Raw genomic sequence first — 109,484 nt, forward strand, 5'->3', positions numbered from 1 at the left:
AGCAGAAATGCGAGCGGCCTGCGGCCGCCCTCGCTAGCCAGGTGGATCTTGCAGGTTAGCCCGCCCCGAGAACGGCCCAGAGCTTCATCGGAACACGAACGAAAGGCCCAGGCGTGCGGGGGTGCTCGTGCCGCGCCGCCCGGTTGCGGGTCTGCTGCCGGCCCGCAGGGTCCGTTCAGCGGCCGTGGGAGGATATGGCGCAGACAGCTGTGCCCGTCGTGGGCGACGAGAAGGAGACGAACCATCAGCATCCGTGTGCTGGTCGTGGACGACCAGGCCATCGTTCGCGCGGGATTCGCGGCGATCCTGACGGCCGAGTCCGACATGACCGTGGTCGGCGAGGCCGCGGACGGCGACGCGGCAGTGTCGATGGCAGCCGAGCTCGCGCCCGACCTGGTGCTGATGGACATCCGCATGCCCGGGATGGACGGCCTGACGGCCACCCGGCTGATCACGCGTCACGGCAGTCGCACCAAGGTCCTTGTGCTCACCACGTTCGACCTCGACGCCTACGTCTACGAAGCCCTGCGTGCCGGATCGTCCGGTTTCCTTCTCAAGGACTCCGAGCCGGAGGACCTGCTGGCCGCGATCAGAGTGGTCGTCTCCGGTGACGGCGTACTCGCGCCGGCGGTCACGGGGCGTCTGATTGCGGCCTTCGCTCACGGAGCTCCCGTAGGGCCGGAGATCGGCGGAGCACTGACCAGCCTCACTCCTCGCGAACGCGAGATCATGACCCTGGTTGCCACGGGCTTGAGCAACACGGAAATCGGGGAGCGCCTGGGCGTCGCCATGGGGACGGTAAAAGCCCATGTGAGCGCCGTACTGAATAAGTTGAGTCTTCGAGATCGCGTGCAGGCGACCATCTTCGCCTATGAAAGCGGACTGATCCGCCCGCTGGGATCATCTCCTCTCCCCGGGTGAACCCGCACCCCGGCCACCACCCCGGCCACCACCCCGGCCACCAGTCCGTCCTTGGGAGACACCGCCGGTCGTTCGCTCCGCGGGCATCTCTGCCCTGTCGGACGGGAGCGTGACGGTCCGGGTGTTCCCCGTCCGCTGCCGTCCGGTATGAGGCTCGGCGCGAGGAGCCCGCAGGACCTGCCGGGCCGGTCGCGAGGCGGTGGGCGGCGTGGGCGGTCACCAATCGATGGCCCTGGCGACGGGGCCGGGCCGGCCGAGCGGACGTCAAGGCTGCCGGTCCCGCCAGGCCGCTACGCCCCCGCCGCGCCGGAGGCCGGGAGCCGTGGGCCGGGCCGCGACCGGGGGCTTTGCGGGAACGGGCCGCCGTCCGGAACTGCCCGGATTCTCCCCAGGGCCGGGTGGCGGCGAGTACACGGAGTCCGCGGCCTGATCCCGGGCCATGGATCTCCAGGTGGTGGTGCCGTATAGCCTTGCGAAATGCTCACCGAAGTCACGGCGACCCGCTACGTCACGCCCCTGCGTGAGGGCGGCTCGCTCCCCGGGATCGTCGAGGCCGACGACCTGGGTACGTACGTCATGAAATTCACCGGCGCCGGACAGGGCCGCAAGACGCTCGTCGCGGAGGTGATCTGCGGGCAGCTCGGGCGGCGGCTCGGACTGCGTGTCCCCGATCTCGTACAGATCCAGCTGGACCCTGTGATCGGTCTCGCCGAGCCCGACCAGGAAGTGCAGGAGCTGCTCAAGGCCAGCGGGGGGCTGAACCTCGGGATGGACTTCCTCCCCGGGTCCCTCGGGTTCGACGCGCTCGCCTATCAGGTGGATCCGCGGGAGGCCGGACGCGTTGTCTGGTTCGACGCGCTGATCAACAACGTCGACCGTTCCTGGCGCAATCCGAACATGCTCGTCTGGCACGGCGACCTGTGGCTCATCGACCACGGCGCCACCATGATCTGGCACCACAACTGGCCCGGTGCCCAGGCATCCGCCGCCAAGCCGTACAACGCCTCCGACCACGCGCTGGCGCCGTTCGGGCCCGACATCGCGTCGGCCGCCGCCGAGCTCGCCCCGCTGGTCACCGAGGAACTGCTCACCGAGGTCGCGGCCGACGTCCCCGACGAGTGGCTGGTGGACGAACCGGGCTTCGAGTCGACGGACCGGCTGCGCCGCGCCTATGTGGAGGCACTGCTGCCGCGCGCCGCCACCATTCACGAGCGGATCACCCTGGACGCGCCGACCGCTGCCAAGCCCTCCCAGGCCCCGGGCTGGCTCACCGAGCGCCTCGCCCCGCGCCATGACAACGAGAACAGCGACAAGGGCGGCCGGCCGTGAGCAAGCGCGATGTCTTCGAGTACGCCCTCCTGCGCGTGGTGCCACGGGTCCAGCGCGGCGAGTTCTTCAATGCCGGGGTGGTGGTCTACTGCCGCGCCAAGGGATTCGTCGCCGCCCGCACCGAGCTAGACGAGGGCAAGCTCCGGGCCCTGGACCCCGGCGCCGACGTGACCGGGGTGCGGGCCGCCCTGTACGCCGTCGAAGGGGTCTGCCGGGGTGGTGCGGACGCGGGCCAGGCGGCCGGTGACGATGCGGGGCGGCGCTTCCGCTGGCTCATCGCGCCGCGCTCGACCGTCATCCAGCCGAGCCCGGTGCACAGTGGCCTCACGACCGACCCCGCCGCAGAGGTCGAACGGCTGCTCGACCTGCTGGTGCGCTGACGGCATCCCCTTTCGGCGCCGCCCCGCACGGTCGGGGGCGGCGCCGTCCGGTGTGACATGCGCCGCTGCGTCCGTGGGCCGTTGACACCGGGTGCCAGGGCTTCTAGCGTCTCGTCTGCTGAAGGTACTAAGCGGTTGCTCAGTTATCGGGGGCGTTCTCGCGGGAATGCGCCTGACGTCCGCTGAGCCGCGATCCAAGGGCGAGGAGAGCCAAGCATGTCCACCACCGAGCAGCGCGTAGCCATCGTGACGGGAGCCGCACGGGGCATTGGTGCCGCCACCGCGGTACGTCTGGCGGCCGAGGGCCGCGCCGTCGCCGTACTCGACCTCGACGAGGCGGCCTGCAAGGACACCGTCGAGAAGATCACCGCCGCCGGCGGCAAGGCCCTCGCCGTCGGCTGCGACGTGTCGGACAGCGCCCAGGTGGAGGCCGCCGTCGCACGGGTCGCCGCCGAGCTCGGTGCCCCGACGATCCTGGTCAACAACGCGGGCGTACTCCGCGACAACCTGCTCTTCAAGATGAGCGAGTCCGACTGGGACATCGTGATGAACGTGCACCTCAAGGGCGCGTTCCTGATGGCCAAGGCCGTCCAGAAGCACATGGTGGACGCCAAGTTCGGCCGGATCGTCTCGCTGTCCTCCTCCTCGGCCCTCGGCAACCGCGGCCAGGCCAACTACGCCGCGGTCAAGGCGGGTCTGCAGGGCTTCACCAAGACCCTCGCCAAGGAGCTCGGCAAGTTCGGCATCACCGCCAACGCCGTCGCGCCCGGCTTCATCGTCACCGAGATGACCGCGCAGACCGCGGAGCGCGTCGGCATGGGCTTCGAGGAGTTCCAGGCAGCCGCCGCCACCCAGATCCCGGTGCAGCGCGTCGGCTTCCCCGAGGACATCGCCAACGCCATCGCCTTCTTCTCGGGTGACGACGCGGGCTTCGTCTCCGGCCAGGTCATGTACGTCGCCGGCGGACCGCTCAACTGACCCGAAGGGCTACGGACATCATGACTGTGCAGGACAGTGGCAAGGTCGCGCTGATCACCGGCGCGAGCCGCGGCATCGGCTACGGCATCGCCGAGGCGCTCGTCGCCCGCGGCGACCGGGTGTGCATCACCGGACGCGGCGAGGACGCGCTCAAGGAGGCCGTCGAGGCGCTCGGTTCCGACCGGGTCATCGCGGTCGCGGGCAAGGCGCACGACGAGGCACACCAGGCGGCGGCCGTCGAGCGCACCATGGAGGCGTTCGGCAGGGTCGACTTCCTCGTCAACAACGCCGGCACGAACCCGGTCTTCGGGCCGATCGCCGAGCTCGACCTCAATGTGGCCCGCAAGGTCTTCGAGACGAACGTGATCTCGGCACTGGGCTTCGCCCAGCAGACCTGGAAGGCCTGGCAGAAGGAGAACGGCGGGGCGATCGTCAACATCGCCTCCGTCGCTGGTGTCTCGGCCTCGCCCTTCATCGGCGCGTACGGCATGAGCAAGGCGGCCATGGTCAATCTGACCCTGCAGCTCGCGCACGAGTTCGCGCCGGTCGTCCGGGTCAATTCGATCGCACCCGCCGTCGTGAAGACACGGTTCGCGCAGGCACTGTACGAGGGCCGTGAGGCGGAGGCGGCCGCTGCCTACCCGCTGGGCCGGCTCGGCGTGCCGGAGGACATCGGCGGGGCCGCGGCCTTCCTCACGTCGAGCCAGTCCGACTGGATCACCGGGCAGACCCTGGTCGTCGACGGCGGGATTTTCCTGAATGCCGGCGTCGGCTGAGATCGGCCTGGGCCGGTTTGGCCCTGATTGACTCAAGTGCCCCGTCGGGCCTGCGGATTGACCCGGCGGGGCGCTGCGGTATGGTCTGCCGACCCATGGCTGATCGAGGAGCGTGCACGTGTTCTACCGGGCCAGTCTGCAGGCCGCTGCAGCCCTTGCTTCCCTGTCGTTGCTGGCCGGCTGCGGTCTGCTTCCCGGCGGTGGTTCGAACGTGGAGCAGAAGCTGGCGGTCGGGACCACCAGCTCACCGTCCACACTCGACCCCGCCGCGGCATGGGACAGCTCCTGGGAGCTGATGCGCAACGTGTTCCAGACCCTGGTGAGTTTCCCCACCGGCAGTACGAGCCCCGAGCCCGACGCCGCGGACAACTGCAGGTTCACCGACAACACCAGCACCGCCTACCGCTGTGAACTCCGCAAGGGACTGAAGTTCTCCAACGGGGACACGCTCGACGCGGAGGCCGTGAAGTACTCCATCGACCGGATCAGGTCCATCGCGGTCAAGGGCGGCCCGGTCGGAATGCTCGGCTCGCTCGACCGGGTGGAGACCAAGGGCGACGACATCGTCATCTTCCACCTGAGCAAGCCCGACGCCACCTTCCCGTTCGTGCTGGCAACCCCCGCCATGTCGCTGGTCGCGCCCAGCGCGTACTCGAAGAACAAGATCCGCGACGACGGCAAGGTGACCGGTTCCGGCCCCTACCTGCTGGACGCGTACAAGGCGGGGGACCGCGCCGAGCTGGTGCGGAACCCCGACTACAAGGGCTTCGCCAACCGCAAGAACGACGCGGTGACCATCCGGTACTTCAAGGAGTCCGCCGCGCTGGTTCCGGCCCTCAAGAAGGGCGAGATCGACGCCACCTACCGCGGGCTGTCCGCCGAGGAGGTCGTCTCCCTCGAGGACAACACGGACAAGGACAGCGACCTCCAGATCGTCGAGAACGTCGGCGCCGACATCCGCTTCCTGGTCTTCAACCCGAAGGACCCGGCCGCCGGGAACCCGGCCGTCCGGCGCGCGATAGCGCAGCTCGTGGACCGTGATGCGCTGGTGGCCAAGGTCTACCGGGGTACGGCGGAGCCGCTCTACTCCATGATCCCCAAGGGCATCGCGGCGCACACGACCAGCTTCTTCGACAGGTTCGGTGACCCGGACAGGAAGAAGGCGAAGAAGATCCTCACGGACGCGGGCATCACCAAGCCGGTCGCGATGACGTTCTGGTTCACGACCGACCGCTACGGATCGTCGACGGCCCCCGAGTTCGCCGAGCTCAAGCGCCAGCTGGAGGCTTCCGGGCTCTTCAGGATCACTCTGAAGAGCAAGCCCTGGAAGACCTTCCAGGAAGGCTTCACCAAGGGTGAGTTCCCGGTCTTCGGCCGAGGCTGGTTCCCGGACTTCCCGGACCCGGACAACTTCATCGCCCCCTTCGTGGGCAAGGACAGCGTCACCGGCATGCCCTACGTGAAGGACGAGATCACGAAGGAGCTGCTGCCCCAGTCCCGCAAGGAGAGCGACCGCGGCGCGGTCAGCAAGCAGTTCGAACGGGCCCAGGAGATCCTGGTCGACGACGTCCGTGTGCTGCCGCTGTGGCAGGGCAAGCTCTATGTCGCGGCGGGCGAGGACGTCGGCGGCGGCGAGCGCGCACTGGACCCGCAGACGGTCATGCAGATGTGGGAGCTGTACCGCAAGGCCAACTGGTAGCGGGCCCGTGGGGCCGGGCGGCCGAGCCGCCCGGCCCCCGGAAGGCTCCCCGGAGTCCGTTGTCAGTGGCTCCCGGTAGGTTCTGAGGTCAAGAACCAATTGCTTACCGGAGGTTGTTGACGTGACCGACACGTACCCGCTGCCCGAGTCCTGGCGCGGAGTCCTCGGCGAGGAGCTCGAGAGCCCCTATTTCAGGGAGCTCACCGAATTCGTCGAGAAGGAGCGGGCCGACGGTCCGGTCTATCCGCCCCGGGACCAGGTGTTCGCGGCTCTGGAAGCGACCCCGTACGACAAGGTGAAGGTCCTGGTCCTCGGCCAGGACCCGTACCACGGCGAGGGTCAGGGGCACGGCCTGTGCTTCTCCGTGCGGCCGGGCGTGAAGACGCCGCCCTCCCTGCGCAACATCTACAAGGAGATGAAGGAGGAGCTCGGCCTTCCGGTCCCGGACAACGGGTATCTGATGCCGTGGGCCGAGCAGGGAGTGCTCCTTCTCAACGCGGTGCTGACGGTGCGCGCGGGCGAGGCCAACTCCCACAAGGGCAAGGGCTGGGAGAAGGTCACCGACGCCGTGATCCGCGCCGTAGCCGCGCGGCCCGATCCGGCGGTCTTCGTGCTCTGGGGCAACTATGCGCAGAAGAAGCTTCCGCTGATCGACGAGGAGCGCCACGTGGTGGTGAAGGGTGCCCACCCCTCGCCGCTCTCGGCGAAGAAGTTCTTCGGCTCGCGCCCGTTCACCCAGATCAACGAGGCCGTCGCGGCGCAGGGGCACCGGCCCATCGACTGGCGCATCCCCGACCTGGGCTGATGGCGCGCCCGAGCCTGAGTGCGAATGTCCCCCACGGCGACTAGCGTCGAACCGGCTGTAACGGGACGATTCCGACGGGAATGGCAAGAATCCGTCAGGAATCGGTCGGAGTAGGTCTAAGGCGATCGGTCGGGCGTGGGCGGACAGGTGCGAGGGAGACCGCGGTGACGGAGCAGCAGGAGGCGTCGCAGGACGTCGTCATGACCAGAATCGGCCAGGCGATCATGTTGCTCCACGGCGGTGACCGGGAGGAGGCCCGCAACCGCTTCGGCGCGCTCTGGGCGGAGATCGGCGAGAACGGCGACGCGTTGCACCGGTGCACCCTCGCGCACTACATGGCCGACACCCAGGACGACCCCGGTGACGAACTGGCCTGGGACCTGCGCGCGCTCTCCGCCGCGCAGGCGCTGACGGGGGAGGGTGTGGCGCAGCACCCGGACGCGCTCGCGGTGCGCGCCTTCTACCCCTCGCTGCACCTCAACCTCGCCGCGGACTATGTGAAGCTCCAGCGTCCCGCCGCCGCCCGGATCCATCTCGACCGGGCCCGGAGGGCCTCGGGGGTCCTGGCGGACGACGGTATGGACGACGGGTACGGGGGAGGCGTCCGGGCGGCCATCGGCCGGCTGGAGCGGCGGCTGCGGGAGTTCTGACCGCCGGCCGTCCCGGACGTGCTGCCCGAGTCGCGGGGGAGGGTGCGGTCCGGTGACCCGCCCGAGGTGGGCCACCGGACCCCTTGTGCGGGTCCGTCGTGTCAGTGGCCGTAGGTGCTGTCGCAGATCCGCGCCTGGGGGCTGCCCGCCGGCCAGTGGCCGTACCCCCGGCCGAGCGCGCAGACGCCCGCCCCGGTGACGGGCGCGGGCAGTGCGGGGACGGGGGCGGGCGGAGCCGCCCGGCGTGGTTCCGGGTGGGCGGCCGGGCCGGGGCGATGCTGCTGCGGGGGCCGTGGGCCGTCGCGCCGGGCCGACGGGGGCGGCGCCGGGGCTGCCCGCCGGGAGGCCGAAGGCGAGGGCTTCGGGTCCGGCAGCGCTTCCAGCATGTCGCGTGCCGGGGGCTGGACGATCTGCGGAGCCAGGTCCTGTGCCGGCCGACTGCTCTCCGGGCGCGTCGGTGCGCTCGGCTGCGGTTGTACGGACACACACCCGGACAGGGCCGTGACGGCCACGCCGACCAGGAGTTTCACGGTGGTTCTGGTTTGATGCACCTGATCAACTCTGGGGTGCGAACCGGCCGTCGGGTGAGTCGGCAGGTCCGGATTGGCCCGCACGAGTGACCCGGTCAGCGTGGTGTCCCGGGTGCAGCCGATCGGTGGCGGCTCGCGCGGCGGTGGGCGTCAGCGGCTGCCCAGCATCCCGCGCAACAGCTCCTCGAAACCGGTGTGCAGCTCGGCCTCGGTCGGAACGGAGCGGTGGTAGGCGCCCGCCGCGCACGAGAACATCAGCCCTTCGCACCAGGCCACCAGGGACAGTGCGTGCCGTTCCGGATCGGGCGATCCGGCGGCCGTCATCAGCGCCTCCAGCGGTTCGCGGAACTGCCGGCCCGTCGCGTCGTAGAACGCGCGCAGTTCCGGCCGGCGGGTTGCGGCTGACCTCCGCCCCGGCCGTCGCCGCACGGGACTTCGTGATGTCCACCGTCTCCCGGCTCGGGCCGGGACTCGTCCTGCGCACGTTCGACGGCATCGCCGACTGGCGGCCGCCGCAGCACACGTATGCTGCCCGGACGAAGGACGCGTCGGCCGGGCCGCGGTCGACCTCCACGGAGGAGGACCGCGACGTGCGGCGCTGAACAGCGAGAAGGAGACCCTGTGAAGGTCGGCTGTATCGGGCTCGGCGACATCGCGCAGAAGGCGTACCTGCCGGTACTCACCACCCTGCCGGGGGTCGAACTGCACCTGCAGACCCGCACCCCCGCCACCCTGACCTCGGTCGCCGCCGCCCACCGCATCCCGGCCGGGCAGTGCCACACCGACCTCGCGTCCCTGCTCGCCCAGGACCTGGACGCGGCGTTCGTGCACGCCCCGACGTCCGTGCATCCGGAGATCACCCGCCGACTGCTCGAAGCGGGCGTCCCCACCTACGTCGACAAGCCGCTGGCATACGAACTCGCCGAGTCCGAGCGCCTGGTGGAGCTCGCCGAGGCACGCGGCGTCACCCTGGCGGTCGGCTTCAACCGACGGGTGGCGCCCGGCTACGCGCAGTGCGTCGAGCACCCCCGCGAGCTGATCCTCATGCAGAAGAACCGCGTCGGGCTGCCCGAGAAGCCGCGGACCATGGTTCTCGACGACTTCATCCACGTGGTCGACACGCTGCGCTTCCTGGTGCCCGGGCCCGTCGAGCACACCGTCGTCCGGGCCAGGATCCGTGACGGCCTGATGCATCACGTCGTGCTCCAGCTGGCCGGTGACGGCTTCACCGCCATCGGGGCCATGAACCGGCTCAGCGGCTCGACCGAGGAGCGGCTGGAGGTCTCGGGCCAGGACTCCAAGCGGGAAGTACTCAACCTTGCCGAGGTGATCGACCACAAGGGCCAGCCGAGCCTGCGACGTCGTGGCGACTGGGTGCCGGTGGCCCGTCAGCGCGGCATCGAGCAGAGTGTCCTGTCGTTCCTGGACGCCGTCCGGGCCGGCAAGCTGCTGAGCGCCCGGGACGCACTGGAGACGCACGAGCTGTGCGAGCGCGTCCTGCGGGACCTCGACTGCGCGTAGCCGCCCGCCGCCGCTGCCGTCGGCGGCTCAGGATGCGTGCGGAGCGGCCCCGATGCAGGCTGGGTGGACGGACCGCCCGCCCGTGGAGGTGACCTGGTGAAGCACCACCGCGAGTCATCGGGCTGGGGAGCGCTCCAGCCCCCTCCCGGCTACTACCGGGCGGACGGCCGTCCGCCCGACGCCATGCAGCGTGCCCTGATCCTGGACTGGGCGGTGAACCAGCGGATCGCGAGCGGCTGGCGCATGGAGTCCCGCTCCGAGACCCAGGTCGTCATGGTCAGGGGCCGGCGGCCGAACCATGCGTTGCACGCCGTCCTGACGGCGTTCACCTGCTTCCTCTGGGGCGCGGTGTGGCTGGCCCTCGGCGTGACCAACAAGGTCGAACGGGTCGCGCTCACCGTCGATGCCATGGGGGACATCGTCACGGTGACCGGACCGGGTGGCGCTGTCTGAGATCCGGGCTCGCTGAGCGGACCGGGCGGGACTGCCCTTGATCCGCGGTGACGGTGCGGACCGGTGCCGACGGCTGGGGCTCGGGCTCGGGCTCGTTGAGCGGAGCACGTGTCGTCGCCCGGGATCCGGGCCGGTTGCGGTGACCGGGTGGTACTCCCCGAGATCTGAGTTGACTGCGTGGGACGGGGTCCGTCGTGTGAGGACCGGGCTCACTGCGGCGCGGACTCTGCGGGGCTCTCCTCGGTCCTGCGGGCGGAGCCCAACTGCCCCGCGTCGCCGGCCGGAACCACTGAGGCTGCCGCCCCCACCGGCTCCCGCCGGTCACGCCTGCGCACGGACCGTACGCCTTCGAAGGCGCAGAAGGCGGCCAGCACGCCCAGTGCGCCGTACAGCGGCCAGTCGCCCAGCCGCACGTACAGAGTCGTGCCCCTGGCCAGCGGCACGCCGTACACCGCGGTCCCGCTCGTGTCCGTACCGAGCCGAGCCCCGACAGGCTGTCCCTGCGGGCCGTACACCGCGCTGACGCCCGTCAGCGTGGCGTGCACCATCGGGCGGCCGTTCTCGGCGGCCCGCAGCGCGCCCAGGGAGGCGTGCTGGCCGGGCGCCCAGCCGTGCTGGAAGGAGGACGTGGACGACTGGGCGACCAGGAGCCGGGCGCCGTCACGGGTCAGCTGCCGGCTCATGTCGGGAAACGCGGATTCGAAGCAGACCAGCGGACCGAAGCGCAGGCCGTGCGCGCCGGGCAGCGTCATGGTCACCGGACCCGTGCCGCGCAGACGGTCCTCGCCCGCGGCCTTGCCCATCGAGGTGGCCCAGCCGAGCGCCGAGCGGGCCGGGATGTACTCACCGAAGGGAACCAGACGCATCTTGTCGTAGCGGTCCCCGGTCAGCCCCTGCGGGCCCACCAGCACGGCGCTCTTGAAGATCCCGGTGCGGCCCGACGCGTCCGTCTGTCCGGCATCCACGTTCACCAGCACATCCGCGCCCACCAGCCGCGACAGCGCGGCGATCCGGGCGGTGACATCGGGCCGCCTGGCCGGATCGACGCCGACGCTGCTCTCACCCCACACGACCAGGTCGAGATCCTGGCCCGCCAGCGAGCGCGTCAGCTCCTCGCTGCGCGCGAAGCGGCGCTGCACGCTGCCTGGCCCCTCGACGACACCCGGCTGCACGACGGCGATCCGGGCCGTCCCGGTCTCCTCGGGCCGAGGCGCCCACACCCACACCGATCCCACGGCGACGGCGGCCGCCACGAGCGTGACGACGGTCCCCGCGCGGGCGGCAGGCCCCGTGAGCAGCAGGGCGAGCGCCGTGTTCACCGCGACGACCAGCAGGCTCACGAGCCAGACCCCGCCGACCGACGCCAGGCGGAGCGCCGGCGGCACCTGCCACTGGCTTGCGCCGAGGAGCCCCCAGGGGCCGCCCAGCCCCTCCCAGGAGCGGACCGTCTCGATCAGCAGCCAGCCGCACGGAACCACGACCACGGCCGTCACGACCCTGCTGCCGGAGGCGGGTCCGCGCAGGAGCCGGTTGACCAGCAGCCCCCACGGGGCCCACAGCAGGCCGAGCAGGGCCGCCAGCACCACGATGAACACATGCAGGCTCGGCATCAGCCAGTGGTGTACCGCGAGCATGTAGCCCGTCCCGCCGAGCCAGCCGTCGATTGCGGCCCTGCGCCCCGTACCGGCGGACCGGATCAGCAGGAGCAACGGGACCAGGGCGGCGTACACGAACCACCACAGTCCCGGCGCGGGGAACGCGAGCGCGGGCAGCGCTCCGGCCAGGAGCGCGGCACCTCCGCGCCCCAGGGTCGAGCCGAGTATCCGTTCGCTCCGCTCGCGCCCCACAGCCCCGCTCGGCATGCGCGCCTCCTCGTCCCGCCGACTGGCAGGCATCATCCGGAACTCGGTCCACCTGTCTGTTTCCCCAGTGTGGGGCAGCGGAAGCGAGTCGGGGCGGATCACCCGGCGGTGAGGGAATCCGACAGGCTCCGCCACTTCTCGTGGACCGTCACCCCCTGGATCCGCCAGCCGTCGTCGGTACGGAGCAGTTCGAAGGCGTACCGCCCGCCGGAGACGAAGTTCGGGGCCGTCGGACGGTCCGCGGAGCCTGCCTCCCCGTCCGGGCCGCTCACGAGCCGCATCGGGTTCATGTAGTCGGCCTGCACCCGGGCCCGGTCGCCCGGATAGCCGCCGAGGTCCTGAAGGTCCAGGCGGCGGTTGACGATCAGGTGCTGCCGTACGGGAAAGAGCAGCATGGTCTCGGAGAGCCACTCCGCCACCTCGGCGGCGGCACCCTCGATGCCGCCCGCGGTCCGGTAGTCGGCGCGGCCGTCCGGGGTGAACAGGGCCCGGTAGTCCGGCCACGCACCGTCGTCCACCGCCACCGCGTAGCCGGTGATCACTGCATCGATGGAGAGCCGGTCCATCACGGTCGAGAGATCCACGCGCTGCGTCATCGGGTCAGTGTGTGCCCACGGGCGTCAGGGGCCAAGTGCCGTGCACCCGCGACAGACCGCGAACGGCGGGAACCGGCCGGGGGCCGCCGCCGAAGGACCGGCGGCGGCCCCCGCCGGGCAGCTCAGCAAGGCACCACGGCCACCGGCCCGAGCGCGTGCGTGAGCGTCGTCTGCGCCACCGGTGAGAGACCCAGCCCGAGGGACTCACCGCCCTTGCGCCGGCCGATCACCGTCAGCGCGGCGGTCGCCGACGCTGTGACCAGGGTGCGCGACGCGGAGCCGTTGACGGGCTCCTTCATGACCTCGACCTGCGGATACTTCTCGCGCCAGCCCGCCGTCAGTTCGGCGAGCGACCGCTCGGCCGCGCCGGCCGCCGCATCCCGGTCGAAGACGGGACCGCCGGAGAGCATCGATGAGAACATGGTCCAGCCGTGCACGATCCGCAGCCGTGCCCCGGGGCGGGCCGCCGCCGTCTCGAAGGCGAACTCCAGCACCGCCTCACTGCTCTCATCGGCGGCCACCCCGGCGACGACGTCCCGGAAGACCTCCTGGGCGCGCTCGCCAGGCTCCCCGTCCGGCTGCCCGCTGTGGACGACGACCACGGGGCACTTGGCCATCGACGCGGTCGCCAGGCTGTTGGAGCCCAGCATCAGGGAGCGGAATCCGCCCAGTCCGCGTGAGCCGACCACCACCAGCGAGGCGTCACGGCTGAGCGAGACCAGTGCGGCCGAAGGGAAGTCGAGCGGTGCCAGCGTCGTGGGGCTCAGCCCGGGAGCGGTCTCGTTCACGCGACGCACGGACTGCGCGAGGAGTTCCTCCGCCTCGCGCTGCTGCGCCTCCTGGCCGGTACGCCGGGTCAGGAGGCGGACGTGCACGATCATCAGGGGCAGCCCCCGCCCGGCCGCCTCACGGGCCGCCCAGTCCAGCGCGTCGTAACTGTGCGTGGACCCGTCGACCGCGGCGATCACGGGAAGCTCGGTACCGGTCATGGATGCCTCCTGAATGCGGTGGTGCGTGCCCCGGACAGGTACGTACGCGTGGCGCGCAGCAGCGCCCCCGGCCTGTCGGGCCCTGCCTCGTACGCTACGGCCGGTCGGCGTCCGCCGCAGGAGAGGCACGTCGGAAGCCGCCTCCCGGGGCCCGGCACGTCGGACGACCGGCGCCCGTTGTCCTCGTCGGCCGGTGCGCCTGCACCTATGCTCGCGGGATGGAGCAGAGCGAAGTCGTGAAACGTGTGATCGGCATCCTCACCGAAGCGGGCGAGATGCGCCGCCTCTTGGAGGAGAACCCGGGCCGTGACGACCCCAGCACCGATTCGACCGTGGTGACCGCGCTTCTCAATGAGACGATGCCACGGATCGCGATCCCCGAGGACGCCACGATCGAGGACGTGGTGGCCCTGGTCGGCCGGGAGGTCGGTGGCGCGGTGGAGCAACTCGTCGGCGCGTTCACCCTGGCGTTCGCGATGCTGGCGCAGGTGCACGACTCCGGACAGACGGACGTGTCGTCCGCCGACGTGCTCCAGGACCTCGCCCTGCGGGCCGAGCAGTTCGGTTCCGAGGGACCGGGGGACACCGAGGCGTAGGAGAGCGGGAGGGCCGGACGCCATACTCGGCGTCATGCGCATCGACTTCGACCCCGGGGCCACCGACACCGGCACGTTCTACCGACTGCTCACCGCCGTGGTCGTCCCCCGGCCCATCGCGTGGGTCTCCACCGTCACCCCGGACGGCGAGACGGCCAATCTGGCCCCCCACTCCTTCTTCACGATCGCCTGCGTCAGCCCGCCCGTCGTCCAGTTCACCTCGGTGGGACGCAAGGACACGCTGCTCAACATCGAGGCGACGGGCTCCTTCGTGGTGAACTTCGCCCCGGAGTCCCTGTTCGAGAAGATCAACGCCACCGCGACCGACTTCCCGCGCGGCGTCAGCGAGTTCGAGGCCGTGGGCGTAGAGCCGGAACCCAGCCTGAGGGTGAGGCCGCCCCGCGTGGCGGGCTCGCCCGTCGCGCTGGAATGCGAGCTGCACAGCACGGTCCTGCTCGGCGACTCCACCGTCGTGTTCGGCCGCGTGGTGCACGCCGCGGTCGACGAGGACGTCATGACGGACGGGCACCCCGAAGTCACCGCGCTGCGACCGCTGACCCGGCTCGGCAAGGACGAGTGGGGCACCTTCGGAGGCGTACGGGAGATCGCGCGCGTCCCGTACACCCGGTGGCAGGAGGACGGCCTCGGCAGCCCCTGACCGGTCCGCACCCGCGTGCCGGCCCGCCTCGCGGGAACACGGCTCCGGCCCGCCGACGCGGCTGTGCAGGCGAATGACGAGCGGGCCGGGCGACGGTGGCGACCGGTGGAGCTGGGACAACGGATACTCTCAGCATGCCTCGTCGGATACCGGTGCCCTGGTGGGTGTGGGACCGGGACGGTGCCACACCCCGTCGCCACCGCGGTCCGAGGACCGGGTGGCGCCTCGGGGCCCTCAGAAGCAACTGCGAAATCAACAGGAGACCCGATGGCTGAAACCCCGCCCCGCCAGGTTCAGCGGCGCTCGGACGAGAACGCGGCGGGCTCGGCGTCCGAGGCCCAGGGCCGTGTCGAGGCCTTGCCGACACCGCGCTACCAGGGGCTGTTCGTCGAACCCGATCTTCCGCCTTTCGTCGAGACCGAGTGACACCACCCGCGTCGAGGCCCGCGCTGCCCCGTCCCCGCTCCGGCGGGTACGGGGCAGCGCGGCTTCCGCCGTGCGCGCCATGTCTGCGGCGGTACGCGGAATGCCGGGCGCGGCCGGGACACCACGCGGTCGAGGCCCAAGGCTTGCTGCTGCGGCGCGACCTGCTCGCCCGGCGGCGGACCGCACGGAGGCGTGTCCCGGGGCCGGACGGGCATCAAGAGCCGACCGGGCTGCCTGCCCGGGGCGGGTTGCCCGTTCGGTTGCTGTTCAGTTGCCGTTCAGTTGCCGTTCAGACCGCCGCGAAGTCGTGGGCGGCAGCGCCCTGCCACTCGACGAGGGACGGGGTGTCGAGGGCCCGTGCCGGGTCCGCCATGCCGGCGTCGGCGAGGAACACGATGACATCGTGGTCGCTGTGGGCGAGCCCGAGCCTCTCCTCGCGGCCGGCGAGGTGCACGGTGACGAGCCGTGCGCCGGACGGTGTGGGCCGGTGGATCACAATCGGGGGATTAGCCATACATCCAGCGTGGCCCCATGTGTACGTGCCCGCATCCGGTTCGGATGTGGCGGTGGGGCGAGGGCGGGGGAAAGGGCCGGGACGCGACAGCAGCGTCGTCGTCGTGTGGGTCCAGCGGAGGCGGGTCGTCCGGAACGCCATGGGGCAACCTCTGGCAGGCGATGACGCCGACAGATGAGGGTATCCCTCGACCGTCCCCGCGACGGCCTCCGCGCCCGGCGCCTGGGTCCGCGAGGCGCTACGCGCCGCCGCCGCCCTCCACGCTTCGCCCCGATCTGCCGCGTCAGTGTCCGCGGGGTTCGCCGCTGACCTGGTGGCCCCTACTGCGAAGCGAGTGCGTCGCGCAGGAGCGGCACAAGCTTCTGCGCCCACTCCTCGGAAGTCTCACCGGCCGTGTCCGCGGTGATGACCCAGGCGATCATGGGGCCGACGCGCACCCATGTGTAGACGTAGCCGGGCTGCGTGTAGCTGAAAGCCTGGTCGCCGATGTCCGTCGTCTCCGCGTTCGGCAGGCAGCCGTACATGACGCGCAACGCCTCCATGGCGGTGATGGCGCTGTCGCTCGCCGTGCCTGCGCCGGCTGCCTCGTGCCCGGTGAGATCGATCATGACGCCGTCACCGTTCGTGCCGAAGGTGACGTGTTTGCCGGACCCGGCGTTCTCCCCCGGATCAGGGTCGCTGAGATCCCAGCACTGCATGCGGGCCTCGTTGGAGAGATCCATGCCCTCGGCGGATTCCAGGTACCCGCCCTTCGTCCAGCCGGCAGGAAGCTCCAAGCCGCCGAGCACCTGGTCGAGTTCGCCGGATGTCAGCGACCGGGCGTCCGGGGCCGAGGCTCCACTGCCGCCGGTGGCCGACACCTCGCCGGACGTGGCGTCCTGCGAGTCCGGACCCCCTTCGGGCACACTCGTGCCCGGCTGCGACAAGGGTGCGTCGTCCTTGCCGGCCTGGACCACGCCGTAGATGCCGAAGATCAGGGCTGCCACGACGACGATGACCAGGGTGGTGAGTGTCGCTCTGGCTGCCGGAGTGTTGTTGACCGTGACCGGCCCGATGGAGATCTGATTCCGGCGGAGCTTCGCACCGTCCCCGATCTGGATCCCGGTATTGATCACGGTCTGCGGGCCCCTCAGAGCCACTTCGAGCTGAACCCCGAAGGCGGGGTTCTCGGCAATGCCCGCCCGGACGACCTCCTCCAGCGCAGTTGCCGCCTCGGGGTCCAGCGGACGCTCCTCCACGGCAGCCAGGGCCGCCTGCCCTCCGGGGCTGCTGCCGACCTGCCGCCGCACCAGGTCGGCCACCATCTGACCCACGCCTGTGCCTACGGCGGCGGCTGCACCATTGGCCATCCCGGCGATCGCTCGAACCGCCTCGGCCACCACAGCATCACCCGACACCGCACCCCCCAGTGCTCGCACCTGTTAATGGTGAGCCGAGTATGACGCAATCACCCATGGAAACAAGGCAGTTACCGGCCGCGGTGGGGAGGGGCGAGCGGCCGGCGCCCCACCGCGCTGCGCGGCCGACCCCCCTTCAGGGAAGGCAACCGCTGAAGGAGCGCGCTTGTTCACGCACCGGTGCCCTGGTCGAGCGAGCCGATACTGGTCACCATCGGCCGGCGCCCGGTGGACGGACCGACCGGCGCCTTGACGGTGCCGCTGAGCGCCGCCTCGACCAAGGACGACGAGATCCGGATCATTGCGGCCCTCGACGCGGCAGCCGGTCGTAGCTGCTCGGCCGGTGACGACCAGACGTATTGGGCCGCCACCGGGGCGGTCCCGGTGCCGCCTGCGCAACCCGTTGAACGCAGCCCCGGTCCGCATCGTGGGCCGGGGCGGTATTCCCCGCCGTAGCTGACGCCGTGCGCCCGCCAGGGATTACGGGACAGCCCTCAGCCCGCAGACTCACCCGCGTGCGGGCTCAGGGACCCGGCACCGACCAGGATGAACAGCACAACGCCCAGGATGATCCGGTAGATCACGAACGGCATGAAGCTCTTGGTCGTGATGAACTTCATGAACCAGGCGATGACCACGTACCCCACACCGAACGCGATGAACGTCGCGAAGATCGTCGGGCCCCACGACACATGGCCCTCGCCCGCGTCCTTCAGCTCGAAGACGCCGGAGGCGAGCACCGCCGGGACGGCGAGCAGGAACGAGTAACGCGCCGCCGCCTCACGGGTGTACCCCATCAGCAGGCCACCGCTGATCGTCGCGCCCGACCGGGAGACGCCCGGGATCAGGGCCATCGCCTGGCAGAAGCCGAAGATCAGGCCGTCCTTGACGCCGAGCTCCTTGAGCGACTTGCGCTCCCTGATGGCCCGGTGCTTGCCGCCGGTCTCGTCGCGTGCCGCGAGACGGTCGGCGATGCCGAGGACGATGCCCATCACGATGAGCGTGGTGGCGATCAGGCGCAGATCGCGGAACGGGCCCTCGATCTGGTCCTTGAACGTCACACCGAGCACACCGATGGGAATCGAGCCGACGATGACCAGCCAGCCCATCTGTGCGTCGTGGTCACCGCGCATCGAACGGTCCGTCAGCGACTTGAACCACGCCGAGACGATGCGGACGATGTCCTTGCGGAAGTAGATGAGGACTGCGGCCTCCGTGCCGATCTGGGTGATCGCGGTGAACGCCGCGCCAGGATCGTGCCAGCCGGCGAACGCCGCGGTGAGCCGCAGATGCGCGCTGGAGGAGATCGGCAGGAACTCGGTCAGTCCTTGAACGAGGCCGAGGACGAACGATTCGAACCAGCTCATGGGGCTTGGGCCATCCCGGAGTGATCATGCATCGGCCGACGGCTTCGAGCCGTCGGCGGCGTGCGGATTGCGGTCGTGTGATGACAGGGCCGCACCGGGCCCGGAGATCGTCATTCGGTCGCGGGCAGCGTATCGCCCCCGGATGAACACCTTGACGACTACCCCCGCGCAGCCTGCCGCATCACTCCGCGCCCAGCCGGTGGCGCCGGCGCCAGGCCACCACGGCCCCGCCCGCACCCGTGAGCACGATGAAGCCCATCGCGGCAAGAAAGGCGGGCGAGGTCGGGGAGGAGGCCGAGCTCCCCGCGACGACGTACGCGGCGGTGTTCGGGATCGACCCGAGGCCGGTCGCGACGAGGAACGGGGGGTATCCCATGCGCGAGACGGCGGCGCAGTAGTTGGCGGCGGCGAACGGCACCCCGGGGAAGAGGCGCAGCGCGAGCATCGAGCGGAAACCGTGCCTGCTCAGCTGCCCGTCCGCCGCCCGCATCCAGCGCCCGCGCAGCAGCGTACGCAGCGCTTCCTGCCCGAGTACCCGGCCGAGCATGAACGAGATGCCCGCCCCCAGCACCGTGCCCGCCAGGGCCGCAGCCAGCCCCGCCTGCGTGCCGAACAGCGCACCGGCGGCGAGATTGAGCAGCGGCCTCGGCACGAAGGCCACCGTGCAGACCCCGTACGCGAGGCCGAAGAGAACGACCGCGGCTGCCCCGCCGCTCAGCTGGGCCGGCCAGCCGGAGGCCAGCAGCCGCTGGGGTTCCAGGATCAGCATCGTCGTCGCGGCGGCCAGAAGCACCGCTACGAGCAGGGAGAACCGGGACCAGGGCGACAGCAGCACCCGCGTGCAGCGCACGGCGAGGCCACCTGCGGGCCGGGTGGCGGGGACGGGGTCGAGCATTCGGGGAGAGTATCCGACACACATGGGTGATCGCCGTAATGTGACCGTTATGAGTCATGGAGCCGAACCGGCCGGGGAGAGCGCCGCACCGGGCCCCGGCCTGCCCGGCAGCGTCCTCGCCGATACGGTGCTGGAGCGGCTGACCGAGCTGTACCCCACGGCCGCCGACCCGCTGCGCGCCCGCTCCGCCGCCGCGTACATGAAGCACGTCGCACCGTTCCTCGGCATTCCCACCCCCCGTCGCCGGGCGCTGTCCCGCGCAGTCCTCGAAGGCACCCCACGCCCGGAGGAGACGGACTGCGCGGCGATCGCGCTGCGCTGCTGGGCGCTGCCCGAGCGCGAGTACCACTACTTCGCCGCCGACTACCTGCGGCGCCACGTCGCACGCTGCTCGTCCGGATTCGTGCCGGTGCTGCGCCACCTGGTCACCACCGTGTCCTGGTGGGACACCGTCGACATCCTGGCCGCCCATGTCGCGGGACCGCTGGTGGCCGCCGACCCGGGGCTCCGGCGGACCATGGACGAGTGGATCGAGGACGACGACCTCTGGATCGTTCGTTCCGCGCTGCTGCACCAGCTCCGCTTCAAGGAGGACACCGACACCCGAAGGCTCTTCGCCTACTGCCTGCGCCGGGCGGAGCACCCCGACTTCTTCATCCGCAAGGCGATCGGCTGGTGCCTGCGCGAGTACTCCAAGACCGACCCGCGGGCCGTGCGGGACTTCGTCGACGGTGCCCGGGACCGGCTGGCGCCGCTGTCCGTACGAGAGGCCACCAAGCGACTCTGAGGAGCGCCGGGCCCACCCCCCTTGCCGCCCGCAGAAATTCGCTCGACGGGCCGACGGCCGTCGGAGATGATCGAGCCATGTTCCGGTACGCCTTCCTCGCAGCGCAGTCCGCAGTCGCGGACACGCCGAAGGCTGCCGTGAGCCCCCTCGCAGCAGTTGTCGCAGCAGCGTTCACCGCTGCCGCAGCGCCCATCGGCGGCGCCCGAAGCTGACCCTCCTCCGACTGTCCGGCGGACCCCGCAAGGGGAGGGTCGGCCGGGCCCCGGGGTCTTCTCCTCCAGCTTCGCATCCCAAGGAATGAACCATGCCCAAGACGGCATACGTGCGCACCAAGCCGCACCTCAACATCGGCACCATGGGCCACGTCGACCACGGCAAGACCACCCTCACCGCCGCCATCACCAAGGTCCTCAGCGACCGCGGTACCGGCACGTTCGTCCCCTTCGACCGCATCGACCGGGCGCCCGAGGAGGCGCAGCGAGGCATCACCATCAACATCGCGCACGTCGAGTACGAGACCGGTACCCGGCACTACGCGCACGTCGACATGCCCGGACACGCCGACTACATCAAGAACATGGTCACCGGCGCCGCCCAGCTCGACGGGGCGATCCTCGTCGTCTCCGCGCTCGACGGGATCATGCCGCAGACCGCGGAGCACGTGCTGCTCGCACGTCAGGTGGGTGTCGACCACATCGTCGTCGCCCTCAACAAGGCGGACGCCGTGGATGACGGCGAGGACACGGTGCTGACCGACCTGGTGGAGCTGGAGGTGCGCGAACTGCTGTCCGCGCACGGCTACGGCGGCGACACCGTGCCCGTCGTGCGGGTGTCCGGCCTCCGGGCGCTGGAGGGCGACCCGCGCTGGACCGCGGCGGTCGAGGCGTTGCTCGACGCGGTCGACACGTATGTGCCGATGCCGGTGCGTTACACCGACGCGCCGTTCCTGCTGCCGGTGGAGAACGTCCTGACCATCACCGGCCGGGGCACGGTCGTCACCGGTGCCGTGGAGCGCGGCACCGTGCGTGTCGGCGACCGGGTTTCGGTGCTCGGCGCGGACATCGAGACGGTCGTCACCGGTCTGGAGACCTTCGGCAAGCCGATGGAGTCCGCCGAGGCCGGCGACAACGTCGCGCTGCTCCTGCGAGGGGTCGAGCGCGACCGGGTACGCCGCGGGCACGTCGTCGCGGCGCCCGGCAGTGTCACCCCCAGCCGGCGTTTCACCGCGCAGGTGTACGTCCTGTCGGGGCGCGAGGGCGGCCGCACCACTCCGGTCGCCACCGGCTACCGGCCGCAGTTCTACATCCGCACCGCCGACGTCGTCGGCGACGTGGACCTCGGTGCGGCGGCGGTCGCGCGGCCCGGTGAGACGGTCACCATGACCGTCGAGCTGGGCCGGGACGTACCGCTGGAGTCCGGTCTCGGTTTCGCCATCCGTGAGGGCGGCCGCACCGTCGGCGCGGGCACCGTGACCGGACTGCTCTGAGCGTACGGCTGCTGAGGGTTCGCCTCCCGTACCCCGCGGGAGGCGGACCCTTCGTTGTGCGCGAGCCCGGCACCCGGGGTGCTCCTGACCGGGGCCGGCGCCCGCGGTGCCGTCGCGTCGGCCGGGACCGCCCGGTTGCCCCCGAAGCCGTCGCCGCGGTCAGGAACAGCTGATCCCACGCCGCACAATAGGGGCGTGAACGAGTCGATACCCGTCATCCGCGACGTGGACCACGGCACCGCCAGGCTGCTCCCCGATGTGGACCGGGAGCGGGCCTGGCTGCTCACGGTCGACGGCGCACCCCAGTCGTATGTCGACCTGGACGCGCCCGAACACCTCGAGTTCGAGTACGCGCGACGGCTGGCCCACGTCGTCGACTGCGCGGCCGGAGCGGGCGAACCGCTGGACGTCCTGCACCTCGGCGGCGGAGCGCTCACCCTGCCCCGCTACGTCGCCGCGACGCGGCCGGGTTCCCGGCAGGAGGTCGCCGAGGCGGACCGAGGACTTCTGGACCTCGTCGACGAGCACCTGCCGCTGCCGGACCGCAGCGGGATCACGGTGCGTGCCGCGGACGCCCGCAGGCAGCTGGAGCAGACCGCTCCCGGCACGGTGGACGTGGTGATCGCTGATGTCTTCGGCGGCTCGCGGGTGCCCGCCCACCTCACGTCCGTTCCCTATGCGCAGGCTGCGGCACGGGCTCTGCGCACGGACGGCGTCTACGCGGCCAACCTGGCGGACGGGGCGCCCTTCGGCTTCCTGCGTTCGCAACTGGCCACCTTCGCGACCGTGTTCGGGGAGCTGGCACTGATCGCCGAGCCCGCGGTGCTGCGCGGGAGGCGCTTCGGCAATGTGGTCCTCGTCGCCTCGCGGTCCCCGATCGACATGGCGGCCCTGACCCGCCGCTGCGCCGCCGACGCGTTTCCGGCCCGGGTCGCGTACGGCGACGCGGTGGCCGCGTTCCTCAAGGGCGCCCGGCCCGTCGGCGACGACGAGGCGGTCGCCTCACCCGAGCCGCCCGACGGCGCCTTCAGTATCGGCTGACACCGGCGCGGACTTGACCAGCACCTCGGTGGACGTGGTCCTGCGCGTCAGATTGCGTACATCGGGCACGAACAGCACGGCGCCGGTCACCAGCACGATCAGACCGGCGCAGCCCCACAGCGCCTGACTGCGGCCGACCAGCGACTCCACCGGACCCGCGAGCGCGGTGGCGACGGGCATCATGGCGACCGAGCCGAACCAGTCGTACGCCGACACCCGGGAGAGCTTGTCCTCCGGGATCTCCTGGTGCATGGCCGTCATCCAGGAGACGCCGAACACCTCGATGGCCGCCCCGCTGACGAACATCACCGCGCAGAGTCCCGCCACCGGCAGCGGTACGGCGAGCCCCGCCGACGGCAGGGCGAGCGGGAAGACACAGAGAGTTCCGGCGAGCAGGAGCCGTCGCGGCTTCCACCGCATCATGAGGAACGCCCCGGCGAGCGTGCCGACACCGAATGCGGCGAGCGCGAAACCCCAGGGCCGGGCACCACCGAGCTCGTCCCGGGCGACCAGCGGCCCGTAGACCGCCTCAGCGGCCCCGACGGCGGCGACGACCACGGAGAACTGCGCCACGACGGCCCAGAGCCAGGGGCGCCCGATGAACTCCTGCCAGCCGTCCCGCAGATCGGCGAGCAGACCGCCACCGGGTTCCCGCGACGGGATGTGACCGACGTCGAGGAAGGCGCGCAGGGCACCCGCCAGGGCGAAGGCGGCGGCGTCGACGGCCAGCACCCAGCCCGGGTCCATCGCCGCGATCATGGCGCCGCCGAGCGCCGCACCGCCGATGGCCGCACCCTGCATCGACATTCTGAACAGGGCGAAGGCGCGGCTCGCCTGTTCGCCGCTGACGCTGGACATCAGCATGCCCTCGGCCGCCGGGTTGAAGAAGGCCTGCCCGGTGCCGCACAGAGCGGTCAGCAGCATCATCTGCCACAGCTGGGGGTCACCTGCCAGGACCAGCCAGGCGAAGACACCCTGTGAGACGAAGTTGAGGGCGTTGGCCGCGACCATGACGCGGTGACGCGGCAGTCGGTCCGCTATCGCCCCGCCGATCAGCAGGAAGAGAACCAGCGGCGCGGTCCTGGCGGCAGCCACCAGACCGACGTCCCCGCCGTCGCCGCCCGCCTGCAGAACCGCGAAAGCCGCCGCGATCAGCGCGCCATGGGTGCCCAGGCCCGTGATGATCGCGGCGGCGGTCAGCAGCCGGTAGTTGCGGCCCGCCGGGGTGGGGCGGTCCGAGCGGGGTGCGAGGTCGGCTGCGTCAGTCACTCAGGGACTATCGCGGCAGTGACCCCGTTGTGCCAAATGCATTCCGGCCGGGGTCAGGTCTCGGTGATCTTCACCAGCCGCACCGTGCTCAGGATCTTCTGGATCGTCGTGTCCGGCAGCTCGCCTTCGACTCCCGCCGCGCCGTACAGCACCCAGGAGGCGAACGCGCCGCTGCTGTTCTTGAAGGTGAAGGCGATGGTCTTGCCGTCGCTGTCGCACTTCGTCTTCTTGGTGACGTTCGGGGCGGTGGCGGTGACCACGCTGCCCGTCAGTCCCGACTTGGTGGTGTACTGCTTGGCCTTGCTGATCTTGATGGTCTTCTTCGGCATGTGCTGCGCGTACGCGGCCCACGCCCAGGTTCCCGCCTCGTTCCGGGCGTTCAGAGCGCCGTCCGTGGCGCCCTCCGCACCGCGGGTGCCGGTGCCGGCCAGGCTGTAGTTCTCCTTGGTGCCGTCCTTGTCCTCGTCGTCGACACACCACTTCTTCTTGAAGTCCGCGGGTGCGGTGAAGCCGATGAGCGGCGGCTTGTCCTCCTTCGACTCGTCCTCGAAGTAGGAGAAGATGCCGGGGGCCGCGACCTCCCAGTCGCCGGGCACGTCGAACTGCGTGCCCCACTTGGGGTTGGTCACGACCTTCCAGCCCGCGATGAGCGGCTTGGCGTCCCCGTCCGAGCCGCGCGGGTTCGCCTCGCCAGAGGACGCGGCGTCGGAGGGCTTGGCGGGCGCGGACGACTTCTTGTCGTCGGCGACGTTCTTGCCGTTCTCGTCGTCGTCCTTGTTCAGCACGACGACACCGGTGACCGCCGCGGCCACCACGACCGCGGTCGCCGCGACGATGGCGATGACGGTCGTCTTCTTCTTGTCGTTGCCGGGCTGGGGCCCGCCGGGCGGACCGGGCACCGCGTACTGCGGAACGGTCGGCTGCTGATACGGATTGGGCTGCGGGTATCCCGGCTGACCCGGCTGCGGGTAGCCGTATCCGGGCTGCTGCCCGGGCTGGCCCTGCTGCGGGTAGCCGTACCCGGGCTGCTGCTCGGGACCAGGCTGCTGGTACCCCGGCTGCTGATAGGGGTTCGGCTGCTGGTACCCCGGCTGCTGGTACGGGTTCTGGTTCTGGTCCTGCGGGTTTTGCTCGCCCCCGGGCGGCTGCTGTCCTGGCCACATGGCGAGTAACGATAGAGGTGCGCCGCCCGGGCGGCTACGGCCGCCCCCGTGAGCGGACGGTGAAGGATGCGGCCCGGTCACAGGCACATGTCCGCGGAGCCATGGCCAAACGCCACTACTCGTGAGTAACATCTGGCTCATGAGCGCTGAACAGATGACCGCCGGTGAGATGGTCGCCGCGTCGGTTCCTATGGTCCGGACCCTCAACCTCGAATTCCTGGAGTCGACCGCCGAACGCGCGGTGGTCCGCATGCCGGACCAGGCCGACTTCCACAACCATGTCGGCGGACCTCACGCCGGCGCCATGTTCACGCTGGCGGAGTCGGCGAGCGGAGCCATCGTCATGGCCGCCTTCGCCGACCAGCTGACGCGGGCCGTGCCGCTCGCGGTGAACGCCGAGATCGCCTACAAGAAGCTGGCCATGGGAGAGGTCACCGCGACCGCCACGCTCGGCCGTCCGGTGGCCGAGGTCGTCGCCGAGCTCGACGAGGGCAAGCGCCCCGAGTTCCCGGTGGCCATCCGGATCCAGCGCGCCGACGGTGGCGTCACCGGTGAGATGACCGTGCTCTGGACGCTGCGACCCAACTCCTGACCTCGGCCGTCCCCTCCCGGGGCCGCCACGCACCCGGGAGGGAGCGGGCGGCCCTTCGTGCTGTCCGGGGCGACGGGGCGGCGGGTAGGCTTCCCGCCGTGCGCCGAGGAGTTGTCCGGCGGGCGATGAGGACATCACTACGGAGGAACCGGCGTTGCACATCCAGGAATGGCTGGAGACCGTCCCCGCGATCAGCGTGTACGTCCTTGTGGGCGTCGTCATCGGGCTGGAGAGCCTGGGCATTCCACTGCCCGGCGAGATCGTCCTGATCAGCGCGGCGCTGCTGGCCGCCGGACACGACGGGATCAACCCCTGGGTCCTGGGCGCCTGCGCCACGGCAGGGGCGGTGATCGGCGACTCGATCGGCTACGCCATCGGCCGCAAGGGCGGACGGCCGCTGCTCGCCTGGCTCGGAGGAAGGTTCCCCCGGCACTTCGGTGAGAGCCAGATCGCCATGGCGGAGCGGTCGTTCCAGAAGTGGGGCATGTGGGCGGTCTTCTTCGGCCGCTTCGTCGCACTGCTGCGCATCTTCGCCGGACCGCTCGCGGGCGTCCTGCACATGCCGTACTGGAAGTTCCTGACCGCCAACGTGCTCGGCGGGATCGCCTGGGCGGGCGGCACCACGGCAGTCATCTACTCCGTGGGTGTCGTCGCCGAGGCGTGGCTCAAGCGGTTCTCGTACCTGGGGCTGGCGCTCGCGGTCCTGATCGGTCTCGCCTCGATGCTGATCATCAAGAACCGGGCCAAGAAGGCGGCCGCGCGGTCCGCGCCCGAGCCGGGGTCCGTACCGGTCGCCGACTGACGAGAGCAGGGACGGACCGGCCCGGGCCCGCACGCTCAGTCCTCGTGCCGGCCGGGCCCGCGCGCTCAGTCCTCGTGCGCCTGTCGGTGGGCCTTGGCCAGCTCCACGTAACCGACCGCGTTGAACTTGATGCCTTCGAGCTCCTCCTCGGTCAGCTGCCGCTTGACCTTGGCGGGCACGCCCGCGACGAGTGAACCCGGGGGCACGCGCATCCCCTGCGGGACGAGGGCCTGGGCGGCGATCAGTGAACCGGCACCGATGTGGGCGCCGTTGAGCACGGTGGCGCCCATGCCGACGAGGACGTCGTCCTCGATGGTGCAGCCGTGGAGTACGGCGTTGTGTCCGACCGAGACGCGCTCGCCGACCGTCACGGGGAAGCCGGGGTCGACGTGGACGCTGCAGTTGTCCTGGATGTTCGATGCGGCGCCGATGACGATCGGGCCGCAGTCCGCCCGCAGCACCGCGTGGTACCAGAGGCTGGAACCCGCGGCCATCGTGATCTCGCCGATCGCGACCGACGTCGGTGCGGTGAAGGCATCCGCGTGGATGACCGGCTCGTTGCCGCCCATGGCCTTGATCAACGCCTGCTCTGCCATCGCGTGTCCTTCCCAGCTCCGGTGATGCGGGTCGCGGTCGTCCGATCGCCGCCGGACGGACCCGCCCGGGAAACGGTAAGCGACGCGTGCGCGGCTCCGTGGGCCGGTGGGGTGAAGATCACAGGGCGGCGCTGCGGCCCCCCGCGGGCCCGCCGACTACCGTGTGCGAGTGCCGAAGAACAGAAACACGTTCTCCTTCCTGACCGCCTGGTGGCGGCGCGTCCTGTCCGGTGCCGTCCACGGCTGCTGGCGCTGGGTGCAGAAGACGGGTGCGGTCACGGCGGCACATCCCGGCGGGCTGCGTTTCGGCCGCATCGGCGAGGGCACCCGGCTGGCCTTCCCGCAGGGCACGGTGTTCGGGGAGCCGTGGATCGAGCTGGGCGCCCACTGCGTCATCGGTGAGCAGGTCACCCTGACGGCGGGGCTCATGCCCGATCTGGATCTAGGGCCCGATCCGATCCTGACGCTCGGGGACGGCGTGGTGCTGGGCCGCGGGAGCCATGTCGTCGCCGACACCACGGTGACCATCGGCGCGGACACGTACTGCGGCCCGTACGTCTACATCACCTCGACCAACCACAGCTACGACGACCCGCAGCAACCGGTCGGCAAGCAGTGGCCGCGGATGGAGCCGGTGGCCATCGGACCCGGCTGCTGGATCGGCACCGGAGCGGTGATCCTCCCGGGCGCCAGGCTCGGCCGGAACGTGGTGGTGGCCGCGGGCGCGGTGGTACGCGGCGAGGTGCCCGACCACGCGGTGGTGGCCGGGGCCCCGGCCCGTGTCGTGCGGAGCTGGGACGCCGAGAAGGGGTGGCAGCCGCCCCTGCGGACGCCGGCCCCGGTGCCGATCCCCGAAGGCGTCACACCGGAGCAGCTCCTGGCCGTGGCGGAGCTCGACGAGAGCTGAGGCCCGCCCGCCGAGTCGGCTCCGGGCGGGAACCGGCGGCGGCCGACGGCGCCCGTGCCGTGCGGCGATCGAGCGGCTGCCGTCGTCCGCGACGGCCGGGGGCCCCAGGGCGAACAGCGCTGTCATGAGCGGGCGTCGCAGTACAGTGCGCTGAACGGTTGGGTGTACCGCACCGTAGTGCAGTATTTTAACCCGGTCATCCATGATTTTGGACGGAACGTGACTGATCTCGACCAGCTGACCCAGTCCCTCGCGCGGAACCTCAAGCGCTGGCGGGGTGAGCGGGGCTTCACCCTGGACGCACTCGCCGCGCGTGCCGGGGTCAGCCGCGGAATGATCATCCAGATCGAACAGGCCCGCACCAACCCCAGCGTCGGCACCACGGTCAAGCTCGCCGACGCGCTCGGCATCAGCATCACCACACTGCTCGACCACGAACAGGGCGCACCGGTCCGGCTGGTCCCCGAGAGCCAGGCCGTCCTCATGTGGTCCACGAAGGCGGGGAGTTCCACCACCCTGCTGGTCGGGACCGAGGCCCGGGGCCCGCTGGAGCTCTGGTCCTGGCAGCTGATGCCCGGCGAAGGCAGCACGTCCGACCCGCACCCCGAGGGGACCGTGGAACTTCTCCACGTCACCGCCGGCACCCTCACCCTGGTCGTCGACGACACCGCGTACGCCGTGCCCGCCGGCACCTCCGCCACCTTCGAGGCGCACCACTCGCACGCCTACCGCAACGAAGGCTCCGAGCCGGTCGGCATCACCATGGCCGTATCGATCCCGCCCGTCAGGTGAGACACCCAACCGGAGAGGGGCGGGGGGTTGTTAGCGTTGCGCGCATGCGCGCCCCCATCGGCTCCTTCGAGGATGCCCTCCCCGCTGCCGACCGTCTCGAACTCCTCACCGCCCCGGTGGCCCGAGCGGTACGCGAAGGCTGGGGCGGCGTTCCCGCCGAGCAGATCATCCACGTCGACACGGACCCGGAGATCGCCGACACGGCGGCCTTCGTCGCGCACCACGGAGCCGACCTGCTGAACCGGTCGGCCAACTGCGTCGTGGTGGCGGGCAAGCGTGGCGGCGAGGTCACCCTGGCCGCCTGCCTGGTCCTGTCCCACTCCCGCGTCGACGTGAACGGCGCCGTCCGAAAGCACCTCGGCGCCCGCAAGGCCTCGTTCGCCCCGATGGACACGGCGGTCGGCGAGACGGGGATGGAGTACGGCGGCATCACGCCCGTCGGACTCCCGGACGGCTGGCCCTTGTTGATCGACTCCGCCGTGGTGGACGAGGAGTGGGTCCTCATCGGCAGCGGCACCCGCCGGGGCAAGCTGATCATGCCGGGCAAGGCGCTGGCGGCGCTGCCGGGCGCCGTCGTGGTCGAGGGCCTGGGGATCGTCGGCTGAGGCTGCCGGCCACCGGGTCAGAACGGTGGAGTGTCGGGGTGGCGGGGTGTTCGGTTAGCGCCCTTCAGCAAGTTGATGCAGCGCTCGTGCGTGTCGCCGACCCTGTCGACGACGCGTATCCGCACGAGGACGCTCTCCACCTTGCGCATGGCCGCCTCCGTGAACCAGCCGAGAAACATCAGACCTTCGGCCGGTATGGGGCGGCCGGGGCCCACGAAGTCCAGTTTGAAGTCCTCGCCGTGCTCGATGCCCAGCGACTCGATGGCAGCTGTCGCCTCCTGGCTGCTTCCCCACTCCGAAACGCCCCGTCCACCCGCCGGAGCGGAGGATTCGGTGAACCTGACCTGATAGCTGATGTCTTGGGTGATGGCGACGTCCTGTGCGCCGTTGATGAGGTGACAGCCCCAGGCGAGTCGGCCGCCGGGAGCCAGGCCCGCCATGGCGCGGCCGAAGTGGCCCAGTGCCGGTCGCACAGCGCGCGCGTACTGTGCTCGGGCCAGCGACACACCCAGGGTGCCGACCGCTGCGGTGGTCGCGCTCTGGACGTCCAGCAGCCTCAGTTTCCAGGGCCATGTGGCGGTGAGCCGGTCCGGCAGGTTCTCCCGCACTACGCTGTAGCACAGGAGCAGCAGAGCCACTCCTGCAAGAGCCAGTAGCAATCTTGAGAACAGTCCGTTCCTGCGGACCACCTGCTGCGCGGTTTCCACGGTCCCCTCCACCTCTCGGTGCCCGTGAAGAATCTAGAGCCTTATGCCGACGGGCAATAGGGGGCCTTTTCCCGGGCGTTCGGCGAATGCTCCGGCACATCACCGCGGTGCGCCGTCAGCCACTGCAGGGCAAACGTGACCGCAGCCGGGAACCGGCACAGCCGGCCCGTTGCGGAGCCCACCGGGGCGGTCCGGACAGCCGTGCCGTGGCCGGACCGCTCGAAGTCCGTGCCCAGCGCCGCGAAGTCGCTGTCGTCCAGAGCCACGTCCTCGTACTCCCACCACCGGCGCCCTGCGCGGTCCCGCACCACGCATCGGTAGGTGCGGCGGGGCGGGGACGGGACCCGGTACTCGGCGAGGTGGAACGCCGTGCAGGAGGCGAAACCGGTGCCGAGCAGGAGGATCTGGGCCCTCAGTTCATGCAGGCGGGCCAGCGGCGAGTCCTCGCCCAGGTGGCAGTCGGGGTGATGGTCCGCCACCACGTGGCCCGCCAGCGGGCCGAGCGCGGCGAAGGAGGTCTGAGGGTGCGCGCTGCGGGCGGAACCGGGGGTCAGACGCACCGTTTCGGAGAGCCGGCCCATCGACGGGGCCGCCGTGGTGGACGGATCGAACGCGGGCATCGCCGCCCGGACGGCTTCCCGGTCCCGCTCGCCGAGACCGCGGATCCGGGCGCGGTACTGCGGGGAGGTGTCGGAGTTCTCCGGGGTGAAGGCCGGGACCACCAGTGTGCCCGCGGGGCCCAGCGCGTCCCGCAGGGCGGCCACGACCGTATCCGCGCCGCCGTCCACCGCCCCCAGCGCGCGCAGCGACGCGTGCACCATCAGCACACCGCCTCGCTCGACGCCGAGCGAGGACAGCTGCCCGGCCAGACGGGCCCTGCTGTGCGGAACGGTCGGCACCCTCGGGGTGTGCGCAGCACTCACAGCAGGTCAGTGTCCCAGTCCGGAGCGGGGTGTGACACCCCGCACATGTGACCGGGCGCCCACGACGGGCTTTCGGTGGTCCGGTGCGGGGTGTCCGGGACGCCTGCGGCCGTCTACCGGCCCAGCGCGGGTATCTCGATGGCGGGGCAGCGGTCCATGACCATGTCGAGCCCGGCAGCCCTCGTGCGCTCGTACGCCTGCTCGTCGATCACGCCGAGCTGGAACCAGACCGCCGAGGCGCCGATGGCCACCGCCTCGTCCGCCACCGCACCGGCCAGCTCACTGTTGACGAAGACGTCCACCACGTCGACCGGAAAAGGGATGTCGGCCAGCGAGGCGTAGCCCACCTCTCCGTGCACCGGCTCGGCCTTGGGATGGACGGGTACCACCCGCTTGCCGAAGCGCTGGAGCACCTCGGCCACCCCGTAGGCGGCGCGCGAGCGGTTGCCGGACAGCCCCACCACCGCCCAGGTGTCGCCGGTGTCCTTGAGAATCCTGCGGATCGTCTCCGTGTCTGCGTACATGATCCGCACAACGGACGGCCGCTCCGGACCATTCCCACGGCTGCGCATAGGGTGGCCGGATGCAGGAGCAGTACCGGACAGTCGCCCGCGCGGGTGTGCACGAGACCGAGATCAACCGATCGCGCTTCATCTGCGCGGTCGCCCCCGCCGCCACCGAGCAGGACGCGCAGGACTTCGTCGCGCGCGTCCGAAGGGAACACCCGACCGCCACGCACAACTGCTTCGCGTACGTGATCGGCGCCGACGCCTCCGTGCAGAAGGCCAGTGACGACGGCGAGCCGGGGGGCACCGCCGGCGTCCCCATGCTGCAGATGCTGACGCGTCGCGAGATGCGATACGTCGTCGCCGTCGTCACCCGCTACTACGGCGGGGTGAAGCTCGGCGCCGGCGGACTGATCCGGGCGTACGGGGGAGTGGTCGGCGAAGCCCTGGACGCCATCGGCACGCTCACCCGCCGGCGATTCCGGGTCGTGACGGTCACCGTCGGCCATCAGCGCGCCGGGAGGCTGGAGAACGACTTGCGGGCCACCGGGCGCACCGTTCGCGAGGTCCGGTACGCGGAGGCCGTGACCATCGAGATCGGGCTGCCCGACGCCGAGGTCGAGGAGTTCCGGCGCTGGCTGGCCGATGCCACGGCGGGTGAGGCGGCACTGGAGCTGGGCGAGGAGGCCTACGGGGACGCCTGAGCCTGCGCTCGCTCCCACCTGCCCGGCGCCGCGGCCCCGGCTGCGGGGCGGAGCGCCCGGACCCGACTTCCCCGCAGCCGCCCCGTCGGCGTCCCCGGTGGTGGGAGACTGTGGTGCGTGAGGGAACAGGGGCAGGGGCGCGCAGCGTGGTGGGCGCCGTCACCGAGGCCCTGAGCCTGCAGGGTGCGCGGCCGGGCCGGACCCGGGGACGAGGAAACGAAACATGCAGGTCGGAGCCGGCTCTTGAGGATTTTGCACACATCGGACTGGCACCTGGGCCGGTCGTTCCACCGCGTCTCGTTGCACGAGGCGCAGGCCGCCTACCTGGACCACCTGGTGGCCACCGTGCGGGAGCAGGAGGTGGACGTCGTGCTCGTGGCGGGTGATGTGTACGACAGGGCCGTGCCGCCGCTCTTTGCCGTGGAGCTCTTCGACGACGCGCTGCACCGGCTCGCCGCTGCCGGGGTACCCACCGTGATGATCTCGGGGAACCACGACTCCGCCCGGCGGCTCGGCGTCGGCGCCGGACTCATGGGACGGGCCGGCATCCATCTGCGGACCGAGCCCGCCCACTGCGCCACCCCCGTCGTCATCCCGGACGCGTACGGCGACGTGGCGTTCTACGGCCTCCCCTATCTCGAACCCGCTCTCGTCAAGGACGTGTTCAAGGCGGAGCGGGCGGGGCACGAGGCCGTGCTGACGGCCGCCATGGACCGGGTCCGCGCCGATCTCGCCGAGCGGCCGGACGCCACCCGGTCCGTGGTCCTCGCCCACGCCTTCGTCGCGGGCGGCGAGCCGAGCGACAGCGAACGCGACATCACCGTCGGCGGAGTGGCGGCCGTCCCCGCCGGGGTCTTCGACGGGGTCGACTACGTGGCGCTCGGGCATCTGCACGGCTGCCAGACGGTCTCCGAGCGCGTCCGGTACTCCGGCTCCCCGCTCGCGTACTCGTTCTCGGAGGCCGCCCACCGCAAGACGATGTGGCTGATCGACCTCGACGCCACGGGCGCGCTCGCCGCGGAGCGGATCGACTGTCCGGTGCCCCGCCCCCTCGCCCGGCTCCGGGGCCGGCTCGACGACCTCCTGGACGACCCCGCCCTCGACCGGCACGAACACTCCTGGGTCGAGGCCACCCTCACCGACCCGGTCCGCCCGGCCGAGCCGATGGCCCGGCTCGTCGAGCGCTTCCCGCACACGCTCAGCCTCGTCCTCGAACCGGACCGGGCACCCGACGACCCGCACACCTCCTACGCCCAGCGGCTGCGGGGACGCGACGACCAGAGCATCGCGGAGGACTTCGTGGCCCACGTCCGGGGCGGGTACGGCACCGACGAGCACGAGCGGACGGTCCTGCGCAGCGCCTTCGACCACGTACGGGTCGACGACACCGTGCGCGAGGTGAACCGATGAGGCTCCACCGGCTCGACATCACCGCCTTCGGCCCGTTCGGCGCCACCCAGGAGATCGACTTCGACGCGCTGTCCTCGGCCGGACTCTTCCTGCTCCACGGCCCGACCGGCGCCGGCAAGACCTCGGTCCTCGACGCCGTCTGCTACGCCCTTTACGGGGCCGTGCCCGGTGCCAGGCAGAGCCCCGGCACATCGCTGCGCAGCGACCACGCCCCGGCGGACCTGCCCACCGAGGTCCGGCTCGAACTCACCGTCGGCGGGCGGCGCCTGGAGATCACCCGCCGCCCCGCCCAGCCCCGCCCCAAGAAGCGGGGCGGCGGCCACACCACGGAGAAGGCGCAGAGCCTCCTGCGTGCGTACGACGCCGAGCACGGCTGGCGGCCGCTGAGCCGCTCTCACCAGGAGATCGGTGAGGAGATCACGCAGCTCGTCGGGATGAGCCGGGAACAGTTCTGCCAGGTGGTGCTCCTGCCGCAGGGCGACTTCGCCCGCTTCCTGCGGGCCGACGCGGAGGCCCGGGGCAAGCTGCTCGGCAGGCTCTTCGACACCCGCCGCTTCGCGGCCGTCGAGGACCGCCTCGCCGATCTCCGCCGGGCCGCCGAGAACCAGGTCAGGGCCGGGGACGAACAGATCCTCTCGCTTGCCCAGCGGATCGCGCAGGCCGCAGGACCGGCCGGGCGTGAATGGCCGATGCCGGACGTCCATCCGGGCGAACCGGGACTCGCGGACGCCGTACTGGCATGGGCCGCGACATCCCGCAGCAGCGCGCGGGAGCGGCTCGAAATCGCCGCCGAGGTGCTGTCCGCGGCCGACAGCCGCCATGCGACCGCCAGGTCCGCTCTGGACGCCGAACGGGAGCTGGCCGCACTCCAGCAGAGGTACGCCGAGACCAGGCGTCGCGCCGCCGCGTCGGAGGCGGGCCGGTCCGGACACGACGACGCGCGGGAACAGCTGAGCCGGGCGCGCAAGGCGGACCGTGTCGCCCCGGCACTGGAACTGCGCGACGAGGCCGAGCGGGCGTACCGGCACGCGAGCGCGGCCCGCGACCGCTCGCGGTCCCGGCTGCCGGGCAGTCTGGCCGACGCCGGTGCCGAGCAGCTCGCTGCCCTGGAACGCAGACTGCGCGAGGAGCTCGGCGGACTGGACGCCGCGCGCCGTGCCGAACGGCGCAGCGCGGAGATCGACGACGAACGCACCACGCTTGAGAGGCAGGCGCGGGCCGATGACGAACTGATCCGCGACGCCGAGGGCTGGCTCGCCGGCTGGGAGGCCACCCGCAGCGGGCTGCACGCCCGAATCGAAGCGGCGCAGGAGGCCGCGACCCGCGCCGAACTGCTGGCCGGCCGGCTGGATCCGGCCCGGCGACGCCTGGACGCGGCCCTCCGCAGGGACACGCTGGCTGCCGAGTCGTCCTCTGCCGAGGACCGGCTCGCCGGGGCGCGCGAGCGCGCCCTGGGCACCCGTGAGCACTGGCTCGACCTGCGCGAGCGGCGACTGCGCGACATCGCGGCCGAACTCGCGCGGGAACTCGTCGAGGGCGAGGCCTGTACCGTCTGCGGCTCCGCCGACCATCCGAAGCCGGCCCGAGCCGGGGACGGGCATGTCGACCAGGCGACGGAGGACGCCGCGGAGGCCGCCCACCGGCGTGCCGAGCAGGCGCGGACCGATGCGGAGCACGCGCTCGGCGCCGTACGCGAACGCTATGCGGCAGCGCGTGCGGAGGCCGTGGAGGGCGCGGAAGCGGCCGGTGCCGACAGCGCGGCGGCGGACCCGACGGCCGACGCGCTTGCCGCGCTCGTGGACACACTGACCCGTGAGCACGCGCAGGCGTACCGGACCGCCGCCGGGATGCACGCCGCGCGCGAGGCGCTCGCGGCCGCCGAGCGAGAGCAGTCGCAGCGGGCCGAGGACCGGCAGCAGGCCGAACGCCGGGCTGCGGCCCGCACCTCCCGTCGCGAGGGCCTCGACAGTGAACAGGCCGCCCTGGAAGAGGTGCTGGCGCAGGCACGCGGCGAGTCGGGCAGCGTCACCGAACACGCCACCCTCCTGCAGAACCGGGTCACTCTGCTCGTGGACGCTGCCACGACGGTGCGCGACGAAGAGGGCGCGGCAGCGCGGCTCAAGGAGGCCGACGGCCGGCTCGCGGACGCCGCGTTCCGGGCCGGCTTCGAGACGCCGCAGGCCGCGGCGGACACCCTGCTCGCCGACTCCGGACAGCGTGCGCTTCAGCACCGCATCGACGCCTGGCAGGCCGAGGCGGCCGCGGTGGCCGACCGGCTGGCCGAGACCGACGCCCGTGCGGCCGCCGACCGAGCCCCGGCCGCTCCGGAGGCCGCGCGTACGGTGTACGACGCTGCCGAACGCCTGCTGCGGGACGCGTCGGCAGCCCTCGCGTCGGCACGGGAGCGCTGCGCCGAGCTCGGCCGGCTCTCCCACCGCGCGACCGACGAGGTGCGTGGACTGGGGCCGGTGCGTGAGGAGTACGAACGGGTCGCACGGCTCGCCGGGCTCACCGCAGGCACGTCCGCGGACAACGAACGCAAGATGCGGCTGGAGTCGTACGTGCTCGCCGCCCGTCTCGAACAGGTGGCGGCGGCCGCCACCGCCCGGCTTCGGCGAATGTCGTCGGGCCGCTATCAGCTGGTCCACTCCGATGCCCGCACCGGAGGCCGCCGGGCCGGTCTCGGCCTGCACGTCATCGACGCCTGGACGGGGCGCGAGCGCGACACGGCCACGCTCTCCGGCGGTGAGACGTTCTTCGCCTCGCTCGCCCTGGCGCTCGGCCTCGCCGACGTGGTGACCGACGAGGCGGGCGGCGTACGACTGGACACCCTGTTCATCGACGAGGGTTTCGGCAGCCTCGACGAGCAGACCCTCGACGAGGTGCTCGACGTGCTGGACTCCCTGCGCGAACGGGACCGCAGCGTGGGCATCGTCAGCCATGTCGGCGATCTGCGCCGGCGTATCCCCGCCCAGCTCGAAGTGGTGAAGGAACGGCACGGATCAGCAGTGCGGCACCGGACCGCGGACGGAGTCAGCGGCTGACCGCCCGCCGCGGCAGCGGCGAGGAGTAGACGACGCTGGTGGTGACGGAGCCGAGGGAACCGATCTTCCCGGAGACCGCCTCCAGATGCTTCATGGAGCGGGCTGTCACCTTCAGCACGAAGCAGTCGTCGCCGGTGACGTGATGGGCCTCCACGACCTCCGGTGTCGTGTCGAGGAGGTCGTGGAACGGCTTGTAGTTGCCGTTCGGATACCGCAGCCGCACCAGGGCGAGAATCGGCAGACCGAGACGCTCCGGGTCGACCACCGCCGCGTACCCGCTGATGATCCCGGCCTCCTCCAGCCGGCGCACCCGCTCCGTCACGGCGCTCGACGACATGGCGACTGCCCGCGCGAGCTCGGCGAACGTCGCGCGTCCCTCGCGCTGGAGGACGTCGAGAATGCGCCAGTCGGTGGCGTCCGGGGAATAGTCGGTCATGTGAAAAGGAAACAGGGGATTCCCCGGCCGGACAAGAGGTGTGCCGGGGATCTCATCTTCCGGGGAACGGTCACCGGTCATAGGTTTTCAAGCATGACTCCGCAGCTCACCGCTACCGCTACCGCCATCGACACTGCCGTGAACCCGGTGCTTCGCATCCCGCCCGCAGCTCCGGCCGCGGCCGCCGCCTACTTCGGAGCCTCGCTCGCGTTCCACGCCGATGTCTCGGACGTCGCCGCGGCACTGGCGGCCGACGGCGACCCCGGCTTCGTACTCCTCGACTCCCGCTCCACCGCGTCCTGGGACCAGGGACACGTCCCAGGTGCGCTGCACCTGCCGACGGCGCTCATCGCCGAACAGGCACGGGACCTGCTCGACCCCGCCGTGCCCGTGGTCACCTACTGCTGGGGACCGGGTTGCAACGGCGCCACCCGTGCCGCGCTCGCTCTCGCCGAACTCGGCTATCAGGTCAAGGAGATGCTCGGTGGTTTCGAGTACTGGGCGCGAGAGGGCTTCGAGTTCGAGACCTGGCAGGGGCGCGCGCGGCGCACAGCGGACCCGCTCACCGCACCGGGCGAATCCGACGACTGCGGGTGCTGACACCGTCCTGCTGGTCCCGGGTGAATCCGACGACTGCGGATGTTGACACCGTCCTGCTGGTCCCGGGTGAATCCGACGACTGCGGATGTTGACACCGTCCGGCCGGTCCCGGGTGACATGCCCGTGGACCGGCCGGCACTCCTGTCAGAGCTTCGACAACTCGTCGACCAGGTCGTCCAGGCCCAGCGGCCCCTGGGACAGGGCTGCCATGTGCCAGGACTTGAGGTCGAAGTCGTCGCCGTGTGCCGCACGGGCGTTCTCCCGGCCGATCAGCCAGGCGCGCTCGCCCAGCTTGTAGCCGATGGCCTGACCCGGCATCGAGAGATAGCGGGTCAGCTCACTCTCCACGAAATCGGCGGGCCGGCCGCTGTGGTTGCCGAAGAACTCCTGGGCCAGATCCGGCGTCCACCGCTCACCGGGGTGGAACGGCGAGTCGGCGGGGATCTCCAGCTCCGCGTGCATACCGATGTCCACGATCACCCGGCAGGCCCGCATCATCTGAGCGTCCAGATAGCCCAGCCGGCGTTCGGCGTCGGGCAGGAAGCCCAGCTCGTCCATCAGACGCTCCGCGTACAGCGCCCAGCCCTCGGCGTTCGCGCTGACGATGCCGATGGACGCCTGGTAGCGCGACAGGCTCTCGGCGACATGGACCCACTGGGCGAGCTGGAGGTGATGGCCGGGAACGCCCTCGTGGTACCAGGTGGAGACCAGGTCGTACACCGGGAACCGGGTCTCACCCATCGTCGGCAGCCAGGTGCGTCCGGGGCGCGAGAAGTCCTCGGACGGTCCCGTGTAGTACGGTGCCGCGGCGCCGCCGGGGGGAGCGATGCGGGACTCCACCGTGCGGACCCGCTCGGCGAGTTCGAAGTGCGTGCCGTCCAGGGCCTCGATCGCTTCGTCCATCAGGCTCTGCAGCCACGCCTGGACCTCGTCGACCCCTTCGATGTGCTTCCCGTGCACATCGAGATGGGCCAGCGCCTCCCAGGGACCCGCGCCCGGCAGCACCTTCTCGGCCTCGGTCCGCATCTCGGCGAGCAGCCGGTGGTACTCCGACCAGCCGTACGCGTACGCCTCGTCGAGGTCCAGGTCGGTGCCGTTGAAATAGCGCGACCAACGGGCGTACCGCTCACGGCCCACCGTGTCCGGCGCGCCCTCGATCGCGGGGGCGTACACCTCCCGGACCCAGTCCCGCAGTTCCCCCAGTGACCGGGCGGCCTGCGCCGCGGCGGCTACCAGCTCGGTGCGCAGCGTGTCCGGGCCGGCGGCGGCGAAGTCCTGGAAGAACCCCGTCGTGCCGTCGCCGGTCCACTCGTCGAGCTGGCCGACGAAGGTGGCGGTGGCGCGCGGACCGCCGTACAGCTTCCGCTCCAGGCCGAGCGCGAGGGACTCGCGGTAGCCGGACAGTGCGGCCGGAACCGCCTTGAGGCGCTCGACGACGGCCGCCCAGTCCTCGTCCGTGTCGGTGGGCGTGACCGTGAACACCTCACGGATCGCGTGGACCGGAGAATGCAGGTTGGAAACGGCCCGCAGTGCCTCATCGGCTTCGTGGACGGCGAGTTCGGCCGTCAGACGCTCACGGAGGAGGCGGCCGCAGCGGCGCTCGGCGTCGTCGGCGGCGCCGGGGAGCTGCTCCGCGCGGTCGAGCCGTACGAGCGTGGTGCGGGCCAGCTCGGCCAGTGCTTCCTGGCCGGCGGGGGAGAAGTCGGGAAGGTGGCGCGAGCTCTCCGCGACACCCAGATAGGTGCCGGAGATCGGATCGAGTTCGATGAATGCGTCGACGTAGGTGTCGGCTACCTGGCGAGGCAGCGCGCTGCTCGGAGTGTCTGACATATGGACATCCTCGTACGGGGAGGGCCTCCGCGTCACTACCGACCGGCACCATGGGCCTGACCCGGCCCCCCCTCGGCCGCCCGGGCCGCGGGCGGCAGCAACGGACCGCATTCCCACTGCTGGAATATCAGCCGTGTCTCCACGCGGGCCACTTCGCGCCGGGAGGTGAACTCGTCCAGGACCAGACGCTGAAGATCGGCGGTGTCGGTCACTGCCACGTGGACCAGATAGTCGTCGGGGCCGGTCAGGTGGAAGAGCGCACGGGACTCGGGCAGCGTCCTGATCCGGTCGACGAACGGGCCGATGAGCTCCCGGCGGTGCGGACGGACCTGCACGGAGAGGAAGGCCTCAAGACCGCGGCCCATCCTGGCCGGGTCCAGTCGCAGTTGATGGCCGAGGATGACGCCCGTGCGGCGCAGCCTGGTGACCCGGTCCAGGCAGGTCGAGGGAGCGACCCCGACCTCGGCCGCGAGCTCGCGGTACGTGGTCCGGGCATCGTTCTGAAGCAGCCGCAGAATGTGCAGATCCACCGTGTCGAGAGCGACGGAATCAGTCATTCACCGAACGTAGCACGGTGGATTGTGCTACTGGCCCGGTGGCTGTTCAGAGTGAGCGCATGGACATTCAACCCTCGATGGCGCCCTCGACGACACCCTCGTACAGGGCACAGGCCACCGAAGCCGTGCACGCCGGACGCGAAGACCTCGCAGCACTCGGCCTGCACGCCCCGCCGATCGACCTGTCCACCACCTACCCCTCGTACGACTCCAGGGGCGAGGCGGAACGGATCGACTCCTTTGCCGCCACCGGCGCCCGGCTCGACGGTCCGCCCGTCTACGCGCGGCTCGACAATCCGACCACTGCCCGTTTCGAAACGGCCCTGGCGCGCCTCGAAGGGACCGCGAGCGCCGTGGCGTTCGCCAGCGGAATGGCCGCACTCACCGCCGTTCTGCTGGCTCGCGCGAGCATGGGGCTGCGTCATGTGGTGGCGGTGCGTCCGCTCTACGGCTGCAGCGACCATCTGCTGGGTGCGGGGCTCCTCGGCACGGAGGTGACCTGGACGGATCCCGCGGGCATCGCCGAAGCGATCCGCCCCGACACGGGGCTGGTGATCGTCGAGACGCCGGCCAACCCGACCCTTGCGGAAGTGGACATCAGGGCGGTCGCGCACTCCTGCGGCTCGGTACCGCTGTTGGTCGACAACACCTTCGCCACCCCGGTTCTCCAGCGGCCTGTCGAGCACGGGGCACGGATCGTGCTGCACAGCGCGACGAAGTACCTGGGCGGCCACGGCGACGTGATGGGCGGGGTCGTCGCCTGCGACGAGGAGTTCGCGGCCCGGCTGCGCCAGGTGCGCTTCGCCACCGGTGGGGTGCTCCACCCGATGGCGGGATACCTGCTGCTGCGCGGTCTCGCCACGCTGCCGGTGCGCGTCCGGGCCGCGTCCGCCAACGCCGCGGAACTCGCCCGCCGGCTCTCCTCCGACCCGAGGATCGCTCGCGTGCACTACCCGGAACTGGGTGGCGCGATGGTGTCCTTCGAGGTTTACGGAGACCCGCACCGGGTGATCGCCGCGGTACGGCTGATCACGCCCGCCGTCAGTCTCGGCAGTGTGGACACCTTGATCCAGCACCCGGCCTCCATCAGCCACCGCATCGTGGATGAAGGAGACCGCCAGTCCTCGGGGGTCGGCGACCGGCTGCTGCGCATGTCGGTCGGGCTGGAGGACGTGGAGGACCTCTGGGCCGATCTGTGCCAGGCGTTGAGCGGTGAGGAGCCCGTACGCCAGGCGGTCAGCGCTCCGCCTGCTCGTACGGTGGCAGGGGTCGTACCGGCGTCGCTCCCAGCCGGGCGGTGATCACGAGCGTCCCTTCCTCGATCTGATAGTCGAGCGGCAGCGAGAGCGCGCGCATGGCGGCGACCATTCCGGTGTTCGATGCCTGGGTGACGGCGTAGACGCTCTCGCAGCCCGCCTCGACGGCGAGCGCCACGAGGCGGCCCAGCAGCTCGGAGCCGATGCCGCGACGCTGCCAGTCGTCCTCGACGAGCAGGGCGACCTCGGTCTCGTCCCCGTCCCAGAGGAGATGGCCGAGGGCCACCGTCCGGCCGGAGGCCGTCTGCACGGCGAGGGTGCGGCCGAAGCGCGGGCTCAGCAGGTGGTCGAGATAGCGGTCGGCGTCCCGGACCGGCCCGTGGTAGCGCAGCCGCAGGGTCTGTTCCGAGCAGCGGTCGTGCATGGCCCTGGCCGCTTCGAGGTCGCTGCGGTCTGCCCGGCGCACGGTGATCGCGTTGCCCTCGGGCAGGGTGAGTACGTGCTCGCTGCGCGGGACGCGGGGGCCGAGCCGGGCGTCGAGCTCGACCAGGGCGCGTGCCCGGGCGAACTCCGTCGGTGTGAAGGGGAGATAGGGACGCTCGACGGTGATGACGCCGCCCGACGGATCGCGCAGCCGCATCACCGTCTCCTCCAGCACTCCCTCCACGGGCGCCGTTTCACCGGTGGCGCGTCCGGTGATCGACACGGCGGGGAGCGAGTGGATGGTGCACCGGCCGAGCAGTTGACGCAGAGCCAGGGGGAGTTCCGCGGCGTCGAGGGCTGTGCGGGTGGCGAGGCTGAGCACCCGGGTCGGGGTGTCCACCAGATCGTGGGCGTCGGCACGCTCGATCCAGGTGGAGGTGCCGCCCGATTCGGAGATGGCCCGGGTCAGTTGCGCGGCGGGCAGTGCGGCGGGCGCACGCAGCAGGAACTCGTCGACCGTGCCCTCGGCCAACGGATGGGTCTGGAGGGTCAGGATGTCGATCCGGTGGCGGGCCAGCACGATGCAGAGTGCGGCCAGGCTGCCCGGGGCGTCCCGGACCGTCGTGCGCATCCGCCACAGCACCGTCTCGGCTGCGGCGTCCGGCGACGGGGCGTCGGAAGCCGCGACCGGCTGTACGGCCGGGTCGTGAGCGACGCCCGGGCCGTCGGTATCCGGCGGTGGTGCGTGACTGTGGCGGCGTGCCCACCAGGTGTGGAACGCGGCGGTGGCGGTCAGTGCCACGGCCGAGGCGATGAGCAGATACGGGCCGTCCGGCTGGTGTCCGATCAGGTTGGCGATCGCGTCGGCGACGGCGACCGCGGTGAACAGGGCGGCGAGTTCAATGAGGTCCCGGCGCCAGTGGTGGGGGCGGCGGGCACTCTTCGCGGAGGTCACATCAGTCATGACCTCACTGTGACCGAGCGGTGTTGCCTGATCACGAACGCCTTGTGACCGATGGGTTAAGTATGGATCTAGTCGCCTATCGTCCAATTTTGGCCAGTTGGCAAGTCATTATTGAGCGGGGTCAGGGCGGGGCCAGAGCGGCCCGATTTCCGTTTCGCCGGGGTGTGAGGCGGTGCAGCGTTTCCGGCCCGGGTCGGCCGGGCCGGGCCGACGGGGCGGGCGGGCGGACGGGGGCGGGCGGGCGGTGCGGCGTTCCCTCGCGGGGGCGGCCGGGCGGTGGGGGCAGGCGGCACGGGCCAGGAGCCCCGCGCGGGAGCCGGGCGGCGTAGGTCCGAGCGGGAGCCCGGCCCGGGAGCCCGGCCGAGTGGGCCGAGCCCGGTCCGAAGCGCCGTCACGTGTGATGCGTCCTCCCACGCCCGGCGGGACTCGTCCGGTCACGGGCGGCTCGTCACCCGGCCGCCTCCCGGCAGGCGGCTTCCAGGCGAGCCGCCTGCCGGACCAGCTGGGTCGACCCACCGCGCGCGGCCGTTGCGGCGAGTCCGGCTATCCCGCCGGTCTTCGGTGGCCCGCACTGCTCCGCGCACTCCGCGGCCACCCCCAGCAGATCGCTCAGTCCCCGTGGCGCCTGCTCGCGCACGAGCAGCGCCGTCAGGACCGGTACCAGCACGGACAGCACCGTCCGGTACGCGCCGGTGGCGGCGGCCGTACGGGCCGCGGCCGCCAGTCGGCTGGGTTTCATCAGCTCCCGGTCGATGAGCACGCTCAGCTCCCCGCCGAGGAGATTCGCGTCCAGCCGGCCCCGGGCGGCAAGGATCAGGAGGGCATCAACCGCCGACAGCCGGTCCTCCGGATAGCGGGCCCCGAGTCCGTACGCCAGCGCGAGATGGATGGCCCCCTCGGCGGGGCCGTCCGTCTCGGCGAGTGACGGCAGCGGCCACGCCACGCCTCGCTGGTCCTCCTCGTAGGTGAGGAACGGCAGAAGCCAGGCCGCCAGTGTCTCGCCGTCCTGGGGCAGTGTGGCGATCCACTGCGCAGACGTGTCGCCCCAGTGGGCGCACCGCTGCCGTCGTGGGGCGTGCGGGCGCCCGAGCCAGTGGAAGGAGCGGGGGAACTCCTGCTGGATGACCGGATGCCCGTTCGTGGCCGGCAGGACTCGCAGCGCGCTCCGGGCGGGGCGCGGAAACCAGCCCTGGGGCTCGGGCGCTTCGGTTTCCACATGGAGGCGTAGCACCGGCGCCACCGGTTCGTCCGCCCGGATCCATGCGGCCAGCCGGTCGCCCTCCGCGGTGCCCAGCGCCGCGGCCCGCGCTGAGGCCTCCGCCCCCTCCGTACGCCGGACCCGCAGCAGCGCCTGGCCGAAGTCGGCGGGCCCCGGCGTGACGCCGAGCTTCTGGTAAGTGAGCAACCGCTCGACCAGATCCGTCGGGTCGAGGGCCCCGGTGTGCCAGGTGGGCGTCGCCAGCAGGAAGGGCAGTTCACCTGTCCGTATCACGGCGGCGGCCTCCCACAGCCTTGCGTACAGCACGCCGTCGAGTGCCGCGTGGCAGCAGGTGCCCGTCGCCGTCCACCGGGCACGGCCGTCTCCGACAGCCTCCTCCGAGACCCGTCCGAGCAGCGACGCAGCAACGATCTCCAATCCGTCGTGGTTCCGCGAGAACCGCCGGTCGATCTCGGCCTGCGGGCCGGGCTCGGTCCACCACTGCCCGGCCAGCGCCGCGCGCAGGGCGTCGGCCAGGTCCACTCGTGCGTTGTGGGCGCACCGGATCAGTCCGTCCAGCGCCCGCTCGAAGGCGGTGACTTCCGGCGATCCGGAGCGCACCAGGGCCACCACCTCCTCGATGAGCTCGGCGGGATCGGCAGGTGCCGGGTCGAGGCGTCGAGGGACCGGAACCGGGGGCAGCACCTCCTCGTAGGCGTCGGCGGCCGGCCCGTCGACCAGCAACTCGCCGAACACCGCGTGTGCAGCGGACCGGTGCACGGCGCCCAGTTGCGAAGCCGTGCCCGCGAGATCCTTGCGGACTTCCGGCGCCGTGGCGGGAAGGTGGCGGGCCACGAGCTTGAGTGCCCGCTCCTGGATATCCATGTCCGGGTGCTCGAAGGCTTCGGCGACCACGGGCAGCAGTTGCTCGGCACTCGAGGGAACGCGGCGCAGCACCCTTCCCAGCAGCACCAGTTGGGAACGCACCAACTTCTTCTCGGTACGGAAGAGGACCGAGCCGGAGACATCGGCCAGCCGGTCGATGGACAGCTCACCGTGTCCGTCGATCCGGGTGAGCACCTCCTGGGCGTGGCCGGCCACGGGCGACGGGCCGTCCGCAGTCATGGCGGCCCAGTCGGTGACCCGTGCGGCCTCCTCCCGGTCGGTGAGTTCGAGCCCCCGCAGAACCTGCAGAAAGAAGCGCATGTCCACGGTCTTCCCGCCACGCACCAGGCGGGTGATGCAGCGGTCCATGAGGGTGTCCCGGTCCAGCATGCCCTCCGCGGACAGGACGGTCAGCGCGGTCGGCCAGTGTTCGGAGGGGTCCTGGGTGGCGGCCCAGGTAACCGGCGGGGGCAGCTCCGGCATGTCCAGAAGGTGAGGCGCCAGTGCATCGAGGTGCGGTTCGGCGCGCAGGATGTCGATCAGCGGCCGCGGCGGCCTCCGCTGCCACCGCGATCCGGCGACGCGTTCGGCCCATCCCCGCACGAGGCCGTCGGATACGGGGAGCGGACAGCCCGCCATCCGTACCAGTTCGAGAACGAGCTGGTACTCCGCCTCGGACTCGACGGTGCGGGCCGTCAGGCGGCGGGCGAGATCGGCGAGCCAGGCCGGATCGCGGCCGACCAGAACCTCCAGCACCCACGGGTACGGCGAACGTACCCACTCACGCTGCTCCCGTGCGCCGATCCAGGTCGCACAACCCGCGGCCCCCGTGTGGCAGCCCGCTCCGGCCACCAGTACCGCCTTCCGGACTCTTGTGCGCTCACCCCAGGGACGGCTTCGCATCTCCTTGCGCATCACCTTCAACTCGGCCAGCACCAGCCTGCGTTCGGCCCTGTCCAAAGGCGTGAGCAGTGCGGGGATGTCGTCCAGACGGCCGTCGCGCACCGCCGTGATCAGCTCCTTCATCGTGCACCTCCTGCGAGGGTCGCGCCCCGGCGGGCCATACGGACGGCCAGTGCGTGTTTGCACGGGCCCCGGCGGCCTCGGTAGTCCGCCCACCACTGACACGTACAGCTCAGTGCGCCTGCCTTCTCGCGGACCTGGTAGTGCCGGTCACCGGAGCTCACGGTGGCGAGGGCGCCGTCGAGGGCCACCGCCCCGGTCCGAGCCAGCTGCCGCGCCGCCACCAGCCGCGGGTTGTGCCGTTCCGCCCGGTCCGCGTCATACGGCAGTTCGCGGTGGAAATAGGCCGCGTCCGCGAGGTCGTACCCCACCCGGCCCGCCGTACCCAGCCGGGTGAGCGCCGCCCGGACACGCTCCACCGGCAGGCCCGACTGCTCCGCCAGGTCGGCGGGCTCGATCCGCGGTTCCCACGCCAGCAGCACGGACACCAGTTCGGCATCGGCCGCGGCGTCGTCCGTGGCGAGGGCCTCCAGCACTCCGCCCTCCCCGGAGAAGCCGCGCGAGGCGTCGGGGGACAGTGTCAGGGTGAGCCGCATACCGGGCAGCATCACCTCCCAGGCACTCGCGGTGGCGACGCCGTCGGCAATCGGTCCGTACACCCGCAGCGCCGTCGCGTACCGAAGGATGCGCTGCAGGGCACCCAGCCGCTGGGGTCCCGGCAGGCAGACGGCTCCCGGCGCCGGCCGTGTCGTCGGCCGCAGCGTCCGGCCTGCGGGGACCACCCATTGCGCGCCGAGCGAGGCGCGGCCTGCCGAGCGGGGTATCGACCGGAGGAACCGCACCGCCTCCACCGCCGTGAGTTCGGCCCGCAGGTCGAAGGTGGCGGATGCCACCTGAGCCTCGGCGAAGCCTCGAAGCCACCGGTCCGGCAGCGGGACCTTCTTCTCCACGAAGGGGCCGTGCGGCGTGGTGACCGCCATCTCCTGCGGGCCCACGCGCAGGTGGAGCGGATCATCGCCCGCCATTCGCGAAAGGGCCTCCCGCAGTGGATTGTTCACATCCACATTGGTTGTGCCGTGCCCCGTCTCCGTGCCCTCCAGTCCCTCGCTCAGGACGTCGAGCCGCGCGTATACCCCGCAGCATCCGGAGAACGACTCAAAGCGCAGCCGGTCGCCGTTTCCCGTTACCACCGGGTCCAGCGAGGCCTGCGAGATCCGCTGGTAGTAGCGCGCGGCCGCCACGTCCGCCACGGCCAACAGCCCTCGTGCGGCGATGGACGGCGAAGCGAGGTAGCCCTCGAAGAACCGGGGATGGGGCTCGGCGCCGCGCGGAGTGAGACCGCCTGCGGTCTCCAGGCCGAGCAACTGCCCTGCCTGCGAGGACTCCAGAGCGGACGGACGTGAGTAGGCCAGGGCCTGAATGGAACGGGTCATGAAAAAACCGTAGAACCCACCACTGACAATCGCCCTGGGCCGAGCGGCGCCCGGCCGGTGGCCGGAGCCGGAGCTCCCTGCCCCGGCCCGTTGCCGGACGCTCACTCGGACCGGCTCACTGCCCCACTCGCGCGGGCTGGAGAACCTTGCTGAACAGGACGGATCCACCCTGAGCACGGAGACGCACAGTCAACTCCCCACTGTCACCGTCGATGTCCACCTCGCCGAACAGGGCGGGAGTCTCCATGGGCGAGACGTTCGCCCGATCGGGGGCCTGAACAAACACCTGATCGGGTCCGAACGTGCCGTCGAGTGCGTTGGAGGGGAACTGGCCGGCTGCCAGCGGCCCCGTGACGAACTCCCAGAAGGGGGCGAAATCCTTGAACGCGGCCCGCTCGGGGGCGTAATGCTGGGCCGAGGTGTAGTGCACGTCTGCCGTCAGCCATACCGTGCCGGTGATCCGTTGGTGCTTGATGAACCGCAGCAGTTCGGCGATCTGCAGCTCGCGGCCGAGCGGAGCCCCGGGATCACCCTGGGAAACGGCCTCGAAGTCCGTGGCGCCGTCGGCGACGACCAGCCCGAGCGGCATGTCCGCGGCGATCACCTTCCACACCGCCCGGGACTTCGACAGTTCCCGCTCGAGCCAGGCCAACTGCTCGGCCCCAAGGATTCCGGTGGTGTCGTCGGCCTGCCTGCCGGGGGAGTTGGCGTTGCGGAAGGACCGCATGTCCAGGACGAACAGATCGAGCAGCGGACCGTGCCGCACCACTCGGTGGACCCTGTCCCCGCCCGTGGCGCCGTGCAGCGTCGACACCGGGAAGTACTCACGGAAGGCCTGCATCGAGCGCGTCGCCAGCACGTCCACGTTCTTCTCGGTGTACCGGACGTCTTCGAGGATCTGCCCGGGATACCAGTTGTTGCGCACCTCGTGGTCGTCCCACTGAATCACCGAGGGCACCTGTGCGTTGAACTGCCGGAGGTTGTGGTCCAGCAGGTTGTAGCGGAAGTTCCCCCGGTATTCGGCGAGGGTCTCGGCGACCTTCGCCTTCTCCACGGTGGTGACGTTGCGCCAGACACGCCCGTCGGGGAGCGACACACTCGGCTCGATGACCCCGTCCGCGTAGATGTTGTCCCCGCTGCAGAGGAAGAAGTCCGGGTCGAGCCGGCGCATCTCGTCGTACACCCGGTAGCCCCCGATGTCCGGGTTGATGCCCCACCCCTGGCCCGCGATGTCGCCGGACCAGAGGAAACGCACGCCGTCCCGCCGACGGGCGGGCGCGGTCCGGAAGGTGCCGTACACCGGTTCGCCGGTGCGGCGGGGGTCGTCCGGGGCGGCGAGCGTCACCCGGTAGTGCACCTGCTCGCCCGCAGGCAGCCCGTACAGAGGCGTCGTCCCGGTGAAGTCCGTGCCGGGACCCAGCAGCGGGCCGTGCCACGTGCGGGCACGCCGGAACGACTCGGTCGCCGACGTCTCCACCACCATCCGGGCCGGCCGGTCGGAGCGTACCCAGACCAGTGCGGAGGAGGACGTCACGTCGCCCACCTGCATGCCCCAGGCCGCGTCCGGGCGGCCGGATCGCGCGAAGGCCGGGGCCGCAGCACCCGCCACGGGCAGCGCGAGTGCGGCGGAGGCGGCCAGTGAGCCGCGCAGCACGGTACGGCGGTCGGGGGACGGGAATCGTGGACGGTACGACATCGAAGAGCCTCCGGGGCAGCCGGTCGGACGCACGGACTGATGAGCGACCGGCCCACCTTCGCGTCCGCCGGAGTCGGGCACACCAACGCGAGGTGAATACCCGGCCCGGCGGTTCGGCTGTCCGTTCAGCGGCGTCCCCGTCGGGCCGCGGCCAGTCGCTGCACGCCGTGAGCGATGTCCACCGGCGACAGATGGGCGTAACCGAGCACCAGGCCGACGGACTCGTCGTCGGTCCGCCTGGTGCCGCAGTCGCTCAGCGGGCGCAGGGCGATACGGGCCTCCTCCGCACGGGCCAAGAACTCCGCCTCGGGACCGTACCGTTCGGGCAGTCGGGCGATGATGTGCAGCCCAGCCGCGATTCCGCTGACCTCGGTGCCGGGGAAGTGCTCGGCAAGGGCCGCAGTCAGGACGTCACGGCGTTCCCGGTACGCGCGTTGGCAGCGGCGCAGCTGGCGGTCGTAGCCGCCCCGGGCGATGAAGTCGGCGAGCACGGCCTGGTCGACGGCGGGATTGCCGAGGTCCATGGTCCGTTTGCGGTGGGTCAGCTCGTCCGTCATGGAAGCCGGGGCCAGCAGCCAGCCCAGCCGAAGCCCGGGCGCCAGAGACTTGCTCACCGAGCCGGTGTACGCGACGTGCTCGGGGTCGAGTCCCTGCAGAGCGCCGACGGGGGCGCGGTCGTAGCGGAAGTCGCCGTCGTAGTCGTCCTCCACGATCAGACCGTCGCTCTCCCTCGCCCAGTCGAGCAGCCGGCTGCGGCGAGCAGCGGAGTACGCGATTCCGGTAGGGAACTGATGGGCCGGCGTCGTCACGACGGCGCGTACGCCGGAGCGCACGAGCGGGCCGACGTCCAGCCCTTCGTCATCGAGCGGCAAGGGCGCCGTGGCCAGGCCCGCCGAGGCGAAGAGGGAGGCGTGTTCGGGGCTCCCGGGATCCTCGACACCGACGGTGCGCAGGCCACGGTCGCGCAGGACGGATCCGAGCAGTGTCGTCGCCTGGGCGACGCCCGAACAGACCAGCAGACGTTCCGGATCGGCCACCACTCCGCGGCGCCTCGTCAGCAGCGCGGCCAGCGCGTCACGCAGCTCGGGAAGCCCGCGGGGATCCGGATATCCCAGGGCGCTGTGCGGCAGCCGGCCGAGAACCGAACGGTAGGTGGCGGCCCAGGCACTGCGAGGGAAGAGCGAGAGGTCAGGGGTGCCCGGGCGGAAGTCGATACGAGTGCCCCGGGCACGGGGAGAGAGATCGCGGGCCCCGCCGGCCGCCGGCCGGACCGATCCGCTCACCCACGTCCCGGCCCCTCGCCCGCTGCGCAGGTAACTCTCGGCGGTGAGCTGTTCGTAGGCCTCGGTGACCAGACCGCGTGAGACGCCCAGGTCGGCGGCGAGCGCGCGGCTGGACGGCAGCCGGGTACCCGGCACCAGGCGGCCGGAGCGGACCGCCTCACGCAGCGCCGACTGCAGTGCACGTCCGCGCCCACGGGCGGGCGCCGAAGCGGCCGGCAGCAACAACTCCCAGGCGGCCGAGACGGATTCCTGCGCACCACCACCACTGCCGAACACTGAACTGGTCCCCGAAGACGTCATGAATGTGGACCTTAAGCCGGGCCGCCGCGCTGCCTAGCGTCGGTGCCATGAACGTGACCTACCTGCGCGGCGCGCTCCTTGCCGCATTCGCCTGCATCCTCGTGGGTGCTTCCTTCACCGCCAACAGCGTTCTCGGCGACTATCCCTACGCGGGTGGTCAGGCACTGCGGTACGGCCTGGCAGGCCTGCTGCTCGTACCCCTTCTGACGCGAGCCGGCGAGCCCCGGCCGGTTGTCACGCTGCGCGGGCTCACCGGCAGGCAGTGGGGGCGGCTCGCCCTGCTCGCCGCTGTGGGCATGGTCGGCTTCAACCTGGCAGTGCTTGCTGCGGAGCGGTCGGCGGAGCCGGCCGTTCCAGGGGTGTTCGTCGGGTGCGCGCCGATCCTCGTGGGCGTCCTCGCGCCCTTGCTGGACGGGCGCCGGCCTGCCCGCGCCGTGCTCTGTGCCGCGGTGCTGGTCGCCGCGGGAGCCTTCACCGTTCAGGGCTGGGGGCGTACGGATACGGCCGGCATCGTCTGTTCCGTCGGCGCGCTGGCGGGGGAGGTGGGCTTTGCCGTGCTCGCCGTGCCGGTGCTGCGTACGCTGGGTCCCAAGCTGCTGTCCGCCACGGTGTGCGCGATCGCGGCCGCGGAGTCGGCCGTACTTGGCGTGCTGGTCGACGGCGCCGGATTCGTGCGCGTGCCCACGCCCGGCGAGACGGCCGCGCTGCTCTGGCAGGCCGCCGTGGTCACCGTCGTCGGCTTCGTCTGCTGGTACAGGGGGATGCAGCGCATCGGAGCCGAGCGTGCCACCCTCTTCTCCGGTCTGATCCCCGTCTCTGCCGCGCTCACCGCTCCGCTGGTAGGTGCGGGTTCGTACGGTCCCGCCCAGGCCGCGGGCAGCTTCCTGGTCGGGCTCGGTGTGGCAATCGGCTCAGGCGTTCTGCGCCGGCGTGGCCGTGAGCAGGTGGTGGACTCAGCGGCTGGTGTCGAGAATCACCCGAGCCACCAGAGCAGGGTCGTCGTTCATCGGGACATGGCCGCAGCCGGGAAGCCGGACCAGCCGGGCGCCGGGGACGGTGTGCTTGGCCCGGATGCCCTGGCGTCGCAGGAGCAGCCGGTCGTGGCCGCCCCAGGCGATGGTCACCGGCAGACCCGGCACGTCGTCGGTGAACAGGACGTCGCGTCCGGCGGCCAGCGTCCGGTGGAAGCCGGTCGCCCGGCGCAGGGCCAAGGTCTCGGAGACGGCGGCCTCCGGTGAACGTCGCCCGGGCCGGGCGTAGATGGTGCTGGTCAGGACGGTGCGGCCGGTCGCGGAGCGGGACAGCCGCTCGATGAGGGGCAGGGGCATCGACTCCGCGGCCAGCCGCATGGCGCGGAGCGTTGCGAACGCGTACCGGCGCTCGCGGTCCGTCCAGAAGCCGGCGGGCGAGAGCGCGGTGACCGAGCGTGCGACCTTCTCGCGCCCGAGCTCCAGCGCCAGCAGGCCACCGAGCGAGTTCCCCGCCACGTGGGGGCGGTCCACGCCGATGGCCTCGCAGAAGGTCCCGAGCAGCGGTGCCACGGTGGCCAGGTCGTACGGAAGGTCGTCGGGCAGCCCCGGGGAGGCGCCGAATCCCGGCAGGTCCATCGCGATGACATCCCGTTCCACGGCCAGCACCGGGGTCACCGGGTCCCAGGCCTGGCGGTGGTGGCCGATGCCGTGGAGCAGCAGCAGCGGCTCTCCGGCCCCCGACCGTTCATAGGCGACGGAGACGGTCCGCGGTCGTCCTCGGGGTGACTCGACGGTGAACGAGACCGTGGTGGCCATGAGGGTGCTCCCGGGTGAGTCGGCACGGAGAGACCGTGCCTGCAAACGGCTCAGACGTTCCGTCAACAACAATTACCGCCAGGTAGCTTGTAGTTCAAGAGGGGCGAGGGCGGGAAACTGGACACTGCGGTGCGGGTCGGCTGGTATGGGCAGGTGACAGCCGAAACCGTGACCGACGTCTTCGAAGAGCACCGGCCCGTACTCATCGGGGTCGCCTACCGCATGCTCGCCCGGATCGCAGATGCCGAGGACGTGGTCCAGGAGGCCTGGCTCCGCTGGTCGGCAGCTTCGCGGGAGGACGTGCGTGAACCACGCGCCTTCCTTGTCAGGATCGTCACCCGCCTCGCCATCGACCGGCTGCGCCAGATCGGTACGCGTCGCGAGGCGTACGTCGGGCCGTGGCTGCCGGAACCTCTGGTCACCGACTTCGGGCCGACCGTGCCCGACACGGCGGAGCAGGCCGTGCTCGCCGACTCAGTGTCCGTCGCCGTCCTTGTCGTCCTCGAGTCACTGTCCCCGCTGGAGCGTGCCGTCTTCGTCCTGCGCGAGGCCTTCGGCTTTCCCTACGCGGAGATCGCCACGACGCTCGACAGAAGCGAAGCAGCCGTGCGTCAGCTCGCCGGGCGCGCCCGGCACCACGTGGAGGAGCGGAAGCCGCGCTACGAGGTGGACCCCGCTCAACGCCGTGACCTCACCGAACGCTTTCTGGCCGCGGCTGCCGGCGGTGACATCGCCTCGCTGCTCACCCTGCTCGCACCGGACGTGCGGCTCGTCGGCGACAGTGGCGGAAAGGCGAAGGCGCCGCTGCGGATCCTGCGGAGCGCGGACAAGGTCGGCCGGTTCCTCTTCGCCGTCGCTCACGGGCAGATCCCCGACCTGTCGATCCGCTTCCTGGAGCTGAACGGCGGTCCGGCAGTGCTGGTGCTCTCCGGCGGAAAGCCGGACTCCGTGGTCCAGGTGGAGGTGCGGGACGGAGTAATTCAATGCGTATATATCATCCGCAATCCTGACAAACTCGCCACTCTCGTCGCGGAGTAGGCGGGCGAAGCCGACTTGCCGCTTCCTCGGAAGCCGCTCTCGACCACTCGTACCGCGAAGCCGCCCAATCGCCTGCCGGAGCCCCACGGACCCGCTCGGACGTGGGGCTTTGTGCTGTGTGCGGCCGTCCTTGCGCGAACGTCCTGTGAACGCTGCGCGGCGGATCGCCGGTTCGCGGCCCCCCGGCCCGAGGATTGGTCTTGACCAAGGGGGTGCGCCGTCCTATGGTCTCAACGTTAAGACAGGAACCTTTAATAAATAACGTCGCGGAAAAGCCGACGGGCGATTGCGGAGGACAGGGTGGGGACCACGCAGCTGGAATCGGTGCAGGAGCCGAAGTACTGGCACCTCAAGACCGTGCTCAGTGAGGCACTCGACTCGGACTTTGCGGTGGGGGAGATCCTCCCCAATGAGCGCGAGCTCGCCGCCCGGTTCGGCGTCGCCCGGGCCACGCTCCGGCAGGCTCTGGAGCAGCTCGAACTCGAAGGCAGGCTGCAGCGCCGCCGCGGAGTGGGCACCACGGTCGCCCCGCCGCGCGTGGGCGTCGCCGTCTCCACCGCGCAGCACGACTGGACCGGAGGCGGTGCGGGCGAGGCATGGCAGTCGGTCGACTGCCGGACAGCCGCCGCACCGGCCGCCGTGGCCGGTCTGCTCGACGTGGCGGGCGACGAGGACGTCCACATCGTGCGCAGGATCCGGCTCAGTCACGGACAGGCGGTCGCGGCAGAGCTGCTGTACGTACCGGCGGCCTCCGTTCCCGATCTCTCCGCGATAGACACCGCGTCCGGTCCCGCCAGGGCCCGCAGTGTCGTCCGTGAACTGCACCGGCTCGGCCTGGACGGTCAGGACCGTTCCGTGGAGCTCGGCTCGGCTCGCGCGGACGACGCCAAGGAACTCGACCGGCTCCCCGGCGCTCCCGTCCTCGTCGTGACGACCCGCTACCTCGCGGCCGGCGGCACAGCGGCCGTTTCCGTCGCCACGTACCGGGCCGACACCTGCCGGCTCACCTTCGGTGACACGGGCGACCTGGAGATCAGCCACCACGACCAGGCCCGCCAGGCATCCTGACCGAACGGCAGCCCTCCCGGGCGTGCACCGTACGGCCCGTCGCACTCAGCGGCGGGCCGTCACCGTTCCCTCAACGGCGAAGAGCTGCTCCTCCACATGGTCGAGCGCCAGCCGCAGCGCGCCTGTGGCCACGGCGGCCTCGCCGAGGAGCGAAAGCGTCACCCGAGGGGGCCGCAGGCAGTACCGGGCCAGCTCACTGCGGAGCGGATCCAGCACCCCGTCCAGTCCGGCGGCCCAGCCGCCGATGACCACCAGCTCCGGATCGAGTGCCAGGACCAGCGCTGCCACGTCATGGACCAGACGCTGAATGAACCGTTCGACGGCCGCCTGCGCCTGCTCGTCGCCGTGCCGAGCCTTGGCGAACACCGCTGCGACCGCATGCTCGTCCAGCGGGTCCAGGGGGGTGTCCGTCGTCGACAGCAGCCTCTCCGGCGTGACGTCACGGCCCAGGAGATGCAGCGCGCCGATCTCGCCGGCCGCCCCGCCGAAACCGCGGTGCAGCCGCCCGCCGATCAGGGAGCCGGCTCCGGGGCTCAGACCCGCCAGTACGAACACGATGTCGTCGGACTCGGTGGCCGCGCCCTTCCAGTGCTCCGCGACGGCCGCGGCGTTCGCATCGTTCTCCACGAGAACGGGGCAGCGGAACGAGCGCCTCAGGCGCTCACCGAGGGCAAGCCCCGTCCAGTCCGGAAGAGCGGTGCCCAGCCGGACAGTGCCGTCGGCCTCCACGATGCCGGGGCTGCCCACGCCGACCGCGCGCAGACTGCTGCGGGCCACGCCGGTGCGCCGGAGCACGTCGGCGACCACGGTCCGTACCTTGTCGAGGCGGTCGTCCGCGCAGGCGGCCTCCGAAACCTCACGAGATCCGGCGCCGATGATCCGGCCGTCCAGCCCCGACAACAACGCCGAGACCCGGTGCGGGCCGATCTCGATGCCCAGCAGGTGCCCCGCCTCGGCCCGGAACCGGAAGCGGCGGGCCGGACGGCCCTGACGCCGTGCCTCGGCACCGTCCGGCGCCGACTCGACGACCAGCCCGGCTTCGAACAGTCCCTCCATGACGCCTTCGACCGTGGGCCGGGACAGGCCCGTGATCCGGGTCAGGTCCGTGAGAGTCGGGGATTCCGCGCCCCGGAGGGCATGCAGAACCACCGCAGAATTGATCCGACGCAGCAACGACGGGTCCCCACCGGTCAGCCGGCCCACGGTGTGTCCTCCCAGCTCGTGCGCATGTCAGGCGGATCGTACTCGGTGCTCAGGGACTGGGCGAGCGTGGGCGGCAGGTCGCCGGACCCTGGGTGCCCAGGCCGCCCGGGAACACCCCATTTCAGCTCGGAGCCACGAATCCGGACTCGTAGGCGGCAATGACCGCCTGGGTGCGGTCTCGCGCCCCCAACTTCGCCAGCACGGCGCTGACGTGGGTCTTCACCGTTTCGACGCCCACTACGAGCCGGGCGGCGATCTCGGCATTGGACAGGCCCGCGGCCATCAGGCGCAGCACGGCCGACTCACGCTCGGTGAGCGAGGCCCGCTCCATGGCCTCCCTCGCCGCGCTCGTTCCGTACTCGGTGGCGAGCTGCCGGACCGCGGCCGGGAACAGCAGGGACTCTCCCTCCGCCACCAGACGCACCGCGTGCACGATCTCGGCCGGCCTGGCGCGCTTGAGGAGAAAGCCGTCCGCGCCCGCGCGCAGTGCCTCGTAGACGTACTCGTCGTTCTCGAACGTCGTCACCACCAGGATCTTCGGTGGGTCGGGCACCGTGCGCAGCACCACCCGAGTCGCCTCGATGCCGTCCATCAGTGGCATTCGGACGTCCATGGCCACCACATCAGGACGCAGTTGACGCACCAGCGGGATCACCGCGGCGCCGTCACCCGCCTCTCCCACTACCTCGATGTCGGGCTGGGCCTCCAGGACCGCGCGCAGTCCCGCACGGACCAGGGGTTCGTCGTCGACCAGAAGAACGGTAACCGGCATTAGCTCAGGGTATGCGGTGCGCTGGTCAGCGTATGCCGTACAGCGGAAGGCTCGCGTGCACCATCCATTCCCCCTTGTACGGTCCTGTCTTGGCGCTGCCGCCCAGCAGAGCGGCTCGCTCCCTGATGCCCCTCAACCCGCTTCCGCCCCCTGAGGTGGCGGTCGAATCGGTGAGCGGATTTGTCACCTCCAGCTCAAGTCGGCCGTCGGCAACGGTGATACGGACGCGGACCGCAACCGATCCGGAATGACGCAGGACGTTGGTGAGAGCCTCCTGGAGGATGCGGTACCCCTCGCGGGACACCGCCGCCGGTACCTGCTCCAGCGGACCGGAAACATTCGCATCGACCTCGGCCCCCGAACCGCGTGCGGAGTCCAGCAGGCGATCCGCCTCGCTCAGCGACGGACGCTGCCCCGGTGGCGTGCCCGATTCGCGCAGCACTCTCAGCACCCGTTCCAGGTCGTCGAGCGCGTCGCGGCCCGTCTCCTCGATCGCAGCCAGTGCCCGCTCGGTGAACGCCGGGTCGCGCGCCGCCCGGGCGGCACCCGCCTGAACGACGGCGACCGTCAGAGCGTGCCCGATGGAATCGTGCAGCTCGCGCGCGATCCGGTTGCGCTCGAGCAGTTGCTCCGTACGCTCCTCCAACGCGGTCATCCGCTGTCTGGGAGTGGGGCCGAGCAGCCACCGGGCTGCGACGGTGATCAGCTCCCCGCAGCTCACGACCACGGCGAGCAGCATCGCCAGAGGAACGGGAGCGAGGAGCGCAGCCCACCAATGCGCGCCCAGCCCAGCGGCGAACCATTCGGGGCTCGGCTCCGAACCGGCCGCGGAGCGGACGAGATCAACCGTCGTCGCCGACAGCCACACCGTCGCCATGCCGACCAGCCCGGCACACACCAGCCGCACCTCCAGCCAGAGCGCGGTCCGCCACCGTTCGGACCACGACGTGGAGGGAGCCACTGAAATGGTTGCCTCGGTATCGCCCCGCTCCTCGGGCGTGAGCAGCAGCTGGGCCTGTATCCCCTCGGCGAGGCGCATGCCGGGAATCAGCCCCACCAGGGCCGCGAGGGCGACTGGCACCCAGGGCGTGTCCATCGAGATGAACAGCCAGACACTCACTGCGGCGCCGGGCAGGAGCAGATGTAGCCACCGGGTGTAGGTGACCGGCGCGGTCAACGGGCGGAGGAAGCTGAACATGCTGTCATCGTGCCAGCGCGCTCTACCCGAAGGCTCCCCCGAGCGAGGGAGATGATCCACTCCGGTGGGGGAGGACCGCTGTCCGGTGCGGCGGCGAGGCTGAGGACATGACCAGCATCGACGTCAACGAGCTCACCAAGGACTACGGTGCCACCCGCGCCGTGGACCGACTCACGTTCAGTGTGCGGCCCGGCCGGGTCACCGGATTCCTCGGACCGAACGGCGCGGGCAAGTCCACCACCATGCGGTTGGTCCTCGGTCTCGACCGGCCCACCGGCGGCACGGCCACGATCGGCGGGCAGACCTACGCCGCTCTGGATGATCCGCTTCGCCATGTCGGGGTACTGCTCGACGCGCAGGCTGCCCACGGCTCGCGGACGGCGCGCAACCACCTGCTTGCGCTGGCCACGAGTAACGGTCTCAGCAGGGCAAGGGTCGAGGAAGTACTGGAGGATTCCGGACTCGGACACGTCGGGGGCCGGCGGATCAAGACCTTCTCCCTCGGAATGCGTCAGCGCCTCGGCATAGCGGCGGCCCTGCTCGGTGATCCCGAAGTGGTCATGTTCGACGAGCCGTCCAACGGTCTGGATCCGGAAGGCATCATCTGGATCCGGGAGCTGATGAAGCGGTTGGCGCGGGAGGGCCGCACGGTATGGGTCTCCAGCCATCTGATGAACGAGACGTCGTCGTTCGCCGACCATCTGATCGTCCTCGGGCGGGGACGCCTGCTCGCCGACCTTCCGATGCGGGAGTTCCTCGACTCCCGAAGCCGGCCCCGGGTACGAGTGAGGGTGCCCACGACCGAGTCACCCCGGCTCGGTGAGCTCTTGACACACAAGGGGTACCGGGCCGAGCAGGGTGACGACGGGTACTGGTCCGTCGACGGGGCGCGAGCGGACGAGATCGGGGCACTCGCCGCCACGGAAGGTCTTCCGGTTCTTCAGCTGGTGGACGAGCAGGCCACGCTGGAACAGGCCTACCTGGATCTCACAGCCGGGACAGAGGAGTTCGAGTCCGCCGTTTCCACATCCACCACACGACAGGAGGCCTGACCATGTCGACCATCACAGTCCTGCACTCCGAGTGGATCAAGATCAGATCGGTGCGCTCGGTCGCCGGATCCCTGACGGCTGTATTCCTCGCCACTATGGCCGTCACGGTGCTCAGCTTCGCCACCGTCGGCCAGGCCGAGGCAGAGAACGCGGATGCCGACCTCGTGTTCGGCGCCTTTTACGCGCTGAACTTCGGGCAGATCGCGGCCATAAGTTTCGGAGCGACAGCGATCTCGTCCGAATACGTCAACGGCGCGCTGCGCATGTCGCTCGCAGCTGTTCCGCGCCGCACCCTCTTCTACACAGCCAAGATGTCACTCATCGGAGGAACAGCTCTCGGCGTAGGTCTTGTCACGAGCTTCAGTTCTTTTCTGGTCGGGCAGTTGTTCATGGGGGAATACGCCATCGGGCTGGGAGAACCCGGCGCTCTGAGGGCCGCTTTCGGCAGCGGCATATACCTCGCTCTGATGACTCTCCTCGCCGCTGGGCTGACTGTCCTGTTCCGCAGCGCGGTTGCAGTACTCAGCCTGCTCATCCCCTTCATTTTGATCGTTTCGTTTGTCGTCGGCGACATCGCAGGCGGTGTCGCCGACTATCTGCCCGACCGGGCCGGACAGTTGGTGCTGCACCAGCATTCGGAGAGCAGCCTGGGTCCCTGGGCAGGGCTGGGCGTCACAGGAGTGTGGGCCGGGGCCTCCTTGCTGGCAGGTTGGTGGGCGTTGCGACGCCGGGATGCCTAGTACTCCAGCCGTAGATCGTGATCTCGGTGGTGCGGGGCGCCGGGCCGGCAGGTGGTCAGCGTCGATCATCTCGCCCGAGATCGCCCACGCCGATGCTGACGTATCCGTTGGATTTGTCAACGAAAGCGGGGGCTTCTTCTCGGTAGATGTGCCGTAGATATCGGCGCCGAATCGATGCCCGGCCACCAGTAGCAGTGGCGAGGCGATGGGGATCGCCAACGGGAACCGGCCTTCGGCAGCCAACGGCCAACTGCCGTTCCCAGAGCCGAGGTCAAAGAGTTGAGTGATCCATTCCGCTGCGTGTTACTGCACCGGGACGGAATGCCGTCTTGCTAACGTGCGAGAGATGAGCAACACAACGCGGAACGCGTCCGGCATGGTGACCCTGGACAGCCCCTGGCCGTTCCCGGCCACCGTGGAACGGCTGTGCACGGCGATCACCGCAGCCGGATATCACGTATTCGCGCGAGTCGATCACGCGGCCAACGCCGCCCAGGCCGGGCTCGCGCTGCGCCCCACCGAGCTGGTCCTGCTCGGAAATCCCCGCTCAGGAACCGAGTTGATGCTTGATCAACAACAGGTCGGGCTTGACTTGCCCTCCAAGATCCTCGTCTGGCAGGACGACCAGGACACGGTCCGGCTGACCTACAACACTGCTGCCTGGCTCACCCAGCGCCACACCCTGCGCGAGAGCGGCAGCCAAGCCGCCGTGGCCCTGGAGACCGCGCTGGCACAAGTCTGCGACCAGGTCATCCAGCCCGACGATCAGCACCAATAGCCCCCAGGCACAACGGACCCATCTCAGCTCAGCCAACCCGGCGAACCTCCCCACGCCCAAGTCGTTGACCAACGCCAATGAAGAAGTACGGCTGGAGTACTGGGGAGGGGGACGCTCGGCGGGCGCCGGGACAGTCGAACGAACATGTCTGTCCGATCAGGGATCAATGAAGTGGTGCGTGGCCGGACCGAGCCGTTGACGCGGGTGTCCGCCGGCCTAGCTGGCGAGGAGGTAGAACCTTTCCATGCCAAGCTTCGAGGTCACACCGATAGGTACAGTCCGGAACGACCGGACGGATGTCCAGCACACGGACAGTTGGGGTGCCGTCCGCAGCACGATCACCATTGACGAGCGCTTCGGTGACGCGTGCCTCCAAGGATTGGAGGGCTTCTCCCATGTGGAGGTCCTCTTCATCTTCGATCAGTTCCCGGAAAGCGACGACTTCCGTGAACCTAGCCCCTACCGCGGCCGCTCCGACCTCCCGCCCGTCGGTGTCTTCGCCGGGCGTGGCCCCCGCAGACCGAACCGCATCGGCGTCACGTGCTGCGCCGTCGAATCCGTTCGCGGCCGTGAACTGACGGTTGTGGGGCTCGACGCGGTCGCCGGTACCCCGGTCATTGACCTGAAGCCGACGATGGTGGAGTTCCGCGCAGTGAACATCAAGCAGCCTGAATGGGTCAGCAGCCTGATGGCGGAGTACTTCAAGCCCTGAACGACCCGTCAACCTGCCTGCGCTCCCCGCCCCTCTTACGACGGGCCACGATTTGCGGCTGGAGTAGGCAAGTGGTGCGGCGGAGAGTTCCTCCTCGGAACGGATGCGTCCGTAGGGCGGCTCAGTAGCCCGTCAGTCCAGCTTCTGCGTCCAATACCTCATGGGCTAGGCCTGTCGATCACGTGCATGTCGGGGGTGGTAAGCCTGATTGAACCCGGAACCCGGAACCCGGAACCCGGAACCCGGAACCCGGAACCCGGAACCCGGTGGACGTGGACGTGGACGTGGCGGTGGCGGTAGCCAAAGGACGGCTGAAAACCTCTCAAATCGCAGGGCCAGGCTCTCGTTGTCAGTGCCGGACGGTTTACTGACGGCATGACCACCGCACATCACCTCCGCCTCATCGACGGGATGCGCACCCGAGAGTTCCCCGCGGATCGCATCCGATCGGGTTCGGGAGTCAGCGGGCCCGGCTACCACACGGCGTCCCTGCACGCCGACGACGATCACTGGGACGACGACGAGACGGGGCGGCTGGAGCACCGTGCGCAATGTCTTGCGGAGCACGAGGCCCTGATCACCGTGCTTGGCGCACGCTGGGGCGAGCCACAGTTGATCAGCCTGTGGAGTGCCCAAGAGCGAATGATGTCAGGTGAGGAGATACCCGACCCATGGGCCGAGACCGTTGCAGGGTGCGAGTATCTCCGGCTCTGGTACATCGAGACCCGGTGGATCGCCCTGGCGCTGTATCTGCAGGAGGAAGGCCTCGGATGCGAGCTCAGCGTGGTGGTGACGGAGATCGATCCTCCGTGAGTTCCGTGAGTTCCGTGAGCTCAGTCGCGTCGCAGGGGCGCGGGGGCGCGGGCGGGGCGGCAGAGAAGGGCCGTGCACGAGTTGCTGCGGCAGGTGGGGACACAGCCGGAACGTGAGGTGCGGTCCACCCCGTTGAATCCTCCGGGCCCAGCCGCTGGGACGGTGTCAAGGCCGAGGGCGGGGGCCCGCTCCGTGCGGAACGGGGACGGGGAGGGGGCGAGCCACGAGGCCCTGCCGGTCGGGTGGCTGGTCGGGCGGCGGCCGCTCTGTCGCGCTGGACGGTTGGGCGAGGACAGAGCAGCCGAGGGACCTGTTCTGCCGTCAGGCCTCAGTTGTGAGGATCGTGGTGTCCGGTTCGACGGCTGACCGGAGACGCCCGTACTCCTCGGCCATGGAGCTGACGGTCCAGTGGGCGTTCAGGCCGCTGGGGTTGGGGAGCGCCCAGACGCGGGCCCCGCCGATCCGCCGGTCCTGCGGCCCGATGCGAGCCTGTCGCTCGCCGAATGCCGTCCGGTAGGCCGTGATCCCGACGACGGCCAGCCACTGGGGCCGCAGTTCCTCGATCTTCGATGTGAGGAGCCGGCCGCCGGCGCGGAATTCCTCAGCGGACAGTTCGTCGGCCCGGGCAGTGGCTCTGGCGACCACGTTGGTGATGCCCAGTCCGTAGCCGAGCAGTTCGGACTGCTCACAGGGCTTCAGCTGCCGTGGGGTGAACCCCGACAGGTGAAGCACCGGCCAGAATCGATTACCGGGGAAGGCGAAGTGATGGCCCGTGGCACCTGTCATCAAGCTCGGGTTGATTCCGCAGAACAGTACGCGCAGACCGCCCGCGACCACATCGGGAACACTGCGGTCACGGGCGGCCAGGAGTTGTTCGGGTGTCACCGGTCTGTGGTCCGGTGCATCAGAGGATCGAGCCCGGCGTGTAAGCGGCTGCCTCCGGGTGCTGCTTGGTGATCTCCTCGATCCTGCCGACCAGTGCGGTGACCTGATCGCCGGCAGCACCCGTGAAGGAGAGCTTGTCGGCCATGAGTTCGTCCAGCTGCGCGCGGTCGAGCGGGATGCGCTCGTCCGCCGCCAGCTTGTCCAGCAGCTCGTTGCGCTCCGTGCCCTGCTCGCGCATGGCGAGAGCGGACGCGACAGCGTTCTCCTTGATGGCCTCGTGGGCGACCTCACGGCCGACACCGGCGCGAACCGCGCCCATCAACACCTTGGTCGTGGCGAGGAAAGGCAGGTAGCGGTCCAGCTCGCGGGCGACGACGGCAGGAAACGCACCGAACTCGTCGAGCACCGTAAGGAAGGTTTCCACCAGACCGTCGAACGCGAAGAACGCATCGGGCAGTGCCACCCGGCGGACCACGGAGCAGGACACGTCGCCCTCGTTCCACTGGTCGCCCGCCAGCTCACCGGTCATCGACGCGTAACCCCGGAGGATGACCATCAAGCCGTTGACGCGCTCGCAGGAGCGGGTGTTCATCTTGTGAGGCATGGCGGACGAGCCGACCTGGCCCGGCTTGAAGCCCTCGGTCACCAGTTCGTGGCCGGCCATCAGCCGGATGGTCTTCGCGACCGAGGAAGGAGCCGCGGCCAGCTGCACCAGGGCGGTCACCACGTCGTAGTCGAGCGAGCGCGGGTAGACCTGGCCGACCGAGGTGAAGGCCTGCGCGAAGCCGAGGTGCCCGGCGATGCGCTGCTCCAGGTCGGCGAGCTTGCCGGCGTCTCCGCCCAGCAGGTCGAGCATGTCCTGGGCCGTGCCCACGGGACCCTTGATCCCCCGGAGCGGGTAGCGGCCCAGAAGGTCCTCAAGCCGTCTGTAGGCGACCAGCAGCTCGTCCGCGGCCGTGGCGAAGCGCTTGCCCAGCGTCGTGGCCTGCGCGGCGACATTGTGGGACCGGCCGGCGATGACCAGCTCGCGGTACTCACCGGCGAGCCTGCCGAGCCGGGCCAGGACCGCCACCGTGCGGTCGCGCATCAGTTCCAGCGACAGCCGGATCTGGAGCTGCTCGACATTCTCGGTCAGGTCACGCGAGGTCATTCCCTTGTGGACCTGCTCGTGACCGGCGAGGGCGTTGAACTCCTCGATGCGGGCCTTGACGTCGTGCCGGGTCACCTTCTCGCGCTCGGCGATCGAGGCCAGGTCGACCTGGTCGAGGACGCGCTCGTAATCGGCGATGGCCGCGTCGGGTACCTCGATCCCGAGGTCCTTCTGGGCGCGCAGCACCGCCAGCCACAGCTGACGTTCCAGCTTCACCTTCTGCTCGGGGGACCAGAGGACAGCCAGCTCCGTAGAGGCGTAGCGGCCGGCCAGGACATTGGGGATGCGAGGCTTCGCAGACACAGCAGTCACGTGTCCAGATTCTACTGGCGGTTTGTGCAGGTCGGCGCCGCCCCCTGCTTTGTGCGTTGCTACGACTGCGTGAGCGAGTGGGCGAGTGCGTGCGTGAGTGCGGGGGAGCGCACGGACGTGGGCACAGGCGGCCCGGCAGGTGTCCGTTGCCTTCGGACCGGCTACTCGCCGTCGTCCACCCGTCGCCACGTGGCGACGGGGCCCGGGGCCTTGTCGTCCAAGGGTGTGACCCAGAAGGCCCGTCCCAGCTCAGCGCTGAACTGTGCTCCCGTACGGCCGTCTCCCGACGAGCGTCCGGTCAGACGCCGTCCTATCCAGGGGAACAGGTGCCGACGGGCGAAACGCACGTCGTCGACGCGCCGGGTGGACCAGCGCGTCGGGGCCGCGACGGGCAACAGTGTCTGCCAGTCGTTCTCCGGTGCAAGCCTCAGCGTCTGCCAGACCGCCTCCGCCACCCGGCGGTGGCCCTCGGCGGTCAGGTGCAGCCGGTCAACGTCCCACATCCTGGGGTCGCCCAGTACCGGTGCCCCGTACAGATCGGCGACCTCCGCGCCGTGCCGGGCGGCAAGGTCGTCGATCAGGGAGAACAGCTCCTCCATCCGCGGCCGGAAGCGTTCCATCACCGGTCCGTTGCGGCCGGGGCTGCGCATCAGGACCAGTTTCTTGCACGAGGGCGCCAGACGTTCCACTGCCTCTTCCAGGCGACCGCGGACCATGCCCATGTCGCACTTGGGCCGCAGGGTGTCATTGAGACCGCCCACCAGCGTCACCACGTCCGCCTGCATGGCCGCCGCCACGTCCACCTGCTCGTCCACGATCTGGCCGATGAGCTTTCCGCGTACGGCGAGATTGGCGTACCGGAATCCAGGGGTGCGGGTGGCCAGCCGGCCGGCGAGAACGTCGGCCCAGCCCCGGTACGAGCCGTCGGGCATCAGGTCCGACATGCCCTCGGTGAACGAATCGCCTACCGCGACGAGACTGGTGTATTCGGCATTTATTTCCATGGCCCTGCGATCGTATCGCGGCGCGGCCCGCCACCCGGAAGACGGCGGTAGCCCCGTCCGCCGCCTTCCGGACCGAGTCCGGCCCCGCACTCCAGGAAGGGTGCGGGGCCGGACCGGGGCCGTGGTCGGCGCGGTTGGGGATGAGACGGGATCAGCGCGGCTGAGGCCGGCCCACCAGCTCGCGGAGGACGTCCTCCATCGTCACCATGCCGGCCAGCCGGTCGTCCTCGTCGAGGACGGCCGCCAGATGCGTACGGCTGCGCCGGAGCGCGGTGAGTACGTCGTCGAGGGGTGTCGCCGCACGGACCCGGGCGATGGGCCGCATGGCGGTCACCGGGAACGGCAGGTCCCGGGGGGTGACGTCGAGGGCGTCCTTCACGTGGAGGTAGCCCAGGATCCGCTGCTCGCTGTCCATTACCGGGAATCGCGAGAATCCGGTCTCGGACGAGAGCCGCTCCAGTTCCTCGGGCGTCGTCCCCACCCTCGTGTACATCACATGGTCCACCGGCAGCACCACGTCTCGCACCGGCCTGCGTCCCAGTTCCAGCGCATGGTGCAGGCGCTCGGCGGCGCGGTCGTCGACCAGCCCGGCATCGCCCGCGTCCTTGACGAGCCGGGCCAGCTCGTCGTCCGAGAACGTGGCCGACACCTCGTCCTTCGTCTCCACCCGCAACAACTTCAGCAGTGCGTTGGCGAAGGCGTTGATCGCGAAGATCACCGGACGCAGCGCCCGGGCCAGCGCCACCAGCGGCGGCCCGAGCAGCAGCGCGGTCTTGACAGGCGCGGCCAGTGCGATGTTCTTCGGCACCATCTCGCCGAGCAGCATGTGGAGGTAGGTCGCCACCGACAGTGCGATCACGAACGAGATCGGATGGACCAACCCGTGCGGCACCCCCACGGCGTCGAAGACGGGCTCCAGCAGATGCGCGATGGCGGGTTCGGCGACGATGCCGAGGACCAGGGTGCACAGTGTGATGCCCAGCTGCGCCGCGGCGAGCAGCGCAGAGACGTGTTCGAGGCCCCAGATGACGCTGCGCGCCCGCCGGTTCCCGTCCTCGGCCTGTGGTTCGATCTGGCTGCGCCGCACGGAGATGAGGGCGAACTCCGCACCGACGAAGAAGGCGTTCACGACCAGGGTCAGCAGACCGATGAAGAGCTGTACGGCGGTCATCGATCGTCCTCCGACGCATCGTCGGAACCGGGCAGCGGCGCGTGCAGCAGAGCCCGGGCGGCGCGCCGCCCGGAGGCGTCCACGACATCGAGGCGCCAGCCGGCCAGCTCGATCGAGTCACCCACGGCAGGGATGCGCCCCACCTCGGTGGCGATCAGTCCGGCAAGGGTCTCGTACGGTCCGTCCGGCACTCTCAGTCCGATCGTCTCCAGCTGGTCGGTGCGGGCCGCGCCGTCGGCCGACCACAGTGTGCGTCCGTCGGCATCCTCGCCGGCCGGTGCGAGATCGGGTGTCTCGTGCGGGTCGTGCTCGTCCCGCACCTCGCCGACGACCTCCTCGACGATGTCCTCCAGCGTCACGACTCCCGCCGTGCCGCCGTACTCGTCGATGACGACCGCCATCGCGAGTTTGCCGGAGAGACGGTCCAGCAGCCGGTCCACGGTCAGGGTCTCCGGCACGAGCAGCGGCTCGCGCAGCATGTCCGAGATCCGTTTGCGTGGGCGCTGCTCGGCGGGGATGGCCAGTACGTCCTTGATGTGGGCGACGCCGACGACGGTGTCGAGGCTGCCCCGGTACACAGGGAACCGGGACAGTCCGGTGGCGCGTGTGGCGTTGGCGACGTCCTCCGCTGTTGCCTGCACGTCCAGTGCCGTGACCTGCACCCGGGGCGTCATCACGTTCTCCGCCGTCAGCTCCGACAGGTTGAGGGTGCGCACGAAGAGCTCCGCGGTGTCCGCCTCAAGGGCGCCCGCCTTGGCGGAGTGCCGGGCCAGTGCCACCAGCTCCTGCGGACTGCGGGCGGTTGCCAGCTCCTCGGCCGGTTCGAGGCCGAAGCGGCGCACGATGTGGTTGGCCGTGTTGTTGAGGTGGCTGATGAAGGGCCGGAAGAGAGCGGTGAAGGCACGCTGCGGGGTGGCCACCGTCTTGGCCACGCCGAGCGGCGAGGAAATGGCCCAGTTCTTCGGGACGAGCTCGCCGACCACCATGAGGAACACGGTGGACAGGGCGGTGCCGATGACCAGGGCCACCGAAGACGACACGCTGGGCGACAGTCCGACGGCCTCGACCGGGCCGCGGATCAGCTTCGCGATGGACGCCTCGGAGAGCATGCCGACGACCAGGTTGGTGACGGTGATGCCCAGCTGGGCGCCGGAGAGCTGGAAGGTGAGGCTGCGTACCGCCTTCATGGCGCTCGCGGCACCGCGTTCCTCCCGCTCCACAGCCCGTTCGAGCTGGCCGCGGTCGACGGTGGTCAGGGAGAACTCCGCCGCGACGAAGGCGCCGCACGCGAGGGAGAGCAGTACCGCCACGAGCAGCAGGAACACTTCTGTCATCGGTTCACCTCCGTCCCATGATCGGGCAGGGACACGAGGATCGCGCGGTGTCGGCGATATCGGCTACTGGGAGGTTCGCCCATGGGACGGACGCTCACACCTTTCATGTGGATCGACAGGGGAGAACCCATAGTAAAGGATCAGCAAAGTAGCGAGGTGGTGCAGTCGGCCGGGCTCCTGGACGACCGCCGCGGAGTGGGCGGGCCCGGGCCCGCCCGCTCTCCAGCAGCGGCGGGTGGGCGGGCCCGGCCCTGCCCGCGGTCAGAGCGGCTTCACCCAGCGCCGCCAGTGGTCCTCGCGGTGGTATCCGGCCGCTGCCCACGCGTGCTGGGCGCGCTCGTTGGCTTCCAGGACCATGGCGTCCGCCCGGCGGCCGCCGAGCGCGGTGAAACGGGAGTCAGCCGCTTCCAGCAACGCCGTCGCGATGCCCTGCCTGCGGAATCCGGGATGCACGGCCAGCCGGTACACGTGGCAGCGCCAGCCGTCGAAGCCGGCTATGACGCTTCCCACGAGCAGGCCGTCCCGCTCCACGAGGAGCAGGGCCTCCGGGTCCCGGTCGATCAGCCGGGACACCCCATTGCGGTCGTCACTGATGCTCGTTCCTTCTGCCGCCTCGCGCCAGAACGCCAAGACGTCGTCGACGTCGGCGAGGGCGGCGCAGCGGATGTGGAGATCACTCATGGGATGAGCCAAGCAGAGCGTCATCCCGATGGGCGAGCGAATTCCGGAGCTGCTCGGGCGCGTGGGCTCGGTGTCTCAGCTCGTGTGGCGTGGGCTCCGTGTTTCAGCGCGTGCGGGGTGGGCGCTTGAGGGGTGGGCGCTGTGTCTCAGCGCGTGAGGGGGCTCCGTTTCTCAGCGCAGATGCACCGGGAGCGACTCGATGCCGTACACGATCGACAGCTTCCGGAAGCCGAGATCCTGCGGCGGGACGGCGAGCCGCATGCCGGGGAACCGCCTGGCCAGTGCGGGGTACGCCACGCGCAGTTCCATGCGCGCCAGCTCGGCGCCGATGCAGCGGTGGATGCCGTGGCCGAAAGCCAGATGGCCGGCCGGGGTGGAGCGGTGCGGGTCGAAGCCCCCGTCGTCCGTGACGTACGAGGGATCGCGGTTGGCACCGCTCAGGGAGCACAGGACCATGTCGCCGCGCGGAATGACCACCCCGGCTATCTCGATGTCCTCACGGGCGAATCTGGGGAACGCCATCTGGACCGCGGAGAGATACCGCAGCACCTCCTCGACGAAGGGCGCGGTCATCGTGTCGTCCGTGCGCAGCCGTTCGAGAACGTCCCCGTTCTGCAGCAGGACCAGCGAGCCGAGCGCGATCGTGCTGGCCGTCGTCTCGAAGCCGCCGGTGAGCACTCCGTCGGCGAGACCCGCGAGCTCCTCGTCGTCGACGCTGTCCCCGTGCTCCCTCACGATCATGCCGAGCAGCCCGTCCCCGGGCTTCCGGCGCTGCGCCCTGACGACCTCCCTGAAGTAGTCCAGCGACGCGGACATGGCTCCGAAGGGTGCGGTCGTTCCGCCGAAGAGGTCGAAGCGGTCCATCGCGAGCTGTTGGAAGTCGTTCCGGTCCTCGTACGGCACACCCAGGAGTTCACAGATGGTGAGGGAGGGGACGGGCAGTGCGAACTCGTGCACCAGGTCGACGGGGCCGCGGGCGGCCTCCATGGCGTCCAGGCGTTCCTCGACGATCGCTTCGATCCGGGGTGCCAGGCGCCGCAGGCGGCGCATGGTGAACTCCGGGGTCAGGATGCGGCGCAGCCGCGTGTGCACCGGCGGATCGCTGAAGCCGAGCCCGCCCGGGCTCTGCTCGGGGGCGATCCCGGCGTTGCCCGCGAGGTGGGCGAAGTCCGTGCTGAACCCCTCGGCGGATCCCAGTACGGCCTTCGACTCCTCGTAGCCGGTGACCACCCACGCGTCCATGCCGAACGGCAGCGAAACCCGGGACACCGGGGCGCTCGCCCGCGTCGTGGCCACCCGGCGCACAGGATCGAGACCGTCGCGGCGCAGGAGCATGAGCAGTTCCTCCGGCAGCAGCTTGATCGTGGAGGAGCCGATTCCGTGCCGTTGGATCCTGGCCAGGTAGGTGCGCCCGAGCCGGGCGGTGATACGGGAACGGAACGTCGTACTCAATGTGCACTCCATGAGTCGTCGCGAGATCTGGTCGGTTGGCAGGCATTCGCCGCCAGGACGTGGCCGACTGCGCTGACTTCGGCTGCCTGACCAGGAATTATGACCACTTGTTCGGAAGAGGGGGCGGCCGGGTGCGATATCCGTCGCTCATCCTTCGACGGTACGGGGCCCGGAGCCCGAACGCCCGGGCCGGCCGACTGCGGTGATATGCCAGGTGACGGGGGTGTGCAGGGGATGCGGGCGGCCCGGGGGCCGGTGCCGGAAGACCGTCGGGGCCCTGCCGAGGCCCGTTCCCCTTGCCGGTGCTAGCAATCCCGCGCTAGCGTGAGGGGGTGCCCAAGACGCAGCTGAACGTTCGAGTGGACGAGGCCACCGCCGAGGCCGCGCGGCAGCGCGCGCTCCAGAGGGGGATGAGCGTGAACCGCTACATAGAGGAACTCGTCAAACAGGATGCGGGCGAGGTCGGCCATACGTTCGTCGAGGCCGCCGCCGACTTCATGAAGCAGTACGAATCGGTGTTCGCCGAGGAGTTCGGCCCGGAGCGCAAAGGCACCCGTTGAATCTCCGGATCCACCTTTCCTGGCTGCTCATGGTCGCCGAGCACAAGACACCCGGTGACCCCCAGGTCACCGACTGGGGCGCACTGGTCGCCGCGGTCGCACGGCACGAGGCGGAGATCTTCGGCAGCCCGGTCTACAGCGACCCGCATTCCAGGGCGGCAGCGCTGCTGCAACTGCTGTTGCACGTGCCCGCGCTGGAGCGCTCCAACGCGATGTTCGCCTCAGCCGTCGCCTACGGCTATCTCGTCGCGTCTGGGCTCAAAGTCATCACCTCGCCGGAACAGGTGCGCGATCTGGCGCTGCTGGTCAAGGAGGGCAAGGCGGACGTCCGGGCCATCGCCGACGAGCTGCGTCAGTGGAGCCTGTGACCCCGAAGGTGACCACCGGGGCCGGTGACTCCGACGGTGTCCACCGGGTCTGTGACTCGACGGGTGACCACCGGGGCCGGTGACCCCGACGAATCCGACGGATGACCACCAGGACCGTGTCCACGGGAACCTGTGACCGGCACGGTGACCACGCAGGTGTTCGGCGGGCCGGACCAGCACGCCCGCGGCCGTCAGCGGAGGCCCTCCCGCCCCCGGTCCACCACGGCCGACCGTCGTGCCACGCCCAGCACACACGAGGAGGTGGGCAGTCTGATGCCACCCTCCGGCATGTTCACCCTCCGGTACGTCTCCACCTCGAAGCCGGCCGCTTCGATCGCCGTGAGAGCGTCGCGCGAGGTGTGACATCCGCCAGCCAGCAGGGGCCAGACCGTGCGGTCCAGTGCGCGTTGGGTGGCGGCCATGGCGCGGCCGTCGGCCCGCACATGCTCGAAGAAGCGCAGCTCACCACCCGGCCGCAGGACCCGCCGGATCTCCGCGAGCGACTGCTGCACATCGCGTACGGTGCACAGCACGAGCGAGGCGACGGCTCCGTCGAACGCCTCGCTCTTCACCGGCAGCGCCTCCGCCGTACCAGGCACCACGTCGACCGGGATTCCGGCGCGCAGCGCGGACCGCACCGCCAACTGCCGCAGTGTGCGCTCGGGTTCGATCGCCACCACTTCGGAAACGGCCGGCGGGTAGTGGGCGAAGTTCAGGCCGTTTCCCGCCCCGATCTCGATGACCCGCCCCGACAGTCCCGACAGCAGCTCTGCCCGTACCGCGGCCAGGCCGGCGGCGGACTCGGCGGCCACGCTGAGCCGGGCGTAGCAACGGGCGAAGACGGGGTGGTGCACCGCGTCCTTCTGGATCTTCGTGCTCCGCAACCGCATGGCGGACCTCCTCGACGGGCCGGTCCGGGCGGGCCTGGTGCGGGCGTACGCCCTGCCGACCCGCTCGGCCGGAAAGGTTCGGCTACCTCGATTCTGCCCCCTTCGGCGCACCCCGTCCTGTGCCGTACCCCGTTCAGTCCGTGGGTCGGCTCCCGCCCAGCCGCTCGGCCAGCCAACTCCCGGCTCGGGCACGGAAGTCCGCAGGGGTGAGAGCTCCCGCGCCCGCCGGGACCACACCCAGCAGCGGAGCGCTCGCCGCCACCGGAAGGTCCGCCAGATTGCAGCGTTCCGCCAGGTCCGGCTCGGCGGGCATGCTGCCGACCACCACCCCGAGACAGTCGAGCCCGCGGGCGCGGAGCGCCTCCGAGGTCAGCGCCGTCGAGTTGAGCGTGCCGAGCCCGGCAGGCGCCACCACCAGGACCGGCGCCGCCAGCAGCCGAGCGGCGTCCGCCAGGGTCGCGCCGTCGTCGTCGAACCGTACGAGCAGCCCGCCCGCACCCTCGATCAGTACCAGATCGTGGTCGGTCGCCAGCTTCTCGGCGGCCTCGGCGACCTCGTGCGGTCGGACGGGGGCCATTCCGGCCCGCCGCGCGGCGGTCGCAGGCGCCAAGGGATCGGGGAAACGGGCCAGTTCGACCGCGGTCACATGACGGCCCGCCAGCCGCGCCACCTCGGCGGCATCACCCGGCTCACCCGGCACCAGGCCCGTCTGGGCCGGCTTGAGCACCGCCACCCGACGGCCCGCAGAGGCCGCCGCGACGGCCGCGGTCACGATCGTCTTGCCGATCTCGGTGCCCGTCCCCGTCACCACCAGAATGCTCATCTCAGCCCTCCCGAGCCGCAGCGCATACGGCGCGGCAGATCCGCGCCACGTCGTCGTCCCCGGTGACGTACGGCGGCATGGTGTACACGAGATCGCGGAACGGCCGCAGCCACACGCCCTCACGTACCGCCGCCCGTGTCGCGGATTCCATGTCCACCTCGTGATCGAGCTGGACGACACCGATCGCGCCCAGAACCCGCACGTCGCGGACCCCGGGCAGTTGCTCGGCCGCCGCCAGCCCGTCGCGCAGACCGGCTCCGATCCGTTTGACCTCCTGCTCCCAGTCCTGGCCGAGCAGCAGATCGATCGAGGCGCAGGCCACCGCCGAGGCCAGGGGATTGCCCATGAACGTCGGCCCGTGGGCGAGTACCGGAACCTCGCCGCGCGAGATGCCCTCGGCCACCGCGGTCGTGCACAGGGTCGCAGCCATCGTCAGATAGCCGCCGGTCAGGGCCTTGCCCACACACATGACATCGGGCGAGACCCCGGCGTGCTCGGCCGCGAACAGCTTGCCCGTACGTCCGAAACCCGTCGCGATCTCGTCGAACACCAGCAGTACGTCGTTCGCGTCGCAGGCCTCGCGCAGGACACGCAGGTACGCGGGCGAGTGGAAGCGCATGCCGCCCGCGCCCTGCACCACGGGTTCCACGATGACCGCGGCCAGCTCGTCCGCGTGGTGCGCGATCAGCTCGCGCAGATGTGCCGCGTACGCGGTGTCCGGCTCCGCGTCGAAGCCCGACGGCGGCTCGTCGGCGAAGACCTGCCGGGGCAGCGCCCCCGACCACAGCTCGTGCATGCCGCCCTCGGGGTCGCACACCGACATCGGCTGCCAGGTGTCCCCGTGGTACCCGCCGCGCCAGGTCAGCAGGCGTTGTTTCGCCGGCCGTCCGGCGGAACGCCAGTACTGGAGGCACATCTTCACGGCGACCTCGACCGACACCGACCCCGAGTCGGCGAGGAAGACGTGCTGCAACGGCGCCGGGGTGATCTCGACCAGCTTGGTGGCCAGCCGCACGGCGGGCTCGTGCGTGAGCCCGCCGAACATCACATGGCTCATCCGGTCCAGCTGGCTGCGTGCCGCCTCGTTCAGTACCGGGTGGTTGTACCCGTGCACGGCGGACCACCACGACGACATGCCGTCGACCAACTCAATTCGGCCGTCGGCGGGTTCGGCGAGCCTGAGCCGTACGCCGGAAGCGGACTCGACGACCAGCGGCTCCTGCCGGCCAGGCATGGGACCGTACGGATGCCAGACGTGGGCCCGGTCCAGGGCCCGCAGCCCGGCGGGGGAGAGCGGCTCAGGCATTGGGTGCGAGATCCGTACCCGCGCCGCGACGGCGGACCGCCACCAGGTCCGTACGAGCGGCCTGGGATCCGGCGGCTTCCGCGGGAGCGGTCTGAGCCTCCGGGCCGGTCTGCGCCTCCGGACCCTCACCGCACGGCGCGCACCCGCCGGCGTGCGAACCACAGCCGCCACCCGCGTCCGTGCGATGCCCGGGCAGGGTCGTCGTACCGGCGCCCTCCACCTCGAAGCCGGCGTCCGCGATCATGTCGAGGTCGGCCTGTCCCGCCTGGCCCTCACTGGTCAGATAGTCGCCCAGGAAGATCGAATTGACGAGATGAAGAGCCAGCGGCTGCATCGAACGCAGGTGCACCTCGCGCCCGCCCGCCAGCCGGACCTCCACGTCCGGGCAGACGAACCGGACCATCGCCAGAATGCGCAGACAGCGCTGCGGCGTCAGGTTCCACTCCTTGGCGAGCGGCGTCCCCTCGAACGGAATCAGGAAGTTGACGGGCACCGAGTCCGGGTCGAGGTCACGCAGGGCGAAGACCACGTCGACCAGGTCGGAGTCGCTCTCGCCCATACCGGCGATCAGCCCGGAACAGGCGGAGAGCCCGGCGGCCTGCGCCTGGTGCACCGTCTCCACACGGTCGGCGTAGGTGTGGGTGGTGGTGATGTCCCCGTACGTCCCCTCGGACGTGTTGAGGTTGTGGTTGTAGGCGTCGGCGCCCGCCGACCGCAGCCGGTCGGCCTGGCCGTCGGAGAGCAGACCGAGGCAGGCGCACACCTCGACGCCCTCGTTCTGTTCCTTGATCGCTTCGATGGTCTGCGACACCCGGTCGACGTCCCGGTCGGTCGGGCCCCGGCCGCTGGCGACCAGGCAGACGCGCTTGGCTCCACCGGCCACTCCCGCAGCCGCCGCCTTCGACGCCTCGTCGGGCTTCAGCCAGGTGTACTTCAGGATCTCGGCCTTGGATCCCAGCCGCTGGGAGCAGTACGAGCAGTCCTCGGGGCAGAGCCCGGACTTGAGATTGACCAGGTAGTTCAGCTTCACCCGCCGCCCGAACCACTGACGGCGCACCTTTCCGGCCGCGGCCACCACGTCGAGCAGTTCATCGTCCGGGGTCGCCAGTACGGCGAGCGCTTCTTCACGGGTCGGCAGCTCGCGCCGCAGCCCCTTGTCCACCAGCGTGTTCAGGAGGTCCATGGCGATGATCCTGACGCACAGCACCGCCCCGAGCCAAGGAGGAACCGGACAACAGAGGCCGCAGAGGGTGTGTGCATTGCCACACCATGCCCGGCTGCGCCCCCGGTTAGGGTCTGTGAGCTGCCTACAAAAGGGACCCGACCATGTCCTTCGCCCCGTTCGACTGGATCGACGAGGAGGCGCGCCGCCGCGCGGACGCCGGACTCGTCCGGACGCTCCGGCCCCGGCCCGCCGAACCGGAACTGCTGGACCTCGCGAGCAACGACTACCTCGGCCTCACCCGGCACCCGGAAGTGACCGCCGCGGCGGCCGACGCGGCGCGCCGCTGGGGCGGCGGCGCCACCGGCTCCCGGCTGGTCACGGGTTCCACCGCGCTGCACGCGGAGCTCGAACGCGAACTGGCCGACTTCTGCGGATTCGAGGCGGCTCTGGTGCTGTCCTCGGGCTATGCCGCCAACCTCGCGGCCCTCACCGCCCTGACCGGCCGCGGCTCGCTGATCGTGTCGGACGCGGGCAATCACGCCTCGATCGTCGACGGGTGCAGGCTCTCGCGCGCCGAGACGGCTGTGGTTCCGCACGCCGACCCCGAGGCGGTGCGCAAGACCCTGCAATCGCACCGGGGCAGAGCGCTGGCGGTCACCGACTCGGTCTTCTCGGTCGACGGCGACGCCGCACCGCTGGCCGAACTGGCCGCCGCCTGCCGCGCGGAGGATGCCGCGCTGCTCGTCGATGACGCGCACGGCCTGGGCGTCCTCGGCGACGGCGGCCGCGGTGCGCTCGCCGCGACGGGCCTGGCGGGCGGCGACGGCGTCGTCGCCACACTCACCCTCTCCAAGTCCCTGGGCAGCCAGGGCGGCGCGGTTCTCGGCCCGGCGCGGGTGATCGACCACCTGGTCAACACCGCCCGCACGTTCATCTTCGACACCGGGCTGGCACCGGCCGCCGTCGGTGCAGCGCTGGGCAGCCTGCGGCTTCTGCGCCGCGAGCCGGAACGCGCGGGCCGGGCCCGCGCGGTCGCCCTGGCGCTGCACGAGCAGTTGACGGCGGCCGGCCTGACCGCGGTCCGTCCCGACGCGGCCGTCGTCTCCGTACGCGCTCCCTCGGCCGATGCGGCCGTCCGCTGGGCGGCGGACTGCCGTACGGCCGGGATGGCGGTCGGGTGCTTCCGCCCGCCCTCCGTACCGGACGGCATCTCCCGGCTCCGGCTGACGGCGCGCGCGGACCTGACGGACGAGCAGATCGCGCAGGCGGTGGCGATCGTACGGCGGGCCGCTCCTGCGGGCTGACCCTCCGGGCCCGCTACCCGAGGCGTCGGCCCGCCGGGGGCTCAGTCCGCCGAACCGCCGTTCAGGGCGGTGACGAAGGAGGTCCAGGCCGCAGCGGAGAACAGCAGCGGCGGCCTGGACGCGTCCTTGGAGTCGCGCACGGCCAGCCTCCGGTTGCCGAAAGGCGCGGCCTCCACGCAGTTGTTCATTCCCGTGCTGCGGCTGCTGCGCCGCCACCGTAACGCGTGCTGTGCGAGGCAATCCGACATGACGCCCCCCTCGGGCAGTCCGGGGTCACCGACCGTCGCGGTCGATCGCGGCGATCAGGTCCAACGAGTGCTCCGGCGACAGCGCGTGTGCCTGCAGCGTGCGGAAGGCCGAGCTGTACGCCTCGAGGTCTTCTTTCCGCTCCAGGTAGAGGCTACTCGTCAAGTGGTCGAGAACGACCACATCCAGATCAGAAATGCTCGGAAAGGAGAAGATAACGAAAGGCCCGGTGAGGCCCACATAGCCGCCGACCGTGAATGGCAGCAACTGGAGCTGCACATGTGGGAGTTGGGCAACGCGGCTGAGATGGCGGAGCTGCTCCCGCATGACCCGGCGGCCGCCGACCTCGCGTCGTAGAACTGCCTCGTCCAGTACCGCGCTCAGCCTCAGCGGCGGATCGCTGCGCAGGACCCCCTGCCGCGCCAGCCGGACTTCCACCAGCGAGTCCAGCTGTCCGGTGGGCAGCCCGTCGAGTGAGGCGCGGGTCACCGCGCGGGCGTAGTCGGCGGTCTGCAACAGCCCCGGCACCACCGACGTCTCCAGCGTGCGCGCGGTGCGCGCCTGCGACTCCAGGCTGATGAAGTCGCGGTACTGCGGCGGGATCAGGCCGCGGTACGCGTGCCACCACCCCGTGCCCCCGCCGCCCGCCGAACCCGCGAGTGCCGCCAGGACCTCGCGCAACTTCGGGTCGTCCGTGCCGTACGCGTCGAGCAGCCGGGTCACATCGCCGGGCTGCACTCCGCTCACACCGGTCTCGATCCGGCTGACCTTCGACTGGTGCCAGCCGAGCAGTCGAGCCGCGTCCCGGCTCGTGAGTCCCGACGCATGGCGCAGACTCCGCAGCTCCTCCCCGAGCTTGCGGCGTCGCACCGCAGGGCCGTGCTGCATGTGGTGCCTCCCCTCCCACTCCCTGTCGAGCGGACAGTGTGGCGCCTTTACGGGACATCCGGGGCAGAGTTCACCGCTTCGAGCGACAGATATATGCATATCTTGGTGGATCGCCGTTACAGAGGGCAGCATCAGTGGCAATCTGGCGCGAAGCACAACCCGGACCAACGATCGCGGGGTCGCATCCGGGTGGGAAAGGACGGCTCGCCATGGCAGACCATCAAGAAGCAAGCGTCACTCTGCCGAGCGAGCCGGTCTCGGTCTCCGCGGCACGGAGATATGTGGCCCGGGTACTGGCCGACTGGGGACTTCCCGACGACACGGAGACGGGAGAGACCGTCCGGCTCATCGTCTCGGAGCTCGCGACCAACGCCGTCCAGCACACCTTCGGACAGTCACCCACCTTCACCGTGGACCTCCGGCTGGAGCGGGAGGAGCAGCTGCGCCTCGGGGTGACGGACAGTCACCCCCGGTGGCCGCAGCGGCTCCCTGCGGCCGTGCAGCAGGACAACGGGCGCGGCATGGTGATCATCCGCTCGCTGGCCAAGGAGTACGGCGGCCGACTGACCGTCACCCCCACCGCGGACGGCGGGAAGACGGTCTGGATCGCGCTGCCGTGGCACGTGGCCGCCCAGCACTGACTGCCCTGCCGCGCCCCGGTCAGAGAGGCGTCGCGGCCCGCCCGAATCCGCTGCGCAGCAGGGCTCGCAACGTCGCCGCCGCGGCACTGGCACGATCGCCGCGGTGCACCACCGAGATCGTCCGGCGGAACGCGGCCGGCTCCAGTCGCCGTACGGACAGCGGTGTCGGCGACATCGCGGCGACCATCTCGGGTACGACCGCCATGCCGATGCCGGCGCTGACCAGGGCGCAGACCAGCGCATAGCCGGGCGACTCGCAGACCACCGCCGGCAGCGCCCCGGCCTCGGCGAGTGCGCTCTCCACCCCGCGGCGCGGCGGATGTGTGGGTGCGCTGCTGATCAGGGGCCTGCCTGCCAGCTCCGTCACCGGGAGCCGTCCGCTGCCGTCGGCCAGGACCTGCCCGACCGCGGTGATCAGCACCAGTTCCTCGATCAGGAGCGGCTCGGACAGGACACCTGACGGCGGCGGCGTCGCGGCGCCGGGCTCGTAGTCATGGGTCAGCGCCAGATCCACCTCGCCGGCCGCCACTGCGGCGACCCCGCCCGGCGGCTCGTACTCGGTGACGGTCAGCTCCACGTCCGGGTGCGCCCGGCGGAACGCGCTCAGCACCGGCGGCAGCAGGTGAATGCCTGCCGTGGTGAAAGTGCCGACCCGCAGGCGGCCGCCGGAGAGTCCGGCCAGACGAGCCAGTTCGTGGCGGGCCTGCTCCATCTCGTCGAGTACCCGCCGGGCGCGCCCGGCGAGCAGTTCGCCCGCTGCCGTCAGCCGGGCCCCCCGGTGATGGCGCACCAGCAGCGCGGCCCCCGCCTCCCGCTCCAGCTTGGCGAGCTGCTGGGAGAGCGCCGGGGCGGTGTAGCCCAGGCGCGCGGCGGCCCGGGTGATCGAACCGGCCTCGGCGACCGCCACCAGGGCCGCGAGCCTTGTCGGGTCGTACATTAAGCGTTCCTTTTGGCAGACCCAGAAGATTGCAAGTACACGCTAAAGGCTCCGGCGGTCCAGGGTGGACCCATGGACGCACAACTGACCGCTTTCGTCGGGGTCGCCGCCGCCATGGTCGCCCTGCCCGGCGCGGACTTCACCGTCGTCGTACGCAACGCCCTCGCCTCGCGCGCGGCAGGGGTGGCGACCGCACTCGGGGTCGCCGGGGGGCTCCTCGTCCACACCGCGCTCGCCGTCGCCGGCCTGGCCGCCGTGCTGGTGGCGGTGCCCGTGCTGTTCCGGACCGTCCAGCTCCTGGGCGGCGCATACGTGCTCTACCTGGGCATCAGCGCCCTGTACGCGGCCAGGCGGCGCGCCGGGCAGGCGGCGGGGCCCGGGCCGGACGAGGGAGACGGTGGGCAGGCCACGATGGGAACAGGCCGCGCACTGCGCCAGGGGTTCCTGACCAATGCGCTGAACCCCAAGGCGCCCGTGCTCTTCCTGAGCCTCCTGCCGCAGTTCGTCCCGGCCGGGGCCGCGCCCCTGCCCAGGACGCTGCTGCTCGCCGCGATCGTCGTACTGCTGGCGCTGATCTGGTTCCCGGCCGTGGCGCTCCTGGTGGACCGCCTCGGCCGGTGGCTGCGCCGGCCGCGTACCGCCCGGGCGATCGAGGGCGGCAGCGGCGCGGCACTCACCGCACTGGGGCTGGTCCTGGTGACGGGCCCGCTGCTGCGCTGACGCGGGAGAACCGGCCCGGGCGGGGGAGAGGCTTCAGCGGACCCGCCCGTAGTAGACGCTCTTCGTCCAGATCTTCTCCAGGCGGACCACGGCGCCGGTCTTGGGCGAGTGCCAGATCTTGCCGCTGCCCGCGTAGATGCCCACGTGGTAGATGCTGCGGCCGGAATGGAAGAAGACCAGATCGCCGCGTTGCCGCTTGGAGGACGAGATGTGGCGGGTCTTGTTGTACTGCTGCTGGGCCGTGCGGGGGAGCTTCTTGCCCACCTTCTTGAACGAGTAGAGCGTCAGGCCGGAACAGTCGAAGCGGCTGGGCCCGGTGGCGCCCCACCGGTACGGCGCCCCCTTCTTCGACGCGGCGATGTTGAGCGCCTTGATCGAATGCGTCGCGGCCTGGGCATCGGTCGCGGCACCGGGAACGAACAGCGTGCCGCCGACAGCGGCGAGAGTCATGGCCGAGGCCGTTGTGGCCCGGGCGAGCAGAGACGGGACATGAACCTGCGCAGTCATGCGCAACCCTTCGTCAGCCGCCTGTGAAGGATGACCTGTCGGGTTCGGGCTGGCGAAGTCGCCCGGCCGCAGATGCGGCTTCACCCCGAGGGACGACCGGAGGTCCGGTCGGCCCGTTGTGCTCGGGTCCTCCACTCCTGCCGATCCACTCCTGTCGACCAGGCATCCGGACGGCGGCAGGACTCGGCGTCCGCCCGGACCGCCCCGCCGCGGTGGCGGGGGCTTGTCGTCCCAGGGATCTTGACTCACCGAGTGCCGGATTTCCGAGGGGGAACGGCGATATGTGAGGCTCGTCACGACTGGCCCGTTCGGGTGGACAGGTGACCTTTGGGGAGACGGCAGACGCTCGCCGGCCGGTGCCGTACCAGCGACGGAACGGGAGATTTCACCCACCGTCCACCGTGAAAGTGCAAATTGAGTTGTCCCTCGTGCGAAGTAACGTCTACGCCGAACGAGGGAGAATATTTGGTCGACGCGTCGGGCGTGTCGGGCCGAGGAGCACGTCAACTGGGAGGGGCGGGCGGGATGGTGACCCGCCCGGAGCGCCGTTCGCCGTCCAGTACGCGCAGCGCCCGGGTCAACGTGGCTGTGTGGATCCGCGCTTCACCCCGCTCGTGCATCAAGGCGAGCGCGTCCCGCAGTGCGGCCGAGTGAGAGGCCAGTGCCTGGGCGGCGCGCAGTGCGTCGTAGGTGTCGCCGCCGTTGGCCGGGTTGATCCGGCCCACCTGGTCGAGGACTTGCAGGTAGCGGTCGATGAACTCGCCCTCCGCGCGTGTCAGGGCGGGCAGTGGCGCGAACTCCGGTGGCTGCATCTCGGATTCACCGCGCCTGGTGCGGAGGCAGCGACAACGAGCGGTTCTGGACGATGTGGTCGACCAGTCCGTAGTCCTTGGCGCCCTCGGCGTCGAGGATGAGGTCGCGCTCGGTGTCGGCGGTGATCTGCTCGACGGGGCGGCCGGTGTGACGGGCCAGCATGCCGCTGAGCGTCTCGCGCATGCGGGCCAGTTCCCGTGCCTCGATCTCCAGGTCGGACGGCTGCCCCTGTACCGGCTCGGCGAGTTCGGGCTGCTGCACCACCACGCGGGCGCCCGGCAGGGCGTGCCGCCTGCCCGGAGCGCCCGCCGCGAGCAGCACGGCCGCACCGGCCCCCGCCTGGCCGAGGCAGAAGGTCTCCACCTCGCAGGTGAGGAAGTCCATCGTGTCGTAGACGGCGGTCATGGCGCCGAACGTGCCGCCGGGGGAGTTGATGTACAGCGAGATGGGCCGGTCGGGCGCGTCGTGTTCCAGGTACATGAACTGTGCGATCAGGTCGTTGGCCGCCGTGTCGTCGACGGGGGTGCCGAGGAACACGACCCGTTCGGCCAGCAGCTTGGAGTACGGGTCGAGCGTGCGGGTTCCCTGGGACGTGCGCTCGGTGAACTCGGGCAGTACGTGGCGGGCGGCGGCGCGGTACATGGTGAGGCCTCTCCTCCGGGGCGCGCGGGGCCATGAGGGCACTCGCGCACGCTTCTGTAAAAAATGTACAGGACGTACAGGCGGTTATGATGGGAGCATGGCCTACGAGATTCCGGTGACGCAAGCCCGAGCTGACCTCGCCGAACTGATCAACCGAGTCGTCTACGGCGGCGAGCGCGTGGTCGTGACGCGGCACGGCAAACCTCTTGTGGCGCTCGTATCGGCCGCTGACCTGGAGCGACTTGAGAGCGAGGAGGCGGCGGAGCAGGAGCAGGTGATCAGCTCGGTCTCCTCCATCGGCTCCAATGCGTCCGCTCCGGGCGAACGGCGCCGCTTCGGGATCGCCGCGGAACACAGAGGGCAGCAGGGCCCGGGCAACTGACCGGACGCGAAAGGGCCGTACGCCCCCGCCGTGGGGGTGTACGGCCCTTTTCGGGGGCGGGTCAGCCCGCCAGTGCGGGTCGGCGCTCGGGTGCGGTCTCGGGTGCGTCCGGTGCCGGGGCCCGGCGGCGGCCGCCGATGATCACCGCGGTCAGACCGAGCGCGGCCCACAGGGCGAGGGTCAGGACCGCGCCGCCCGCCGCGTGTCCGTCGAAGAACGCGACCGAGCGCAGCAGTGAGCCGCCCGCGCCCGGCGGCAGCCACTGGCCGATGGTGCCGACCGGCCGGGGAAGCAGTTCGGGCGCGCTGGTGACGCCCGAGAACGGGTTGCCGACAAGCACCATGAGCAGTGCCCCGAGGCCGATGCCCGCCGGTCCGATCAGTGCCGCGAGCCCCGCCACCGGTGCGCCGACGGCGAGCACGGTGAGGCCGAGTGCCCCCACCTCGCTCCACCAGCCACCGGTGATGACCCCGAGCCAGCTGTCGGTGAGCGCGGTTGCGACGACTCCCACCAGGGCGGCCACGCCGATCAGCGCCGAGGCCGCGTGCCCGCCGCGCAGCCGCAGCAGGGTCACGGCCGATCCGGCGGCCATGCCCGCGATCGCCAGCGGCAGGATGCTCGCGCCGAGCACGCTGCCGCGCGGATCCGCGGCCGGTGCCGCCACCACGTCCGTGACGGGTACCGCTGTGCCCGCCGGTGCGGATGCGGTCACCGCCTCGTTCAGCAGCTGGGCGACCACCGGGCCGGCCGCGGACGCGGTCAGCAGTTCCGGTCCTTTCGGGGTGGCCACGACCGCGCCGTATACGGCCCGGTCCTCGATTGCGGCGCGGGCGGCGGTCTCGGATTCGTACCGGTGGATCTCGAAAGCGCCGTCGCGCTGTTCGAGCTGCCGCTGGAGCTGATCGGCCGCCGGTGCGGAACCCGCGACGCCGACGGGGAGGTCTCTGGGCGCCATCCGGGCGGCGGGCCAGGCGAAAGCCCAGAGGACGAGGGCCACCACCGTGGGCACCAGCAGGACGACCGCCACCAAACGGCGGTTCGGGGCAGCGGACATGACGGGAACCTCGATTCAAAGAGAAGGATCGTTCGTTTTATGTATCGGCGTCACTCTCCGGCCGGGTGGCTCGCTTGTCAAGAAGGAACGTTCGTTTTACATTGGGGTCATGGCCCGTGTATCCCAGGAACACCTCGACGCCCGCCGTCGGCAGATCCTCGACGGCGCGGCGCGGTGCTTCGCCCGCGACGGATTCCATGCCGCTTCGATGCAGGACGTGCTGAAGGAGGTCGGACTGTCGGCCGGTGCCGTCTACCGCTACTTCAGCGGCAAGGAGGACCTGATCGACGCCATCGCGAGGGAGGCGGTCGGCGGGGTCCGGGAGGCGTTCGAGCGTGCTGCCCGCAGCAGTCCGCCGCCCACCCCGGAGGTGCTGATCGGCCGTGTGGCGCGCACCCTGTTCGGTGACGAGGTGGACGGGAGGGGTGGGCTGGACCGGCGGGCGTATGCCGGTCTGATCGTCCAGGTGTGGTCCGAAACGCTGCGCAGTGAGCGGCTGGCGGCCACGCTCGGTGAGGCGTACGAGGGCCTTCGGGTGTCATGGACCGAGCTGGTCGGTGTGTACCGCGCGAGCGGGATGCTCGCTGCCGAAGTGCCGGACGAGCACATCGCGCGCACGCTGATCGCCACCGCTCAGGGCTTCATCGTCCAACTCGCCATGTTCGGCGACGCGGGACCCGAGGTTCTCGAGAACGGTCTGCGCGGGCTGATGTCCATGGATCAGCAAAGGGGCAGTTAACGTGCCGGAAAAACTTCGGCTCTAACGTGCAATACCTCGCCGTGCGGCACCGGTTCGACGTTCAACAGACTGTTGACGGCGGCTAGTGTCTCGCTGCGCCCAGGGCCGGTACTGGGCGGACGACTGTGAGGTGGACACGTGCAACTGACCCCGCACGAGCAGGAACGCCTGCTCATACATGTGGCTGCTGATGTGGCCGAGAAGCGACGCGGGCGAGGGCTGCGGCTCAACCACCCCGAGGCCGTCGCCCTGATCACCTCCCACCTGCTGGAGGGGGCACGCGACGGTCGTACGGTCTCCGAACTCATGGCATCCGGACGCCAGGTGCTCACCCGTGACGACGTCATGGACGGCATAGCCGAGATGATCCACGACGTGCAGGTCGAGGCGACCTTCCCCGACGGCACCAAGCTCGTCACGGTCCACGACCCGATCGTCTGACGGGGCGCCGCCGATGATTCCGGGAGAGATCCTGTACGCGGACGGGCCCGTGCCGCTCAACGCGGGCCGGCCCGTCGTCCGCCTCACCGTCCTCAACGCGGCCGACCGGCCGGTCCAGGTCGGCTCGCACTACCACTTCGCCGAAGCCAACCCCGGCCTCGAGTTCGACCGGGAGGCAGCCCGCGGACTGCGGCTGAACATCGCCGCCGGGACGGCCGTCCGGTTCGAGCCCGGCATTCCCGTCGACATTGAACTCGTCCCGCTGGCGGGGCGGCGGATCGTCCCGGGCCTACGCGGTGAGACCGGAGGTCCCCTCGATGCCTGAGCTCCAACGCGCCGTATACGCCGACCTGTTCGGCCCCACCACCGGCGACAGGATCTGTCTCGCCGACACCGACCTGCTCGTCGAGATCGAGGAGGACCGCTGCGGCGGGCCCGGACGTGCGGGCGACGAGGCGGTGTTCGGCGGGGGAAAGGTGATCCGTGAGTCGATGGGGCAGGCGCGAACCACCCGCGCCGAAGGTGCGCCGGACACAGTGATCACCGGTGCCGTCGTCATCGACCACTGGGGCATCGTCAAGGCGGACATCGGCATCCGCGACGGCCGGATCACGGGGATAGGGAAGGCCGGCAACCCGGACACCATGGACGGCGTCCATCCGGACCTGGTGATCGGTCCCGAGACCGAAATCATCTCGGGCAACGGGAAGTTTCTGACCGCAGGCGCCATCGACGCCCATGTCCACTTCATCTCGCCGACCCTCGTCGACCAGGCTCTCTCCAGCGGCATCACCACCCTGGTCGGCGGCGGCACCGGTCCGGCCGAGGGCACGAAGGCCACCACCATCACCCCGGGGCCCTGGCATCTTGCGCGGATGTTCGAGGCGTTGGAGGCGTACCCGGTCAACATCGGACTGCTCGGCAAGGGCAACACGATGTCCCATGAAGCCATGCACTCCCAACTGCGGGCGGGTGCTCTCGGGTTCAAGATCCATGAGGACTGGGGCGCGACCCCCGCCGTCATCGACGCCTGTCTCAGGGTCTGCGAGGAGACGGGAGCCCAGCTCGCCATCCACACCGACACGCTCAACGAGGCAGGGTTCGTCGCCGACACCCTGGCCGCCATCGCAGGGCGCACCATCCACGCCTACCACACCGAGGGTGCGGGCGGCGGGCACGCCCCCGACATCATCAGCGTCGTCTCGGAGCCGCACGTACTGCCCAGCTCCACCAATCCGACGCGTCCGCACACCGTCAACACCATCGAGGAACACCTCGACATGCTGATGGTGTGCCACCACCTGAACCCTGCCGTGCCGGAGGACCTGGCGTTCGCCGAGTCGCGGATCCGGCCCTCGACGATCGCGGCCGAGGACATCCTGCACGACCTCGGTGCCATCTCGATCATCTCCTCCGACTCGCAGGCCATGGGGCGCATAGGCGAGGTCGTCCTGCGCACCTGGCAGACCGCCCACGTGATGAAGAAGAGGCGTGGTGCTCTGCCGGGTGACGGGCGGGCCGACAACCACCGAGTCCGTCGCTATGTCGCCAAATACACCATCAACCCGGCGGTGGCCCAGGGCCTGGACCGGGAGATCGGTTCCGTGGAGACCGGGAAACTCGCCGACCTGGTGCTGTGGGAGCCGGCCTTCTTCGGGGTCAAGCCGCAGACCGTCATCAAGGGCGGCCAGATCGCGTACGCGCAGATGGGCGACGCCAACGCCTCCATCCCCACCCCGCAACCCGTCCTGCCGCGTCCCATGTTCGGCGCGGTCGGCAGGGCCCCGGCCGCGAACTCTTTCAACTTCGTGTCGGGTGCGGCGATCGAGGACGGGCTGCCCGAACGGCTCGGGCTGGGGAAGCGGTTCGTTCCGATCACCAGTACCCGGGGCGTGACCAAGGCCGACATGAGGGAGAACGATGCGCGGCCCCGGGTGGACGTCGACCCGGACACCTTCGCCGTGACGATCGACGGCGATCCGGTCGAGCCGGCACCCGCCGCCGAACTTCCCATGACCCAGCGCTATTTCCTCTTCTGAGAACGGACGAAGGATGAGCCGTGCAGCCCTGCTCGTCCTGGCCGACGGCCGGTTCCCCGCCGGTGGTCACGCCCATTCCGGCGGCGCCGAGGCGGCCGTCGTGTCAGGACGCATCCGCAACGCGGACGACCTCGCCGACTTCTGCCGGGGCCGTCTGCACACGGCTGGGCTGACCGCCGCGGCGCTCGCCGCGGCAGCCGCCCACGGGCACGACCCGCTGGCCCTGGACGAGGCCGCCGACGCCCGTACGCCCTCACCCGCTCTGCGCGCGGTCGCACGCAAGCTCGGCCGGCAGTTGATGAGGGCCGCCCGCGCGACCTGGCCGAGCGAGGAGCTCGACGCGTTCGCCCTGGCCCGGCCACGCGGCGGCCACCAGCCGGTCGTGCTCGGCCTGACCGCGCGCGCGGCAGGGCTCGGGCCCGAGGACGCCGCCCACTGCGCCGCGTACGAGACGGTCGGCGGACCGGCCACGGCCGTGGTCCGGCTGCTCTCCCTCAACCCGTTCGACGCCACGGCCGTCCTGGCCCGGCTCGCCCCCGAGCTCGACCACGTCGCCGAGCAGGCCGTCGCTGCCGCGCACGGCCCCATCGGAGAACTCCCGTCCACCTCGGCCCCGTTGCTCGACATCGCCGCCGAGACCCACGCCGGTCGGCCGGTCCGGCTCTTCGCCTCATGACCCCGGCGCGCCGCACTGCGCGCCGCCCGAACCGCACAGGAGCCGCACCCATGCACCTCGACCACTCCCACCCGGGCCCGGCCGCCGTCGGCGCCGACGCCGCACGTCCCGACGGCACCCGACGAGCCCTGCGCATCGGCCTGGGCGGGCCGGTCGGATCCGGGAAGACCGCGACCGTGGCCGCTCTCTGCCGCACCCTGCGCGACCAGCTGTCCCTGGCCGTCGTCACCAACGACATCTACACCCGGGAGGACGCGGCCTTCCTGCTGCGCAACGCGGTGCTGCCGCCCGAGCGGATCCAGGCCGTCGAGACCGGAGCCTGCCCGCACACCGCCATCCGCGACGACATATCCGCCAACCTCGAAGCCGTCGAGGACCTGGAGGACACCGTGGGTCCGCTCGACCTCATCCTCGTGGAATCCGGCGGTGACAACCTCACGGCCACCTTCTCCAAGGGGCTCGTGGACGCCCAGATCTTCATCATCGACGTCGCGGGCGGCGACGACATCCCGCGCAAGGGCGGTCCCGGCGTCACCGCATCCGACCTGCTGGTGATCAACAAGACCGACCTGGCGCCGTACGTCGGCTCCGACCTCGGCCGGATGGCCCGCGACGCCGCACAGCAGCGTGGCGAACTGCCCGTCGCCTTCACCTCGCTCACCTCGGGCGAAGGCGTCGGCCCGGTCGCTGACTGGGTGCGGGGGCAGCTCGCCTCCTGGACCGCGTGAGCGTCCGGGCCACCGCCCGTATCACCGCCGTACGCGACGGGCGCGGCGCCACCGCGCTCCCCGTCCTGGAGAGCGGCGGACCGCTCGCCCTGCGGCGGACGAGGGCCGCCCTCCCCGGGGCGGCGCGTGTCACCGTCGTGGGCGCGATGAGCGCCCCGCTCGGCGGGGACCGGCTCGCCATCGAGGCGCGGGCCGGGCAGGGCGCCCGGCTCACCGTCGGCTCGGCGGCGGCCACGGTCGCCCTGCCCGGCCCCGGAGCGGCCCCGGCCCGCTACGACATCGTGCTGAACGTGGAGGAGGGTGCCGAGCTCAACTGGCTTCCCGAACAGCTTATTTCGGCGCAAGGCAGCGAGCTCCACATGGCTACCGTCGTCGAACTCGCCCCCACCGCACGGATGATGCTGCGCGAGGAGCTGATTCTCGGCCGGTACGGCGAGACCACCGGCACCCTCCTGAGCAGGCTCACCGTCCGCCGCGCCGGACGCCCGATCCTCGATCAGCAACTGGCGTACGGACCGGGAGCACCCGGCGGCTGGGACGGCCCGGCCGTCCTCGGCGGCCACCGAGCCATCGGCCAACTGCTCGTCGTGGACCCGGCCTTCGACGAAACGGGCCCGGAGACCGGACTGCTGGGATCCACCGCCGTGCTCACCCGTCTCGCGGGCCCCGCCGCCCTGGTGACCGTACTCGCCGCCGACGCGAGGGAGCTGCGCTCCGTGCTGGACCGGGCGGCGGAGGAGCTGACGGCCCCCGCGGGCTGAGCACTGCGGCAGGACACCGCTGGCAGGACATGGCTGTCCGGTTATCGATTCGGTAAAGAAGTATGTGTGCGATCTGTTCTCAGGCGGCTCACAGGAGACAGGATCCGCGGGAGGTACCTACTGAACTGCGCCGCACCCGAAGGCGCTTCACCATGGGGGAGGTTCCACTTGAGACGCACAGCAGCGCTCGGCTCGGCCGGTGCTCTGATCGCGGGCACGCTCATAGCGGGCGCGATAGCCGCACCGGCTGCCACCGCCGACGGCCGCCACCACAACGGCTCCGAGGCACGCGGCGTCCAGCTGGCCGCGGCACGCGCGGCCAGGGCCGGCATCGACTGGGCGGACTGTCCGGCCGACTGGGCCATCGCGGCACCGATCCAGTGCGGATGGGTCACCGTCCCGCTCGACTACGCCCGGCCCGACGGCAAACAGATCAAGATAGCCGTCGACCGGCACGTCAGCACCGGGACCAGCAGCGAGCGCCAGGGCGCCCTGATCTACAACCCGGGCGGCCCGGGCGGCTCGGGCATGGCGTTCCCCAAGCGGATCGCCACGAAGAGCCCGCTCTGGCTGAACGCGGCGAAGGCCTATGACTTCGTGGGCTTCGACCCCCGCGGCGTCGGCCATTCGGCGCCGATCTCCTGCATCGACCCGCAGGAGTTCGTCAAGGCCCCCAAGGCCGACCCGGTGCCCGACTCCGAGGCCGACAAACGCGCCCAGCGCAAGCTCGCCGCCGAGTACGCGGACGGCTGTGCCGAACGCAGCGGCGACATGCTGCCGCACATGACGACGCCGAACACCGCACGCGACCTGGACGTCATCCGGGCCGCGCTCGGCGAGAAGAAGCTCAACTACCTGGGCGTCTCCTACGGCACCTACCTGGGCGCGGTCTACGGCACGCTCTTCCCGTCCCATGTCCGCCGCATGGTCGTCGACAGCGTCGTCAACCCGGCGAAGGACAACATCTGGTACCAGGCGAACCTCAACCAGGACATCGCCTTCCAGAAGCGCTGGGACGACTGGAAGGCCTGGGTCGCCGCCAACGACGCCGCCTTCCACATCGGCGACACGCCGCAGAAGGTCGAGCAGGAGTGGCTGAAGCTGCGCGCAGCCGCCAAGAAGAGCCCGATCGGTGGCGTCCTCGGTCCCGCCGAGCTCATCGGCTTCTTCCAGAGCGCCCCGTACTACGACTCCGCCTGGGCACCCACCGCCCGGACCTGGAGCGCCTACCGGGCCGGTGACACCCAGGCACTGATCGATGCCGCCGCCCCCGACCTGACGGACACGGCGGGCAACATCCGGTCCGAGAACAGCAACGCCGTGTACACGGCGGTCGAGTGTGCTGACGCCAAGTGGCCCACCAGCTGGCAGAAGTGGGACCGCGACAACACCCGGCTGCACAAGGACTACCCGTTCATGACCTGGGCCAACGCCTGGATGAACCTTCCCTGTGCGACCTGGCAGGCCAAGCAGCAGACCCCGCTCGACGTCCGCACCGGCAAGGGACTGCCCCCGGTGCTGATCGTGCAGTCCACGCGTGACGCCGCCACTCCGTACGAGGGCGCCGTCGAACTGCACAAGCGTTTCGCGGGCTCGCGCCTCATCACGGAGGAGGGCGCCGGATCGCACGGCGTCACGGGCCTGGTCAACCCCTGCATCAACGAGCGGGTGGACAGCTACCTGCTCACCGGGAAGACCGACCGGCGCGATGTGACGTGCACCCCGCACGCCACGCCGAAGCCGTAGCACCCGAGTGACGGGACGGGCCGCCGGCAGGTCACCGGCGGCCCGTCCCTGTTGGCCGGAGCGGCTCACGCCTCCCGGCCGTACCGCTCCAGCCAGGCGTCCTCCGCCGCGTAGTCGAAGAGCCCGGTGCCGTAGTTCCGCGCCATCGCCGGATAGGCGTCCGTCCAGTCACGGCCCGCGAGCTGCCCGGCGATCCACTCGACCGTCTCCGGCAGCGACTCGGCATAGCCCGTCACCGCCCGGTACCCGAGCTCCCGCTCCGCCGCCGTCATGTCGTACACGAGGGGATGCGGAGTGGTCCAGGGCGTGTCACCCACGCCCTCCGGTGTGGCGGCCCCCGGCATCAGCACGGTCTGCGAACTCCTGCCCAGCACCGCATCCACCGCCTCGCCGATCTCCGCGACCGTCGGTGCCTGCGGATCGGCGGCGTTGAGCACCCGCGAGCCCGGCTTCAGCGCGGCGAGGCGGATCAGCTCCGCCACGTTGGAGGCATGGACGGGATGGAAGCGCGAGGTCCCTCCGTACGCCAGGACCCGCCGCGTGCGACCGTCCAGGGCCCGCTTCACGAAGTAGAGCTCCCGCGGTGTGCGGCCGTACGGGCCGTGGACCGCGCCCGCCCGCAGCAGTGTGACCGGCAGCGAGTCACCTGCCGCCAGCAGGTCCTGCTCCAGCCGGATCTTCCGCGTCGCGTACGTGGCCCCGCCCGGCGCGACCGTGGTCTGCGACTCCGGAACGGGCACCGGGTAGCGGGGTGCCCCGTCCGGCTCGTCCTGGGTGTCGAAACCGCGGCCTCGGTCGTCCACGTACACCGCACCGCTGGAGACGACCACCGCGGAGCCGATCCGGTCCGCGAGAGCCGTCAGCTGCCGGGCGTGCTGCTCGCCGTACGCCACCACGTCCACCAGTACGTCGCAGCCGTCGCCCAGCGCCGTGGCGAGCGCGCCGTCCTCGTCGCGGTCCAGAGCGGCCGTCCGGACGTCCTCGTGCCAACTCGTGTCACGGCCACCACCGCGCGAGGCAGCAGTGACCTCCCAGCCGTCCTCGACGAGCGAGCGCACCGTGGCCCGCCCGATCTGACCCGTCGCTCCCAGTACCCACGCGTGTCCCTTGCTCATGCACCGCACGCTAGGGTCTGCGCGAAGCCCGGACCAGCGTGGTTCACCGAGCGCGAATCCGCCGTCAGCGTTGCCGTTTCGGGAACTTTCCCGCGCTGTCGGCCTGTTCGGCCGCCTTCACCTTGGCCGCGTACTCGTCGACGTACTCCTGGCCGGAGAGACCGAGGATCGCGTACATGATCTCGTCGGTGACCGCGCGGATCGCGGCCTTCTCGTTCTCCAGACCGGCGTAGCGGGAGAAGTCCAGCGGTTCGCCGAAGCGGATGGTGACCTGCTTGATGCGCGGGACGACCTTTCCGGGCGGCTGGATCTCGAACGTGCCGACCATCGCGCACGGCACCACCGGCACCTGCGCCCGGATGGCCATCACCGCCACACCGACCTTGCCCTTGTAGAGCCGGCCGTCGTGCGAACGGGTGCCCTCCGGGTAGATGCCGAGCAGCTCGCCCCTGTTCAGCACCCCGAGCCCCTCGCGGATCGCCGCCTGCCCGGCGTTCTTGCCCGACCGGTCCACCGGGATCTGACCGATGCTGTGGAAGAACGCGGCGGTCAGACGGCCCTTCACGCCGGGCCCGGTGAAGTACTCCGCCTTCGCGAGGAAGGTGATCCGGCGCTTGATGATCGCGGGCATCAAGAAGTGGTCGGAGAAGGACAGGTGGTTGCCTGCGATGATCGCCGCGCCGTCCGCCGGAATGTGCTCCGTCCCCTTGATGACAGGACGGAAGAACAACCGCAGCAGCGGGCCCAGGACGACGTACTTGAGCACGTAATAGAACACCCGGTTGCTCCCTAGTGTGGCGAACCGTCGAGCGGAGTCCGTTTGCGCTGGTCACCGCCGCTTTCCAGGCCGCTCAGTGTAGGTGCGGCTCTCGCCGGGTGTAACCACTTCCGATCGTCCTCCCGCACCGCGGCCGGACGACCGGTGTCAGGCGTGCGCGGCCGATTCGTACAGATCGAGCAGCCGGCTGCGGGTGGCCTGCAGCCGGCGGGCGAGCACCATGCCGACCCACTGACTGATCGCGAATCCGAACACGGGGTCCGAGCGGCACTCGGCCCGTACGCGTGGAGCGTCGAATTCGTGGGCGCGGACGGGGCTCAGCGTCTCGGCGCCCAGCTCCCACTCGAAGGGCGGGAAGAGCCAGGAAAGGCCGACCAGCTCTCCCGGCTCCAGCATGGCGATCTCCGCACGGCGCCGGTGCGGAAGCTGTGCGTCCAGTATCACCGCCCCCGTCTTGAGGATCCAGAAGCGGTCGGCTACGGCATGTTCCTCGAAAAGCCGCTGCGACGGTGGGAACTGAACGTGTTCGGAGAGGCTCAGAAGGTGGTCACGGTGTGCGGACGGAAGGGCCATGAGTGTGGTGGTCATCGGAGTTCTCCTCCGAGGAGCGGCTGTGTACGGAATTCAGGTGGCGTCCAAAGGTGTTGTTCCCCTTCACGGCGGAAGTACGCAATGCGGGGCCGACCTCGCGCGGGATGCCGTCAGGGCCGGTCCCGACCGCCATCGGCCCCGTGCCTACGGTGTCCGCGCCAGGACTGTGCCGGGATCGATCAGTCTGCGCACCAGCTGATCCGCCACTTCTGCGGGGCGCAGGTCGCTGCGGGCGGCGTAGGCCTGCAGTTGGCGGGCCGCCTCGTAAGGCTGGATGTGCCCGGTGGCGGCGAGCATGCCGGCAGCCGTGTCCAGGAGCGCCTTGGCGGAGAGTGTCGACTGCATGCGGGTCACGATGTCGGTGGGCCGCAGCGGGTCGCTGCTCCAGGTCAGGACAGCCGTCACGGTGACGTCGGCCAGCGCTTGGACGAGAGCCGTCTGCTCCGGGGCGAGTGCTCGCGGATCGTGGGAGAGCAGGCTGAGGGCTCCCACGGCCCGGCCGCGCACGCGCAGCGGAAGCGCATGCGCGCTCGCGTAGTCGCCGGAGCTCGCCAGGGTCGCGAATTCCGGCCAATGGGCCGCGCCGTCCAGGATGGCGGGCGCATGCACGGGAGTGTTCGTGCGGTACGCGTCGGCGCCGGGGCCCCGCAGGATCTGCGAGGTGAGGAGACCGGTCAGCGCCGGGCGGTCGTCAGTCGTGGCGGCGGTCCGCAGATCTCCACGGGCGTTCGCCAGCAGGACACCGGCATCGTCCATGCCGGTCAGCGGGAGGCAGTGGCGGGTCAGACGGTGCAGCAGAGTAAGGGGTTCCACATCCCTGGCGAGCGTGTCGGTGAGGTCGACGAACGCCTCGGCCAGTTGCTGTTCCCTGTTCATGCGACTCCACCGTCTTCCTGTCGCTCTTCCTGTCGCTCTTCCGCACCGGAGCGGGTGCCGGTGGCCGCCGCTCGCGTTCCAGGACAAGCACGACCGACCTTAGTCATGAAACCTGACCTTCCCGTCGAGGACGGCGTGGGCCGCTTCCGTCACTGTCAGATCGTGGGCGAAGGCATGTGCTCTGAGGCGTGCCAGCGCCTGCTGGGGATCCACGCCCAGATGAACCATGATCATGCCGGTGGCCTGGTGCACTTCCTCATGATCGCTCTCCGCCATGGCCAGCCACATGTCCTCGTCCGGATCGGACGTGGCAGGCCCCCCGGGCAGGTTCAGCAGCGCGGTGGTGATGGCCTCCGCCATGGGGAACGCGAAGGCCCGGTCCCGCTCGGAGAGGTCACCCGCGTCCTCCCGGTAGAGATCGAGCGTGCCGAGCGCCAGTCCGCCCGCCCCGAGCGGCAGCGAGAACACGGCGCGCACCCCGAGCTCGACGGCCTGCTGGGCGAAGAACGGCCAGCGCCTGACATCCGGTCCCTGCGTCAGGTCGGCGGCGAGTACCGGTGCCACCAGATCGATCGCGGACTGGCACGGACCGTCACCCAGGGTGTACTGGGCCTCTGCGAGTTGTCCGGCGACCTCGCTGCTGGACCACCACAGGACGCGTGCGTCCCCTTCGCCCTGCAGGGAGATCGAAGCACCCGTGATGTCCAGTAGGTCCACGCACGCCTGGCACAGGGCAGCGGGCACTGCCACTTCCGACTGCTCGGCGGTGGCACGGGCGAGCGCTTCGGAGAAGCGTCCGGCGTCTCCGGGCAGGATGCCCTCGCCTGGGTACGAGGACTCCTCGTCGTCCTCGTGGGGCACGGGTTCCACGGCGCTTCACCTCCATTGGCTGGGCCGCACCTCCATCCTCCCCCACTCCGGCTGCGAGGACCTGTAACAGGGGCACGGGCCGACCGAGGATTCGCCCCGCGACGCGGGCCGGGCGACGGGTCACGCCCCGCCTTCGAGGGGAGGGGGCTGCCGACGGGCCAGCCGGATCCCGTACGCCCGTTGCACGAGTGCCCGGAAAGCGAGGGTGCGCCGGAACGCACCCGCAGGCCCGGAGGGCCCCCGGCCGACCCCGGCCACGGCGGAGCGGGGCGGGCCGCTCCGCGGACAGCCTGTCTCGTCCAGGGAGAGCGTGACGAGGTGTATCCGCCGGGCCAGTGCCCAGCGCTGGACCAGCGCCAGTGCGTCCTCCGGGTACGGCACACCCACCCGGTCGGTGTCCAGCACCACGGATCCCGTCCACGGCGGCAGCGTCTCCAGGGCGCGGTTCAGCTGCCCGCGGCACACGGCTCGGGCATCGTCCACGTCGGCGGGCGGGGTGTTCTCCGGTGCGGGGGCGCCCGCGCCGTCCTGGCACAGCGTGACGACGGCGACGGATCCGAGGAACTGCACATGCACGTTGTACGGCTTCATCGGGCTTCCCCTCGGTCGGGGCGGGCAGCCCTGGATACGGCGGGCCCGGAGGCCCACCTGTCCGGAACACGGTGAGCGCCGTGCCCGCTCCGGCACCAGAAGCCGCGACGACACGGCATACGTGCCGTACCCCGGCGGACAGCCGTCGGGACACCGAAGCCACGAAGCGACAGAACCAGGCTGGTTCATCACTTCAACCCTCCCACACCCGAACCCCGCGAAGGCAGGGGGAACCGCTCAGCAGATGCCTGCGGAGCCCGCCGACGCCGTCGCTCCCACGGGCGCGGCAGCCGAATCGCGCTGCCGGTCGGCCCGGTCCCGGACGAGGCGGCGGAAGCCGGCGAGTGCCCCGCGCCCGGGCGGGCACCCGCCACGCGGGGGCAGGCCGGCGATCGCTTCCATCACCCGCTGCGGCTGCGCCTGCCACCCCACCACGATGACCCGCAGGACGCGGAGCTGTGCGCGTCGGTGCAGTTCGAGAAGGAGCAACAACCCGGCCGAATCCATGAACTGCACGTCGTGGACGTCCAGCAGGAGAACGTCCGTGCTCGGCTGCACGACGTCGAGCACCTGCTCCAGGAGGGGCGCAGCCGCAGCGTCGAGCTCCCCGGCAGCGCTGACCAGGACGGAACTCCCGGTGCGCCGTAGTGCTGTGGTGAACGTAGCCGCCACCGGATTGCCGCCCACTTTCCGCCCCTGCTTTCCGCTTGCTCCCGCCGAATCAGGCACGCACGATGCCGTGGACCGCGACCGGCGTCCGCCAGGCGCGCCGGTGGGCCCCTCGCGGTTACGCCTTTCGTGTCGCGATTGACGCGACACGGCGTATTCACCGTGTCGCGAGGGGGCTGTGCGGGAAAGAATCCCGGTGCCGGCAGGACTCGGCACAGCCCGGTGCCGCACGCCGAGTCGCTCAACCTCGTTGCGAAGCGATGGCTCCTATGACGACTTCTCCTTCTGTCTCCTCTGTGCAACCCCAGGGCTCCGGCGGACGTCGCCGTAGGGCCGAGGCCGGGCCCGGGGGAAAGCCGCTCCTGGAAGAACCGACGACAGCATGGGCGATCGGCATGATCATGGCCGCGACGCCGTGCTCGCTCTCCAGGCCGCACAGATCCTGGCGACCGCGGCGCAGGGTGCCCACGTCACCCCGGGGCAGGCCGCCGCGGCCATGATCGCCGGATCGCGCGGAGCGACTGTGCCGACGCATCTGGAGCGTTCGCTGCGCAGGGCGATCGAGAACGCGCGCACCCCGTCCCTGCCGGCAGCCCGGACCGCCCTGCTGCCGAGCCGCGGGCGGACCGAGGAAGCGCTGGCGGAGTTCCGGCGGTGCCGGTCGCGGCTGGCCGCGTCACCGCCGGACGAGGCTGCGCGCCGGGCGGTCGACGATGCCGCGTACACCCTGTGCGTCATGCTGGGAAGGACGAGCGTGCACGATGCCGTGGTGGCTGCGGAGCGGCACCTGGCCTCTCCGGCCTGAGGTCCGTCCCGACCGGGACCGGGGGGCCGGTGCCGTCGGGGCGAGGTGCCGGTGCCGTCAGGGGCAGTACTGAGGAGCCTGGTTCAGGTTGTTCTTCGTGACCAGGACCAGGGGGACGGAGCCGATCCGGTCCGCCTTCCTGCCCGCGAGCAGCGCCAGGGTGTTCCTGACGGCCATCGTTCCGTTCACCAAGGGGGAGTTGGTGACCGTGGCGGACAGGGTCCCCTTCTCGATCGCGGCCAGGCCCCTGTCGGTCCCGTTCACCGTCACGATTCTGACGCCCTTCCCCCCGGCCGCGTCGAAGGCCTTGCGCGCCGCGAAGGCCATCTCCTCGTTGGCGACGAACGCGTAGTCCAGGCCCGGGTGTTCCCGGATCATGGCCGCCGCGGCCTCCTGCGCCCGCGCCGGGTCGAACATGCCGGGTCTGCTGGCCACGACCGGAGTGTTGGCGGGCAACGCGGCAGTGAAACCGGAGACGAGCAGATCGGACGCGGCGCCCGGCGCACCGGCCACGATGCCGACCTCGGCCTGTTTCCCGTTCGCGTCCTTGCCTATCCACTCGGCGTCCAGCCGCCCTGCCTGTTCGAGGTCCACGACGACCGCTCCGAGGATGTCCGAGGTGTCCTCGGGGACCACGGAGGTCAGGAAGACCGGCACGTCGGCACTTCGGGCCCGGGCGATATCGCCCGGCAGAGCGCCGATGTCCACGGTCTGGACGATCAGCGCGTCCACCTTCCAGGACGTCATCTTTCCGATGTTGGCCAGCTCCTTCGCCGCGTCCTGCTGCGAGTTCGCGGTGAAGAGCTTGACGCCCGCGGTCTCGGCGGCGAGTTCGACGGCACCCTGGAGGCATGTGTGGAAGTCGGAGTGGGCTCCGTTGACGAATCCGAGTGTGACGGTGGTTTCGTGCCCGGCGTCGGAGCCGCCACCGCAGCCGCTCAGCATGAGAGCGGCGCCGGCGGCCGACGCGGTGAGGGCTCTGCGGGAACTTCGGCGGCCGTCCGGTCTGTCCGGCCGACCGGGTCTGTCATGGGGGAGGGACACGGGGGAGTACCGCCTTTCGTGGGGCTCTTCAGCCCATCTGGTCCTGCGGCGAGAGGTGTTCCACCGTCACCCCGGTCTCGGTGAACGTGCGGGTCACATGTCCTGAGCTGTAGACCCACAGAATCCGCAACGGTGTGTCGCCGACGTTGCGGAAGAGGTGCGGGACGGGGGCGGGGACGTACGTGGTGTCGTACCGCACCAGACGGGTCACCTCGCCGTCGATGACCACCTCCGCGTCACCGTCCAGGACCGTGACGTGCTCGTCGCAGTTGTGCGAGTGCAGGGGGGCGCCGGAGCCGACCGGGTAGACGCTGATTCCGCTGGTGATCCGGTTCTCACCATGGGCGGAGGCTGTCGTGACCAGGGGGGTCGTGACGACAGCGCCGCCACGGTCGAGCAGGGGTACTTCGGCGACTTTGATCACGGTGGACATCAGGGGTTCCTTTCGGCGGAGCTGAGCCGAACGGGCCGGGGCCCGTCCGGCGGATCGTGGCTGGTTCGCGTCTGATCCGCCGGGCAGACCCTAGGGCCAGGAACCGGGAAGGGATGCCCTCCGGTATGCAGTTTTACATTGCACGTCAGGAGGGATGTGGTTGCCGGATACGCGGGTACGGTCGGCCACCATTGCACGGCGAAACCGGACCGTGCCCGAGGCTAAGGCGGATTGCCGACATGAGGCTCCCCGTACTCACCGAACACGAAATGACTCCGCCCCAGAAGGAGCTGGCCGAGCGCATCACGGCCCGCCGCGGTGCGGTGCGGGGGCCGTTCCGGGTCTGGCTGCACAGCCCGCAGATGTGTGAACGAGCCGAGTCGCTCGGCGCCTTCGCCCGCTTCGACTGCAGCCTTCCCGAGCATCTGCGCGAGCTCACTCTGCTGCTCGCGGCCCGCAACTGGGACGCCCAGTACTCATGGAACGCGCACGTGCGCACCGCGATAGAGGCAGGGGTGCCCGAGGAGGCGGTCCGGGCCATCGCCGAGCGGCGCCGGCCGGACTTCGGGAACGAGCCGGACCAGGCGTTCTACGAGTTCTGCCGGGAGATCCTCCAGGACCACTTCGTCTCCGACGAGACGTTCGCGCGCGCCCACGAGCACTTCGGTTCACAGGGCCTGGTCGACACCATCGGGGCTCTCGGCAACTTCACCATGCTCGGCATGTGTCTCAACGCCTTCCAGGTCGACCTCCAGGCCGACCGCGAGCCCCCCTTCCCGGACATCCGCGGTTTCGAGCGGGTCGTCCGTGACGGGGACGGACACCGGCCGTGACGGCGCGGACCACCCGTCCCGCCGCCGCGGCCACCGGCTCGGACCCTGCCGCGCCCCTGGTCCGGCTCCGCGGGGTCACCAAGAGTTTCGGCGGGGCCGCCGCGCTCAAGGGAGTCGACCTGGACCTGTATCCGGGAGAGATCCACGCCCTCATGGGCATGAACGGTGCCGGCAAGTCGACGCTCGTCCAGGTCCTCTCCGGGGTGCACCAGGCGGACGGCGGCACCATCGGCGTCGACGGGCACGACCATGCCGGTCTCACCGTGCGCAGGGCCCGCCACCTCGGCATCGCCTTCGTACCGCAGCGCCGCGAGCTGGTCATGGGCCTCAGCGTGGCCGAGAACATCATGCTCGGCGACCTGCCCCGCCGGGGCGGACTGGTGAGCCGGCCGCAGATGGTCTCGCGGGCCCGGACCGCTCTCGCCGGCCTGGGCATCGACATCGACGTGCGGCGTACCGCGGGCGAACTCACCGTCGCCGAGCAGACCATGGTCGAGGTCGCCCGGGAGGTCCGGCGCGGCGGTCGCGTGCTGATCCTCGACGAGCCGACGGCGTGCCTCGGCGCGGAGGCCGCCGGACGGATCAGGGAGCTGGTCCGCAGGCTGCGCGACGAAGGCGTCGCCGTCGTCTACATCTCGCACTACATCGACGAGGTACTGGGCCTCGCGGACCGGGTGACGGTGCTGCGCGACGGCGCAGTGGTGCGCAGCGCACCGGCATCCGGGTTCGACGCGACGGAGCTCGTGCGCGGCATGGTCGGCCGGGACGTGGTGTCGCACCGGCCGGAGCGCCCCGCACCCGGGGACGAGGTCGGTCTCGCGATCCGCGGGCTCACCCATGGCCGCTCCATCAGCGACTTCACCGCGCAGGTCCGCAAGGGCGAAGTCGTTGCCGTGCTGGGTCCCGCCGGGGACGCCCAGTCGTGCCTGTTCGACCTGCTCTCCGGCCGGCAGCGGCCGCAGAGCGGGGAGCTCCACGTGGACGCCAGGCCCGTGCCGCTGGGACGCGTGCCGGCCTCGCTCGCGAGCGGGCTGCGCTGCGTCACGGGGGACCGCCGCGCCCTGGGCCTCGTGCCGGGACTGTCCGTGGACGAGAACCTGATGCTCGCCGACGACCGGTTCCACCGCAGGCGGCTGCACCGCCGGGGCGACCTGGCCCGGCGGTCGGCGACCCGCCGGAAGGACTACGGGGTCGTGACGCTCGGTGGCGACCCGCCGGTCGGCAGTCTGTCCGGCGGAAACCAGCAGAAGGTGCTGCTGGCCAAGTGGCTGGAGACCGCCCCCACCGCCTGCTTCCTCGAAGACCCCACCAACGGCGTGGACGTCGCAGCCGTGGCGGACATCCACACCCTCATCGACGCCCTCGCCTCGCGAGGGGTCGCGGTTCTGCTCGCCTCCTCGTCCGCGGAGGAGGCGATGCGCCTGGCCGACCGCATCCTCGTGGTCCGGGCGGGGCGCACCGTCGCGGAGTACGAAACCACCGCCATCACCCGCGACGAACTCGTCGCCACCGCCCTCGGAGGAGCGCCGCAGTGAGCCTGAAATCCCCCTCCGTCGCCCCTGACCGGGCGACCGCTCCGGCCACCGCCCGGCCCCGCCCGACGATCAGGTCGCTGGGCCGGATACCGCACGGCGGGCTGATCGCCGTCCTGATCCTGATGATCGTCTTCACCGCTCTGCGGGCGGACTCGTTCACCACCTCGCAGAACCTCCTCAACATCCTCCGCCAGATCAGCGTGACCGCAGTCATCGCCGGCGGTCTCACCCTGCTGATGACGGCGGGCGGCATGGACTTCTCGATGGGCAGCAATGCCGCCGTGACCACCGCGGTGGCCGCGCAGCTCCTCTCCCACGGACAGTCCACGACCGTCACGGTGGTCGTCACCCTGCTGCTGGCCACGGTGATCGGCCTGGTCAACGGCTTGGTCGTGACCTTCACCAAGGTGGCGCCGTTCGTCGCCACACTGGCCACGGCCATGCTGCTCGACGGTGTCGCCCTGCTCGTCCTGAACGGCATGAGCATCTCCATCGGGGACCGGATGTCGGCGCTCGGCAACTCCAAGGTGCTCGGCATTCCCTGGCTGCTCATCGTGGCCGTCGTGGTCCTGGTGGCCGTCGGTCTGGCGATGCGGTTCACCACCTTCGGGCGGGACGCCTTCGCGATGGGCGGCAACGAACACGTCGCCCGCCTGAGCGGCATCAACGTACCCGCCCGCAAGCTCGCCCTCTACGGTCTCGCTGGAGGCCTGTCGGGTCTGGCCGGCCTGATGCTCCTCTCCCGGCTGGGTGCCAGCGCACCCAACACCGGAGGCCTTCAGCTCCAGCTCACCGCAGTGGCCGCCGTCGTCATCGGGGGCACGCTGCTGGCCGGCGGGCACGGCACGATTCCCGGCACCGTGCTCGGTGTGATCCTCCTGGGCGTCGTCGCCAACGCGCTGAACCTGCTCCAGGTGAACAGCTACTACCAGCCCGTCGTCACCGGTGCGGTGCTCCTCGTCGCGGCCGTGGTCAACGAGTTCAACCGCAGGTCCGGCCCGGGTCACTGACCCACGGCCCGCCCGCTGTGCCGGCCTCGTCGGCTCCCCCCCCACCCTTCCCGTCAATGTCGCAGGAAAGGTCATACCTCCATGTCTTCGACCACCCGTTCCCGCCGCGTCCTCGCGGTCTCGCTCGCCGGCGTCGCCGCGCTCGTCCTGTCCGGATGTTCCGACAGCGGCGAGGCCGGATCCGGTGACGGCGCCACCTCCCTGGGATTCGTCAACGGCGCCAACACCCACTTCCACACCTGTCTGCTCAAGGCGGTCGAGCAGACCGCCAAGGTGAAGGGGGCCAAGCTGTACTCCGCCAACTCCAAGCAGGACGCGGGCACCGAACTGTCCAACATCGAGGACATGATCGCCCGGAACGTGAACGCGCTGATCGTGCAGACCGTCAATGTCGACGCACTCGAGGGCGACATCACCAAGGCGAAGAACGCGGGCATCCCGATCTATCTCACCTCGGTCGCCACCGACGACCTCTCCGACATCCTGGGCGCCGCAGTGGTCGACCTCAAGAAGGTCGGCGCCATGGACGCCGGATGGATCGAGAAGGACGCCGCCGGAAAGCAGGTGCAGGTCGGCGTGGTCGCCGGTGCGCCGGGTGCCGCCTCCGACCTGCTGGTCGGCGGCTTCGAGGCGGCGCTCCCGGCCACCGCGAAGGTGGTGGCGAACCAGCCCGGCATGTTCAACCCCGCAAAGGCGCAGGATGTCGCCGAGAACATGATCCAGGCCCATCCCGACCTCGACTACGCCTTCGTCGCCAACGAGGAGATGGCCTTCGCCGTCCGCAAGGCGTTCGATGCCGCCGGCGCCAAGGACGTCAAGATCGTCTCGGTGAACGGTACGGAGGAGGGGATCGCCGCCGTCCAGGCGGGCACGCTCTCCGCGACGGTGGCCAACTCGGCCATGACGATCGGACAGACCGCCGTCGAGAAGGCGCTCTCCCTGCTCGCCGACAAGAAGGGCGACAAGATCAGCAATGTTCCGTTGACTCTTGTCACCAAGGACAACGTGGCGCAAGCTCCTCAATACTGCCCCAAGTAACCCGGACGGGCGGGTTTCCGGTGCGCGTGGTGCGGCTCGGTCACAGCGAACGCCCGTACCCTCACCGCACCACCCCGGCCCTGCCGCGGCCGGCGGTGTACGGCAGCAACACCCGCCCTTAGGCACGACCGGCCCCGGGTCCACGTGGCCCCGGGGCCACCCGGAGGATCCATGGACCGCCTGCTCGTCATGCACAGCTTCGTCACCGTCGCCCAGACCGGCAGTTTCAACGGAGCCGCCAAGAAACTGGGCTCATCGGGCTCCCTGGTGTCACGGCACGTGGCGGAGCTGGAGCGACAGGTGGGCGTACGCCTCGTCCATCGCACCGCCCGTTCGGTGAGTCTGACCGAGCAGGGGCAGAGATACGCCGAATTCTGCATTCGCATTCTCGGAGAGATAGAGAGCGAGGATGCTTCCATTGCCCACCTTCACGACCGCCCCGAGGGGTCGCTGAGCATCAGCTGTCCGAAATGGATAGGCAGTCTCGACCTGGGTGACGCCATTGCCGCATTCTCTGCGGCACATCCGAAGATTCAGGTGCGCTTCGAGCTCGGCGGAATGTCCGACCGGACCTATGACTTCCTGGAGGGCGGCTTCGACGTCGCGTTCCACACCCGGGACCTGCGGGACTCCGGCGTACGCCTCAAGAAGATCGCCTCGCTGCCCTTCATGCTGTGCGCAGCCCCCTCGTACCTGGAGCGCCACGGGGCGCTGACCGAGCCCAACGGCGTCGCCTCCCACGAATGCCTGGTGCACGTCAACGACCCCGTCTGGCGCATCGGACACGGGCACGCCTCCACACTGCACAAGATCCGGAACGTGGCGTTCTCGTCCAACTCCTACATCGCGCTGCAGAAGGCCGCCGTCCACGGCCGCGGCATCGGTCTGCTTCCGCAGCGGTCCGCGTACGACGACCTGCTGTCCGGGGCGCTGGAGATCCTGCTCCCCGAACGGGGCGTACCCGACCGCCCGCTCTTCGCCATCTACGGACCCGGTCCGTCCACTCCCCGCAAAGTCGGCGTATTCCTCGAATTCCTTACCGAATGGTTTTCCAAGAACCCCATTCCCAGGATTCCCGACGGCGTTTGAGCGGCAGGCCGCACCCCGTGCAATCAAGGATTGCGGAGCCTGCACGGCAGGACCGTTGAGGCATGCGCCCGGAAAATCTAGGATCGCCGGGAACGGTGACCGGTCCGCATGCGGCGACATCATCTGAAGTGAGGAATCCATGGGGATCCAGCGAATCGAATCGGTCACCTACAGCGTCGAGGTACTCGAGGAGTCTGTGCGGTTCTTCGAAGACTTCGGCCTCTTCCTGGTCGAACGGACCGACGAGCACGCGGTGTTCGAGACCCTCGCCGGCCAGACCCTCCACCTGGACACCTGCCCCGGACCGCTGCTCCCGGCCCCGGTCGAGGACGGCCCCACCCTCCGTGAGGTGGTGTGGGGCGTCGACACCGCCGAGGAACTGGAGCGGATCGTGGAAGCGGTGCGACGGGATCACCCCGTCCGCACCAGCGCCGACGGAGTCCACCGCACCGTCGATGCCACCGGCTTCGGGGTGGGCCTCACCCTCGCCCGCCCCAGGCCCCTGCCGGCCCCCTCCCGGACCGCCAACATCTCCGGTGACGTCACCCGCTGGAACGCCCCGCTGGAGACGGTCGGACAGGTCCGGCCGCTGCGGATGTGCCATGTGGCCCTCAACATCGCCAAGGAGGGCCGGGAGCAGGCCGTCGCCTTCTACACCGGCCTGCTCGGCTTCCGGCCGACCGACGTCATCGAGCCCATGGGCGTGTTCATGCAGGCGCCCGGCGACGACGACCAGCACACGTTCCTGCTGTGCCACCGACCCGACCGGGCGGGCGTCAACCACATCGCGTACGAGGTTCCCGGCTTCGACGACGTGGTCGAAGGCGGCAACCACATGATCGAGCGCGGCTGGCGGGAGGCCCGGAAGCTGGGCCGGCACACCATCGGCTCGAACGTCTTCCGGTTCCTGCACGCCCCGTGCGGCGGCCGCGTGGAGTACGCCTGCGACATGGACCGGGTCGACGACACGTACGAGACCCGCGTCCACGCGACCGCGCCGCCGCACACCATCTGGTCGCTGCGCTCCAACCGGGACGCCCAGGACACCCCGGCCACCTGAACCCACACCATTCCCCGAGAGGGCACCCACCCATGACCACCGACCAGGGCTACCCGCCCGTCCGCATGTTCATAGCGGGCGAGTGGTGCCAGGGCAGCACCGGACAGACGTCCCCCGTCGTCAACCCCGCCACCGAGCAGGTGATCGGCGAGGTGCCGCTGGCCACCGCCGCCGACCTGGACCGCGCCGCCGAGGCCGCCGCCGACGGCTTCGAGATCTGGCGCACCACTCCGATCGCCCGCCGCACCGCGATCCTGCACGCCGCGGCGGACCTGGCCACGGAGCGTGCCGAAGCCATCGGCCGCATCATGACCGTGGAGCAGGGAAAGCCGCTCGCCGAAGCCGCCGGAGAGGTCCGCAGGGTCGCCGACTCGCTGCGCTGGCACGCCGACGACGCCCGCCGCGCCTACGGCCGCATCATCCCCTCCGCCCCCGGCACCCTGCTCACGGTGCGCCGCGAGCCGGTCGGCCCCGTCGCCGCCTTCGTCCCGTGGAACTTCCCGGCCGGATCGCCCATGCGCAAGATCTCCGCGGCACTCGCCGCCGGCTGCTCCCTCGTCATCAAGGCGTCCGAGGAGACCCCGGGGACGGCCTGCGCGCTGGTGCGCTGCTTCGAGGACGCCGGTGTCCCGGCGGGGGCCCTCAACCTCGTCTTCGGTGAGCCCGCGGAGGTCTCCGCCCGCCTCATCGCCCACCCGGTCGTCCGGCTGGTCGCCTTCACCGGCTCCGTACCGGTCGGAAAGCTGCTCGCCGCGGATGCCGGGGCGCGGATGAAGCCCTCACTGATGGAGCTCGGCGGGCACGCCCCGGTCATCGTCTGTGCCGACGCCGATCCTGCCGTCGCGGCCCGCCGTGCGGCCGGCGCGAAGTTCGCCAACGCCGGGCAGGTGTGCACCTCGCCCAGCCGGTTCCTGGTGCACGAGAGCCTCGTCGAGGAGTTCACCGCCGCCTTCGTGAAGGCCGCCGAGGCCCACCGGGTCGGCGACGGGCTCGACGCGGCGACCACCATGGGGCCGCTCGCCAACGAGCGCCGGCTCGCCGCGATGGAACGCCTCACCGCCGACGCCGTGGCCCGCGGCGCGAACGTCCTCGTCGGCGGCGAGCGCATCGAGGGACCTGGCTACTTCTTCCCGCCCACGGTCCTGACCGACGTCCCCGCCGACGCCCTCGTCATGACCGAGGAGCCCTTCGGCCCGATCGCCCCCATCGTCCCCTTCACCGAGCTGGACGACGCGCTGGCGCAGGCCAACTCCCTCCCGTACGGACTCGCCGCGTACGGCTTCACCGAGTCCGCGGCCACCGCCGAACGGCTGTCGGACGGTCTCCAGGCGGGCATCGTGTCGATCAACCACTGCGGCGGCTCCGTCCACGAGGCGCCCTCCGGCGGAATGAAGGACAGCGGCTACGGTCGCGAGGGCGGCCCGGAGGGTCTGGACGGCTACCTCGTCACCAAGCGCGTCTCCCACCTGCTTGCCGGCTGACCACCATGAGATACACGCGTGTCGCGGTCGGCGGGATGGCGGTATGGGGCCGTGTCCACGACGAGCACATCGAGCTGCTGTCCGAGTCGCCACTGGACGGCCGGCCCACGGTCATCGGCACCGTGGCGAGAGCCGACGCCGTGTGGCTGCCACCCGTCGTCCCGCCCGTCTTCTACGCCGTCGGACTGAACTACACCCGCCACATCGAACACGCCCGCGCGCTGGGCAACACGGCGGCCGTCATGCCCGAGCGGCCGGAGATCGGCTACCGCGCCAACAACGCGCTGACGGGACACCTCTCGCCCATCGTGAAGCCGCGGGAGGTGACCGGCCGGTTCGAGGCCGAGCCGGAGCTCGTCGCCGTCATCGGCCGCACCCTGCGGCACGCCACGTACGAGCAGGCGAGGGAAGGGGTCTTCGGCTGGACGATCGGCAACGACGTCAGCGCCCGCACCTGGCAGCACGAGGACCGCACCTTCTGGCGCAGCAAGAACGCCGACTCCTTCAAACCGATGGGGCCCTGGATCGAGACGGAAGTGGACGCGCTCGCCCAGACGACGACCCTGCGGGTCGACGGCCGGGTGCGGGCCTCCTTCCCGACAGGCGGAATGGTGTTCGACCCGTACGACTACATCGTCGAGATGACCCGATACCTCACCCTGCAGCCGGGCGACGTCCTGTGGATGGGCGCCGAGTCCACCTGCGGGCTGGAACCGGGCAACACGGTCGAGGTCGAGATCAGCGGTATCGGCGTCCTGGCCAACCCCGTGCACGAGGAGCCGCCCCGATGCTGAGCCGCCGCGAGCAGCCACCGAAAGGAAACAAGCGATGAGCAGGGAACCCCGCTACATCCATCACGTCAACTTCCCCACCACGGACCCCGACCGCACCGCCGAGTGGTACGCCAAGGTCTTCGGGATGAAGCGCATCATGCCCAAGTCCAACACCCGCGTGGTGCTGATGACCCGGGGCAACTTCGACCTGCACTTCACCCCGGTCGAGGAGATGGAGCGGATGGCGCCGTACCACTTCGCCGTCGAGGTCGACGACTGGGACGACTTCATGGCGCACCTCAAGGAACTGGGCATCCGGCACACCCGCCCGATCGAACGCCCGGAGAACCAGTCCAAGTTCTGCTACATCCACGACCCCGACCACACCATGATCGAGCTGGTCTTCCACGGCAAGCGCCCCAACTGACCGGTCCTTGCGAGGAGATGTTCCATGCCCTACGCCGATTCCGACGGCACCTCCATCTACTACGAACGCCACGGCAGCGGCCCCGCGATCCTCTTCGTCCACGGTTCGGGCGGTCACCACGCCGCCTGGTGGCAGCAGGTCGCCGTGCTCCGTGACGAGTTCACGGTCGTCACCGTGGACCTGCGCGGATTCGGCAAGTCCGACTCCTCCATGCCCGAGTTCGACGGACAGGACTTCCCCGGCGACGTCCTTGCCGTCCTGGACGCCGAGGAGCTGACCGACGTCATGGTCGTCGGCCAGTCCATCGGCTCCGTCGCCGCCCTGCGTGCCGCCCTCCAGCGCCCCGACCGGGTGTCCGCCGCGGTCCTCGGGCACTCCCTCGGCGGCATCAGCCACCCGGAACTCACCGAGCTGGCCGCCGCGGACCGCGCCGAGGCCGTCAAGCTCCCTGTCATCGACCGGCTGCTCACCCAGGGATTCCAGCGGGAACGGGCCGACCTCACCTTCCTGTTCCAGCAGATGGGCACCTTCAACGTCGCCAAGATGGCCGACCTGCGCAACCTCGACACCGACGGCCCGAGCCTGGACGACATCCGGGACTCCGGGGTGAAGGTCGCCTTCCTGGCCGGCGAGAAGGACGCGGTCCTCAGCGTGAAGACCGTCACCCGCGCCCACGAACTGCTGCCGGGTTCACACCTGGAGATCGTCCCCGGCGCCCCGCACTCCATGTACTGGGAGGCTCCCGCGCAGTACAACACCGCCGTCGCCCACCTGCGCCGCACCCTCACCGCACCGAAGGAAGCAGTATGAGCAGCCTCACCCTCGACGCCGCCGACGCGATCGCCGACGCCGTCATCGAGCGCGCCCAGGCGCTCGGCAAGGCCGTGAGCGTCGCCGTCGTGGACGCCGGCGGATTCCCGGTCACCATCCGCCGATCGGACGGTGCCCGCCCGCTCACCCCCGACATCGCGCGGGCCAAGGCGTACACCGCGGCTGTGATGCAGCGGCCCGGCAGGATGCTGAAGAAGTGGCAGGAGAGCCAGCCCGTCTTCTTCTCCCAGCTCTCCCAGCTGCCCGGCGCGGCCATGCCGATCATGGCAGCCGACGGCAGCGTCACCGTCAAGAAGGACGGTGTGATCATCGGCGGCCTCGGCGTCGCCGGCGGCACCGCCGACGAGGACCAGCAGCTCGCCGACGAGATCCTCGACTCCCTCGGCTACGAGCTGGAGTTCCCCGCCTGGGGCGTCCCCGGCAAGCCCACAGGTAAGGAGTGAGTCATGGCGGACACGTTCAACTACCGCATCGACCACCACGGCAGCCTGGTCCGCCCCGCGGACCTGCTGACCGCCCGCGAGCAGTACGCACGAGGTGAGACCGGGGCCGAGCTCCTCCAGGAGGCCGAACGCACCGCGGTCGAGGAGGCGGTGACGTTCCAGCGCAGGCTGCGCACCACCGTGGTCACCGACGGCGACTTCCCCCGCGAGGACTTCCGCAGCGCCGTGCTCGACCGCGTCTCCGGATTCAGGCGCACCGGCGAGGAGACCGACGGCCTGGTCCGCTGGGTGGCGGAGACCCTTCCGAAGGCCGAAGGCCCGCTGGTGGCCGACGGGGCGGCACGGTTCGCCGAACTGACGGTGATCGCGCCCAAGGTGTCCCTGCCCTCACCGGCCTACCTCGCGGCGACGTGCTTCGAACCCGGTCTGGCCGGCTCCGGCGGTCCCGCCTCGGCCCGGGAGCTCGGCGAGGCGCTGGCCGAGATCATCCACCGGGAGATCGAGCTGCTGGTCGCACGCGGTGTGAAGCTCATCCAGCTGAACAACCCGCTCCTGCTCGGCCACACGGCCACCGGACCCGCCGCACCGGCAGCGCTCTCCTTCGAGGACGCGCTGGCCGTGGACGCCCTGGCGGTACGCCTGGACGCGCGTCCCGAAGGCGTACGGGTGGGCGTCTGCCCCGGCTGGTCGGCGCCCCCGCAGGTGGACCGGGCCGCAGCCGAACGGCTCTTCGGGGCAGTTCCGGCGGACCGCTGGGTGCTGCCGTTCGACCGGGGCACCGCGGCCGAGCTCGACCTGCTCGCCGCACTGCCCGAGGACCGGGACGCCTGTCTGGGCGTCGTCGATCCCACGGTCGCGGCGGTCGAGGAGCTCGACACGGTACTGACGCGCATCGACGCCGCCGCCGAGGTCAAGGACCTCGAGGACATGGCACTCTCGCCCTCCCGCGGCTTCGCGGACATCGCCGGCCGGGCGCTGCTGACCACGGAGGAGCAGCGCCGCAAGCTGATCCTGGTCGAGACGCTGGCCCGCTACTGCTGGGGCAACGAGTTCTGACCCCGGACACCGGTGAGCCGGGAAGCACCGCGGTGCTTCCCGGCCGTTCCCGCAGCAGGTGGATGTCTCGGTGGGCGGCCTGACCCCGGCGCGCCGGGGGCCGCGGGGCC

The 109,484-nt window shown here is 70.7% G+C and carries 115 protein-coding genes, 3 pseudogenes and 1 riboswitch; of the genes and pseudogenes, 62 read left to right on the top strand and 56 right to left on the bottom strand.

Annotation, left to right across the window (positions count from 1 at the left end):
* Positions 1 to 89, bottom strand: a pseudogene (locus ABT025_RS14330) (IS5/IS1182 family transposase); the annotation flags it as partial.
* A 154-nt stretch (positions 90 to 243) separates the two neighbouring features.
* Here ABT025_RS14330 and ABT025_RS14335 point away from each other — a divergent pair.
* The 8 genes from ABT025_RS14335 (at position 244) to ABT025_RS14370 (ending at position 7,538) form a co-directional block, all read left to right on the top strand.
* Positions 244 to 921 carry a response regulator gene (locus tag ABT025_RS14335; protein ID WP_350993863.1) on the top strand — a complete coding sequence of 226 codons (678 nt, stop codon included), beginning with the start codon at positions 244 to 246 and terminating at the stop codon, positions 919 to 921.
* A 477-nt stretch (positions 922 to 1,398) separates the two neighbouring features.
* Positions 1,399 to 2,250 carry a HipA family kinase gene (locus ABT025_RS14340; RefSeq protein ID WP_350993655.1) on the top strand — a complete coding sequence of 284 codons (852 nt, stop codon included), beginning with the start codon at positions 1,399 to 1,401 and terminating at the stop codon, positions 2,248 to 2,250.
* Positions 2,247 to 2,630, top strand: a complete 384-nt coding sequence (locus ABT025_RS14345; protein ID WP_350993657.1) for a DUF3037 domain-containing protein — start codon at positions 2,247 to 2,249, stop codon at positions 2,628 to 2,630. Before ABT025_RS14340 ends, ABT025_RS14345 begins: the two co-directional genes overlap by 4 nt.
* Before the next feature lie 216 nt (positions 2,631 to 2,846).
* A complete protein-coding gene (gene fabG / locus ABT025_RS14350; protein ID WP_266776196.1) occupies positions 2,847 to 3,608 on the top strand; it encodes a 3-oxoacyl-ACP reductase FabG in 762 nt (253 codons plus the stop codon).
* A gap of 20 nt (positions 3,609 to 3,628) precedes the next feature.
* Positions 3,629 to 4,384 (top strand): SDR family oxidoreductase, encoded by a 756-nt coding sequence (locus tag ABT025_RS14355; protein WP_266776194.1) that lies wholly within the window; start codon positions 3,629 to 3,631, stop codon positions 4,382 to 4,384.
* Between the two features lie 118 nt (positions 4,385 to 4,502).
* Complete coding sequence (locus ABT025_RS14360; protein WP_350993660.1) at positions 4,503 to 6,083, top strand: ABC transporter substrate-binding protein; 1,581 nt, start codon at positions 4,503 to 4,505, stop codon at positions 6,081 to 6,083.
* A 121-nt stretch (positions 6,084 to 6,204) separates the two neighbouring features.
* Complete coding sequence (locus ABT025_RS14365; protein ID WP_350993661.1) at positions 6,205 to 6,888, top strand: uracil-DNA glycosylase; 684 nt, start codon at positions 6,205 to 6,207, stop codon at positions 6,886 to 6,888.
* Positions 6,889 to 7,052: 164 nt separating this feature from the next.
* Positions 7,053 to 7,538 (top strand): hypothetical protein, encoded by a 486-nt coding sequence (locus tag ABT025_RS14370; protein ID WP_350993663.1) that lies wholly within the window; start codon positions 7,053 to 7,055, stop codon positions 7,536 to 7,538.
* 101 nt (positions 7,539 to 7,639) lie between these two features.
* Here ABT025_RS14370 and ABT025_RS14375 read toward each other — a convergent pair whose 3' ends face one another.
* Entirely contained in the window at positions 7,640 to 8,089 is a 450-nt protein-coding gene (locus ABT025_RS14375; RefSeq protein ID WP_350993665.1) for a hypothetical protein, read from the bottom strand.
* Between the two features lie 129 nt (positions 8,090 to 8,218).
* Positions 8,219 to 8,467, bottom strand: a pseudogene (locus tag ABT025_RS14380) (TetR/AcrR family transcriptional regulator); the annotation flags it as partial.
* 41 nt (positions 8,468 to 8,508) lie between these two features.
* On the opposite strand from ABT025_RS14380, the gene ABT025_RS14385 reads away from it, so the two are divergent.
* From ABT025_RS14385 to ABT025_RS14395, 3 genes are all read left to right on the top strand, one after another.
* Entirely contained in the window at positions 8,509 to 8,670 is a 162-nt protein-coding gene (locus ABT025_RS14385; RefSeq protein WP_502971946.1) for a hypothetical protein, read from the top strand.
* A gap of 19 nt (positions 8,671 to 8,689) precedes the next feature.
* Positions 8,690 to 9,589 carry a Gfo/Idh/MocA family protein gene (locus tag ABT025_RS14390; RefSeq protein ID WP_350993667.1) on the top strand — a complete coding sequence of 300 codons (900 nt, stop codon included), beginning with the start codon at positions 8,690 to 8,692 and terminating at the stop codon, positions 9,587 to 9,589.
* Between the two features lie 96 nt (positions 9,590 to 9,685).
* Positions 9,686 to 10,042 (top strand): DUF8108 domain-containing protein, encoded by a 357-nt coding sequence (locus tag ABT025_RS14395; RefSeq protein ID WP_350993669.1) that lies wholly within the window; start codon positions 9,686 to 9,688, stop codon positions 10,040 to 10,042.
* A gap of 209 nt (positions 10,043 to 10,251) precedes the next feature.
* Here the strand turns inward: ABT025_RS14395 and lnt are convergent, their stop codons facing one another.
* The 3 genes from lnt to ABT025_RS14410 form a co-directional block, all read right to left on the bottom strand.
* Complete coding sequence (gene lnt, locus ABT025_RS14400; RefSeq protein ID WP_350993671.1) at positions 10,252 to 11,904, bottom strand: apolipoprotein N-acyltransferase; 1,653 nt, start codon at positions 11,902 to 11,904, stop codon at positions 10,252 to 10,254.
* Between the two features lie 98 nt (positions 11,905 to 12,002).
* Positions 12,003 to 12,500 (bottom strand): nuclear transport factor 2 family protein, encoded by a 498-nt coding sequence (locus ABT025_RS14405; RefSeq protein WP_350993673.1) that lies wholly within the window; start codon positions 12,498 to 12,500, stop codon positions 12,003 to 12,005.
* Between the two features lie 122 nt (positions 12,501 to 12,622).
* On the bottom strand, positions 12,623 to 13,489 hold the full coding sequence (locus ABT025_RS14410) for a universal stress protein (protein WP_350993675.1): 867 nt from the start codon (positions 13,487 to 13,489) through the stop codon (positions 12,623 to 12,625).
* A gap of 218 nt (positions 13,490 to 13,707) precedes the next feature.
* On the opposite strand from ABT025_RS14410, the gene ABT025_RS14415 reads away from it, so the two are divergent.
* The 3 genes from ABT025_RS14415 to ABT025_RS14425 all read left to right on the top strand — a co-directional run bounded on the left by ABT025_RS14415 (position 13,708) and on the right by ABT025_RS14425 (position 15,169).
* Entirely contained in the window at positions 13,708 to 14,085 is a 378-nt protein-coding gene (locus tag ABT025_RS14415; RefSeq protein ID WP_350993677.1) for a hypothetical protein, read from the top strand.
* A gap of 34 nt (positions 14,086 to 14,119) precedes the next feature.
* Complete coding sequence (locus tag ABT025_RS14420) at positions 14,120 to 14,743, top strand: flavin reductase family protein (RefSeq protein ID WP_350993679.1); 624 nt, start codon at positions 14,120 to 14,122, stop codon at positions 14,741 to 14,743.
* Positions 14,744 to 15,010: 267 nt separating this feature from the next.
* A complete protein-coding gene (locus ABT025_RS14425; protein ID WP_350993681.1) occupies positions 15,011 to 15,169 on the top strand; it encodes a hypothetical protein in 159 nt (52 codons plus the stop codon).
* Between the two features lie 289 nt (positions 15,170 to 15,458).
* Here the strand turns inward: ABT025_RS14425 and ABT025_RS14430 are convergent, their stop codons facing one another.
* From ABT025_RS14430 to ABT025_RS14450, 5 genes are all read right to left on the bottom strand, one after another.
* Entirely contained in the window at positions 15,459 to 15,683 is a 225-nt protein-coding gene (locus ABT025_RS14430; RefSeq protein ID WP_350993683.1) for a hypothetical protein, read from the bottom strand.
* A 320-nt stretch (positions 15,684 to 16,003) separates the two neighbouring features.
* Positions 16,004 to 17,101 (bottom strand): hypothetical protein, encoded by a 1,098-nt coding sequence (locus ABT025_RS14435; RefSeq protein ID WP_350993685.1) that lies wholly within the window; start codon positions 17,099 to 17,101, stop codon positions 16,004 to 16,006.
* 149 nt (positions 17,102 to 17,250) lie between these two features.
* Entirely contained in the window at positions 17,251 to 17,451 is a 201-nt protein-coding gene (locus ABT025_RS14440; RefSeq protein ID WP_350993687.1) for a hypothetical protein, read from the bottom strand.
* 123 nt (positions 17,452 to 17,574) lie between these two features.
* On the bottom strand, positions 17,575 to 18,447 hold the full coding sequence (locus ABT025_RS14445) for an undecaprenyl-diphosphate phosphatase (RefSeq protein WP_350993689.1): 873 nt from the start codon (positions 18,445 to 18,447) through the stop codon (positions 17,575 to 17,577).
* A gap of 181 nt (positions 18,448 to 18,628) precedes the next feature.
* The gene (locus ABT025_RS14450; RefSeq protein WP_350993691.1) at positions 18,629 to 19,342 is read right to left on the bottom strand and encodes a TVP38/TMEM64 family protein; all 714 of its coding nucleotides are present in this window, start codon (positions 19,340 to 19,342) and stop codon (positions 18,629 to 18,631) included.
* Positions 19,343 to 19,391: 49 nt separating this feature from the next.
* On the opposite strand from ABT025_RS14450, the gene ABT025_RS14455 reads away from it, so the two are divergent.
* The 3 genes from ABT025_RS14455 to ABT025_RS14465 all read left to right on the top strand — a co-directional run bounded on the left by ABT025_RS14455 (position 19,392) and on the right by ABT025_RS14465 (position 22,656).
* Positions 19,392 to 20,129 (top strand): DNA alkylation repair protein, encoded by a 738-nt coding sequence (locus ABT025_RS14455; RefSeq protein WP_350993693.1) that lies wholly within the window; start codon positions 19,392 to 19,394, stop codon positions 20,127 to 20,129.
* A 304-nt stretch (positions 20,130 to 20,433) separates the two neighbouring features.
* Positions 20,434 to 21,615 (top strand): elongation factor Tu, encoded by a 1,182-nt coding sequence (gene tuf / locus ABT025_RS14460; RefSeq protein WP_350993695.1) that lies wholly within the window; start codon positions 20,434 to 20,436, stop codon positions 21,613 to 21,615.
* A 195-nt stretch (positions 21,616 to 21,810) separates the two neighbouring features.
* The gene (locus tag ABT025_RS14465) at positions 21,811 to 22,656 is read left to right on the top strand and encodes a spermidine synthase (RefSeq protein ID WP_350993697.1); all 846 of its coding nucleotides are present in this window, start codon (positions 21,811 to 21,813) and stop codon (positions 22,654 to 22,656) included.
* On the opposite strand, the gene ABT025_RS14470 is transcribed toward ABT025_RS14465, so the two are convergent.
* Positions 22,618 to 23,925 (bottom strand): MFS transporter, encoded by a 1,308-nt coding sequence (locus ABT025_RS14470; protein ID WP_350993699.1) that lies wholly within the window; start codon positions 23,923 to 23,925, stop codon positions 22,618 to 22,620. The genes ABT025_RS14465 and ABT025_RS14470 overlap by 39 nt on opposite strands.
* 53 nt (positions 23,926 to 23,978) lie before the next feature.
* A complete protein-coding gene (locus ABT025_RS14475; RefSeq protein ID WP_350993701.1) occupies positions 23,979 to 25,088 on the bottom strand; it encodes a DUF8017 domain-containing protein in 1,110 nt (369 codons plus the stop codon).
* A gap of 154 nt (positions 25,089 to 25,242) precedes the next feature.
* On the opposite strand from ABT025_RS14475, the gene ABT025_RS14480 reads away from it, so the two are divergent.
* Positions 25,243 to 25,680 carry a DUF4442 domain-containing protein gene (locus tag ABT025_RS14480; protein ID WP_350993865.1) on the top strand — a complete coding sequence of 146 codons (438 nt, stop codon included), beginning with the start codon at positions 25,243 to 25,245 and terminating at the stop codon, positions 25,678 to 25,680.
* Positions 25,681 to 25,834: 154 nt separating this feature from the next.
* Positions 25,835 to 26,482 (top strand): DedA family protein, encoded by a 648-nt coding sequence (locus tag ABT025_RS14485; protein WP_350993703.1) that lies wholly within the window; start codon positions 25,835 to 25,837, stop codon positions 26,480 to 26,482.
* 65 nt (positions 26,483 to 26,547) lie between these two features.
* Here ABT025_RS14485 and ABT025_RS14490 read toward each other — a convergent pair whose 3' ends face one another.
* Complete coding sequence (locus tag ABT025_RS14490) at positions 26,548 to 27,078, bottom strand: gamma carbonic anhydrase family protein (RefSeq protein WP_350993705.1); 531 nt, start codon at positions 27,076 to 27,078, stop codon at positions 26,548 to 26,550.
* A 169-nt stretch (positions 27,079 to 27,247) separates the two neighbouring features.
* On the opposite strand from ABT025_RS14490, the gene ABT025_RS14495 reads away from it, so the two are divergent.
* The 3 genes from ABT025_RS14495 (at position 27,248) to ABT025_RS14505 (ending at position 29,382) form a co-directional block, all read left to right on the top strand.
* The gene (locus ABT025_RS14495; RefSeq protein WP_350993707.1) at positions 27,248 to 27,985 is read left to right on the top strand and encodes an acyltransferase; all 738 of its coding nucleotides are present in this window, start codon (positions 27,248 to 27,250) and stop codon (positions 27,983 to 27,985) included.
* A 219-nt stretch (positions 27,986 to 28,204) separates the two neighbouring features.
* Positions 28,205 to 28,777 (top strand): helix-turn-helix domain-containing protein, encoded by a 573-nt coding sequence (locus ABT025_RS14500; protein ID WP_350993709.1) that lies wholly within the window; start codon positions 28,205 to 28,207, stop codon positions 28,775 to 28,777.
* A gap of 44 nt (positions 28,778 to 28,821) precedes the next feature.
* Entirely contained in the window at positions 28,822 to 29,382 is a 561-nt protein-coding gene (locus tag ABT025_RS14505) for a YbaK/EbsC family protein (RefSeq protein WP_350993711.1), read from the top strand.
* Between the two features lie 17 nt (positions 29,383 to 29,399).
* On the opposite strand, the gene ABT025_RS14510 is transcribed toward ABT025_RS14505, so the two are convergent.
* The 3 genes from ABT025_RS14510 to ABT025_RS14520 all read right to left on the bottom strand — a co-directional run bounded on the left by ABT025_RS14510 (position 29,400) and on the right by ABT025_RS14520 (position 31,536).
* Positions 29,400 to 30,089, bottom strand: coding sequence for a hypothetical protein (locus ABT025_RS14510; RefSeq protein WP_350993713.1), 690 nt, complete (start codon positions 30,087 to 30,089; stop codon positions 29,400 to 29,402).
* 41 nt (positions 30,090 to 30,130) lie between these two features.
* The gene (locus tag ABT025_RS14515; RefSeq protein ID WP_502971947.1) at positions 30,131 to 31,012 is read right to left on the bottom strand and encodes an AAC(3) family N-acetyltransferase; all 882 of its coding nucleotides are present in this window, start codon (positions 31,010 to 31,012) and stop codon (positions 30,131 to 30,133) included.
* 113 nt (positions 31,013 to 31,125) lie between these two features.
* Entirely contained in the window at positions 31,126 to 31,536 is a 411-nt protein-coding gene (locus ABT025_RS14520; protein ID WP_350993715.1) for a CoA-binding protein, read from the bottom strand.
* Between the two features lie 59 nt (positions 31,537 to 31,595).
* On the opposite strand from ABT025_RS14520, the gene ABT025_RS14525 reads away from it, so the two are divergent.
* The 3 genes from ABT025_RS14525 to ABT025_RS14535 all read left to right on the top strand — a co-directional run bounded on the left by ABT025_RS14525 (position 31,596) and on the right by ABT025_RS14535 (position 36,676).
* Entirely contained in the window at positions 31,596 to 32,222 is a 627-nt protein-coding gene (locus ABT025_RS14525; protein WP_350993717.1) for a YigZ family protein, read from the top strand.
* A 243-nt stretch (positions 32,223 to 32,465) separates the two neighbouring features.
* The gene (locus ABT025_RS14530; protein ID WP_350993719.1) at positions 32,466 to 33,632 is read left to right on the top strand and encodes an exonuclease SbcCD subunit D; all 1,167 of its coding nucleotides are present in this window, start codon (positions 32,466 to 32,468) and stop codon (positions 33,630 to 33,632) included.
* Positions 33,629 to 36,676 carry an AAA family ATPase gene (locus ABT025_RS14535; protein ID WP_350993721.1) on the top strand — a complete coding sequence of 1,016 codons (3,048 nt, stop codon included), beginning with the start codon at positions 33,629 to 33,631 and terminating at the stop codon, positions 36,674 to 36,676. Before ABT025_RS14530 ends, ABT025_RS14535 begins: the two co-directional genes overlap by 4 nt.
* Here ABT025_RS14535 and ABT025_RS14540 read toward each other — a convergent pair.
* Positions 36,666 to 37,112: an Lrp/AsnC family transcriptional regulator gene (locus ABT025_RS14540; protein WP_350993723.1), complete on the bottom strand. Its 447-nt coding sequence runs from the start codon at positions 37,110 to 37,112 to the stop codon at positions 36,666 to 36,668. The two genes, ABT025_RS14535 and ABT025_RS14540, sit on opposite strands and share 11 nt — an antisense overlap.
* Before the next feature lie 93 nt (positions 37,113 to 37,205).
* Between ABT025_RS14540 and ABT025_RS14545 the strand changes: the two genes are divergently transcribed.
* The gene (locus ABT025_RS14545) at positions 37,206 to 37,712 is read left to right on the top strand and encodes a rhodanese-like domain-containing protein (RefSeq protein WP_350993725.1); all 507 of its coding nucleotides are present in this window, start codon (positions 37,206 to 37,208) and stop codon (positions 37,710 to 37,712) included.
* Positions 37,713 to 37,856: 144 nt separating this feature from the next.
* Here the strand turns inward: ABT025_RS14545 and ABT025_RS14550 are convergent, their stop codons facing one another.
* Complete coding sequence (locus tag ABT025_RS14550; protein ID WP_350993727.1) at positions 37,857 to 39,542, bottom strand: DUF885 domain-containing protein; 1,686 nt, start codon at positions 39,540 to 39,542, stop codon at positions 37,857 to 37,859.
* Positions 39,543 to 39,577: 35 nt separating this feature from the next.
* A complete protein-coding gene (locus tag ABT025_RS14555; protein WP_350993729.1) occupies positions 39,578 to 40,099 on the bottom strand; it encodes an Lrp/AsnC family transcriptional regulator in 522 nt (173 codons plus the stop codon).
* Positions 40,100 to 40,158: 59 nt separating this feature from the next.
* Here ABT025_RS14555 and ABT025_RS14560 point away from each other — a divergent pair, with 59 nt between their 5' ends.
* Entirely contained in the window at positions 40,159 to 41,400 is a 1,242-nt protein-coding gene (locus ABT025_RS14560) for a trans-sulfuration enzyme family protein (protein WP_350993731.1), read from the top strand.
* On the opposite strand, the gene ABT025_RS14565 is transcribed toward ABT025_RS14560, so the two are convergent.
* From ABT025_RS14565 to pdxR, 5 genes are all read right to left on the bottom strand, one after another.
* The gene (locus ABT025_RS14565; RefSeq protein ID WP_350993734.1) at positions 41,336 to 42,742 is read right to left on the bottom strand and encodes a GNAT family N-acetyltransferase; all 1,407 of its coding nucleotides are present in this window, start codon (positions 42,740 to 42,742) and stop codon (positions 41,336 to 41,338) included. The two genes, ABT025_RS14560 and ABT025_RS14565, sit on opposite strands and share 65 nt — an antisense overlap.
* A 448-nt stretch (positions 42,743 to 43,190) precedes the next feature.
* On the bottom strand, positions 43,191 to 45,851 hold the full coding sequence (locus ABT025_RS14570; protein WP_350993736.1) for a DUF7824 domain-containing protein: 2,661 nt from the start codon (positions 45,849 to 45,851) through the stop codon (positions 43,191 to 43,193).
* Complete coding sequence (locus ABT025_RS14575) at positions 45,848 to 47,221, bottom strand: SWIM zinc finger family protein (RefSeq protein WP_350993738.1); 1,374 nt, start codon at positions 47,219 to 47,221, stop codon at positions 45,848 to 45,850. Before ABT025_RS14575 ends, ABT025_RS14570 begins: the two co-directional genes overlap by 4 nt.
* 115 nt (positions 47,222 to 47,336) lie before the next feature.
* The gene (locus tag ABT025_RS14580; protein WP_350993740.1) at positions 47,337 to 48,917 is read right to left on the bottom strand and encodes an alkaline phosphatase D family protein; all 1,581 of its coding nucleotides are present in this window, start codon (positions 48,915 to 48,917) and stop codon (positions 47,337 to 47,339) included.
* A gap of 125 nt (positions 48,918 to 49,042) precedes the next feature.
* Positions 49,043 to 50,500, bottom strand: coding sequence for a MocR-like pyridoxine biosynthesis transcription factor PdxR (gene pdxR / locus ABT025_RS14585; RefSeq protein ID WP_350993742.1), 1,458 nt, complete (start codon positions 50,498 to 50,500; stop codon positions 49,043 to 49,045).
* Positions 50,501 to 50,547: 47 nt separating this feature from the next.
* On the opposite strand from pdxR, the pseudogene ABT025_RS14590 reads away from it, so the two are divergent.
* Positions 50,548 to 51,348 (top strand): annotated as a pseudogene (locus ABT025_RS14590) (DMT family transporter); the annotation flags it as partial.
* Between the two features lie 105 nt (positions 51,349 to 51,453).
* On the opposite strand, the gene ABT025_RS14595 reads toward ABT025_RS14590, so the two are convergent.
* The gene (locus ABT025_RS14595) at positions 51,454 to 52,287 is read right to left on the bottom strand and encodes an alpha/beta fold hydrolase (protein WP_350993744.1); all 834 of its coding nucleotides are present in this window, start codon (positions 52,285 to 52,287) and stop codon (positions 51,454 to 51,456) included.
* 153 nt (positions 52,288 to 52,440) lie between these two features.
* Between ABT025_RS14595 and ABT025_RS14600 the strand changes: the two genes are divergently transcribed.
* Together ABT025_RS14600 and ABT025_RS14605 are read left to right on the top strand one after the other, a co-directional pair.
* A complete protein-coding gene (locus ABT025_RS14600; protein WP_350993746.1) occupies positions 52,441 to 53,325 on the top strand; it encodes an RNA polymerase sigma-70 factor in 885 nt (294 codons plus the stop codon).
* 300 nt (positions 53,326 to 53,625) lie between these two features.
* Positions 53,626 to 54,393, top strand: coding sequence for a GntR family transcriptional regulator (locus tag ABT025_RS14605; RefSeq protein WP_350993748.1), 768 nt, complete (start codon positions 53,626 to 53,628; stop codon positions 54,391 to 54,393).
* 45 nt (positions 54,394 to 54,438) lie between these two features.
* On the opposite strand, the gene ABT025_RS14610 is transcribed toward ABT025_RS14605, so the two are convergent.
* The 3 genes from ABT025_RS14610 to ABT025_RS14620 all read right to left on the bottom strand — a co-directional run bounded on the left by ABT025_RS14610 (position 54,439) and on the right by ABT025_RS14620 (position 57,566).
* Entirely contained in the window at positions 54,439 to 55,596 is a 1,158-nt protein-coding gene (locus ABT025_RS14610; protein ID WP_350993750.1) for an ROK family protein, read from the bottom strand.
* Positions 55,597 to 55,717: 121 nt separating this feature from the next.
* Positions 55,718 to 56,368 (bottom strand): response regulator transcription factor, encoded by a 651-nt coding sequence (locus ABT025_RS14615; protein WP_350993752.1) that lies wholly within the window; start codon positions 56,366 to 56,368, stop codon positions 55,718 to 55,720.
* Between the two features lie 25 nt (positions 56,369 to 56,393).
* Positions 56,394 to 57,566: a sensor histidine kinase gene (locus ABT025_RS14620; protein WP_350993754.1), complete on the bottom strand. Its 1,173-nt coding sequence runs from the start codon at positions 57,564 to 57,566 to the stop codon at positions 56,394 to 56,396.
* A gap of 107 nt (positions 57,567 to 57,673) precedes the next feature.
* Here ABT025_RS14620 and ABT025_RS14625 point away from each other — a divergent pair, with 107 nt between their 5' ends.
* From ABT025_RS14625 to ABT025_RS14645, 5 genes are all read left to right on the top strand, one after another.
* Positions 57,674 to 58,618 (top strand): ABC transporter ATP-binding protein, encoded by a 945-nt coding sequence (locus ABT025_RS14625; protein WP_350993756.1) that lies wholly within the window; start codon positions 57,674 to 57,676, stop codon positions 58,616 to 58,618.
* Between the two features lie 2 nt (positions 58,619 to 58,620).
* A complete protein-coding gene (locus ABT025_RS14630; RefSeq protein ID WP_502971949.1) occupies positions 58,621 to 59,358 on the top strand; it encodes an ABC transporter permease in 738 nt (245 codons plus the stop codon).
* A gap of 346 nt (positions 59,359 to 59,704) precedes the next feature.
* Positions 59,705 to 60,136, top strand: a complete 432-nt coding sequence (locus tag ABT025_RS14635) for a DUF302 domain-containing protein (protein WP_350993758.1) — start codon at positions 59,705 to 59,707, stop codon at positions 60,134 to 60,136.
* A 244-nt stretch (positions 60,137 to 60,380) separates the two neighbouring features.
* A complete protein-coding gene (locus ABT025_RS14640; RefSeq protein ID WP_350993760.1) occupies positions 60,381 to 60,848 on the top strand; it encodes an SAM-dependent methyltransferase in 468 nt (155 codons plus the stop codon).
* Between the two features lie 375 nt (positions 60,849 to 61,223).
* Positions 61,224 to 61,661 carry a hypothetical protein gene (locus ABT025_RS14645; RefSeq protein WP_350993762.1) on the top strand — a complete coding sequence of 146 codons (438 nt, stop codon included), beginning with the start codon at positions 61,224 to 61,226 and terminating at the stop codon, positions 61,659 to 61,661.
* Positions 61,662 to 61,982: 321 nt separating this feature from the next.
* Here ABT025_RS14645 and mug read toward each other — a convergent pair whose 3' ends face one another.
* The 7 genes from mug to ABT025_RS14680 form a co-directional block, all read right to left on the bottom strand.
* Positions 61,983 to 62,546, bottom strand: coding sequence for a G/U mismatch-specific DNA glycosylase (gene mug, locus ABT025_RS14650; RefSeq protein WP_350993764.1), 564 nt, complete (start codon positions 62,544 to 62,546; stop codon positions 61,983 to 61,985).
* A gap of 19 nt (positions 62,547 to 62,565) precedes the next feature.
* Entirely contained in the window at positions 62,566 to 64,008 is a 1,443-nt protein-coding gene (gene purB / locus ABT025_RS14655; RefSeq protein ID WP_350993766.1) for an adenylosuccinate lyase, read from the bottom strand.
* A 161-nt stretch (positions 64,009 to 64,169) separates the two neighbouring features.
* Entirely contained in the window at positions 64,170 to 65,012 is an 843-nt protein-coding gene (locus ABT025_RS14660; protein WP_350993768.1) for an SGNH/GDSL hydrolase family protein, read from the bottom strand.
* A 151-nt stretch (positions 65,013 to 65,163) separates the two neighbouring features.
* Positions 65,164 to 66,183, bottom strand: coding sequence for a hemolysin family protein (locus ABT025_RS14665; protein WP_350993770.1), 1,020 nt, complete (start codon positions 66,181 to 66,183; stop codon positions 65,164 to 65,166).
* On the bottom strand, positions 66,180 to 67,517 hold the full coding sequence (locus ABT025_RS14670) for a hemolysin family protein (protein WP_350993772.1): 1,338 nt from the start codon (positions 67,515 to 67,517) through the stop codon (positions 66,180 to 66,182). Before ABT025_RS14670 ends, ABT025_RS14665 begins: the two co-directional genes overlap by 4 nt.
* Positions 67,518 to 67,778: 261 nt before the next feature.
* On the bottom strand, positions 67,779 to 68,198 hold the full coding sequence (locus ABT025_RS14675) for a GNAT family N-acetyltransferase (protein ID WP_350993774.1): 420 nt from the start codon (positions 68,196 to 68,198) through the stop codon (positions 67,779 to 67,781).
* Positions 68,199 to 68,369: 171 nt separating this feature from the next.
* Complete coding sequence (locus tag ABT025_RS14680) at positions 68,370 to 69,650, bottom strand: cytochrome P450 (protein ID WP_350993775.1); 1,281 nt, start codon at positions 69,648 to 69,650, stop codon at positions 68,370 to 68,372.
* A 332-nt stretch (positions 69,651 to 69,982) separates the two neighbouring features.
* Here ABT025_RS14680 and ABT025_RS14685 point away from each other — a divergent pair, with 332 nt between their 5' ends.
* Together ABT025_RS14685 and ABT025_RS14690 are read left to right on the top strand one after the other, a co-directional pair.
* Positions 69,983 to 70,210, top strand: a complete 228-nt coding sequence (locus ABT025_RS14685) for a hypothetical protein (RefSeq protein WP_030921856.1) — start codon at positions 69,983 to 69,985, stop codon at positions 70,208 to 70,210.
* Positions 70,207 to 70,578, top strand: a complete 372-nt coding sequence (locus ABT025_RS14690; RefSeq protein WP_145767569.1) for a fic family toxin-antitoxin system, toxin component — start codon at positions 70,207 to 70,209, stop codon at positions 70,576 to 70,578. The genes ABT025_RS14685 and ABT025_RS14690 overlap by 4 nt, the downstream gene beginning before the upstream one ends.
* Before the next feature lie 191 nt (positions 70,579 to 70,769).
* Here ABT025_RS14690 and ABT025_RS14695 read toward each other — a convergent pair whose 3' ends face one another.
* The 4 genes from ABT025_RS14695 to bioB all read right to left on the bottom strand — a co-directional run bounded on the left by ABT025_RS14695 (position 70,770) and on the right by bioB (position 74,780).
* Positions 70,770 to 71,468: a class I SAM-dependent methyltransferase gene (locus ABT025_RS14695; RefSeq protein WP_350993776.1), complete on the bottom strand. Its 699-nt coding sequence runs from the start codon at positions 71,466 to 71,468 to the stop codon at positions 70,770 to 70,772.
* Positions 71,469 to 71,601: 133 nt separating this feature from the next.
* Positions 71,602 to 72,291, bottom strand: a complete 690-nt coding sequence (gene bioD, locus ABT025_RS14700; protein ID WP_350993777.1) for a dethiobiotin synthase — start codon at positions 72,289 to 72,291, stop codon at positions 71,602 to 71,604.
* 1 nt (position 72,292) lies between these two features.
* Positions 72,293 to 73,597, bottom strand: coding sequence for an adenosylmethionine--8-amino-7-oxononanoate transaminase (locus ABT025_RS14705; protein ID WP_350993778.1), 1,305 nt, complete (start codon positions 73,595 to 73,597; stop codon positions 72,293 to 72,295).
* A complete protein-coding gene (bioB, locus tag ABT025_RS14710; RefSeq protein ID WP_350993780.1) occupies positions 73,590 to 74,780 on the bottom strand; it encodes a biotin synthase BioB in 1,191 nt (396 codons plus the stop codon). The genes ABT025_RS14705 and bioB overlap by 8 nt, the downstream gene beginning before the upstream one ends.
* Before the next feature lie 143 nt (positions 74,781 to 74,923).
* Between bioB and ABT025_RS14715 the strand changes: the two genes are divergently transcribed.
* Positions 74,924 to 76,066 carry an 8-amino-7-oxononanoate synthase gene (locus ABT025_RS14715; protein WP_350993782.1) on the top strand — a complete coding sequence of 381 codons (1,143 nt, stop codon included), beginning with the start codon at positions 74,924 to 74,926 and terminating at the stop codon, positions 76,064 to 76,066.
* 41 nt (positions 76,067 to 76,107) lie between these two features.
* Here the strand turns inward: ABT025_RS14715 and ABT025_RS14720 are convergent, their stop codons facing one another.
* Together ABT025_RS14720 and ABT025_RS14725 are read right to left on the bottom strand one after the other, a co-directional pair.
* Positions 76,108 to 76,314: a DUF397 domain-containing protein gene (locus tag ABT025_RS14720; protein WP_350993784.1), complete on the bottom strand. Its 207-nt coding sequence runs from the start codon at positions 76,312 to 76,314 to the stop codon at positions 76,108 to 76,110.
* Positions 76,315 to 76,339: 25 nt separating this feature from the next.
* Complete coding sequence (locus ABT025_RS14725; protein WP_350993786.1) at positions 76,340 to 77,200, bottom strand: helix-turn-helix domain-containing protein; 861 nt, start codon at positions 77,198 to 77,200, stop codon at positions 76,340 to 76,342.
* 209 nt (positions 77,201 to 77,409) lie between these two features.
* On the opposite strand from ABT025_RS14725, the gene ABT025_RS14730 reads away from it, so the two are divergent.
* A complete protein-coding gene (locus tag ABT025_RS14730; protein ID WP_350993788.1) occupies positions 77,410 to 77,841 on the top strand; it encodes an ATP-binding protein in 432 nt (143 codons plus the stop codon).
* A 19-nt stretch (positions 77,842 to 77,860) separates the two neighbouring features.
* On the opposite strand, the gene ABT025_RS14735 is transcribed toward ABT025_RS14730, so the two are convergent.
* Positions 77,861 to 78,778 (bottom strand): LysR family transcriptional regulator, encoded by a 918-nt coding sequence (locus tag ABT025_RS14735; RefSeq protein ID WP_350993790.1) that lies wholly within the window; start codon positions 78,776 to 78,778, stop codon positions 77,861 to 77,863.
* A gap of 72 nt (positions 78,779 to 78,850) precedes the next feature.
* Here ABT025_RS14735 and ABT025_RS14740 point away from each other — a divergent pair, with 72 nt between their 5' ends.
* Complete coding sequence (locus tag ABT025_RS14740) at positions 78,851 to 79,498, top strand: LysE family translocator (protein ID WP_350993792.1); 648 nt, start codon at positions 78,851 to 78,853, stop codon at positions 79,496 to 79,498.
* A 33-nt stretch (positions 79,499 to 79,531) separates the two neighbouring features.
* On the opposite strand, the gene ABT025_RS14745 is transcribed toward ABT025_RS14740, so the two are convergent.
* The 3 genes from ABT025_RS14745 to ABT025_RS14755 all read right to left on the bottom strand — a co-directional run bounded on the left by ABT025_RS14745 (position 79,532) and on the right by ABT025_RS14755 (position 81,460).
* Complete coding sequence (locus ABT025_RS14745; protein ID WP_350993794.1) at positions 79,532 to 80,005, bottom strand: C40 family peptidase; 474 nt, start codon at positions 80,003 to 80,005, stop codon at positions 79,532 to 79,534.
* A 3-nt stretch (positions 80,006 to 80,008) separates the two neighbouring features.
* A riboswitch (cyclic di-AMP (ydaO/yuaA leader) is annotated at positions 80,009 to 80,180 on the bottom strand.
* Between the two features lie 328 nt (positions 80,181 to 80,508).
* Positions 80,509 to 80,817, bottom strand: coding sequence for a hypothetical protein (locus ABT025_RS14750; protein WP_350993796.1), 309 nt, complete (start codon positions 80,815 to 80,817; stop codon positions 80,509 to 80,511).
* Positions 80,818 to 80,824: 7 nt separating this feature from the next.
* On the bottom strand, positions 80,825 to 81,460 hold the full coding sequence (locus ABT025_RS14755) for an ATP-dependent Clp protease proteolytic subunit (protein ID WP_350993798.1): 636 nt from the start codon (positions 81,458 to 81,460) through the stop codon (positions 80,825 to 80,827).
* A gap of 97 nt (positions 81,461 to 81,557) precedes the next feature.
* Between ABT025_RS14755 and ABT025_RS14760 the strand changes: the two genes are divergently transcribed.
* Positions 81,558 to 81,842, top strand: coding sequence for a type II toxin-antitoxin system Phd/YefM family antitoxin (locus tag ABT025_RS14760; RefSeq protein WP_350993800.1), 285 nt, complete (start codon positions 81,558 to 81,560; stop codon positions 81,840 to 81,842).
* A gap of 61 nt (positions 81,843 to 81,903) precedes the next feature.
* Here the strand turns inward: ABT025_RS14760 and ABT025_RS14765 are convergent, their stop codons facing one another.
* Complete coding sequence (locus tag ABT025_RS14765) at positions 81,904 to 82,896, bottom strand: ABC transporter permease (RefSeq protein ID WP_350993802.1); 993 nt, start codon at positions 82,894 to 82,896, stop codon at positions 81,904 to 81,906.
* Positions 82,897 to 83,005: 109 nt separating this feature from the next.
* Here ABT025_RS14765 and ABT025_RS14770 point away from each other — a divergent pair, with 109 nt between their 5' ends.
* From ABT025_RS14770 to ABT025_RS14805, 8 genes are all read left to right on the top strand, one after another.
* The gene (locus tag ABT025_RS14770; RefSeq protein ID WP_350993805.1) at positions 83,006 to 83,635 is read left to right on the top strand and encodes a TetR/AcrR family transcriptional regulator; all 630 of its coding nucleotides are present in this window, start codon (positions 83,006 to 83,008) and stop codon (positions 83,633 to 83,635) included.
* Between the two features lie 138 nt (positions 83,636 to 83,773).
* Positions 83,774 to 84,076: an urease subunit gamma gene (locus tag ABT025_RS14775; protein WP_350993807.1), complete on the top strand. Its 303-nt coding sequence runs from the start codon at positions 83,774 to 83,776 to the stop codon at positions 84,074 to 84,076.
* Positions 84,077 to 84,089: 13 nt separating this feature from the next.
* Positions 84,090 to 84,401, top strand: coding sequence for an urease subunit beta (locus ABT025_RS14780; RefSeq protein ID WP_350993809.1), 312 nt, complete (start codon positions 84,090 to 84,092; stop codon positions 84,399 to 84,401).
* The gene (locus ABT025_RS14785) at positions 84,394 to 86,115 is read left to right on the top strand and encodes an urease subunit alpha (RefSeq protein ID WP_350993811.1); all 1,722 of its coding nucleotides are present in this window, start codon (positions 84,394 to 84,396) and stop codon (positions 86,113 to 86,115) included. The genes ABT025_RS14780 and ABT025_RS14785 overlap by 8 nt, the downstream gene beginning before the upstream one ends.
* Before the next feature lie 13 nt (positions 86,116 to 86,128).
* Complete coding sequence (locus ABT025_RS14790) at positions 86,129 to 86,791, top strand: urease accessory protein UreF (protein ID WP_350993813.1); 663 nt, start codon at positions 86,129 to 86,131, stop codon at positions 86,789 to 86,791.
* 50 nt (positions 86,792 to 86,841) lie between these two features.
* A complete protein-coding gene (gene ureG, locus ABT025_RS14795) occupies positions 86,842 to 87,519 on the top strand; it encodes an urease accessory protein UreG (RefSeq protein ID WP_350993815.1) in 678 nt (225 codons plus the stop codon).
* Positions 87,516 to 88,280, top strand: a complete 765-nt coding sequence (locus ABT025_RS14800; RefSeq protein WP_350993817.1) for an urease accessory protein UreD — start codon at positions 87,516 to 87,518, stop codon at positions 88,278 to 88,280. Before ureG ends, ABT025_RS14800 begins: the two co-directional genes overlap by 4 nt.
* A 168-nt stretch (positions 88,281 to 88,448) precedes the next feature.
* The gene (locus ABT025_RS14805) at positions 88,449 to 90,026 is read left to right on the top strand and encodes an alpha/beta hydrolase (protein WP_350993819.1); all 1,578 of its coding nucleotides are present in this window, start codon (positions 88,449 to 88,451) and stop codon (positions 90,024 to 90,026) included.
* 65 nt (positions 90,027 to 90,091) lie between these two features.
* Here ABT025_RS14805 and ABT025_RS14810 read toward each other — a convergent pair whose 3' ends face one another.
* The 7 genes from ABT025_RS14810 to ABT025_RS14840 form a co-directional block, all read right to left on the bottom strand.
* Complete coding sequence (locus tag ABT025_RS14810) at positions 90,092 to 91,141, bottom strand: NAD-dependent epimerase/dehydratase family protein (RefSeq protein ID WP_350993822.1); 1,050 nt, start codon at positions 91,139 to 91,141, stop codon at positions 90,092 to 90,094.
* A 64-nt stretch (positions 91,142 to 91,205) separates the two neighbouring features.
* Positions 91,206 to 91,919 carry a lysophospholipid acyltransferase family protein gene (locus ABT025_RS14815; protein WP_350993824.1) on the bottom strand — a complete coding sequence of 238 codons (714 nt, stop codon included), beginning with the start codon at positions 91,917 to 91,919 and terminating at the stop codon, positions 91,206 to 91,208.
* A gap of 147 nt (positions 91,920 to 92,066) precedes the next feature.
* A complete protein-coding gene (locus ABT025_RS14820; protein ID WP_350993826.1) occupies positions 92,067 to 92,507 on the bottom strand; it encodes a Crp/Fnr family transcriptional regulator in 441 nt (146 codons plus the stop codon).
* Between the two features lie 147 nt (positions 92,508 to 92,654).
* A complete protein-coding gene (locus ABT025_RS14825; RefSeq protein ID WP_350993828.1) occupies positions 92,655 to 93,386 on the bottom strand; it encodes a GAF and ANTAR domain-containing protein in 732 nt (243 codons plus the stop codon).
* Between the two features lie 99 nt (positions 93,387 to 93,485).
* Entirely contained in the window at positions 93,486 to 94,256 is a 771-nt protein-coding gene (locus ABT025_RS14830; RefSeq protein WP_350993829.1) for a GAF and ANTAR domain-containing protein, read from the bottom strand.
* 120 nt (positions 94,257 to 94,376) lie between these two features.
* The gene (locus ABT025_RS14835) at positions 94,377 to 94,847 is read right to left on the bottom strand and encodes a hypothetical protein (RefSeq protein WP_350993831.1); all 471 of its coding nucleotides are present in this window, start codon (positions 94,845 to 94,847) and stop codon (positions 94,377 to 94,379) included.
* A 237-nt stretch (positions 94,848 to 95,084) separates the two neighbouring features.
* Positions 95,085 to 95,534, bottom strand: a complete 450-nt coding sequence (locus ABT025_RS14840; protein WP_350993833.1) for an STAS domain-containing protein — start codon at positions 95,532 to 95,534, stop codon at positions 95,085 to 95,087.
* 364 nt (positions 95,535 to 95,898) lie between these two features.
* On the opposite strand from ABT025_RS14840, the gene ABT025_RS14845 reads away from it, so the two are divergent.
* On the top strand, positions 95,899 to 96,321 hold the full coding sequence (locus ABT025_RS14845) for a DUF5133 domain-containing protein (RefSeq protein WP_350993835.1): 423 nt from the start codon (positions 95,899 to 95,901) through the stop codon (positions 96,319 to 96,321).
* Positions 96,322 to 96,378: 57 nt separating this feature from the next.
* Here ABT025_RS14845 and ABT025_RS14850 read toward each other — a convergent pair whose 3' ends face one another.
* Positions 96,379 to 97,266: a sugar ABC transporter substrate-binding protein gene (locus tag ABT025_RS14850; protein WP_350993837.1), complete on the bottom strand. Its 888-nt coding sequence runs from the start codon at positions 97,264 to 97,266 to the stop codon at positions 96,379 to 96,381.
* Between the two features lie 127 nt (positions 97,267 to 97,393).
* Positions 97,394 to 97,798, bottom strand: coding sequence for a cupin domain-containing protein (locus ABT025_RS14855; protein ID WP_350993839.1), 405 nt, complete (start codon positions 97,796 to 97,798; stop codon positions 97,394 to 97,396).
* A gap of 269 nt (positions 97,799 to 98,067) precedes the next feature.
* Here ABT025_RS14855 and ABT025_RS14860 point away from each other — a divergent pair, with 269 nt between their 5' ends.
* From ABT025_RS14860 to ABT025_RS14915, 12 genes are all read left to right on the top strand, one after another.
* Positions 98,068 to 98,631 (top strand): carboxymuconolactone decarboxylase family protein, encoded by a 564-nt coding sequence (locus tag ABT025_RS14860; protein WP_350993841.1) that lies wholly within the window; start codon positions 98,068 to 98,070, stop codon positions 98,629 to 98,631.
* Positions 98,628 to 100,166, top strand: coding sequence for a sugar ABC transporter ATP-binding protein (locus ABT025_RS14865; RefSeq protein WP_350993843.1), 1,539 nt, complete (start codon positions 98,628 to 98,630; stop codon positions 100,164 to 100,166). Before ABT025_RS14860 ends, ABT025_RS14865 begins: the two co-directional genes overlap by 4 nt.
* The gene (locus tag ABT025_RS14870) at positions 100,163 to 101,176 is read left to right on the top strand and encodes an ABC transporter permease (RefSeq protein WP_350993845.1); all 1,014 of its coding nucleotides are present in this window, start codon (positions 100,163 to 100,165) and stop codon (positions 101,174 to 101,176) included. Before ABT025_RS14865 ends, ABT025_RS14870 begins: the two co-directional genes overlap by 4 nt.
* A gap of 81 nt (positions 101,177 to 101,257) precedes the next feature.
* Positions 101,258 to 102,214, top strand: a complete 957-nt coding sequence (locus ABT025_RS14875; RefSeq protein WP_350993847.1) for a sugar ABC transporter substrate-binding protein — start codon at positions 101,258 to 101,260, stop codon at positions 102,212 to 102,214.
* Between the two features lie 171 nt (positions 102,215 to 102,385).
* Positions 102,386 to 103,303, top strand: coding sequence for a LysR family transcriptional regulator (locus ABT025_RS14880; protein ID WP_350993849.1), 918 nt, complete (start codon positions 102,386 to 102,388; stop codon positions 103,301 to 103,303).
* Between the two features lie 139 nt (positions 103,304 to 103,442).
* Positions 103,443 to 104,363, top strand: a complete 921-nt coding sequence (locus ABT025_RS14885) for a VOC family protein (protein WP_350993851.1) — start codon at positions 103,443 to 103,445, stop codon at positions 104,361 to 104,363.
* Positions 104,364 to 104,395: 32 nt separating this feature from the next.
* On the top strand, positions 104,396 to 105,844 hold the full coding sequence (locus ABT025_RS14890; RefSeq protein ID WP_350993853.1) for an NAD-dependent succinate-semialdehyde dehydrogenase: 1,449 nt from the start codon (positions 104,396 to 104,398) through the stop codon (positions 105,842 to 105,844).
* 5 nt (positions 105,845 to 105,849) lie between these two features.
* The gene (locus tag ABT025_RS14895; RefSeq protein WP_350993855.1) at positions 105,850 to 106,638 is read left to right on the top strand and encodes a fumarylacetoacetate hydrolase family protein; all 789 of its coding nucleotides are present in this window, start codon (positions 105,850 to 105,852) and stop codon (positions 106,636 to 106,638) included.
* A gap of 34 nt (positions 106,639 to 106,672) precedes the next feature.
* The gene (locus ABT025_RS14900) at positions 106,673 to 107,044 is read left to right on the top strand and encodes a VOC family protein (protein WP_219570331.1); all 372 of its coding nucleotides are present in this window, start codon (positions 106,673 to 106,675) and stop codon (positions 107,042 to 107,044) included.
* A 24-nt stretch (positions 107,045 to 107,068) separates the two neighbouring features.
* Complete coding sequence (locus ABT025_RS14905) at positions 107,069 to 107,854, top strand: alpha/beta fold hydrolase (protein WP_350993857.1); 786 nt, start codon at positions 107,069 to 107,071, stop codon at positions 107,852 to 107,854.
* Positions 107,851 to 108,318 carry a GlcG/HbpS family heme-binding protein gene (locus tag ABT025_RS14910; RefSeq protein WP_350993859.1) on the top strand — a complete coding sequence of 156 codons (468 nt, stop codon included), beginning with the start codon at positions 107,851 to 107,853 and terminating at the stop codon, positions 108,316 to 108,318. Before ABT025_RS14905 ends, ABT025_RS14910 begins: the two co-directional genes overlap by 4 nt.
* A 3-nt stretch (positions 108,319 to 108,321) precedes the next feature.
* Positions 108,322 to 109,374: a methionine synthase II (cobalamin-independent)-like protein gene (locus ABT025_RS14915; protein ID WP_350993861.1), complete on the top strand. Its 1,053-nt coding sequence runs from the start codon at positions 108,322 to 108,324 to the stop codon at positions 109,372 to 109,374.
* Positions 109,375 to 109,484 lie beyond the last annotated feature (110 nt).

Source organism: Streptomyces sp. NPDC002809 (genome assembly GCF_040295435.1).
In the GTDB taxonomy this organism is placed as follows: Bacteria; Actinomycetota; Actinomycetes; order Streptomycetales; family Streptomycetaceae; genus Streptomyces.

Coding starts and splice junctions, on each gene's coding strand:
- ABT025_RS14340 (WP_350993655.1), top strand. CDS start 1,399: ATGCTCACCGAAGTCACGGCGACCCGCTACGTCACGCCCCTGCGTGAG.
- fabG (WP_266776196.1), top strand. CDS start 2,847: ATGTCCACCACCGAGCAGCGCGTAGCCATCGTGACGGGAGCCGCACGG.
- ABT025_RS14355 (WP_266776194.1), top strand. CDS start 3,629: ATGACTGTGCAGGACAGTGGCAAGGTCGCGCTGATCACCGGCGCGAGC.
- ABT025_RS14385 (WP_502971946.1), top strand. CDS start 8,509: ATGTCCACCGTCTCCCGGCTCGGGCCGGGACTCGTCCTGCGCACGTTC.
- lnt (WP_350993671.1), bottom strand. CDS start 11,904: ATGCCGAGCGGGGCTGTGGGGCGCGAGCGGAGCGAACGGATACTCGGC.
- ABT025_RS14405 (WP_350993673.1), bottom strand. CDS start 12,500: ATGACGCAGCGCGTGGATCTCTCGACCGTGATGGACCGGCTCTCCATC.
- ABT025_RS14410 (WP_350993675.1), bottom strand. CDS start 13,489: ATGACCGGTACCGAGCTTCCCGTGATCGCCGCGGTCGACGGGTCCACG.
- ABT025_RS14415 (WP_350993677.1), top strand. CDS start 13,708: ATGGAGCAGAGCGAAGTCGTGAAACGTGTGATCGGCATCCTCACCGAA.
- ABT025_RS14420 (WP_350993679.1), top strand. CDS start 14,120: ATGCGCATCGACTTCGACCCCGGGGCCACCGACACCGGCACGTTCTAC.
- ABT025_RS14425 (WP_350993681.1), top strand. CDS start 15,011: ATGGCTGAAACCCCGCCCCGCCAGGTTCAGCGGCGCTCGGACGAGAAC.
- ABT025_RS14430 (WP_350993683.1), bottom strand. CDS start 15,683: ATGGCTAATCCCCCGATTGTGATCCACCGGCCCACACCGTCCGGCGCA.
- ABT025_RS14445 (WP_350993689.1), bottom strand. CDS start 18,447: ATGAGCTGGTTCGAATCGTTCGTCCTCGGCCTCGTTCAAGGACTGACC.
- ABT025_RS14450 (WP_350993691.1), bottom strand. CDS start 19,342: ATGCTCGACCCCGTCCCCGCCACCCGGCCCGCAGGTGGCCTCGCCGTG.
- ABT025_RS14455 (WP_350993693.1), top strand. CDS start 19,392: ATGAGTCATGGAGCCGAACCGGCCGGGGAGAGCGCCGCACCGGGCCCC.
- tuf (WP_350993695.1), top strand. CDS start 20,434: ATGCCCAAGACGGCATACGTGCGCACCAAGCCGCACCTCAACATCGGC.
- ABT025_RS14475 (WP_350993701.1), bottom strand. CDS start 25,088: ATGTGGCCAGGACAGCAGCCGCCCGGGGGCGAGCAAAACCCGCAGGAC.
- ABT025_RS14480 (WP_350993865.1), top strand. CDS start 25,243: ATGACCGCCGGTGAGATGGTCGCCGCGTCGGTTCCTATGGTCCGGACC.
- ABT025_RS14490 (WP_350993705.1), bottom strand. CDS start 27,078: ATGGCAGAGCAGGCGTTGATCAAGGCCATGGGCGGCAACGAGCCGGTC.
- ABT025_RS14505 (WP_350993711.1), top strand. CDS start 28,822: ATGCGCGCCCCCATCGGCTCCTTCGAGGATGCCCTCCCCGCTGCCGAC.
- ABT025_RS14520 (WP_350993715.1), bottom strand. CDS start 31,536: ATGTACGCAGACACGGAGACGATCCGCAGGATTCTCAAGGACACCGGC.
- ABT025_RS14525 (WP_350993717.1), top strand. CDS start 31,596: ATGCAGGAGCAGTACCGGACAGTCGCCCGCGCGGGTGTGCACGAGACC.
- ABT025_RS14535 (WP_350993721.1), top strand. CDS start 33,629: ATGAGGCTCCACCGGCTCGACATCACCGCCTTCGGCCCGTTCGGCGCC.
- ABT025_RS14540 (WP_350993723.1), bottom strand. CDS start 37,112: ATGACCGACTATTCCCCGGACGCCACCGACTGGCGCATTCTCGACGTC.
- ABT025_RS14545 (WP_350993725.1), top strand. CDS start 37,206: ATGACTCCGCAGCTCACCGCTACCGCTACCGCCATCGACACTGCCGTG.
- ABT025_RS14550 (WP_350993727.1), bottom strand. CDS start 39,542: ATGTCAGACACTCCGAGCAGCGCGCTGCCTCGCCAGGTAGCCGACACC.
- ABT025_RS14555 (WP_350993729.1), bottom strand. CDS start 40,099: ATGACTGATTCCGTCGCTCTCGACACGGTGGATCTGCACATTCTGCGG.
- ABT025_RS14560 (WP_350993731.1), top strand. CDS start 40,159: ATGGACATTCAACCCTCGATGGCGCCCTCGACGACACCCTCGTACAGG.
- ABT025_RS14565 (WP_350993734.1), bottom strand. CDS start 42,742: ATGACTGATGTGACCTCCGCGAAGAGTGCCCGCCGCCCCCACCACTGG.
- ABT025_RS14570 (WP_350993736.1), bottom strand. CDS start 45,851: ATGAAGGAGCTGATCACGGCGGTGCGCGACGGCCGTCTGGACGACATC.
- ABT025_RS14575 (WP_350993738.1), bottom strand. CDS start 47,221: ATGACCCGTTCCATTCAGGCCCTGGCCTACTCACGTCCGTCCGCTCTG.
- ABT025_RS14580 (WP_350993740.1), bottom strand. CDS start 48,917: ATGTCGTACCGTCCACGATTCCCGTCCCCCGACCGCCGTACCGTGCTG.
- pdxR (WP_350993742.1), bottom strand. CDS start 50,500: ATGACGTCTTCGGGGACCAGTTCAGTGTTCGGCAGTGGTGGTGGTGCG.
- ABT025_RS14595 (WP_350993744.1), bottom strand. CDS start 52,287: ATGGCCACCACGGTCTCGTTCACCGTCGAGTCACCCCGAGGACGACCG.
- ABT025_RS14615 (WP_350993752.1), bottom strand. CDS start 56,368: ATGCCGGTTACCGTTCTTCTGGTCGACGACGAACCCCTGGTCCGTGCG.
- ABT025_RS14620 (WP_350993754.1), bottom strand. CDS start 57,566: ATGTTCAGCTTCCTCCGCCCGTTGACCGCGCCGGTCACCTACACCCGG.
- ABT025_RS14625 (WP_350993756.1), top strand. CDS start 57,674: ATGACCAGCATCGACGTCAACGAGCTCACCAAGGACTACGGTGCCACC.
- ABT025_RS14630 (WP_502971949.1), top strand. CDS start 58,621: ATGTCGACCATCACAGTCCTGCACTCCGAGTGGATCAAGATCAGATCG.
- ABT025_RS14635 (WP_350993758.1), top strand. CDS start 59,705: ATGAGCAACACAACGCGGAACGCGTCCGGCATGGTGACCCTGGACAGC.
- ABT025_RS14640 (WP_350993760.1), top strand. CDS start 60,381: ATGCCAAGCTTCGAGGTCACACCGATAGGTACAGTCCGGAACGACCGG.
- ABT025_RS14645 (WP_350993762.1), top strand. CDS start 61,224: ATGACCACCGCACATCACCTCCGCCTCATCGACGGGATGCGCACCCGA.
- ABT025_RS14660 (WP_350993768.1), bottom strand. CDS start 65,012: ATGGAAATAAATGCCGAATACACCAGTCTCGTCGCGGTAGGCGATTCG.
- ABT025_RS14665 (WP_350993770.1), bottom strand. CDS start 66,183: ATGACCGCCGTACAGCTCTTCATCGGTCTGCTGACCCTGGTCGTGAAC.
- ABT025_RS14670 (WP_350993772.1), bottom strand. CDS start 67,517: ATGACAGAAGTGTTCCTGCTGCTCGTGGCGGTACTGCTCTCCCTCGCG.
- ABT025_RS14675 (WP_350993774.1), bottom strand. CDS start 68,198: ATGAGTGATCTCCACATCCGCTGCGCCGCCCTCGCCGACGTCGACGAC.
- ABT025_RS14695 (WP_350993776.1), bottom strand. CDS start 71,468: ATGCGGTTGCGGAGCACGAAGATCCAGAAGGACGCGGTGCACCACCCC.
- bioD (WP_350993777.1), bottom strand. CDS start 72,291: ATGAGCATTCTGGTGGTGACGGGGACGGGCACCGAGATCGGCAAGACG.
- ABT025_RS14705 (WP_350993778.1), bottom strand. CDS start 73,597: ATGCCTGAGCCGCTCTCCCCCGCCGGGCTGCGGGCCCTGGACCGGGCC.
- bioB (WP_350993780.1), bottom strand. CDS start 74,780: ATGGACCTCCTGAACACGCTGGTGGACAAGGGGCTGCGGCGCGAGCTG.
- ABT025_RS14715 (WP_350993782.1), top strand. CDS start 74,924: ATGTCCTTCGCCCCGTTCGACTGGATCGACGAGGAGGCGCGCCGCCGC.
- ABT025_RS14720 (WP_350993784.1), bottom strand. CDS start 76,314: ATGTCGGATTGCCTCGCACAGCACGCGTTACGGTGGCGGCGCAGCAGC.
- ABT025_RS14725 (WP_350993786.1), bottom strand. CDS start 77,200: ATGCAGCACGGCCCTGCGGTGCGACGCCGCAAGCTCGGGGAGGAGCTG.
- ABT025_RS14730 (WP_350993788.1), top strand. CDS start 77,410: ATGGCAGACCATCAAGAAGCAAGCGTCACTCTGCCGAGCGAGCCGGTC.
- ABT025_RS14735 (WP_350993790.1), bottom strand. CDS start 78,778: ATGTACGACCCGACAAGGCTCGCGGCCCTGGTGGCGGTCGCCGAGGCC.
- ABT025_RS14740 (WP_350993792.1), top strand. CDS start 78,851: ATGGACGCACAACTGACCGCTTTCGTCGGGGTCGCCGCCGCCATGGTC.
- ABT025_RS14745 (WP_350993794.1), bottom strand. CDS start 80,005: ATGACTGCGCAGGTTCATGTCCCGTCTCTGCTCGCCCGGGCCACAACG.
- ABT025_RS14750 (WP_350993796.1), bottom strand. CDS start 80,817: ATGCAGCCACCGGAGTTCGCGCCACTGCCCGCCCTGACACGCGCGGAG.
- ABT025_RS14755 (WP_350993798.1), bottom strand. CDS start 81,460: ATGTACCGCGCCGCCGCCCGCCACGTACTGCCCGAGTTCACCGAGCGC.
- ABT025_RS14760 (WP_350993800.1), top strand. CDS start 81,558: ATGGCCTACGAGATTCCGGTGACGCAAGCCCGAGCTGACCTCGCCGAA.
- ABT025_RS14765 (WP_350993802.1), bottom strand. CDS start 82,896: ATGTCCGCTGCCCCGAACCGCCGTTTGGTGGCGGTCGTCCTGCTGGTG.
- ABT025_RS14770 (WP_350993805.1), top strand. CDS start 83,006: ATGGCCCGTGTATCCCAGGAACACCTCGACGCCCGCCGTCGGCAGATC.
- ABT025_RS14780 (WP_350993809.1), top strand. CDS start 84,090: ATGATTCCGGGAGAGATCCTGTACGCGGACGGGCCCGTGCCGCTCAAC.
- ABT025_RS14785 (WP_350993811.1), top strand. CDS start 84,394: ATGCCTGAGCTCCAACGCGCCGTATACGCCGACCTGTTCGGCCCCACC.
- ABT025_RS14790 (WP_350993813.1), top strand. CDS start 86,129: ATGAGCCGTGCAGCCCTGCTCGTCCTGGCCGACGGCCGGTTCCCCGCC.
- ureG (WP_350993815.1), top strand. CDS start 86,842: ATGCACCTCGACCACTCCCACCCGGGCCCGGCCGCCGTCGGCGCCGAC.
- ABT025_RS14810 (WP_350993822.1), bottom strand. CDS start 91,141: ATGAGCAAGGGACACGCGTGGGTACTGGGAGCGACGGGTCAGATCGGG.
- ABT025_RS14820 (WP_350993826.1), bottom strand. CDS start 92,507: ATGACCACCACACTCATGGCCCTTCCGTCCGCACACCGTGACCACCTT.
- ABT025_RS14825 (WP_350993828.1), bottom strand. CDS start 93,386: ATGAACAGGGAACAGCAACTGGCCGAGGCGTTCGTCGACCTCACCGAC.
- ABT025_RS14835 (WP_350993831.1), bottom strand. CDS start 94,847: ATGAAGCCGTACAACGTGCATGTGCAGTTCCTCGGATCCGTCGCCGTC.
- ABT025_RS14845 (WP_350993835.1), top strand. CDS start 95,899: ATGGGCGATCGGCATGATCATGGCCGCGACGCCGTGCTCGCTCTCCAG.
- ABT025_RS14850 (WP_350993837.1), bottom strand. CDS start 97,266: ATGCTGAGCGGCTGCGGTGGCGGCTCCGACGCCGGGCACGAAACCACC.
- ABT025_RS14855 (WP_350993839.1), bottom strand. CDS start 97,798: ATGTCCACCGTGATCAAAGTCGCCGAAGTACCCCTGCTCGACCGTGGC.
- ABT025_RS14860 (WP_350993841.1), top strand. CDS start 98,068: ATGACTCCGCCCCAGAAGGAGCTGGCCGAGCGCATCACGGCCCGCCGC.
- ABT025_RS14875 (WP_350993847.1), top strand. CDS start 101,258: ATGTCTTCGACCACCCGTTCCCGCCGCGTCCTCGCGGTCTCGCTCGCC.
- ABT025_RS14880 (WP_350993849.1), top strand. CDS start 102,386: ATGGACCGCCTGCTCGTCATGCACAGCTTCGTCACCGTCGCCCAGACC.
- ABT025_RS14885 (WP_350993851.1), top strand. CDS start 103,443: ATGGGGATCCAGCGAATCGAATCGGTCACCTACAGCGTCGAGGTACTC.
- ABT025_RS14890 (WP_350993853.1), top strand. CDS start 104,396: ATGACCACCGACCAGGGCTACCCGCCCGTCCGCATGTTCATAGCGGGC.
- ABT025_RS14895 (WP_350993855.1), top strand. CDS start 105,850: ATGAGATACACGCGTGTCGCGGTCGGCGGGATGGCGGTATGGGGCCGT.
- ABT025_RS14900 (WP_219570331.1), top strand. CDS start 106,673: ATGAGCAGGGAACCCCGCTACATCCATCACGTCAACTTCCCCACCACG.
- ABT025_RS14905 (WP_350993857.1), top strand. CDS start 107,069: ATGCCCTACGCCGATTCCGACGGCACCTCCATCTACTACGAACGCCAC.
- ABT025_RS14910 (WP_350993859.1), top strand. CDS start 107,851: ATGAGCAGCCTCACCCTCGACGCCGCCGACGCGATCGCCGACGCCGTC.
- ABT025_RS14915 (WP_350993861.1), top strand. CDS start 108,322: ATGGCGGACACGTTCAACTACCGCATCGACCACCACGGCAGCCTGGTC.